Source organism: Streptomyces sp. NPDC001594, assembly GCF_042893675.1.
GTDB lineage: Bacteria > Actinomycetota > Actinomycetes > Streptomycetales > Streptomycetaceae > Streptomyces.
Genome location: NZ_JBIAVB010000007.1, coordinates 279,746 through 368,571, shown reverse-complemented (window position 1 = coordinate 368,571; position 88,826 = coordinate 279,746). Strand labels below are relative to the sequence as shown.

Here is an 88,826-nt window from a genome sequence, read left to right as displayed (position 1 = left end):
CGCTTCTGCCGCTTGCGGACAATCTTTGGTTCGAAGGATCCGTCGCGGTCGCGGGGCACGGATATCTCGACCGGACCGACATCGGTCAGCACGGTCTTCGCGCGGGTCCCGTTGCGGGAGTTGCCGCCGTTCTTCCCGGCCGGGTCGTGCTTGTCATAGCCGAGGTGGTCGGTGATCTCGCCCTCCAGGGCGGACTCCAGCAGCCGCTTCGTCAGCTGCTGCAGCAACCCGCCCTCGCCGGTCAGCTGCAGGCCCTCGGCCTGGGCGCGGGAGACCAGCTCGTCGATCAGCCGGTCATCCACCGCCCTCGACGGCGTCGGCTCAGAGGGCTCGACGGTCTCTGCCTCGGTCACGTTGTCACTCGTCATCGGTGCATCCTCCATGATCGGGAGTTACACCGAACGATTTACAGTCCCTCGATGACCTCCACGCGTACTATGTGCTGGCGGCGGCATCGCCGGTTCTCGTCCATAACTGCCCGACTGGCACGCGAGGTCCCCAGGGGAAATTCAAGCCCACACTGATTGTGGACCGCGCCCAGGGTAACTGGAATATGGAGGGGAGGATCGCGGACGCCAGTGCCATCCGTGACGAAGCCGCACGGACGGCCACAGGAGCGGCGAAGTCGCGTACCTATACGGCAGCAGTGAATAAGCGCACCGGTGATATCGCTGTAAGCTGTTCTGGAAATGGAAGTTGTGCCGAGCCGAATATCCTAAGCGCAACTGGGTGGGCGGCAGACGATGTGATTTTCACCCGCGCCATGCGGAGAGAGGATGTCGGTGACGGCCTGGGTAAGGTACTGCAGGAGAAGGAGATATGCACTGTGTGCCAGGGGAACTATGGGTCGGATAACTTCGTCTCGGGTGTCCTGTACGACCCCGCTGGGCCGTGGATGCTGGGGGCGGCGGGATGAGGGCATCTCTCGTTGAGCTTGCGCGGCATGACTGGGCTTCCCTGCGGTGTGGGTGTGGACGGTCGGGGGCGCATATTTCTTCCTCGTTCGCCGCGCTCATTCAGGCGCGTAGCCTCCAGGAAACGGTTGGGTACACGCTCGATGGTCACTTGGAGCGACAGGCCATGTTGTTCCAAGTGGCGCCACACGCCGTGCCCGTGATACTTGCCGCCTTGGCAGAGGAGCTACCTCACTTCACTAGGGCTCACTTCCTGAACATGCTTTGGTATCTGGTTACAGGGGAGTCGCATGTGACTGAGGTGGAGGCGGGCCTACCTGACCTGGAGATGGACTGTCGTGCCGCAGTGGAAGAAGGGATCTGGCTGATCTATCGCGAGGCGGTATCGGGGGACAGGGAGACGGCTTTGGACATCCTGGAGTTCGCGGATTCAAATTCGGCTCGATTTGAGTACTTTCGCTCAGCTGTCACCGTGAGGCGAGAGGGGTGACGCCCCATTTCGAGGCCGGTTTCGATGAATTCGGCTGACTTGAGAGGCTGACGTCGGCCCCGTGTCTGCGCGCCACGGGTATCGGCAGGCGCGAGGGAGCTGGTCTGGGAGATCCCTCGCGCGGTGCGGCCGGTCGAGGAGGTTAGCTGCCCTGGTGTGAGCTGCCTGAGGTCTCCCGGTGTGCAGTCTCCGCTGCCCTTGCTGCTTCATCTCCAGGGTTTGGCAGGTATGTCCGTGATGCCGCCTTGGCTGGGGTGTCGATCTGAGAGTGTGCCGCATTTGAGCGTGGTGTCGGAGCCTCGGATGAGTGTCTGGTTTGTATAGGTCGCGCTGAACCAGACCGCGAAGGTGTAGCGGCTGGACGGCCGATTGCGCAACGGGCCGGCCTCCTCACCCCTGCGGGGTGAGGAGGCCGGCCCGTTCAGTTGGGACTGGTGTCCCTACTCGGCTTCGCCTTCGAGGTTGCCCTCCGTGTCCAGGTAGACCTGGCGGAGGGATTCTAGGATCTGGGGGTCCGGCTTTTCCCACATGCCGCGGGACTCGGCCTCCAGGAGGCGTTCCGCGATGCCGTGGAGGGCCCAGGGGTTGGCTTCCTCCAGGAAGGCGCGGTTGGTGGGGTCGAGGACGTAGGTTTCCGTGAGCTTGTCGTACATCCAGTCCGCTACGACGCCGGTGGTGGCGTCGTAGCCGAAGAGGTAGTCGACCGTCGCCGCGAGTTCGAAGGCGCCCTTGTAGCCGTGGCGGCGCATCGCCTCGATCCACTTGGGGTTCACGACGCGGGCTCGGAAGACCCGGCTGGTTTCCTCCACCAGGGTGCGGGTCTTGACCGTTTCCGGGCGGGTGGAGTCGCCGATGTAGGCCTCGGGGGCCGTGCCGCGCAGGGCGCGGACCGTGGCCACCATGCCGCCGTGGTACTGGAAGTAGTCGTCCGAGTCCGCGATGTCGTGTTCGCGGGTGTCGGTGTTCTTCGCGGCGACCGTGATGCGCTTGTAGGCCGTCTCCATTTCGGTGCGGGCCGGGCGGCCCTCCAGGCCGCGGCCGTACGCGTAGCCGCCCCAGACCGTGTAGACCTCCGCGAGGTCGGCGTCGGTGCGCCAGTCGCGGGAGTCGATCAGCTGGAGGATGCCCGCGCCGTAGGTGCCCGGGCGGGAGCCGAAGATGCGGGTGGTGGCCTTGCGTTCGTCGCCGTGGGTGGCGAGGTCGGCCTGGGCGTGGGCTCGGATGAAGTTCTCGGTGTGTGGCTCGTCCAGGGAGGCCGCCAGCCGGACCGCGTCGTCCAGGAGGCCGATGACGTGCGGGAACGCGTCGCGGAAGAAGCCCGAGATGCGGAGGGTCACGTCGATTCGGGGGCGGCCGAGTTCATTGAGGGGGATCGCCTCGATGCCCGTGACGCGGCGGGAGGCCTCGTCCCAGACCGGGCGGATGCCGAGGAGGGCGAGGGCTTCCGCGACGTCGTCGCCCGCCGTGCGCATCGCGCTCGTGCCCCAGAGGGAGAGGCCTACCGAGGCCGGCCACTCGTCGTAGTGGTCCGCGCGGTAGCGGGTGAGGAGGGAGTCGGCCAGGGCCTGGCCGGTCTCCCAGGCGAGGCGGGACGGGACGGCCTTGGGGTCGACCGAGTAGAAGTTGCGGCCCGTCGGGAGGACGTTGACCAGGCCGCGCAGCGGCGAGCCGGAGGGGCCGGCCGGGACGAAGCCGCCGTCCAGGGCGGTGAGGACGTTCGAGATCTCGGCCGTGGTGCCGGCCAGGCGGGGGGCCACCTCGGTCGCCGCGAAGGTGAGGATGTCCGAGACGGCGGAAGGGTGGCCCGCCGCGACCGCGGCGACCGCCGACGGGTTCCAGTCCGCGTCCTCCATCGCCTGGACCAGGGCGCGGGCCGTCTCCTCGATGGTGTCGGCCGCGGTACGGGTGGCCGCGGACTCGTCGAGGCCGAGGGCCTCGCGCAGGCCCGGGAGGGCGGAGGTGCCGCCCCAGATCTGGCGGGCGCGCAGGATGGACAGGATCAGGTTGACGCGGGCCTCACCGGTCGGGGCGCCGCCCAGGACGTGCAGGCCGTCGCGGATCTGGGCGTCCTTGACCTCGCACAGCCAGCCGTCGACGTGCAGGAGGAAGTCGTCGAAGCCGTCGTCGTCGGGGCGCTCGTCGAGGCCGAGGTCGTGGTCGAGCTTCGCCGCCTGGATCAGGGTCCAGATCTGGGCCCGGATCGCCGGGAGCTTGGACGGGTCCATGGAGCTGATCTGGGCGTACTCGTCCAGGTGCTGCTCCAGGCGGGCGATGTCGCCGTACGACTCGGCGCGGGCCATCGGCGGGACCAGGTGGTCGACCAGGGTGGCGTGGACCCGGCGCTTGGCCTGGGTGCCCTCGCCCGGGTCGTTGACCAGGAAGGGGTAGACCAGGGGGAGGTCGCCGAGGGCGGCGTCCGGGGAGCAGGAGGCGGACAGGCCCGCGTTCTTGCCGGGCAGCCATTCGAGGTTGCCGTGCTTGCCCAGGTGGATCATCGCGTCGGCGCCGAAGCCGCCGTCGGTCGATGATGCCTGGATCCAGCGGTACGCGGCCAGGTAGTGGTGCGAGGGCGGCAGGTCCGGGTCGTGGTAGATCGCGATCGGGTTCTCGCCGAAGCCGCGCGGCGGCTGGATCAGGATCAGGAGGTTCCCGCGGCGCAGGGCCGCGAGGACGATGTCGCCCTCGGGGTTGGCGGAGCGGTCGACGAACATGTTGCCGGGGGCCTCGCCCCAGTGTTCCTCGACGCTCTCGCGCAGGTCCGCGGGGAGCTCGGCGAACCAGCGCTTGTAGTCGGCCGCCGGGATGCGGACGGGGTTGCGGGCCAGCTGCTCCTCGGTGAGCCAGTCCTGGTCGTGGCCGCCGGCCTCGATCAGGGCGCGGATCAGCTCGTCGCCGTCACCGGAGACCAGGCCGGGGATGTCGGCCTCGGGGCCGAAGTCGTAGCCGTGGGAGATCAGGGTGCGCAGGAGTTCCACCGCGCTGGCCGGGGTGTCCAGGCCTACCGCGTTGCCGATGCGGGAGTGCTTGGTGGGGTACGCGGAGAGGACGAGGGCGATCTTCTTGTCGGCGGGGCCGATGTGGCGCAGGCGGGCGTGGCGCACGGCGATGCCGGCCACGCGGGCGGCGCGCTCGGCGTCGGCGACGTAGGCGGGCAGGCCGTCCTCGTCGATCTCCTTGAAGGAGAACGGGACGGTGATCAGGCGGCCGTCGAACTCGGGCACGGCGACCTGGGTGGCGGCGTCGAGGGGGGAGAGGCCCTCGTCGTTCTCCTCCCAGGTGCTGCGGGAGCCCGTCAGGCACAGGGCCTGGAGGATCGGCACGCCGAGACCCGCCAGGGCGCCCGCGTCCCAGGACTCGTCGTCGCCGCCCGCGGAGGCGGTGGCGGGACGGGTGCCGCCGGCGGCGAGGACGGTGGTGACGATGGCGTCGGCGGAGGCCAGGGCCTCCAGGAGCTCCGGCTCCGGGGTGCGCAGGGAGGAGACGTAGAGGGGGAGGGGGCGGCCGCCCTTGGCCTCGACGGCGTCGCAGAGGGCGTGCACGAAGGCGGTGTTGCCGCTCATCTGGTGGGCGCGGTAGTAGAGCACCGCGATCTGCGGACCGGTCGCCTCCGTGGCGGGGCGGTCCAGGGGGCCCCAGGTGGGGGAGGCGGCCGGGGGCTCGAAGCCGTGGCCGGTGAGCAGGACCGTGTCGGAGAGGAAGCGGGCCAGCTGGTCGAGGTTGGCCGGGCCGCCGTGCGCGAGGTAGCGGTGCGCTTCGGCGGCGATGCCGATGGGGACCGTGGAGGCCTCCATCAGCTGGGCGTCCGGGGCCTGTTCGCCGGTCAGGACCACCACGGGGCGGGTCTGGTCGGCGGCGAGGAGCACGTCGAGGCCGTCCTGCCAGGCGCGGAGGCCGCCGAGGAGGCGTACGACGACCAGCTGGGCCCCGTCGAGGAGGCCGGGGAGGTCGTCGAGCGGGAGGCGGGAGGGGTTCGCGAACCGGTACGGCACGGGGCCGCCGGCGGTGTTCGCGGCGCGGGCGCTGAGCAGATCGGTGTCGGACGTCGACAGCAGCAGGATCATGCGGCGGCAGGCCTTCCTCGGGGTTTCCGCGCCCCGGGCAGTGAGGACAGCGGGAGTTCCTGACTCACCCCGCGGATCGCTCCGCGGGGCTCACAGTGGCGGGACCGCGCCGGAATCGCACCGGGCTTCCTCCCATGTCGCCGTCCTCGGCGGTGGCGGGCCGAGTGGTCCGCCGGAAGGTCATCTTAGGTGGCCTTTTCCCTGGCCGGGAGGTGGGGTGGGGTGGGGTGGGTCCGGGGCGGCGCCGCTGCCGGGGCTCTGCCCGGTGGGCTGCGCCGCAAACTCCCCCAGCCACCGCTGGGGGTAACCCCGGGCGAGGCTGGATTTGGGCTGGTCTGACTGGTCAGGTGTCGGTTGGGGCCCACAGGTGCACGGGGCACCGGAAATGGAGGGACCCCCTGGTCGGGGTGGCGACGGACACAGGTCGGGGGTGGGGAATCGTGGGTATGCTCGCGGCCATGCCGCCCCAGCCACCTTCCGCCGCATCGCGGGACGAACCCGTCATACGTGAACGCGGTGACGCCTGCCCCGGCGCGCTGCGGCTGCACGCCGCCGACGACGGGTACCTCGCGCGCGTCCGGATCCCCGGCGGGCTGCTCACCACCCGGCAGGCCCGGACGCTCGCGCACGCCGCCGAGCGGTTCGGCGACGGGCACCTGGAGCTCACCTCCCGCGGCAACGTCCAGCTGCGCGGCCTCGCCGACGGCTGCGGCGGCGGGCTCGCGGAGCTGCTGGACGGCGCCGGGCTGCTGCCCGCGCCCAGCCACGAGCGGGTGCGGAACATCGTGGCCAGTCCGCTGGGCGGGCCCCAAATCGTCGGCTGGGTCCGGGAACTCGACCGGCTGCTGTGCGCCAGTGCCCGGGCGGCGGAGCTGTCCGGGAGGTTCCTGTTCGCCCTGGACGACGGGCGCGGGGACGTGGCCGCCCTCGACCCCGATGTGACGGTGCTGGCCGACACCGGCCGCGGCGGCGGCCCCGGCCCCCGTGGCGGGGGTTTCGTCGTGGTGCGGCTCGGGGCTGGGGTGGGCGGGGTGGAGGTCGAGGGTGGTGACGCGGCTCGGGCGGCGCTGGTGGCCGCCGAGTACTTCCTCGACGCCGCCCGGGCCGCCGGGACACGGGCCTGGCGGGTGGCCGAGCTACCCCTCGAACACGCGCTGGACGCAAGGGAGTTCGTCCGGAGGCTGGCCGCCGCCGGGATCGCCGCCGGACACGTGTCCGAGGTGGTCTGGCCGTACGCCGAGCCGCCCCGGCCCGGGCGCGTGGGCGCGGCCGGGCTGTGCGTGCTGCCCCCGCTCGGGCGGGTCGGCGCCGCGCAGTGGCGGGTCCTGGCCGAGGCCGCCGACGGCGGGGACGGCGAGCTGCGCGTGACCCCGTGGCGCAGCGTCGTCCTCCCGCGCGCCGCGGCCGACGACGGCGGGCGCATCGAGGCGGCCGGCCTCGTCGTCCGGCCCGAAAGCCCCTGGCGGACCGTCACCGCCTGTACCGGAAAGCCCGGTTGCGCCAAGTCCCTCGCGGACGTACGCGCCGACGCGCGTGCCGTCGTACAAGGGCAAACGGAGGCCGCCGAGCTGCCCGTGCACTGGTCGGGGTGCGCCCGCCGGTGCGGGCATCCGCGCGGCAGCGCGTGGGTGGACCTCGTCGCCACCCCCGACGGCTACGAACTCGACGCGCGGCCCGTCCCGCACGCAGATCTGGCGGCCACCCTCACGGCCGCACGCACCACCCCCACCACAACCGAAGCCGCAGTGAAGAAATGAGCGAGTACACCGTGTTCGAGTACGAGAAGGACGGCGCCGCGATCTACCGCCAGTCCTTTGCCACGATCCGCGCCGAGGCGGACCTCTCCGGGCTGCCCGCCTCGGTCGCCCAGGTCGCGGTGCGCATGATTCACGCATGTGGCATGACCGACCTCCCCCAGGACCTCGGCTACACCCCCGACGTCGTCCTGCGGGCCCGTGCCGCCCTGCACGCCGGTGCGCCCATCCTGTGCGACGTGCAGATGGTCGCCAGCGGGGTCACCCGCAAGCGGCTGCCCGCCGACAACGAGGTCATCTGCACCCTCTCGGACCCGGCCGTGCCCGCCCTGGCCGCGAAGATGGGCACCACCCGCAGCGCCGCCGCCCTCGAAGTCTGGCGCGACCGCGGCCTGTTGGAGAACGCGGTGATCGCCGTCGGCAACGCCCCGACCGCGCTGTTCCGGCTGCTGGAGATGATCGAGGAGGGCGCCCCGCGCCCCGCCGCCGTCATCGGCGTGCCGGTCGGCTTCATCGGCGCCGCCGAGTCCAAGGACGCCCTGGCCGCCCACCCGTCGGGCCTCGACCACCTCATCGTGCGCGGCCGGCGCGGCGGCAGCGCCATCGCCGCCGCCGCGGTCAACGCGATCGCGAGCGAGGAAGAATGAGCGCGGAGCGGAAGGGCAAGCTGTACGGGGTCGGGCTCGGGCCCGGCGACCCCTCGCTGATGACCCTGCGGGCCGTCGAGGCGATCGCCGAGGCGGACGTGGTCGCGTACCACAGTGCCCGCCACGGCCGTTCCATCGCCCGTTCGATCGCCGCGAAGCACCTGCGCGCCGACCACGTCGAGGAGCCGCTGGTCTACCCGGTCACCACCGAGACCACCGACCACCCCGGCGGCTACCAGGGCGCGATGGAGGAGTTCTACGAGGCCTCCGCCGCCCGCCTGGCCGCGCACCTGGACGCCGGCCGGACCGTCGCCGTGCTCGCGGAGGGCGACCCCCTCTTCTACGGCTCGTACATGCACATGCACAAGCGGCTCGCGGACCGCTACGAGGCCGAGGTCGTCCCCGGCGTCACCTCGGTCAGCGCCGCCGCCGCCCGCCTGGGCACCCCGCTGGTCGAGGGCGAGGAGGTGCTGACGATCCTGCCCGGCACCCTGCCCGAGGAGGAGCTCACCGCCCGCCTCGCCGCCACCGACTCGGCGGTCGTCATGAAGCTCGGCCGCACCTTCCCCGCCGTGCGGCGGGCGATGGAGGGCAGCGGGCGCCTCGCGGAGGCCCGTTACGTCGAGCGCGCCACGATGGAGGGCGAGCGGACCGGCGTCCTGGCCGACACCGATCCCGACAGCGTCCCGTACTTCGCCGTCGCCGTCGTGCCCAGCCGGATCGGGAACCCGGGCAGCGTGCCGTCCGGCCCCGGCGAGGTCGTGGTCGTCGGCACCGGCCCGGCCGGGCCGCTGTGGCTGACCCCCGAGACGAAGCGGGCGCTGGCCGACGCCGAGGTGCTCGTCGGCTACACCACGTACCTGGACCGGGTGCCGGTCAAGCCGGGCCAGGTGCGGCACGGCTCCGACAACAAGGTGGAGTCCGAGCGCGCCGAGTTCGCCCTCGACCTCGCCCGGCGCGGCAAGCGGGTCGCCGTGGTGTCCGGCGGCGACCCCGGGGTCTTCGCCATGGCCACCGCGGTACTGGAGGTGGCCGGCCAGCCCGCGTACGCGGACGTGCCGGTGCGGGTGCTGCCCGGGGTGACGGCGGCCAACGCGGCGGCCGCCGCGGCCGGGGCCCCGCTGGGCCACGACTACGCCACCGTCTCGCTCTCCGACCGGCTCAAGCCGTGGGAGGTCATCGCGGAGCGGCTGCGCGCGGCCGCCGCCGCCGACCTGGTGCTCGCCCTGTACAACCCGGGCTCGCGCAGCCGGACCTGGCAGGTGGCCCAGGCGAAGGAACTGCTGCTGGAGCTGCGCCCGCCGCGGACGCCGGTGGTCGTCGCCCGGGACGTGGGCGGGCCGGAGCAGTCGGTGCGGATCGTGACGCTGGCCGAACTGGAGCCGTCCGAGGTGGACATGCGGACGATCCTGCTGATCGGCTCCTCGCAGACGCAGGTGACCGAGCGGCCCGACGGGTCGCGGGTGACGTGGACCCCGCGCCGGTACCCGTGACCGTGCCGGTGCCGGTGCCGGTGCGGTGGTGACGTGAGGTGAAGGGGGGCCCGGCCCGGGGTGTTGCGCCTTGGGCCGGGCCGCCGTGGCCCGGCGTGGCTCAGCCCGGGCAGCCCGCCAGCGCGTCCGGGCAGCCCTTGACCGACGCCGGGTCGAGGGTGAGCAGCTGCCACGACACCACCCCGGCCGGCGGGGAGTCCTCCTCCGGCGCGGGGTCGATGTGCGCGTTGAGCACCGGGCCGGCGGGGAGGTTCAGCCGGGTCACCTCCCCGGCGGTGCACGACACGTCGAACGAGCGCTCCCCGGAGCCGCCGTCGCGGGACAGCAGCAGCGTGATCCGGGGGCTCTCCTCGCTGTCACAGGCGATGTCGAAGCGGTACGGGCGCTCCCCGTCGGTCTCCAGGTCCTTCTCCATCCCGGCCTTCAGGAACCCTGTGCCCCGCATCGTCACACGGGCCCCGGCCGCGACGTCCTTGCCCAGGGTCTCGTCGGCCCGCTGGAGCGCGTCCTCGGGCTCCCAGCCCTTGGGTTCGGGCGCCGCGCCCCCGCCGCACCCGGTGACGAGTGCCGACGCGGCGGCGAGGGCCAGGACGAGGGCGTGGGGGCGACGTATCCGCATTCCTCCACCCTAGGGCCTGTCCGACCCTTCCCGCCGGGCCCGGGGTGAAGGGTCGGACAGGCCCTAGAGGGTGCCGTCCGCTTCGGCGCCGAGCCAGTGGAGGGCCGCCCCCACCGATTCCGCACGGGCCGGGCCCTCCGGTACCGGCGGGCGGCGTACGACCAGCACCGGGATCCCGGCCTCCCGGGCGGCGGTGAGTTTGGGGGCCGTCGCGTCGCCGCCGCTGTCCTTGGTGACCAGGACGTCGATGCGGTGACGGGCCATCAGTTCCCGTTCCTGCTCCAGGCCGAACGGGCCGCGCGCCAGCACCGTCTCCAGCCGGGGCGGCACCGGCCCCTCGGGCGGGTCCACCGAACGCACCAGGAACCAGAGGTCGGTGAGGTGTGCGAAGGAGTGCAGGCCGGTCCGGCCGGTGGTGAGGAAGGCCCGCCCGCCGAGGGACGGCAGCACGGCGGCGGCCCCCGCGAGGTCGTCGGCGAAGGTCCAGGCGTCGCCCGGGCCCGGACTCCAGCCGGGCCGCCGCAGCGCCAGCACGGGCACGCCGGTGAGTGCCGCCGCCCCGGCCGCGTGGAAGCTCATCCGCTCGGCGAAGGGGTGCGTGGCGTCGACGACGTGCGTGACGCCGTGGGCGGTGATCCACCCGGCCAGCCCCTCGACCCCGCCGAACCCGCCGATCCGGGTCTCGCCCGGCGGCAGCACCGGCGAACCGACCCGGCCCGCCAGGGAGTTCGTCACCCGGTACGCCGCCGCGCACCCGGGGTCCCGCGCCAGCGCCTCCGCCAGCCGGCGGGCCTCCGTCGTCCCGCCCAGGATCAGGACGTGCCGCCCGGGCTCCCGTACGGCGGGCGCCGGCTCAGCAGACATGCCGGTCGCGCTCGGGGGAGTAGAGGTGGCTGTCGCGGAACTGCTCCGCGCCCAGCGTCCGGCCCACCACGATGACGGCGGTGCGCACCAGGCCCGCCTCCTTCACCTGCCCCGCGATGTCGGCGAGCGTCCCGCGCAGGATCAGCTCGTCGGGGCGGCTGGCCATCGCCACCACCGCCACCGGGCACTCGGCCCCGTAGTGCGGCAGCAGTTCGTCCACGACGCGGTCCACGTAACGGGTGGCCAGGTGCAGCACCAGCAGGGCCCCGCTGCGGCCGAGGGTGGCCAGGTCCTCGCCGGGCGGCATTGGGGTGGCCTGCTGGGAGATCCTGGTCAGGATCACGGTCTGGCCGACGGTCGGGACGGTCAGCTCCCGCTTGAGGGAGGCCGCCGCCGCGGCGAACGCCGGCACGCCCGGCACGACTTCGTAGGGGATGCCGACCGCGTCCAGGCGCCGCATCTGCTCGGCGACGGCGCTGAAGATGGACGGGTCGCCCGAGTGCAGCCGCGCCACGTCCAGGCCCGCCTCGTGGGCCCGTACGCACTCGGCGACGATCTCGTCGAGGTTCAGCTGCGAGGTGTCGACCAGCCGGGCCCCCTCGGGGCACTCCGCCAGCAGCTCGCGCGGGACCAGGCTGCCGGCGTAGAGGCAGACCGGGGCGGCGGCGAGGGTGCGGGCGCCGCGTACGGTGATGAGGTCGGCGGCGCCGGGGCCCGCGCCGATGAAGTACACGGTCATGTCATTCTCCTTGGGTCTTCGGCTTCGTCACGGACCACTGGGTGACGGGCATCGCCTGCCGCCAGCCGGTGAAGCCGCCGACCGGCACGGCGTGCGAGACGGCCAGCTTCACCAGTTCGCCGCCGAGGCGCCGGTGCTGCCCGGCGAGGACCGCCTCGGACTCCAGCGTCACCGTGTTGACGACCAGCCGGCCGCCGGGCGCGAGCGCCGTCCAGGCGGCGTCGAGCAGGCCCGGGGCGGTGAGGCCGCCGCCGATGAACACGGCGTCGGGGGCGGGCAGGCCCTCCAGCGCCGCCGGGGCCGCGCCGACGACCACGCGCAGGCCGGGGACGCCGAGGGCCGCCGCGTTGCGGGTGATGCGCCCGGCCCGCTCCGGGACGCGCTCGACGGCCACGGCGCGGCAGGAGGGGTGCGTGCGCATCCACTCGATGCCGATGGAGCCGGAGCCGCCGCCGATGTCCCACAGCAGTTCGCCGGGGGCGGGGGCCAGGGCGCAGAGGGTCGCGGCACGGACGTGGCGCTTGGTCAGCTGCCCGTCGTGCTCGTACGCGGCGTCGGGCAGGCCGGGGGTGGCGCCGAGCCGGGGGACCGGCGCGCCGGGATCGCGGCGGCACTCCACGGCGACCACGTTGAGGGGATCGCCGGGCGCGTGCTCCCAGGTGTCCGCGGTGCCGCCGTACGTGTCCTCGCGCTCGGAGCCGAGCTGTTCCAGGACCCGTATCCGGCTGGGGCCGAAGCCCCGCTCGCGCAGGAGAGCGGCGATCTCGCCGGGGGTCGCCGCGCCGGCGCTGAGCACCAGGAGCCGGCGCCCCTCGTGCAGGGCGGCCGCCACCCGGGCCACGGGCCGGCCGACGACGGTCACGACCTCGGTGTCCTCCACCGGCCAGCCCAGGCGGGCGCAGGCGTAGGAGACGGAGGAGGGGTGCGGGTGGACGCGGAGCGCGCCGGCGCCCAGCTCCTCGCAGAGCGCGCGGCCGATCCCGTAGAACATGGGGTCCCCGCTGGCCAGGACGGCGATCCGGCGCCCGGCGTGCTCGGCCATCAGCTTCGGCACGGCGGGCCGCAGCGGGCTCGGCCAGGCCACCCGCAGCCCGGCGCACTCACCGGCCGGGAGCAGGTCCAGCTGCCGGGGCCCGCCGATCAGGACCTCGGCGCCGGTCAGCGCGCCCCGGGCGGTGTCGGTGAGCCCGGCCCAGCCGTCGGCGCCGAGACCGACGACGGCCACGGCCGGGGGTGCTGCTGGGGTGCTCACTGCGGTACCTCGGGAACGGGAGAGGGCGAATGCGCGGGACGGACCCGCAGCTTACTGGGGCGCGGCCGCGGCCCCCCGGCCAGGGTGACCAGCACCGACGCCCCCGTCGGCCCCCCGGACGCCCGCGCGCCGGGCCGGGCCGCCGCGCCCGCCGCGGGCCGGTGCGCCGCCCCCGAGGGTGCCGCGCACCGGCGTGCCCCCGTCCGCCCCCGCCACGCCCCCGTCCGCCCCGGAGGGAACCTGCCCGGCCGCCGCTGCGCCGCCCCACACTCGGAAGATGGACGACACTCCGGACAACCACCCAGCAGGCTCGGACGACGCCCACGTACGCCCCCACGCCGGTCCCCGCCCGGCAGCCCGGCGGGGGGCCTGCGGCCGAGCCCTCGGCGGGGTCCGGGGCGAGCGGTTCAGTCGCGTGCGGCCCGCGCGTACAGCGCCCGCACGTCGTCCCCGAAACGGCTGCTGAACGAGGTGGTCTCGTCCCCGCCCCCGTCCCGTCCGCCGATGACCCCGATCAGAGCGCCGTCGGCGGTCAGGACGGGACCGCCGCTGGTCCCGTCGGGCACGTCCGCGCAGTCGAACCGCAGCTGCGTGGGCCCGTCGGCGACGGCCGTGTGCGTACAGCCCAGCGGCCGCTCGGTGTCGTTCGGGTACCCCACCAGCCGGGCCGGCACCGGCAGCTGCCGGCCGAAGCCGATCGGGTGCGCCCCCGTGACGTCCTCCAGCCGCTGCCCCGGGTGCCCGGCGCGGCGCACCCGTATGAAGGCCACGTCGACGTCCGGGTCGGAGTCCCGTATCCACCGCGGGTCCACGTCGATCCGCGTGGGCACCCACACCCCGTAGGGCGCCTTGCCGTCCTCGTAGCCCGGCACGAAGGCCAGGTTGTTGCGGAACCCGCCCGCGTACACGCAGTGCGCCGCGGTGGCGACGAGGTCCCCGGCGGGGGAGTGCACCACGCTCCCCGAGCAGTGGTGGTCGTCGTCCCAGTCCGGGCCGGGTGAGAACAGGGCCCCGATCGCGGGCTCGGCCGGCACCTCCCGGCCCTCCAGGGGGTCAGACGCCTTCCAGTCGCCCTCCGCGAAACCGTGCACCCCCGGCGCGGCCCCGGGGGCCGTCTCGGTCAGCTTCTCCAGCGCGGCCGCGGCGGCCTCGTCGGCGAGCGCGGAGTCCTGCACGTAGCGTCCCCGCTCCCCGTCCCCGCGGTCGACGGTCCCCATCCGGCCCAGGCCGAAGGCCACCCCGGCGGCCACCAGCGCGCAGCACACGCCGGCCAGCACGCAGACCCGTACGGCCCTGCCCGTCATCGCGCCACTCCCACCGCCGAGGATCACCCGTCGCCCCCGGAACGGCCGACCGCCCCCCGGGGTTCCCGGCCGGAATGTGCCCCTCCTCACACCCCGTCCCCGGCCCGCCATCCCCAGTCCTTCCCCTCTTCATCCAACTCCCCTACGCTCCAGGCGCCTTACCACTCGGTAACCCAGGGGAGCCGCACACCCATGCCCATCCGCACCCGCCTGCGCGCGGCAGCCGCGCTGCTGACCGCCGCCCTCGCGACCGTCGCCGTCTCCGCCACCCCGGCCGCCTCGGCCCCCGCCGCCCCGGCCTCCACCGCCTCCGCCCCCGGTGACCTCCGGTACTCGGCGTCCACCGGCGTGGGGGTCCACAACGCCTACGAGAAGGCCAAGTACCCCTACCTCGCCGACGCGCTGGACTCGGGCGCGGCCATGCTGGAACTGGACGTCTGGACCAACTTCTTCGGCAGCGGCTGGCGCGTCTCGCACGACAACCCCTTCGGCAACAACAGCAACTGCGAGAACGCCACCACCCCCGCGCAGCTGCGCACCAAGTCCCGTGACCAGAACCTGGCGGGCTGCCTCTCCGACATCCGCAGCTGGCACGACGCCCACCCCGGCCACCGCCCGATCGTCCTCAAGCTGGAGCTCAAGGACGGTTTCGCCGCGAACCTGGGCCGGGGCCCGGCCGCCCTCGACGCCCTCCTCACCTCGAAGCTGGGCGACGCCCTCTACACCCCGGGCCGGCTGGCCGCCGGCTACCCGGACCTGGACACGGCGGCCCGCGCCGACGCCTGGCCGACCCGGGCGCAGCTGGCGGGCACGTTCCTGGTCGAGCTGATCCCGGGCACCGTGGAGGAGGGCAACAGCGCGGACAAGCTCTGGACGGACCGCGAGTACGCCGAGTACCTGCGCGGCCACCTCTCCACCGCGGCCGCCTTCCCGGCCGTCCACCGCGCCGAGGCGGGCGACCCCCGCGGCCGCTACGCGGACCCGGGCCTGCGCCCGTGGTTCGTCGTCTTCGACGGTGACGCGTCCGCCTACGCCTCCGGCGCGATCGACACCGCCTGGTACGACCGCAACCACTACCTCCTGATCGCCACGGACGCCCAGAACGTGGCCCCGGCGATCGACGCGGTCCACCCCACGGAGGCCCAGGCCCGCGACCGGGTGGCGCTGATGGCGGGCCGCCACGCCTCGATCACCTCGGCGGACTGGTACCCCCTGCCGTCCGTCCTCGCCACGGTCCTGCCCCGCGGCTGACCGGCCGCGCACCGCACGACGAGCGCCCCGCCGGGGGGTCCCGGCGGGGCGCTCGTGCGTGGGGGTCCGGGGTCAGAGGTCCGGGGTCAGGGGGTCGACGGGGAGAGCTGGAGGGTGGTGGTCGTCGCGGACTCGCGCAGCACCTGGAGGCGGGTGCCGGTGTCGGGGACCTTGACGCCCAGCTGCGGGAGGTCCGCGTTCCAGTAGGAGCCGCGGTGGTCGTCGAAGACGGCGACACCCGGGCGGGAGGGGAGCGTCAGGGTGCTGCCGGTCCGGTGGAGGGTGACGCGGTCGGAGGGGCGGGTGGAGAAGGTCGCGTCGAAGGTCTGGGCCCGGGCGTTGACCAGGGTGCCGTCGGGGAAGCGCAGGGCCTCCGGGCGGGCGTCGACCGGCAGGATCAGGCCCGAACCCGGGTGCGCCTTGGTGGTGTTGTCGCTGTAGGCGGTGTCCCAGAGCCACAGCAGGACGCCCTGCTGGTAGGGGTAGAACTCGACCCGGTTGCCGGTGGAGGTGAAGTTGTACGGGCCGGTGCGCAGGTAGGAGCCGTAGCCCGTGTAGCGGCGGTTCTCCGCGAAGTAGGCGCGCGGGTGGGACTCCGTGCCCGTGCGGCCCTCGGTACGGGACCACTTGCGGGCCGTCCAGTCGCCGGCGGCGTTCTCCGCGCCGTCGGCGAAGAGGGTGCGGCCGTCGGCGTCGGAGGTGACGCGCAGGTCGTCGAAGGTGGCGCCGCGGCCGTGGGTGTTGCCGTCGGAGGTGGCGCGGAAGCGGATCGCGGTGGTGCCGGCCGGGAGGGGGACCTTGAGCTCGGTCCAGCCGGCCGAGGTGCCGGAGACGCCCTTCGCCGGGATGGCCGTCCCGTTCACCGTGCCGGGCAGCGGGGCCCAGGTGGCGCCGCCGTCGGAGGAGCCTTCGACCGTGAGGAAGTCGAAGTCCTGTTCCGTGTCGTACCAGAGGCGGGCGTCGAGGGTCGCGGGGCCGCCGGAGAGGTCCACGGCGCGGGTGAGGGTGTTGTCCATGAAGTCACCGGTGCCGCTCCACCACTGGCTCGCGCCCTCGTACGGGTCGGTGAGCTCGGTGCGTGTCGTGGAGGGCGGGAGGTGGACCAGGAGGGCCTGGGGGTCCTGGGTGTGGTAGCCCGAGACGCCGAGGGTGGCACGGGTGCGGCGGCCCGCGTCGGCCTCCGTGTAGTCCAGCCAGCCCAGCTGGAGCTTGCTCCACGGGTCCAGGTCGCCCGGGAACCGGCCCGTGGTGTTGGGGCCCTTGCCCAGGTAGGAGGCCGAGGACATCAGGGACCAGAAGTTGACGGCGTTGTCCCCGTCCGAGCTGTACAGGTCGGGCAGGCCCAGGTCGTGGCCGAACTCGTGGGAGAAGAGGCCCGCGCCGCTGTTCTCGCCGCCGGTGAGGTAGTCGCCGGCCCAGATGCCGGTGTCGCCGACCGGCGTGCCGCCCGCCTTGTTGCCCGCCGGGCCGGCGGTGCCGGCCTGGTCCCAGTACGCGAACCAGCGGTGGGCCCAGATCGCGTCCTTGCCCTGGTCGCCGCCGCCCCAGGTCTGGTCCTTGCCCGCGTGGACGACCACCAGGTGGTCGAGGTAGCCGTCCGGCTCGTCGAAGTTGCCGTCGTGGTCGGCGTCGTAGCGGTCCCACACGTCGTACGGGGCGAGCTCGGCCTTGATCTCCTCCGTCGTACGGCCCTTGGCGCGCTCGGAGTCGTACCAGGCCTTGGTGGCGTCGCGCACCAGGTCCCAGTTGGTGCGGCACTGGCCGGTCTCGGTGCACTTGTCGGTGCCGTAACGGGCTTCGTTGTAGGGGAGCTTGACCCAGTCGGTGACCGTGCCGTCGAGGTCGTAGCGGCCGGAGGACTGGAGGTCGTAGTAGGCCCGCATCGAGGCCGCGCCCGGGTCGGCGGAGAAGAACTGCTGCCGGTAGAAGTCCCGGTCGAAGTCCTTGCGCCAGAGGGTGTGGTTGTCGTCCGCGGGCGGCTTGGCGATGGTGTTGTGCAGGGGGCCGGGGGTGCCGCCGAAGCGGGGGTCCGTCTCGTCGCCGAATTCGGCGAGGATGACGAACACCTTGTCCTTGCGCTCCTGCGAGAGCTCGACGTACTGGTCGCCGATCTTCGCGGTGCGGGGGGCCGGGCCGACCCGGCGCGCACCGCTGCCGGCGCCGCCGCCGGCCGCGACGCCCTCCATGGCCTGACGGCGCAGGGCCTGGCGCCGGAGTTCCAGGGGCGCGGGCGGCGGGGCGGCCTCCTGCCCGGTCTGCGGGGCGGCGGGGGCCGCCGGGGGAGGGGCGGCCGCCTGGGCGGGGGTGGCGAGGAAGGCGAGAGCGGCGAGGGATATCGCCGCTCCCGCCGCGGCAAGTCTGCGCAACGGGGGCGACCTTTCCGGGAGTTCGGTTCTCGAAGCGCAGGTAATATTTCACATGTCACAGGTGACGGCTAGGGGGTGAACTTCGCATTCCCCGCACCCCGTTCGCCGCGCGGCGCTATCGTGCCGGGCGGGGGCAGACGGGCCGGCGGACGAGGGGGCGGTACGGCGATGCGGTTTCTGTTCGTTCACGGCACGGGAGTTCGGCGCGACCGGCACGACACCCTCTTCGCGCTGGTGCGCGAACGGCTCACCGAGCGCTTCCCCGGCGCCGCCGTCGACTCCTGCTTCTGGGGCGAGCGCTTCGGAGCCGCCCTCGGCTCCGGCGGCCGCTCCGTCCCGGGACCGCGCACCGCCGCGGCCGCGCACGCCGACGCGGCCGACACCGAGACCGCCGAATGGGGCCTGCTGCTCGCCGACCCGCTGTGCGAACTCCGGGTCCTTGCGGAGGCCGGCTGGGACACCCGCGGCCCCGGGGCGGGCTCCGACGCCGGGGGCGACCCCTTCGCCCTGCCCGGTGTCCAGCCCGCCGGAACCCGCGTCCTGGACCTGCTGCACCGCTTCGCCGAAGCCCCCTACGGCCCCCGCGGCGAGGGCGGCGAGCTCCGCGCCCTGCTGGACGGCACCGGCCTCGCCCCCGGGTTCCGCCCCGCCCTGCGGGCCGCCGCCGGCTCCGCCGAGGCCGCCCGCGCCGGGGCCCGCGCCACCGCCGAACCACAGGCCCGCGAGCTGGCCACCGCCCTCGCCCGGTCCGTCACCGCCGGAGCCCTCGCCACCGCCGGGACCGACGCCGACTGCACCGCCGCCGAACGCGACCGGCTCGTCGAACTGCTCACCGCCCGCCTCGGCGGCGGCGCCCGGGTCCCCGGCGCCCGCGCGGCCGCCCTCCTCGGCCGGCTCGCCCTGCGCGTCTCCACCCAGCCGCTGCTCAACGCCTGGCGCGGCTCCCTCACCGCCGGCGCCACCCCCGCCCTCGGCGACATCCTGCGCTACCAGGCCCGCGGCACCGAACTGCGTTCCTTCCTGCACGCCGGCATCACCGCCGAACCGGGCCCGACCGTCCTCATCGGCCACAGCCTCGGCGGCATCGCCCTGGTCGACCTGCTCGCCCTGGAGGCCGCCACCGGCGGGCCCGTGCCCGGCGCCGAACTCCTGGTCACCGTCGGCTCGCAGGCCCCGTACCTGTACGAACTGGGCGCCCTCACCGCCCTCCCGTCCGGCAGCGCCCTCCCGTACGGCTTCCCGCGCTGGCTCAACGTGTACGACCGCCAGGACGTCCTGTCCTACGTCGCCGGGCCCGTCTTCCCCGGCGACCCCCGCGTCACCGACCACGAGATCCGCAGCCGCCAGCCGTTCCCCGCCTCCCACAGCGCCTACTGGAAACAGCGGTCCCTCTACGAGCGCATCGAACGGGCGGTGGCCGAAGCGGGCATCGGGTGACCCACCCCGGACTCCGGCCGGACACCGACCTGGAACTCCCGCCCCCCACGATGGACTTACCCGACGCCCTGGTACCCCGGCGCACCTTCGCCCTCGTCGCCGGGGTCGAGCGGTACGGCATCAGCCACCACTGGAACCTGCGCGGCCCCGCCCGCGACGCCCTGCGCTTCGCCCACTGGCTCACCGGCCCCGGCCAGGTACCGGCGGCGAACGTCCGGCTGCTGCTCTCCCCGCTCGACGACCCCGGCCGGCTCGACTGGACGGCCTCCCCGGCCCTGGCCGAGCTGCGGGCGGCATGGCGGCCCGCCACCGAGGCCAACGCCAAATCCGCCCTGCTCGAAGAACTCCCGCAGTGCGACGGCGACCTGCTGTGGATCTTCTGGGCCGGCCACGGCTACCTCGGGCGCGGCGGGGAGCTGATGCTGCCCTGCGCCGACGCCGGACCCGGCCAGATCCGCCACCTCAACCTCGACTCCGCGCTGCGCTGGTGGAAGACCGACCTGGTCGCCCACCGCAGGTTCCCGCTCCAGGCCGCACTGGTGGACGCCTGCCGGGTCGACGCACCCCGGGACACCCGGTGGAACTTCGGCAGCAGCGACTACGGCGGCGGCGCCACCGTCCCCGGGCGGCGGCAGTTCCGCCTCTACGCCTCCCGCGAGGGCGAGGCCGCGCAGAACGACGCCGAACGCGGCGCCGGCCGGTTCACCGAGGCCCTGCTCGCGGAACTCGGCGACCGGTCCGTGCGCGAGGGCGTCACCGGCCTACCGGAGGCCGCCCGCCGCATCCACCACGCCTTCCAGGGACTGCGCGAACGCGGCGAGGGCTGGCAGCTGCCCCAGTTCATCGTCGACCGGGACTGGGACGCCGGCTCCTTCCTCGACGACGGCCCCTTCGGGCCCGCCCTGCCCCGGGCCGCCCGCCTCGACCAGACCGGCTGGGACGGACTCGGCGAGCTGTTCGAGGGCCGCGCCCTGCCGCGCTGCGCCTACGAGGCCTACGCGTGGGCGTTCAAGGAAGCCGGCTGCGCCGCCCCCGTCCACCACGGGCTGCCCGCCGACAGCCTCCTCGACCTGGCCGCCGACCTCGACGAACGCCAGGGCGGCCGCGGCGGCATGCCCCTGGCCGTGCCCTTCGTCCACTACCTCGCCGACCGCGCCGCCCGCCCCGCCGCAACCCCGGGCGGCCTCGGCGACCCGGTCTGGGCCGCCCGGCTCGCCCGGTGGGTCCGCGCCGCCCGCCGACGCCTCGCCCTGCCCGTGCTCCGCCCGCCGCCCGGCCCCGCCCGCCAGGCCGCCCTGCACGTCCGGCTGGAGTCCCCGCCCGGCGGCGAGGACGGCCTGCTCGCCCGGATGTGGCTGCGCGGCGAACACACCCGCCACGTCTGGGAGTCGGAGGGAGACCCGGTCACCCCGGCCGTGGTCCGCGCCGAACTCCTGCGCCAGCTCGCCCTGTCCGCCGCCGCGACGGGGCGGGCGGACGGCGCCGGGCAGCCCGCCGAGGGCATCGCGCGGATCGAGTTCCACGTGCCGTACGAACTGCTGGAGACGGACTTCGACCAGTGGCCCGTCCCCCGCGGCCCAGGCGGCCGCACCCGCCCCCTCGGCATGCTCTACGAGGTGGTGGTGCGCTGCCCGCAGGAACGCGAGGACACCCGCACCGAATGGCGGGCCAAATGGCGCTGGATGCACGCCCAGGGCGGCCGCCACCCGGACACCGTACGGGTCGTGGAGGACCCGGAGGTCACCGACGCGCTCGGAGTGCAGCTGGGGGCCCGCACCGCGCCCGCCTGCGTCCTCGGGCACGCCTCCGCGGCCCGCAACGAGGCCCTGCTGGAAGCGCTCCTCGAAGGGGGCGTCCCCGCCGCCGTCTGGCAGCGCGGCGGCGGCGCACCCGCCGGTGGCCTGCCCGCCCGGCTCTCCCCCGAGGCCCTGCCGGGCGCACCGGCGGTGCTCGGACTGCCCGCCCGCGTGCGCGAAGTGCGCCGGGCGGCCGCCGGGGGCGCGGCCGAAGGGGCAGACCGGCTGGTGCTGTTGTGGGACGATCCCGACGACACGATCGACCTCCGGTCCCTGCTGTGATCCCGACGCCCCCCGCCCCGTACCCCCCGGTGGCCCGAACGGCTCCGCTGGGCAGACGCGTTCACCCCCGACTTGACGCATCTCACGCACGAGTTCACGTACGACCCCACGCGACGCAGATGGAGGCAGAGGCAGTGGCGAAGGACTGGTGGCTGTACCAGGGCGCGGGCCCGGGCGAGGACCGGCGCGCCCGCCTGGAGGCCGGACCGCCGCCGCCCTGGCGGGACTTCACCGGCCGCCCCGACCCGGCGTACGCGCCGCCCGGCTGTACCGGGGAGGCCTGGGAACGCACCCGGCGGCGCGGCGAGGGCTACGTCCCCGACGAACCCGAGAAGGACGTCGTCAACACCGCCCTCCACCTGCGCCGCCCCCTGCTCGTCACCGGCAAGCCCGGCGTCGGCAAGTCCACCCTCGCCTACAGCATCGCCGCCGACCTCGCCCTGGGCCCGGTCCTGCACTGGCCGATCACCAGCCGCACCGTGCTGCGCGACGGCCTCTACCTCTACGACGCCATCGGCCGGCTCCAGGAAGCGGGACTGGAACAGGTCCGCCTCCCGGGCGCCCCGGCCACCGGCCCCGCCGCCCCCACCCCCTCCATCGCCCGCTACCTGCGCCTCGGCCCGCTCGGCACCGCCCTGCTGCCCCAGCGCCGACCGCGCGTCCTGCTCATCGACGAGATCGACAAGAGCGACATCGACCTGCCCGGCGACCTCCTCACCGTCTTCGAGGACGGCGGGTTCGTCATCCCCGAACTCGCCCGCCTCGCCAAGGAGGAGCCGACCGTCGCCATCGGCACCGACGACGACCCCGACGCCGGGGTCGCCGTCACCCAGGGCCGCGTGCAGTGCGGCTACTTCCCCGTCGTCGTCCTCACCAGCAACGGCGAACGCGACTTCCCGCCCGCCTTCCTGCGCCGGTGCGTCCGCCTCCACCTGGACGCCCCCGGCCCCGGGAAACTGGCCAGGATCGTGCGCGGACGGCTCGGCATCGACATCACCGCGGCGGACGGCGCCGAGTACCGGGACCTCGTCCACAGCTTCCTCGAACGCGCCGACGACGGAGACCTCGCCACCGACCAGCTCCTCAACGCCATCCAGCTGCGCCTCGCCGGAGCCTGGTCGGCGCCCGCCGACCGCGACCGCTTCCTCGCCACCGTCATGCAGCACCTGACCGGGCCCACCGCGTGATCGAGGAGCTCCTCGCCGCCCTCGCCGAAGGCGCCGAGGCCGGCGCGGCCCCGCGCACCGCCGTCGGGGCCGAGGAGATCGCCGACATCCTGTGGCTGGCCGCCCGCGTCGACCCCGCCGCCGCCGGAACCCGGGCGTCCGCCCCGGCCGCCGACGGCGCCGAAGCCCCCGCCCCGCCGCCCGCCCCGCCCGAACCGCCTGCCGGACCCGCTCCCGCACCGGGCGCCGGCCCGGACCGGCTGTTCCCCGCCCCCGCCCGCCCCGGCCCGGCCGCCGGCCCCGCCGACGGCGCGGCCGGCCGGCGCGGCGTACCCCTGCGCCTGCCCCGCACGGCCTCCCTCGACGACCCGCTCGGCCTCATGCGCTCCCTGCGGCCCGTCGGACGCCGCTCCATCGGCGGCCCCGGCGAGGAGCTCGACGAACAGCTCACCGTCGAGCGCAGCATCGAGGCCATGCTCCCCACCCCGGTGCTGCGCCCCGCCGAGAGCCGCTGGCTGGACCTGGCCCTGGTCGTCGACGCCCACCCCTCGATGCTGCTGTGGGCCGACCTCGTCGCCGAACTGCGCGGCGTCCTCACCCGCAGCGGGGTCTTCCGCGACGTACGCACCTGGCAGCTGGGCGGTACCGGCCGGGGCGGCACCCCCCAGCTCGCGCGGGGCCCCGACGGGCCGCCCCGCAACCCCCTCGAACTCGCCGACCCGGCCGGCCGGCGGCTGATCCTCGTCCTCTCCGACACCGTGGCGGGCGGCTGGCAGGAGGCCCCGCTGCGCGCGGTCCTGCGGCACTGGAGCAGCCACAACGCCGTGGCCGTGCTCAACGTCCTGCCCGAACGGCTGTGGACCCGGGGCGCGGTGCGGCCCGTGCCCTTCGCCGTCCGCTCCGACCGGCCCGCCGCCGCCACCCGCTCCTGGCAGCGGGTCCCGGCCGCCCGGCGGGCCCGCGGCGGCGGGCCGGTGGTCCCCGTCGTCGGCCTCGCCTCCGGCAGCCTGGCCCGTCTCGTCCGGGTGGTGTCCGGCGACGGGCGCTGGCGCCGCCTCGCCTGCCTGCGGCTCGACGTCGCCGCCGCCGCTCCGCCGCAGGCCCCGCCGCCGCAGGGCGCGGCCGACCCGCTGGAGCTGGTGGAACGCTTCCGGGCCGGCGCCTCCCCGACCGCCCAGCGGCTCGCCGCCCACCTGGCGGCCGTACCGCTGACCCTGCCCGTGATGACCCTGGTCCGCCGCTCCCTGCTGGGCGGCTCCGAACACGGCCACCTGGCGGAGGTGGCCCTCGGCGGGCTGTTCGCCCCGTGGCAGGGGCAACAGCGCCCCGAGGAGGCCGAGTTCGAGTTCCTGCCGGGCGTACGGGAGGTGCTGCTGGGCTCCCAGTTGCGCGGGGACGTGGCGGCGGTCCGGGAACTGGTGCGCCGCCGGGTGTGGGAGTACATGTCCCGCAACCGGGGCACGGGCCCCGACTTCTCCGCGACCCGGGTCACCACGGGGACGGAGGGCCGGCGGCTGGTCCCGGAGGGGGCGCTGCCGTTCGCCGAACGCGGGCCGGAGCCGGAACGGGGCCCGGCCGGGGAACGGGGCGCCGGGGAGCGGGGCTCGGCCCGGGAACGGGGCTCGGTCGGCCGGGTGGTCCGGGTCGGTTTCGAGCCGTACAGGGAGCCCGGGGAGGCCGGGGAGGTCGGGGTCCTGCTCGCGCCGAGGCTGGTGCTCACCGTCGGGCAGACCTCGCGCCCGGGGGAGACGGCCGCATGGGTCAGGGCGGGCGGCCGGGAGTTACCCTGCCGGCCGGTGTGGTGGGACGACGCGAGCCCGCCCGTCCTGCTGCTGGAGAGTGAGGCCGACCTGGTCGACCCGGCGGGTTTCGTCCCCCAGCCGTGGGGGACGAACCCGGCCGGCGCCGGGGAGCGCGTCCGCGTGGACGGGGCGACGGAGGAGGGAGCGCCGGCCGCGCTGACCGCAAGCCTGGTCCGCGACGGCGGGGCGGCCAACGGGGAACTGGTCCGGCTCTCCCCGGATCCGGACCCCTGGACCCACTTCGTCGGCGCCCCGGTGTCCCACGGCGGCCGGCTGCTCGGAGTCGTGCACACCGTGCACCGCGACCGCCTGGTGTTCCTGAAGGCCGCCGCCCTGCTGGACCAGCCCGCCTTCCGCGCGGCGCTGGACGGCCACCCGGCGGCGGCCCCGTACCGGGGCGGCGCCGCCCCGGGCGGTCCGCAGGTGACCGTGGACGTACGGGTGGGCCAGGGCGCCGTGCCGCGCGGCAGCTCGGCCGGGGCGGAGCTGCGCGACCTCCTGGCCCGGCTGCTGACGGACGCCCAGGTCCGGGGCATCCCGGTCGGCGGAGAGGGTTCGAGGACCCTGCACGTGCTCCTGGACGACCCCGGAGCCCTCGGCCGCGCGGGGCGGCTGCTCGCGGCACTGCCGGCGACGCTGGCCCGGTACGGGGACGGGCCCGGGCAGGGCGTCTCGCCGCCGCTCGCCCTGGTGCTGGGCACCAGGGACCCGGAGCATCCACTGCCGGAACCGGAACGGCTGGTCGACCACGACCTGATCGGGGAGCGGCTGCGGAGCGCCCGGCGGGGCCGGACCGGGCGCCTCCTGCTCGTCCTCTCCCAGCGCCTGTACGAGGAACTCGGCGCACTGCTCGGCCCGACCGCGCTGAGCGTGCTCACCCCGCTGGGGGACGGTGCCGGGGCCTGGGTGTACGAGGCTGGCCCCCGGCAGCTGGCGGAACTGCTGACGGAGGCCGACGAGTCCGCGCGCGGCAGGACGGTCAGCTGGCTCCGGTGCCGCTTCGGCGCCTCGGACACCGACCCGCTGGGCTGCCCGGGCATCCGGGCGCCGGACCGCGGCGCCTGCCTGGCGCACCTGCCGCGAAGGGAGCAGGAAGCGGTGCTGGGCGCCCTCGGTCCGGGCTCGTCCGTCGACTTCCGGGGGATCCCGCTCACCCAGGCCCTGGTGCGCCGGGTCCTCGACGCGGTGCGGGAGCCGGGCACGGGTCAGATCACGCTCGGCGCGGCGGCCTTCGCGCAGGCGCGCTTCGTGGACGGCTGGGAGGAGGAGGGGGTGGTGTTCACCGGGACCGCCGACTTCTCGGACGCCGCCTTCGCCGGCCCGGTGGACTTCTCGGGGTCGGTGTTCCGTGCGGACGCCTCCTTCGACCGGGCCGTCTTCGAGGACACGGTGGGGTTCCCGTACAGCAGGTTCGAGGGCCGGGCCGGCTTCCGCCGGGCGGTCTTCCGCCGGGGGGCGCACTTCACGCAGGTCACCTGGAGGGGAGACGTCTCCTTCCACAGCGCCCTGATGGGGGACTTCCACCGGCTGCGGCGGGTGACCGTGGAGGGGGAGGCCGACTTCCGGCACATGCGGTCCGAGGTTTCGACGCTGCTGGAGGACTCCACCCTGGCCGGGCCCGTGCGGTTCGAGCACGCCGTGTGGAGTGGCTCCCTGTCGGTGGCCGACACCCGCTTCAGGGCGTCGGCGGTCTTCGACCACGCGCTGTGCGAGGGGACCGCCCTGTTCCGGGCCGCTCGCTTCAACGGCCCGGCCGGCTTCGACTCCACTGTCTTCAGGGGGACGGCGAGCTTCTCCATGGGGGCGTTCGAGGAGGCCGCCGTCTTCTCCGGAGCCGCCTTCGACGGCCGCACCTCCTTCGCGAGCACCGTGTGCGCCGGTGGCGTGTCCTTCGACGGCGCGGTCTTCTCCGGCTCACTCCTGTGGCGTGACATGACGGTCGAGAACGGGCCGAGCGACTTCGCCGGTGCGCTGTTCCGCGGGTCGGCGAGCTTCCTGCGCACCGAGTTCGTGACCGACACCGGCTTCGACGGCGCGGTCTTCGACGGCACCGTCTCCGTCGCGGACTCCACCTTCCGGGCCGGACTCACCTTCGACGGTACGGTCTTCAACGCCCGAACGGAGTTCACCGGCGTCAAGTTCCCCGGTCCACCGCCCCTTCCCGGCGACTGGTCCGCGAGAAGGTCCGACCCGGGCCTGTGGCACATCACTTCACCGCACCCCGCCACCGACCTGGAAAATGCCGCCCCCGACGGCACCTGAGGCAGCGTCAATTTGCATCCCCGGCGCGCCTTCTCGTCCGGGGCCGCGAAAATCCGGTGCCCCCGGCGGCGCGCCCTGCCTACACTCGCCGTGCGCGCCGCCGAACCGGCCGCCCGCCTCATGCCGTCGGACGAAGAGAAGGGGAACAGGGCCATGCGCACGCACACCGCCACCGCCCTCGTTCCCCCGGTCCGGTACGACGTGATCCCGGTGTCCCGCGCCGCGCGGTAACAGCTGCGCGGCTGTCACCGTACGCCCGTGAGGCCCGTACGCCCGCCCCGAAGCAGGGCGCGCGTACGGCGGTCCCGACCTCGCACCGGCGCTCGTCGCCCACGGGAATCGCGCTGCCCCACCCAAGATCCTCGGCATCCGAAAGGCCCCGGGCCATGCGCACTCGCACCCACACCGACCCCCTCGCCGCCGTCCGCAACCTCGGCATCCTCGCCCACGTGGACGCGGGCAAGACGACCGTCACCGAACGGATCCTGTTCGCCACCGGCACCATCCACAAGCGCGGAGAGGTCCACGACGGAACCACCGTCACCGACTTCGACGCCCAGGAACGCGCACGCGGCATCACCATCTTCGCCGCGGCCGTCAGCTGCGCCTGGGCCGGACACCGGGTCAACCTGATCGACACCCCCGGCCACGTCGACTTCGCCGACGAGGTCGAGCGTTCCCTGCGCGTCCTCGACGGGGCCGTCGCGGTGTTCGACGCCGTCGCCGGGGTCGAGCCGCAGAGCGAGTCGGTGTGGCGGCAGGCCGACCGGCACGGCGTTCCGCGGATCGCGTTCGTCAACAAGCTGGACCGTGCGGGCGCCGACCTCGACACCGCGGTCGCCTCCCTCCGGGACCGGCTCGGCGTCGTCCCGCTGGTCGTCCAGCTGCCCGTGGGCCGCGAGGACGCCTTCACCGGCGTCGTCGACCTGCTGCGGATGCGCGCCCTGCTGTGGGGCGCGGGCGCCGACTCGTACGAGACCGCGCCCGTCCCCGAGGCGCTGCTGGAGGAGGCGTCGCGGCGGCGCCGCCTCCTGGAGGAGACGGTGGCCGAACTCCACGCGGAGGCCCTGGAGGAGTTCTGCGCGACGGGCTCCCTCGCCGAGCCGACGCTGGTCCGGGCCCTGCGCGAACTGACGCTCGCGGGGGACGGCGTCGTGGTGCTGTGCGGTTCCGCGTACCGCAACCGCGGGATCGAGCCGCTGCTGGACGCGGTGGTGGCGTACCTGCCGTCGCCGGCCGACATGCCGGCCGTGCAGGGCCGCCCCGCCGACCCGGCCGAGCCGCTGGCGGCGCTCGCCTTCAAGGTGACGGTGACGCCGACCGGACGGCTGACGTACGTGCGCCTCTACGCGGGCACCCTGCGCAAGGGCGACACCGTACTGGACCCCGGTACGGGCAGGACGGAGCGGATCGGGCGGATCCTGCGGGTGCAGGCCGACCGGCACGAGGAACGGGAGGAGGCGGTGGCCGGTGACATCGTGGCCGTGATCGGGCCGAAGGCGGCCCGGGCCGGCAGCACCTTGTGCGCGCCGGGGGCCCCGCTGCTCCTCGAACCGCCGTCCGTGGCCGACCCGGTGGTGTCGGTGGCGGTCGAGGCGGGCCGCAGCACCGACACCGGCCGGCTCTCCGCCGCGCTGGCCCGGATCGCCGAGGAGGACCCCTCGCTGGTGGTCCGGACGGACGCGGAGACCGGGCAGACCGTGCTGTCGGGGCTGGGTGAGCTCCATCTGGAGGTCGCGGTGGAGAAGATCCGCCGGGACCAGGGTGTGGAGGTCGTCGTGGGTCGTCCCCGGGTCTCCTACCGGGAGACCGTGGTGGCCGGGGTGCGCGGCCTGGTCCACCGGCACGTCAAACAGGACGGCGGGGCGGGCCAGTTCGCCCATGTGGTGATCGACGTCGAGCCGCTGGGCGAGCCGGGCTTCGCGTTCCGTTCGACGGTCGTCGGGGGCCGGGTTCCGGCGGAGTACGCGCGGGCGGTGGAGGCCGGCTGCCGGGACGCCCTGGCCGAGGGGCCGCTCGGCGGGCACCCGGTGACCGGGCTGCGGGTCGTCCTCACCGACGGGGCGACCCACTCCAAGGACTCCTCGGAGCTCGCCTTCCGCGCGGCCGGCCGGTTCGCGCTGCGGGAGGCCCTGCGGGTGAGCACGCTGGAGCTCCTGGAGCCGGTCGCGGAGGTCACCGTGACCGTCCCGGACGAGTCCGTCGGCGCGGTCCTCGGCGACCTCGCCGCCCGGCGCGGCCGGGTCACGGGCTCGACCGGCCGGGCCGGGACCTCGGTGGTGACGGCGACGGTGCCGCTGGCCGAGCTCTTCGGCTACGCGTCCCGCCTGCGCGGCCGCACCCAGGGGCGCGGCACTTTCACCACCCGCCCGGCGGGGCTCGCCCCGGTCCCGGCGGGGGTGGCCGCGACCCTGCCGGCGCGCTAGGGGCCCCGCGGCGGGGGCGCTGGGCCCGCGCTCGAAATATCTTGACGTCGAGATAGTGGAGGGGGCAGGCTACGTCGCGGTATCTCGACATCGAGATACTTCCGGACGGGGGAAGGCGGAGGCCCGGCATGGGGCGGCGCGGCACGGCAGGTCACCACAAGAGCGAGGGCACGGCCGACAACGGCGCCCCCACCCCGTCCCCCGGCCCGGCCGGCCCGGCCGCCCCCGGCCCGGCCGGTCGGGCACTTACCGATCCGGTCGCGCAGGCGCTCACTGTCCCGCCCGGCCAGGCGCCCACGGGCCCGTCCGGGCAGGCGCCCAGCGGCCCGGCCGGCCAGGGGCCCAGCGGCCCGTCCGGGCATGCGCCCAGCGGCCCGGCCGGCCAGGGGCCCAGCGGCCCGCCCGGCCAGGCGCTCACTGGCCCGCCCGGGCAGGCGCCCAGCGGCCCGCCCGGGCAGGCGCCCAGCGGCCCGGCCGGCCAGGGGCTCACCGGCCCGTCCGGGCAGGCGCCCAGCGGCGCGGCCGGCCAGGCGCTCACTGGCCCGTCCGGGCAGGCGCCCAGCGGTCCGGTCGCGGACCCGGCTGCCCGGGCTGCCTGCGCGGGTCCGGCTGCCCGCGCGGATCGGGTCGGCCGCGCGGGCTCGGGGGCCGGCGGGGAAGGCGGCGGGGGGCCGCGTGGTCTGATCGGGCAGCTGCGGCGGCCACCCGGGGGCCGCGACGCCCGGATCATGCTCCTCGGCCAGCTCCTCGACCGCACCGGAACGGGCGTCTGGGCCGCCTCCTCGGTCCTCTTCTTCACCTTCGTCGTCGGCCTCGACGCCGGACGCCTCGGCCTCATGCTCGGCATCGGCGCCGTCGCCGGCATCGCGGGCTCCCCGCTCGCCGGCCACCTGGCCGACCGGTACCCCGTACGCCCCCTCCTGATCGCCTGCCACCTGCTGCGGCTCGCCGCCCTCTTCGCGATGCTCGTCGTCACCCGCTTCGAGCTGCTCCTGCTCATCGTCGCCCTCACCCACCTCGGCGACCGCGCGGCCAAGACCCTCGAGATGCTGTTCGCCACCCGGGTGGCGGGCGAACGCCGCGCCACTTACCAGGCCCTGTCGCGCAGCGCCGCCAACGCGGGGTACGCCGTCGGCGCGGGCATCGCCGCCATCGGCCTCGCCGTGGGCACCCGGGGCGCCTACGAGGTCCTCATCCTCGGCAACGCCCTGTCCTTCCTGGTCGCCTCGGTCCTGGTCTGGCGCACCCGGGAACCGCACGGCCACGGCCGCCTGATCGCCGCGGCCGGCCCGGAGGGAGAGGGCCCGGAGGGAGAGGGCGGGGCGGGGCCCGGGGCCACGCCCTCCGCCGCCCGCCGGAGCCCCTGGCGGGACCGCGGCTACCTCCGCTTCGTCCTGCTGGACATGCCGCTCAACCTGGACGACTCGCTCCTGAACGTCGGCCTGCCCCTGTGGCTCGTCCACCACACCGACGCCCCGCACGCCGTCGTCCCGGCCTTCCTCGCCCTCAACACCGTGCTCGTCGTGGTCCTCCAGCTCGCCGTCTCCGCGAAGGTGGGCACCGCCCGCCAGGCGGCCGGCGCCGTCGGCTGGTACGGCCTCTTCCTGTTCGCCGCCTGCGCCCTCCTCGCGCTCACCCCCGCCCACGCCCCCTGGGCCGCCACCGCCACCCTGCTCGGCGCCGCGGCCCTGGTCACCGCCGCCGAGCTGGTGCGCTCGGTGTGCTCCTGGGAACTGGCCGTCTCGCTCGCGCCGCAGCAGGCACGCGCCTCCTACCTGGGGGTGGCCGGGATCTCCCCGTCCGCCCAGAAGGCCGTCGGACCGCTGCTGCTGACCGGCGCCGTCATGGCCGCGGGCCCGGCGGGCTGGCTGGCCCTCGGCGCCGGAGTGGCGGGCCTGGCCCTGGTCCAGCGCCGGGCCGCGCTCGGCCGCCTGGACGCAGCCCTCCCGGCCCCCGCCGTCTGAGCCCGCCGCCCGCGCCCGGCGCGAAGGGAGATTGCCCCGGCCCGGGGCGGGTAGCCGCCTGCTGGGGACCCCGTCCGACCGTGGGAGGAGCCATGGCCCGTCGTGTGCGCGAGGTGATGACCAAGAACCCGGTGACCGTCGAGAAGACGACCTCGCTCGCCGAGGCGGCGAGGGTGATGCGGGACGCCGACATCGGCGACGTCCTCGTCGTCGACGCGGGCCGGCTCCGCGGCATCCTGACCGACCGGGACCTCGTCGTCCGGGCCATGGCCGACGACCGGGACCCGTCCGAAACCCCGGTGCAGGCCGTCTGCACCACCGACCCGGTCACCGTCGGCCCCGACGACGGGGTCGACGAGGCCCTCGCCCTCATGCGGCGCAAGGCCCTGCGCCGCCTGCCGGTGGTCACCGGCGACGGCGGTCTCGTCGGCGTGGTCACCCTGGGCGACCTGGTGGTCGAACAGGACCCGGGCTCGGCGCTCGCCGCGATCGCGGCGGCCGCCCCCGACAGTTGAAACGACGCAGCGGAGGAGGTGTCGCCATGAACGCGTACGTACCCCTGGTCTCGGTGGCGGACGGTGGACTGCTGATCCCCGCCGACGAGGTCACGGCCCTGCTGCGGCGCCTCGCGGGCGGCTGGCTGCACTCGGTGTACGACGAGGAGACCGAGCTCGACCCGGGCACGACCCTGGGCCTGGCCAACGTGCTGGTGGAACTGGCCGACCAGATCGACGTGGAGTGCATCGGCTTCATGCCCCTGGCGGACGAAGGCCCGGAAACCCCCGGTCCGCCACCGTGAGGCCCGCGCGGGCCGTCGCCCGCGCACGTACGCCCCGGCGCGGAAGGCGCCGGGGCGTACGTGGGGGACCTACGGGGGGATCAGACGATGCCCTCCGCGATGTCCGCCTGCTCGCGGGCGGTGCCGTAGGCGGCCGGGGTGCTGTACGAGCGGCGGGCCGCGTACCACCAGACGCTCGCGAGGACCAGGACGACCGCCAGCGCGATCACCGCGTAGTTCATCGACTCGACCGTCACCGGGGACTTCTGCGGCAGGCAGAACAGGACGGTGACCACGGCCACCCACACGACCGCGATCCAGCCGATCGGCCGGCTCCAGCGGCCCAGGCTCCAGGGGCCGGGCTCGAACCGGTCGCCGGCGCGCAGCCGCAGGTAGATCGGGATCGCGTAGGCCGGGGTGATGCCGATGACGTTGATGGCCGTCACGGCGCCGTACGCGGTCGCGGACCACAGCGAGGGCAGGGCGAGGACGCCGGCCACGGCGACCGAGAGCCAGACCGCCGGGACCGGGGTCTGGGTGCGGCCGCTGACCTTGCGCCACAGGGCCGAGCCGGGGAGCGCGTTGTCACGGCTGAAGGCGAAGACCATCCGGCTGGCCGCGGCGACCTCGGCGTTGCCGCAGAACAGCTGCGCCACGATGACGACGAGCAGCAGGGCCTTGGCTCCGCCGGCGCCCAGGGCGTCGAGGAAGATCTGGGCGGGCGGGACGCCGGTGGCGCTGCCCGCGACGGCCGCGTAGTCCTGGATGGCGAAGGTGAGCCCCGCCAGCAGCGCGAACCCGGCGAGCCAGGAGGCCCAGATGGCCCGGACGATGCCCTTGGCCGCGGAGACGGAGGCGTTGGATGTCTCCTCCGAGAGGTGCGCGGAGGCGTCGTAGCCGGAGAACGTGTACTGCGCGAGCAGGAGGCCGACGGCGGCCACGTAGAGCGGGCTGTTCCAGCCGGTGTCGTTGACGAACTTGGTGAAGACGAACGAGACCGACTGGTGGTGGTCGGGGACGAAGGCCAGGGCGCCGACGATCAGCGCGACGCCGCCCAGGTGCCACCAGACGCTGACGGAGTTGAGCACGCTCACCAGGCGGACGCCGAAGAGGTTGAGCACGGCGTGCAGCAGCAGGATCGCCAGGAAGATCAGGAAGGTCGAGCCGGCGGTGGGCTCGAACCCGAACTGGAGGTTCAGGAAGGCGCCGGTGAACAGGGCGGCGCCGTAGTCGATGCCGGCGATGGCGCCGAGCAGCCCGAGCAGGTTCAGCCAGCCCGTGTACCAGCCCCAGCGGCGGCCGCCGAGCCGGTCGGCCATGTAGTAGAGCGCCCCGGAGGTGGGGTAGGCGCTGGTCACCTCGGCCAGGGCGAGGCCCACGCACAGGACGAACAGGCCCACGCCGACCCAGCCCCACAGCATGACGGCCGGGCCGCCGGTGCCCAGGCCGAAGCCGTACAGGGTCATGCAGCCGGACAGCACGGATATGACCGAGAAGCTGATGGCGAAGTTGCCGAAGCCGCCCATCCGGCGGGCGAGGACGGGCTGGTAGCCGAGTTCCCTGAGCCGCTCCTCCTCGTCCTTGACGGGTGGGGACTGGTGGTCCGGGCGGGCTGCCGGCGTGGTGCGGGACACGGGGGTACCTCCGAGGGGGTCAAGACACGGGGACGGGGGAGGGGAGAGCGGGGTTGTGCGGGGGGTGTTGCGTGCGGGGCCGCCGCATGGGGGCGCGGCGGCGGGGGTGCTGCGGCGGGGCAGCGCGGCCGGTCGGCTCCGGCCGGTCGGCTCCGGCCGCTCGGGTCCGGCCGGTCAGCTCCGGTCGTCCAGGCTCCGGGACCTGGCGCGCAGGAAGACCTCCTCGGCCAGGGCCTGGTCCGCGGGGTCGCGGGTGCGCTGGGCCCACGGTGCGATGGACCAGTAGCCGCCCATCGCCTCGAAGACCCGGGCGGCGTCGCCGAACCGGTGGGCGCCGTACAGGGCGTGGGCGAGGTGGTTCAGGTCGAGCGGGGAGGCGTACGCCGGGTCGGCGTACGCGAACCAGGCGTCGAGGGCGTGCACCGCGTCGCGGATGGCGTCCTCCGCGACCCAGTGCAGGTCCAGCGCCCGCTCGTGGCCGCCCTCGCGGCGGTACCGCTCGACGTGGACGTAGAGCGGCAGGAGGTGGACGGCCGACCCGTGCGGGGCCGTACCGGCCGCCCATCGGGCGAAGTTGACGGCCTCGGAACGCGCGCCGGCCGTGCTCGTCTGCACGAACTGCAGCATCCGGTGGTAGGCCTCGCGGTTGTACGGGTCCCGCTCGTCGGCCTGCGCGAGGATCCCCCAGGGGCCCGGCGGCAGCATCGGGCCCGGCGGCGGCAGCCGGTGCTCCTCCATCTGGCGGTGCCCGTCGAGCAGGGCGAGGGCGAGCAGGCAGATCCAGGGCACGGGGTCGGCCGGGCTGATCGCGGCGGTGTTCCGGCAGGACTGCCAGGCCTCCTGCCACAGCTCGTGCGTACGGGGATGGCCCGCGCGGTGGGCGCGGACCGCGCGCTCGACGGAGACCCGGGTGTGCATCACGGCCGCGGCGGGGCTGGTGGGCTGCTCGGCCCGCCACGCCAGGACCACGTCGGAGCCGGCGGCGACCGCGGCGAGGACCTGGGTGCGCTGGGTCCACAGCCCCCAGCCCTCCGTGCGCTCCAGCAGCCGGGCCATCGACAGCCAGCGCCCGGTGCGCAGGTCCTGGACGGCGGCGCGCAGGTCGTCGTCGCGGCCGGCGGGGTGGTAGACGGGCCGGAAATCGCTGCCGGCCATCACCTCGTCCCGGGCGCGGTACGGCCGGTCCGGGCTCGTCTCGTCGTCATCGTGGTCACGGGGGTCATGGGGGTCATCGGGGTCCTCGGATCGCATGGAGGTACGGGGATGCGTGAACCATGCGCGAACTGTTCGGCGAACCCCCGCCGTTGACCCACGGACGGCGCCCTTACCGACCGTTGATCGGCGATCACTATAAGGCGAGTCCGGCCGTCCGCACCCGGAAACTTTTTCGAAGGTAAGTTTCAAGCCAAGAAAGGGTCGTGATGTGGCGTCAAATGCATCCTCGGGCCGCCGGACGGATCTTGACGGGCGCCCGGCCGCTGGGGAAGGCTTCCGACCGACATTCCATTGACCTGCCGGAACGCGGACGGAGTCGTGATGACGGGCCCGGTGCTCGCAGTTGACCAAGGCACCTCGGGAACCAAGGCCCTCGTCCTGTGCCCCGACCGCGGAGTCATCGGCTCCGCCTCCGCCCCCGTGCGCCCCCGCTACCTGCCGGACGGCCGGGTCGAGGTGGACCCGCGTGACCTGCTGCGATCGGTGGTCGACGCCGGACGGGCCGCCCTGGCGGACGCCGGCGAACCGGTGGTGGCGGTGGGCCTGGCCAACCAGGGCGAGACCGTGCTCGCCTGGGACCCGGCCGACGGCGAGCCGCTGACCGACGCCATCGTCTGGCAGGACCGCCGCGCCGCCGGACTCTGCGCCGAACTCGCCCCGCACGCCGACCTGCTGAGGGAACGCACCGGTCTGCCGCTCGACCCCTACTTCGCCGCCCCCAAGATGGCCTGGATACGCCGCCACCAGACCCGGCGGGGCGTCGTCACGACCAGCGACGCCTGGCTGGTGCACCGCCTCACCGGCGCGTTCGTCACCGACGCGGCGACCGCCGGCCGGACGCAGCTGCTCGACCTGGACACCGTCGCCTGGTCGCGGCCCGCCCTCGAAGCCTTCGGACTCGACGGCGAAGCGCTGCCGGCGATCGTCGACGCCGACACCCCCGTCGGCACGACCTCCGCCTTCGGCCCCGAACTACCGCTGACCGGACTGCTCGTCGACCAGCAGGCCGCCCTCCTCGCCCAGAGCGTCACCGAGCCCGGCGCCGCCAAGTGCACCTACGGCACAGGGGCGTTCCTGCTCGCCCAGACCGGGCCCGAGCCCCGCCGCAGCTCCGCCGGACTGGTCGGCTGCGTGGCCTGGCGGATCGCCGGACGCACCAGCTACTGCCTCGACGGGCAGGTGTACACGGCCGCTTCCGCCGTGCGCTGGCTCACCGACCTCGGAGTGATCTCCGGCGCCGAGGACATCGACACCGTGGGCGCGAGCGTCCCCGACTCCGGCGGCGTCACCTTCGTCCCCGCCCTCGCCGGGCTCGCCGCTCCCTGGTGGCGGGGCGACCTGCGCGGCTCCGTCACCGGCCTCGGCCTCGGCACCACCGCCGGCCACCTCGTCCGCGCCCTGTGCGACGGCATCGCCGCCCAGGTCGCCGAACTCGCCGACGCCGCCGCGGCGGACCTCGGCACCCCGCTCACCACCCTGCGCGTCGACGGCGGGCTGACCCGTTCCGCCCTGCTCATGCAGGCCCAGGCCGATCTGCTCGGGATCCCCGTCGAGGTGTCCGCCCTGCCGGACGCCACCGCCCTCGGCGCCGGCGCCGTCGCCCGGCTCGGCCTCGACCGCTCCCTCACCGTCCGCGACGCCGTACCCGACTGGAAGCCCTCCGCCGTCTACGAGCCCAGGGCCGGCGCGGACGAGGCCGCCGAGCGCCGCGCACGGTTCCGCACGGCCGTCGCGGCCCTGCTCGACGGCCCGGCATGAGCGTCACCCGGCGGGGCGCCCTGCCCGGCGGGGAGTACGACGTCACGGTCGTCGGCGCCGGCGTGGTCGGCTCCGCCATCGCCCGCGCACTGGCCCGGCTCCCGCTGCGGACCGCCCTCGTCGAAGCCCGCGACGACGTCGGCGACGGCACCTCCAAGGCCAACACCGCCATCCTGCACACCGGTTTCGACGCGGTACCCGGCTCCCTGGAGTCCCGCCTCGTGCGCGAGGGCAGCCGGCTGCTCGCCGCGTACGCCGCCGAGAGCGGCATCCCCGTCGAACCGCTCGGGGCCCTCCTCGTGGCCTGGGACGCCGACCAGCTGGCCGCCCTCCCCGGCCTCGCCGCCAAGGCGCGGCGCAACGCGTACCACGACACCCGCCTCCTCCCGCCCGAGGAGGTACGGGCCCGCGAACCCCACCTCGGGCCCGGTGTACTGGGCGCCCTGGAGGTGCCGGGGGAGTCGGTCGTCTGCCCCTGGACCACCACCCTCGCCTACGCGACCCAGGCGGTCCGCACCGGCGTCGACCTGCACCTGAACTGCCGCGTCGAGTCCGTCACCCCGGGCCGCCCCCACGTCCTGCACACCGGGCGCGGGCCGCTGCGCACCCGGCACCTGGTCAACGCGGCCGGACTGCACGCGGACCGCATCGACCGCCTCCTCGGCCACGAGGACTTCACCGTGACCCCCCGGCGCGGCCAGCTGATCGTCTTCGACGAACTGGCGCGGGACCTCGTACGCCACATCCTGCTGCCGGTCCCGACCGCGCTCGGCAAGGGGGTCCTGGTGACCCCGACCGTGCACGGCAAGGTGATGCTCGGGCCGACCGCCGAGGACCTGGACGACAAGACCGCCACCGGCTCGACCGCCGAGGGCATCGCCCTGCTCCGGGAGAAGGGCCGGCGGATCCTGCCCGCGCTCCTCGACGAGGAGGTCACCGCCGTCTACGCGGGCCTGCGGGCCGCCACCGGGTCCGAGGACTACGCCATCCGCGCCCACCCCGCCCAGCGGTACGTCACCGTCGGCGGCATCCGCTCGACCGGCCTGACGGCCTCGATGGCGATCGCGGAGCACGTGCTGGAACTCCTCGCCGAAGGCGGCCTGCCCGTCACCGGCGCCCGCGACCCCGAGCCGGTGCGGATGCCGAACCTGGGGGAGGCGTTCCCCCGCCCCTACCGCGACGCCGCGCTGATCGCGGCGGACCCGGAGTACGGGCGGATCGTCTGCCACTGCGAGCGCGTGACCCGCGGCGAGATCCGCGACGCCCTCGCCTCCACCATCCCGCCCGCCTCCCCCGAGGCCCTGCGCCGCCGCACCCGGGCCCGGGCGGGCCGCTGCCAGGGCTTCCACTGCGGCGCGGCCGTCCGCGCCCTGCTCGACTCCGAGGAGCCCCACCGGTGAACCACACGGACGCCCCGGACGACAGCGACCGCCCGCACGACGCGCCTCACCGCACGGCGCACCTGAACCACCCGGCCGGCACGGCCCGCCCCGACGGCTCGGCCCCTCCCCACGGCTCGGCCCCTCCCCACGGCTGGGCCAGTCCCGACGGCGTGGACCGGACCGTGGACGTCCTCGTCGTCGGCGCGGGCCCCGCCGGACTCGCCCTCGCCGCCCGCGCCGCCCGCGCCGGGGCCGGCCGGGTCGAGGTCCTGGAACGCGAGGACGAACCGGGCGGCGTCCCCCGCCACTGCCACCACGGCGGCTTCGGCAGCCCCCCGCTCCCCTGGCTCACCGGCCCGGCCTACGCACGGCGCTCGGTGGACGCCGCCCTGGCCGCCGGGGCCGCGCTCCGCACCGGCGTGACCGCCACCGGCTGGGCCGGACCGCTGACCCTGGAGACCACGAGCCCGTCGGGCCTGGAACGGATCACCGCCCGGGCCGTCGTCCTCGCCACGGGCGCCCGCGAACGCCCCCGCAGCGCCCGCCTGATCCCGGGAACCCGCCCCGCGGGCGTCTTCACCACGGGCGAACTCCAACGCTCGCTCCCACCCTCCTCGACCCGCCCCATCGGCCGCCGGGCCGTCCTGATCGGAGCCGAACCGGTGGCCCGCCACGCGGCCCGCACCCTCCGCCGCACCGGCACGGAGGTGGTGGCGATGCTCACGGAACACCCCCGCGCCACCGCCCTCCCCGGCATCCCCCTCCTCACCCGCACCACGGTGACGGAACTGCACGGCCGGGGCCGGCTCTCGGGCGTGGCCGTCCGCCACCAGGACGGCCGGTCGGGGTTCCTCGCCTGCGACACGGTGGTCTTCACCGGCGACTGGATCCCCGAGCACGACCTGGCCCGCCGCGGCGGCGTCCCCCTGGCCCCCGGCACCCGCGGCCCCGCCGTGGACTCCGCCTTCCGCACTGTCACCCCCGGGGTCTTCGCCGTCGGCAACGCCCTCCACGCCATCGAGCCCGCCGCCACCGCCGCCGCCGAGGGCGCCGCAGCCGCGACCCCCCTCCTGGCCCACCTGTCGGGCACCCCCTGGCCCACCCCCGGCCCACCCCTCCTGGTCCGCCCCCCGCTCGCCTGGACCACCCCGACCCACCTCACCCTCCCGGCCCGGGGCCCCCTCCTCCTGCGCACCGCAAAGCCCCTGACGGCCCCCACCCTGCACCTCCACCAGAACAACCGCCCCCTCTGGCACCACCGCCCCTGGACCCCCCTCACCCCCACCCACTCCCTCCCCCTCCCGACCCACTGGACGACCCGGGTGGACCCCCAGGGCGGCCCGGTGACCCTGACCATCACGGGCCGGGCGTAGTCGCGCTCGTACGGGCCCGGCGACAGGGGTCCGTGCGGTCGGGCCCGCCGCCTCTGGCTCTCGGCAGGGACGGCGGCCCGCAGGTGGATACGGCTCAGCCCAACACGTCGTCCTCACGACCGGGCCAGGCGAGGGTGATTCCCACTCGCTCGCAGAGAGCGAGCCAGCGCGCTTCCGTCGGCTCCCGTTCGACCCACAACACGGCACGCACGGAGTTCACCCGGTCCGCGAGCCTGTCCTGGTAGTCGAGCAGCTGCCCGATGCCGGCGCGTAGTTGCCGCGTTTCATTGGCCGGGGTCAGCGACTTGACCTCACACACGGTCAAGTCATCTTCAGTCAGCCGCCACCCGAGGTCGAAGTCGGGGTCTGCGACACCCGGAGAAAACACGTCCAACCCCCCGATCCTGGCGGCCGCAGCCAGGTCGTTCTGCAGCTTGCGGTGGGTCGTGAGATTCCTCACCACGAGTTCGATGTCGGAGAGGGCGGGCTGGGCAGGTGCCGGCTCGACCGATTCGTCTGCCACGCGGTATGCGCATCCGACCGGGACGCTGGGTGGCTGCGTCGTGCTGCCCACCTGTACCAGGTGGAACCGGATGACCTTTCGGAGCGGCCCTCCGCCGGTCTCCGGTGCCATCGCCCATGAGTACGGCTCGTCCGGGTTCACCGCGAACTCGCCGACGTACCGGACGGTGCCGCGCGAGCCCTCGAACAGTCGGAGCGAGAGCCCAAGGCTGACGTGGTCCCGAGTGGACGAGTTGCCCAGGGTGTCGAAGCTCTGCGGACCCTTCTGGCCGTCGCCGGTGTAGTGGAAGGTCCCGTCCTCGGCCCACTCGTCGTAGTAGCCGTGCTGGTGACCCGTCTTCGGGTCGGTGAAGAGCAGCACGTTGGCGGATTTCGCGCACTTGCTGATGCCGCCCTGTCGACTGCCGCCGTACCGGTCGTGCAGCGCCTTGCGCTTGATGCTCTGCCCGGGCTGAAGGTGCCAGCTCGGCCCGACGCCCTCGTCGCGCACGTTCGCGAAGGCTTCTTCGAAGGCGGCCCACTGCTCCGCGGTGACCTTGTGGGGGTTCGCGGCGAACAATGTGGCGAGCGGAGACTTCTCCTGGAAGCGTGCGTCTTCCTTGAAGCGCTGCCGAGGGATCGGCTGCTTGAGCCACTCGTCCATGACCAATGGGGCGTACCAACGGTCCCCGGGGTCCTCCTGCCAGTACTCGACGGGGCTACCGGGCTGCTTCGTCGGGGCGCCCGAGATTCGGCCCCGGCCGACGAGACCGCCGCCGGTCCCGGTGACCCACATGACGAACCGATCGCCGGCGGCCAGGTCCCCCAAGTACCGGCCGACGCTCCAGGAATGGAGAGGATGGCCGTCCTCGCGGAGCCTGCCGAGCTTGAACACGTCCGGGTTACACGCCAGAAGCCACGTCGTCATGCCGCCCCCGTCTGGGTGAAGAGATCAACTACACGAGGCTACGACAGACTCCGGAGGCGGTCGAGGCGCGCCGAGTCTCCGAGACCACCCGCCCCCGGGCATGCGCCGGCCCCCCGTCCCGGGCCCTGGGGGGCGGGGGCGGGGGGCCGGGTGGGTCAGGGGGTGTGGAGGGCTACTGCGGCGTGGTGGCCCTGGGGGACCGCTACGTCGACTAGGGACCAGCCGGGGACGGGGGCGGGGGTGGGGCCGGAGCCTACGTAGTCGGCGGACGGGTCGGCGGAGAGGCCTACGCCCAGGCCCTTGAGGTAGGCCTCCTTGCGGGTCCAGACCCGGGTGAAGGCCAGGGGGCGGTCCGCGGCGGGCAGCAGGGCGAGTTCGGCGGCTTCCCGGGGGTGCAGGACGGAGGCGGTCTCCGCGATGGTGGCGGCCGGGACCAGTTCCTCCACGTCCACGCCGACGGGGGCGGTGGCGAAGGCCAGCAGGCTCAGGCCCGCCCCGTGGGAGAGGGAGAAGTGGAGGGTGCCGCCGGGCAGGACGGGCCGTCCGTGGGGTTCGTCGCAGTGGGCGCAGGGGGCGCGCTCCACGGTGACCTCGCGGGGGGACAGGCCCAGGTAGGCGCCGAGCAGGCGGCGCAGGGCCACGTGGGCGCAGACGTAGGAGTCGCGGTCGGAGTTCCGGACGAACTCGGCGGCCCGGGTGAGCTCCTGGGCGTCCAGGGTGGCGGCGGCCCGGCGGTGGGCGTGGTCGCGGTACTCCGAGGTCTCCACCAGCCACACCTCGGGCCCCGGGGCGGGCCGGGCACCGGAGGTGCCTCCCCGGTCGCCCGGGCCCGGGTCGGGGTCGGGGTCGGTCAGCCGCTGCGGGACCAGCAGCCGGGGGACGGTCAGGGCGGACATGACGGTCATCGGGGTCCCCTTCAGGCGGCGGCGGGCACGGGCAGGTCGGCGGCGTCGGCGGCGCCCGCGGCGGCGCCCGCGGCGGGCTCCTCGGCGTGGGCCGGGTGGCGCAGGGCGAGGACGGCGGCGACCGGGGAGACGAAGGCGATGGCCCCGCAGATCAGCCAGGTGGTCTGGACGCCGAGCCACAGGGAGAGGGAGCTGAAGACGGCGATGGACAGGGGGGCGGTGCCGATGCCGGCGAGGGACAGGGTGGACATCGCGGCGCCCATCCGCTCCTCGGGCGCGGACTGCTGGTAGAGGGTGACGATGGCGGGCCCGTTGAGGCCGGAGAGCAGGCCGACGGCTGCGGCGACGGCCGTCAGGGAGACCACGGAGGGCATGAGGGCCATGACCAGGATGCCCGCGGCCAGCCCGGCGCCGGTGACGACGAGACGGACGTACATGGGGATGCGGTGCGCGAGGGCGGCACCGAGGGCGCTGGAGCCGAGGGCCCCGACGCTGAACGCGGCGAGGACCACGCCGACCGCGCCGACGCCCCAGCCCCGCTCGGAGACCAGCAGGGGCAGGGCGACCTCGGCGGGCCAGGAGAAGGCGAGGTCCAGGCAGAGCGAGGCGATGAACATCCAGCACAGCCGGGGGTGGCGGGCGAGGAGCCGGAAGCCGTCTCCGGAGCGCTTGACCAGGGAGACGCCGGGCTCCGGCTCGGGCCTCGTGAAGCCGTGGGTGACGTGGAGGAGGCAGCCGAGCCAGACGGCGCCGGTGAGGGCCGCGACGGCCAGGGCCACCCACAGTTCGCCGACGGTGATCAGGAAGGCTCCGGCGGGCGCGCCGAGGATGGGGGCGACCCGCAGGACCATCGCGTAGAGGGAGTTGGCGCGGGCGAGCTGGTCCCCGCGGGCGAACATCGGCAGCAGGACGCCCGAGGCGGGTCCGGCCAGGCCCAGCAGCACCCCTTCGACGAGGGCGATCGCCACCAGCGGCCACAGGGTGTGGGTGCCGGCGACGACGACGGCGCCGGCGGCGAGGACCGCCACGCGGGCGCTGGTGGTGCGCAGCAGGACGAACCGGGGCCCGAGGGTGTCGGCGAAGGCCCCGCCGAAGATCAGCATCAGGGCCCGGGGCACGGTGGCGGCGAGCATGAGCAGGGTGACGGCGCCGGTCCCGCCGATCTCGACGGCGGTCCAGTTCATCGCGATGAGCAGGGCGAAGCTGCCGAGCTGGACGGCGGCCTGCCCGCTGACGAGGGAGGCGACGCGGCCCCAGGGGACCGGCGGCCGCTGCGGTGCGGCGGAGCCGGGGGTGGGGAGGGTGGTGTCGGTGGTGGTCATGGGTGGAGTACCCGTTCTCTGGGAGGAGCTGGAGGGAGGTCGGGGGCGGGGCCGGTCAGGCGGCGAGGGCCCGGTGCACCGCCCGGCGGGCCGCGGCGGCGGCGTCCCGCGGGCGGGGCGCCGGTCCGTAGGCGCGCAGTTCCAGGTGTCCGCCGAGGTGGCCGTGTCCCGCCTCGGCGAGGGCGCGGGCGGCGGCCGCCGCGGCGGGGCCGGAGCCCGGTCCGGGGCGGACGGTGAGCACGGGCGGGCCGTCGGGTCCGGCCGGCCGGAACCGGGCGCGGACCAGGGCGCGGCGCGGCCGGGCCGGACCCGGTGCGGCCCGCTTCACGGCCGGCCCCCGGCGGGCGCGGGCGCATGCTCGGGTGCGGGTGCGGGTGCGGGTGCGGGTGCGGGTGCGGGTGCGGGTGCGGGTGCGGGTGCGGGCGCGGCGGCGGGCTCGGGTGTGGGTTCGGGGGCGGCGGGGTCCCATAGGTCGGCCGGGTCCAGGTCGGCGGTGCGGTACTTGCCGAGGGCGCTGACCAGCAGCCGCAGTTCCAGGGCGAGGGCCTCGACGAGGCGTTCCAGCCCGTGCCCGGGGTCCTCGTCCACGGCGACCAGGGCCGCCCGGCCCAGGCCGACGGCGCGGGCGCCGAGGGCGAGGGCGCGTACCGCCCGGCCGCCCTCCCACATCCGGCCGGTGGCCAGCAGGTCCCCGGCCGGGGTGCCGATCCGGCGCAGGCATTCGCCGAGCGGCAGGCCCACCTGGTCGAGGAAGACCCGGGGGGCCCAGCCGGTGCCGCCTTCGGCGCCGTCGACGGTGACGGCGTCGGCGCCGGCGGCCCAGGCGGTGGCCGCGGCCCGGCCGATGTCGCGGCCCGGGTGGAACTTCACCCAGGTCCGGGCCAGCGGGAAGTTGTTCCGCATGAACCGCAGTTGCTGGCGGACGATCTCCTCGGTGAAGGTGCCGGGGGTGGCGCAGCGCAGCCACCGGTCCGGGTCGCCGAACACGTCGCGGACGGCGAACTGCCCGGCGAGGCGCCCGGCTTCCTCCGCGCCCACCACGGTCATCCCGCCGAGGCCGGGCTTGGCGCCCTGGCCCACCTTCAGTTCGAAGCCGAGCCGTCCGGAGTCGCGCAGGGCGCGGGTGCCGGGGTCGCTGTAGAGGAGGTTCCACACCTCGGAGTCGGCGTCCTCGGTGGACTGCTGGACGACGACTCCGCCGAGGCCGTCGGGGACGGTCTGCGCGTAGACGGCGATGCGTTCCAGCAGGGCGGAGCGGACGCCGTCGCCCTCGCCGCGGCGGTAGCCGTGCACCGGGACCATGTTCTCGCCGATGACCATGGGCAGCCCGAGCCGGGCGGCCTGCCGGGTGGCGGCGAGGGCCAGGTCCCCGCTGCCCGCGCGGGTGGAGCCGAAGGCCGACAGGTACAGGGGGAGCCGGGTGGTGAACCCGCCGGTGGTGCCGCCGAGTTCCACGTCCTCGTAGCCGGGTTCGCGGCCGAGTTCGATGAGCTTCTCCAGCCGCCGGGGCATGAACACCGGCGGTACGATCCGCAGCCGGTCCAGGGTGTCCGGCCCCTGCGGGAGCCGCCCGCCGGGGGCCGCCGTGACGGGCGGGCCGCCCGCGCCGTAGAGCTCGCCGCCGTCGCCGTAGCCGTCGGCGGCGGGGAACACCTCGGCGGTGCCGGCGCGGGCCCGGGCCCGTACCTCCCGCTCGGGGAAGCCGTCCGCGTGCAGGGAGCTCACGGCGCGATCACCCCCGGGAGCTTCGGGTAGGCGCTGACCTGCCACAGGGCGTCCAGGCCGGTGAGGAAGCGCACCAGGCGCTGGAGGCCCATGCCGAAGCCGGCGCTGGGGGAGATGCCCTCGCGGGCCAGGTCCAGGTACCAGGCGTACTTGGCGGGGTTCTCCCCGCTCTCCCGCATCCGGGTCACGAGGGTGGCGTAGTCCGACTCGCGTTCGCTGCCGCTGACGATCTCCCCGTAGCCGCCGTGCGCCAGCAGGTCGAAGTTGCGCAGCACTCCCGGGCGTTCGGGGTCCTCGCGGTCGTAGAACCCGCGCGAGCCCTTGGGGTAGTCGTCCACGAAGAAGGGCCGGTCGGCGGCGAGGGAGAGGATCCGTTCGCCCGCCCAGTCGATCTCGGCGTCGGGGCTCTGCGGGTGGCCCTCGGCGATCAGCCGGCCCACCACCTCCCCGTGGGTGTGGACGTCGAACTTGCCGGCGCGCAGCTCGGCGAAGTCCAGTTCGTCACGGCCCAGTTCGCGCAGCACCTCGGGGACGGCCGCCCACACGTGCTCCACCACGTGGGTGAGGAGCCCGGCGGCGATCTCCTGGACGTCCTCGCGGCTCCCCCCGGCCATCTCCACGTCGACCTGGTGGAACTCCACCAGGTGCCGCCCCGTGGCGGCCGTCTCCGGGGGCTCCACCCGCACGTTCGGGGCGATGTAGAACAGCCGCGGGAAGCCCTTCAGGGAGGCCTGCTTGTACAGGATCGCGCTGGTCATCAGCTTGTACGGGCGGCCGTAGTAGTCCACGTCCAGGGCCTTCGCCCCGCGGCCGCCGGGGTCGGTGACCGGGCCCACCAGCGGCGGCAGCAGCTCCGTGAACCCCTCGCCGCGCAGGAACTCCCGTGCCGCGTACAGGGCTTCCTGCTGGACCAGCATCGCGGACCGCAGCCGCGGTGAGGCCAGGTGTTCGCCCAGCGGGGGCGGGGTGGTGAGGTCCAGGTCCATGTCGACTCCTTGTGCGAGGGATGGGGAAGACGGCGGGGCGGGCGGGGTCACGAGGGGCTCGCGGCGGTGACGGCGTCCCGCTCCCGAGCGTTCCGGGCCGGGGCGGGCGGGACCGGGGCGTGCGGGCCGTGCGGGCCGTCGTAGCGGGCGGCCACCGCGTACAGGGCCCGTAGCAGTCCGTCCGAGGTCAACGGGGTCCGCCCGGCCGGGGAGAGGTACGGGACCACCGGCATGGCGCCGGTGTCGGACCAGCGCAGCCGCCCGGACGGGTCGAGGAAGCTGCGGCTGCGGCCCGCGTTGTCGGGGTGCAGGCAGAACGGGACGTCCAGCACGCCCCGCGCGAAGGCCGCGCGCAGGGCCCGCCCCGGGTCGTCGGAGAGCTCCAGGACGGCCTCCACGAAGGCCCGGGCCTCGCGGTACACCTCCCCGTCCGCCTGCTCCGGGCCCGGACCGGCCCCCGCGGGCCGCCCGGCCAGGGCGGCCGCGGCGGCGGCCGTCTCCAGGGCCCGTACGTTCTCCCGGACCGAGGGGATGCGGTGCGCTTCCGCGGTGGTCTTGACGATCAGGCGCTGCGCCCCGGCCCGGACCGCGAGCTGCGCGGAGTCCTCCAGGAGCCGGGTGGCGCCCCGTTCGGTGTGCGGGAAGACGCCCATGTACGTGTACAGCACCACGTGCCGGTCCACCTCCGCGGGCAGGAACTCCGCCGCCAGCCGGCGCAGCGCGCGGACCGCCTCGGCGTCCTGCCCGGGATGGGTCTGCTGGGCGTAGCTCAGGGAGACGCTGCGGATGCCGTGCCGGACGAAGAACACCGCCTCCAGCAGGCTGAGGGCCACGAGCAGGCCCGGCGGGCAGAGCTGGCCGAGCATGCAGCCCCCGAAGGTCTCCAGGTGCGGCCTGCGCGGGGCGGGCGCCAGCTCGGCAAGCAGCTCGCAGCCGCGGGCCCAGTTGTCCACGGACTCCGCGAGCGGGGTGCGGCCGTAGGGCAGGCAGTACGAGACGGGGCCGCCCTCGGTGGCGTCCAGCCCGGCCGCCGCCGCGGCCCGGATGATGGCCTCCGGGCGGGAGGAGCCGTGCCGGACCTGCACCGGGAAGGAGGCGTCCCGGACCCCGTCGAGCAGGTCCCGGGTGACGGCGGCGGGGTGGCCGGCGATGGGGTAGCCGTTGAGGCGGGCCCCCTCGTCCAGGGCCGCGCGGGCGCCGGCCAGGTCCCCGACGCGGGTGTAGCTGTCGATGGTCAGGGTGCCGACGGTGGTCGCGACGGCCCCCCGGGTGCGGGACAGGCCCTCGCGCATCAGGGCGGGGTCCCCGAAGCCCATCCGGGGCTGGACCACCAGCCGGCCCGCGGCCGCCGCGGCGGCGACGAACCCGCCGAAGGAGGGGTGCGGTGCGGCCGTGGGGGAGGCCGGGGCGGCCTGCGCGGCGGGGCGCGTGGCGGCGGCGCTCACGCGACGGCCCGCCGGCCGAAGGCGGTGTCCAGCCAGGCGCGCAGGGCGCCGGTGTCCCCGTCGTCGAACACGGCCGCGCAGCCCGCGTCCAGCAGCCGTCCGCGCTGCACCGGGTCGGGCCGGCCGGCGGTGCTCAGCTTGCCGCCGACGACGACGGGGGTGCGCAGGCCGGCCCCGCGCAGGGCGCGCACCGCGCCCAGCCCGTCGCGGTAGCCGTGTCCGTTGACGCTGCTGACGACCACGAGGTCCGGCCGGTCCGCGGCACAGGCCGCGGTCAGCAGCTCGTCGGTGACGCACGGCCCGAGGTTGCGGACCGGATATCCGAGCTCCTCCAGGAACAGCTGGAGGCAGACGAGGTTCCAGGTATGGGAATCCGAGGCCGTACCCGTCAGCAGGATGTTCACATTCCGTCGTCGCATGCTCAGAAATATAGGAACCGCCGGGCCTTCCGAGGGGAAGTTCCGGCGGCAGTATGAGGGGAACAAAAGAAATGCTGTTTCCGGGCATGCGGAAGGCCGTGTCCCGCAGGTATGCGGGACACGGCCTTCCGGTGTTCTGTTCTCCCGGGGATTTCCCGGGCCGTTTCAGGAGTACTGGGCCACGAGGCTCAGCGGGCGGATGTCGGTCCAGTTCCGCTCCACGTAGGCCAGCGCGCCGGCGTGCCCGCCCGGCCCCCAGACCACGTCCCAGCCTGCGGGAACATCCGCGAACACGGGCCACAGGGCGTGCTGGCCCTCGGCGTTCACCACGACGTGGAAGGTGCCCTCGGTGTCGTCGAAGGGGTTGCTCATGACAGGCTCCTCAGTTTCTCGGAAAGGATACGGCCGATCAGGGAAAGCGGTTCCGGTTCACCCATTCTGGTGTGCGGAACTCCGATCAAGTGGTTTTCCACGGTGCCGTCGACATAGGGGATCCAGTGCTGTGCGAGGGTGTTCTCCGTTTCCCCGTCCTCCAGGGCTCCGAGGAACAGCATGTCCGTTTTCACGGGCTGCGGGGAATAGAGGTTCATGATTTCGGCGTGATTGATGGAGGCGCCGATCACCGAGCGGATCTCCTCGTCGGCGAAGGCGCCGAGCACCGGGTCCTTGAGCCGGACCAGGCCGATCAGGGCGTCCACGTCGAAGGGCGCGTCCTCGGGCTCGTCCGAGGCGTCGCCGACCAGCATGTCCCGCTTCTGGGCCGGGGTCATCCGGCGCCGCTCGGGCTCCGTCGGCAGCAGGTGCACGTCCATCATGGCCAACAGCTCGGTGCGTTCGCCCAGTTCGGCCAGGCGCACCGCCAGGGCGTGGGCGACGGTCCCGCCGAAGGACCAGCCCAGGAAGCGGTACGGACCGTGCGGCTGGACCTCGCGGATCAGCGGCAGGTAGTCCGCCACCATCTCCTCCACCGACTCCGGGGAGTGCCCCAGCTCGCTCAGCGCCCGCGCCTGGATGGCGTACAGCGGCTGGTCCGGGCCCAGGTGGCGGGTGAGGCCGGCGTAGGTCCAGCCGACGCCCGTACCCGGGTGGATGCAGAACAGCGGGTTCCGGCTGCCCTTCGCGTTCAGCGGCAGCACCACGCCCATCGGGTCGAAGCCGGTGGGCTCGTCCCCGAGCAGCCCCGCCACCGTCGGCGTCCGGAACAGGTCCCGCACGCCCAGCTCCAGGCCCAGCACCGCCCGCATCCGGCTGATCAGCCGCACGCCGAGCAGTGAATGCCCGCCCAGGGTGAAGAAGTTGTCGTCGATGCCGACCTCGGGCACCCCCAGCACCTCGGAGAACAGCCCGCACAGCAGCTCCTCGCGCGGGGTGCGCGGGGCCCGGCCGGCGGTACGCTCCGCCGGGGCGGGCGCGGGCAGCGCCCGGCGGTCCGGCTTGCCGTTGACGGTCAGCGGGATGGCGTCCAGCAGCACCGCCGCCGAAGGCACCATGTGCTCGGGCAGTTCGTCCGCGGCCCACCGCAGCAGGCCCTCCGCGGTGAGCCCGTGTCCGGCCCGCGGCACGGCGTACGCCACCAGCCGCTTGCCGCCGGGGCCCTCCTCGAAGACCACCACCGCGACCTGCCCGACCCCGGGGTGGCGGGCCAGCGTGGCCTCGATCTCGCCCGGCTCGATACGGAACCCGCGGAGCTTGACCTGCCCGTCCGCCCGTCCCAGGAACCGCAGTTCGCCCCCGGCGGTCCAGTGGACCAGGTCGCCGGTGCGGTACATCCGGCCGCCGTCCGCGCCGAACGGGTCCGGCAGGAAGCGCTCCGCGGTGAGCCCGGGCCGCCCCAGGTAGCCGCGCGCCACCTGGCTGCCAGCGATGTACATCTCCCCGGCCACGCCCCGCGGCACCGGCCGCAGCCGCTCGTCCAGGACGTACACCCGGGTGTTGTCCAGGGCGGCCCCCAGGTACACCCCGTGCACGGTCCGCTGCCCGGTGGAGAAGCGCTGCCAGTGCGAGGCGAAGGTGGTCTCGGTGGGGCCGTAGCTGTGCACCAGCACGGTGTCCGGGCAGTGGCTGAGGACCCGCTGGAGGGCGCTGGGCGAGGCCACGTCCCCGCCCGTCCACACCTCGTCCAGCAGCTTGAGGGTGTCCAGGCCCTCGTCGGCCATGATGTGGAACAGGCCCATCGTGAAGTAGGCGGCGGTCACGCCCTGGCTGCGGACCGTCTCGTCGATCTCCGCCAGGTCGGTGCCGTCCCCGGGGCAGACCACCAGCTCCCCGCCGCCCAGCAGCGGCACCCACAGCTCGTAGGTGGAGGCGTCGAAGCCGATCGCCGAGTGCACCAGCATCCGCCGGTGGTGGTCCAGGTCCCAGCAGCGGTCCGTCACCAGCTCGGTGACGTTGCGGTGGGTGACCCCGACCCCCTTGGGGCGGCCCGTGGAGCCCGAGGTGAACATCACGTACATCAGGGCGTCCTCGCCCACCTCGACGCCCGGGTCGGCGGTGCGGGACTCCCAGCCCACGTCCCCGCCGGGGTCGCCGCCCGCCGCGTCCGCGGCCAGCACCAGCACCCCCGCCGCGGCCTCCTGCACCGCCGCCGCCGAGCCCAGGTGCTCGGCCTGGGTGAGCAGCACCCGTGCCCCGGTGTCCTCGCGGATCATGCGGACCCGGGCCTCGGGGAGCCGCGGGTCCAGCGGCACGTACGCCGCCCCGCACTTGAGCACCGCGAGCGCCGCCACCAGCAGCAGCGGGGTGCGGTCCATGAGCACGCCCACGGCGTCCTCGCGGGCCACCCCGGCCGCGATCAGGCGGTGCGCGAGCGCGTTGGCGCGGGCGTCCAGCTCGGCGTAGCCCACCCGCTCCGCGCCGAAGGACAGCGCCGTCCGGTCCGGGGTGCGTCGGGCCTGCTCGGAGAACCGCTCGTGGACCAGGCCGGGGGCGGCCCGCGGGACGGCGGTGTCGTTGTACCCGACCAGCAGCCGGTGTTCCTCCTCGGCGGAGAGCAGCGGCAGGTCCCCGATGCGCCGCGTCGGCTCCTCGGCCGCCGCGCGCAGGATCCGCTCCAGGTGGACGGCGAGCATCGCGGCGGTCTCCGCGTCGTACAGGTCGGTGGCGTACTCCAGCACGCCCGCCAGGCCGTCAACCGCCCCGTCCGGGGTCCGGGCCTCGCGCAGGGAGACCGTCAGGTCGAACTTGGTGAACCCCGACTCGGTGCCCAGCGGGGTGCCGGTCAGCGCGGCTCCCGGCGGGGTCTGCGGCTCGGCCGGGTGGACTTGCACCACCGTCTGCACCAGCGGGTGGCGGCCCGTGGAACGCGCCGGGTTGAGACGCTCCACCAGCAGGTCGAAGGGCAGCTCCTGGTGGGCGAAGGCCGCCAGGTCGGTGGCGCGGACCCGGTCCAGCAGCTCGGCGAAGGCCGGGTCGCCGGAGGTGTCGCAGCGCAGCACCAGCGTGTTGACGAAGAAGCCCACCAGGTCCGACAGGCTCTCGTCGTCGCGGCCCGCGACCACCGTGCCCAGCGGCAGGTCGGTGCCGGCCCCGTGCCGGGTCAGCAGGGCCGCGACGGCCGCCTGCACCACCATGAACAGGGAGGCGCCGTGCGCCAGGGCCAGTTCCTCCAGCCGGGCGTGGACCCCGGCGTCCAGGGCCACCGGTACGGCCGCGCCGCGCCGGGAGGCGTCCGCGGGCCGGGTCCGGGCCGGGGTGGGCTCCAGCACCTCGGGGGCGCCCGCCAGGGCCTCCCGCCAGAACCCCACGTGCTCCTCGGCGGCCTCCCCGCTCAGCGCCGCCCGCTCCCACAGGGTGTAGTCGGCGTACTGCACGGGCAGCGGCCGCCAGCCGGGGGCGGTGCCCGCGGCCCGGGCCGCGTAGGCCCCGGACAGGTCGGACAGCAGCGGGCCGGTGGACCAGCCGTCGGCGGCGATGTGGTGCACCACCAGCACCAGGACCTGGCCGGGGCCGGCCGGGCCGGTGCCCTCCGGGGTGATCAGCGCGGCCCGTACCGGCAGGTCGGTGGCCAGGTCGAAGACCCGGCCCGCGGCCGCGTCCACGGCGTCCGCGACCTCCCCGGCCGGGCAGGACACCGTCTCCAGCACGGGCCGGGCGGCCGAGCCGGTCAGCACCCGCTGGTACGGCTCGCCCTCCACCGCCGGGTAGACGGTGCGCAGCACCTCGTGCCGGTCCGCGACGTCCGCGAGGGCGTCGGCGAGCACCGCCGGGTCCAGCGGCCGGTCCAGGCGCAGGGCGAAGGGGATGGTGTACGAACGGCTCGGGCCCTCCAGCTGGTCCACGAACCACAGCCGCCGCTGCGCGTACGACAGCGGCATCCGCTCGGGCCGCAGCGCCTCCGGTACGGGTGCCGGTCCGGGGCGCCCGGAGGGGACGGTGGCGCGCAGCAGGCGGGCGGCCAGCAGGGCGGGGGTGGGAGCGAGGAACAGGTCGCGGATCCGGGCCTCCGTGCCGAGGGCGGCGCGGATCCGGTTGACCAGGCGCACCCCGGACATGGAGTGCCCGCCCACGGAGAAGAAGTTGTCGTCCGGGCCGACCGCCTCCACCCCGATCACCTCGGCGAACAGGCTCCGCAGCAGGGTGACGGCGGCCTCCTGCCCGGCGGCGGGGCCGGTGCCGGCGGCCTCCCGGGCCGCCTCGGCGCGCCGCTCCTCCTCGGCGCGGGCCAGCCCGGCGCGCAGGTCGGCGATCCGCTCCGCCTCCCGGTCGGTGAGCAGGGCCCGGGCGTCGGTGACGGCGTGCGGATCGGCGGCGGCCCGCTCCAGGGCGCGCACGAACAGGTCCAGCAGCAGCCGGGCGGTCTCCGGTTCGAAGCGGTCGGCCGCGTACTGCCACCACACCTGGAGCCCGCCGTCGCCGGGCAGCGCCACGCAGGAGGCGCTGAGGTCGAACTTGGCGGCCTCCAGGCCCGGTTCGGCGAAGGTCCCGGCCAGCTGGCCGGCGGCGCGCAGGCCGGAGCCGTCCTCCTCCTGGGCGGTGAGCATGACCTGGAAGAACGGGTTGACGGCGAGGCCGCGTTCGGGGGAGAGGTGCTCGACCAGCAGGTCGAAGGGCAGGTCCTGGTGGGCGTAGGCGGTGAGGTCCGTCTCCCGGGCCCGGTCGACGAGTTCGGCGTACGTGGCGGGGCCGGCCACGTCGGTGCGCAGCACCAGCGTGTTGACGAAGAATCCCACCAGTGCGTCGAGGGCCTCGTCGCCGCGGCCCGCGACGGGGGTGCCCACGGCGATGTCCTCCCCGGCCCCGGCCGCCGCCAGGGCCAGGGCGAGGGCGGGCTGGAGCACCATGAGCAGGCTCGCGCCCCGGTCCTCGCCGAGCGCCGCCAGCCGGCGCAGCGCCTCCGGGCCGAGGCGGGCGGTGAGCGTCGCGCCGGTGCCGGTGGGCTCGGCCGGGTACGGCCGGTCCGCGGGCAGGTCGAGCACGGTCGGCATGCCGTCCAGGGCGGCGGTCCAGTGCGCCAGCAGGGCCGCCGGGTCCGCGAGGAGGTCCTGCTGCCACAGGGTGTAGTCGGCGTACTGGACCGGCAGGTCCTCCCAGTCGGGCGCGGCGCCCGCGCGGCGGGCCGCGTAGGCGGCGCCGAGGTCGGCGAGCAGCGGGCCCACCGACCAGCCGTCGGTGGCGATGTGGTGGGTCAGCAGCGCCAGGGTGGCGGCGGGCTCTCCGCCGGGTTCCTCGCCGGGCTCTCTGCCGGGCTCGTCCCCCGTGAGGAACAGGGCGGCGCGCAGCGGGAGTTGGGCGGCCAGGTCGAACGTGCCCGCGGTGAACCGGGCCACGTCCGCGTCGAGGGCTCCCGGGGCGGGGCGGCGCACCTCCAGCGGGACCGGCGGCGCCTCCAGGACGTGCTGGTAGGGCTCCCCGGCCACGGCCGGGTACACGGTGCGCAGCACCTCGTGCCGCTCCACCAGGTCGGCGAGGGCGGCGGCCAGCGCGTCCGCGTCGGGGACCTCGTCGAGGCGCAGCACCAGCGGCAGGTGGTAGGTGGCGGAAGGGCCTTCGAGTCCGGCGAGGAACCACAGACGGCGCTGCGCGTACGACAGCGGCACCCGCTCCTCGGCGGCCAGCGGCTCCCCGGTGAACACGTCGTACGCCGGGTCCGGGGCGCCGGGCGCGGTGGGCGCGGTCCGCTCCGCCGCCGCCCTCAGGGCCTTGCGGTCGATCTTCCCGGAGGAGGTCCGGGGCAGGGCCGGCACCAGCTCGAAGCTGCCGGGCACGGCCGCGGCGGGCAGCGCCAGCCGGGTGTGCTCGCGCAGGGCGGGCCCGTCGGTGCCGGGGCCGGCGACGACGAAGGCGGCCAGCCGCCTGCCGCCGCCGGGCGCCGCCACGGCGACCACGGCCGCCTCGCGGACGGCGGGGTGCCCGGAGAGCACCGATTCCACGGAGGCCGGGTCCACCCGGTGCCCGTTGATCTTCACCTCGTCGTCGGCGCGGCCCTCGAAGCCCAGCAGGCCGTCCTCGCGCACCCGCACCAGGTCGCCGGTGCGGTAGGTGCGCTCGCCGCCGAGCCGGGCGAACCGGCGCTCCGTCAGCTCCGGCCGCCCCAGGTAGCCGCGGGCCAGCCCGCCGCCGAGCAGCCACAGTTCGCCGTCGACCACGGCGGCCCGCACGCCCGGCAGGGGGGCGCCGATGGGGACCGGGCCGCCCGCGTACCGGGAGAGGTCCGCGACGGTGGCGACCACGGTGGCCTCGGTGGGCCCGTACGTGTTCAGCAGCCGGACCCGCTCCGGGTCCACGACCGCCGCCCACCGCGCCACCCGCTCGGGCAGCGCCGCCTCCCCGCCGATGATCACGGTCCGCAGGGAGGGCGGGAGCTCGGCGAGCCCGGCGGACACCGCGTGCGCCAGCTCGTGCCAGTAGGCGGTGGGCAGGTCCAGCACGGTGATCCCGTGGGCGGCGCAGCCCGCCAGCAGACCGGGCACGTCCAGCATCTCGTCCTCGCGCAGGACCAGGGTGGCGCCGGCGCCCAGGGTGCAGAACACCTCCTCGACGCTCGCGTCGAAGTGCAGCGGCGCGAACTGCAGCACCCGGTCCCCGGCGGTGATCCGGTAGACCTCGGTGGCCCCGGCGGTGAAGTGGGCCAGCGCGTCCTGCCCGACGACCACGCCGTTCGGGGTGCCGGTGGAGCCCGAGGTGTAGATCACGTACGCGTCGTCCGGGCCGACGCCCGGCCCGGGCAGCACGGTCTCCCCCTCGGGGACCTCCGGCTGCGCGGAGCCGGTGCAGTCGGCGAGGACGGCAGCGGTGCGGGCGGCCGGGGCGGCCGGGTCCAGGGGCAGGTAGGCGGCGCCCGTCCGCAGCACCGCGAGCAGGCCCACCACGGCCTCGATGCCCCGGGGCCGCCGCACGGCCACCAGCCGCCCCGGCCCGGCACCCAGGGCGGCCAGCTCGTCGGCGCGCAGCGCCACGGCGAGGGCCAGCTGACCGTACGTCATCCGCCGGTCGCCGTGGACCAGGGCGACCCGCTCGGCGTCCTGCCCGGCGATCCGGTCCAGGACGCGGGGCGCCGACCTGGGCGCCGGGCCGCCGTCCAGGACGGCGGAGGCGGTAGGGGCGGTCGAGGGCATCGCGGGGCCTCCAGGCGAGGGGTCGGGGGAGCAGCGGGGTGACGTGCCCCCACGCTAGGCACCCCTCGACCCCCCGGCGGGCAGTCCCCGGGGCAGCTCCACCCCACCGCTGCCCCCGAACTGCCGCCGCCGACTGCCGCCGTCGGAGCGGCCCTGCGTACGGCTCCCTGCTGCGCTCAATCGCCGCGCGGGCTTGGACGTGGCCGAGCCGGGCTCGGCGCGGCTCGAACTGCCCGGGCACACTCAGCCCCGCCGGCGTTTGAGGCGCGGGGGTGTGGGGGCGGAGCCCCCGCAAGGGCCGCGGTAGCGGGCTGTTCGGAGCGGGGGCCGGGGCGCAGCGCCCGGTTTCGGGAAGGGGCGGGGTGGGGGAGAGGGCCCGCGCAGCGGCGCGACCCCGCCGGCCCGAGGGGCTACGGCGAGGAGGCCCGCCCCCCAGGGGGACGGGCCTCGGTCACCGTGCGCCGCCGTACCGGCCCGTTACGGCTGCCGGACCCGGGAGCCGCCGCGGGTGCGGCGGCGCAGCGGGGGCGGGGTGGGCGGGACCGGCGGCACCACCAGGAGGGGGCCGGCCGGCACGGCCGCCGCCGCCAGGAAGGCGGCGAGCTTCGCGGGCGTCGGGTGCCGGAACACCTCCCGCAGGGTCAGCTCCCGGCCCAACTCGGTCCGGACCCGGTTGACCAGCCGCACCGCGAGCAGCGAATGCCCGCCCGCCTTGAAGAAGTTGTCGGCCGGTCCCACGTCCCGCCCGTCCAGCACCTCGGCGAACAGCCTCAGCAGACCCGCCAGCAGCAGATCCCCGTGAGCGGCCGCCCCAGCCCCGGCGGTCCCGGCACCGGCCGTCCCGGCACCGGCGGCCCAGGCCGTCCCGGCTCCGGACCCGGCCGGACCGGCTCCGGACCCGGCCGGAGCGGCCCCGGACCCGCTGGCGCCAGTCCCGGCACCGGACCCGGCGCCAGTCCCCGCACCGGCGGCCCAGGCCGCCCCCGCACCGTGCCCGGCCCCGCCCGAGGCCGTCGGGCAGGGCTCGTCGGTCACCGACACCACCGCCGGCACCGCGTACTCCGGCAGCCGTTCCGCCGCCCAGGACTGCAGCACCGCCTCCGTGACCCCGGACTCCGCCGCCCCGGCCACCGCCACCTCGGCCAGCAGCCGGCCGCCCTCGGCCCGGACCCGGGCCCAGCGCACCGCCGGGTGGGCCGACAGCACCTCCGTGACGTGCGCCAGGTCGATCCGGTACCCGCCCACCAGCGGCCGCTCCCCGCGCCGGTCCGCCGGGGCCGCGAGATCGCCGACCCGCGCCGACGGGTCCGCCGCGAACAGCTCCAGCGCCGCCCCCAGCAGGGCCGTCAGCCGGGCCGCGCCCGCAGGCCCGTACAGGTCCGCCGCGTACTCCAGCACCCCCGCCAGCGAGCCGTCCTCCCGCTCGGTCAGCGCGAAGGTCAGGTCTGACTTGGCCGTGGCCGAGCCGAACGGCAGCTCCTCGCCCGCCAGCGGGCCCGTCAGCGGCCCGGCCGCCCCCGCCAGCGCGTTCACCTGGAGCATCACCTGCACCAGCGGGTGGTGCGCCGAGGACCGGTGCGGGTTCAGGTGCTCCACCAGCCGGTCGAACGGCAGCTCCTGGTGGTCGTAGGCCGCCAGGTCCGCGTCCCTGACCCGCTCCAGCAGCGTCCCGAACTCCGGGTCCCCGGAGGTGTCCGTCCGCAGCACCAGCGTGTTCACGAAGAACCCGACCAGCCCCGACAGCGCCTCGTCGCCCCGCCCGGCCACGCTCGTGCCCACCGCCAGGTCCGTGCCCGCGCCCAGCCGGGTCAGGCAGGCCGCCAGCGCCGCCTGCACCGCCATGAACAGCGTGGCCCCGCGCGAACGCGCCGTCCGCACCAGGGCCTTGTGCACCCCGGCCGGCACCGTGAAGCCGGTCAGCCCGCCCCGCCCCGAGGGCAGGGCCGGACGCGGCGAGTCCGTCGGCAGGTCCGTCAGCGGCGGCAGCCCCGCCAGGGCCCCCTCCCAGAACCGCAGCTCCCGGTCCGCCCCGTCCCCCGCCAGCAGCTCCCGCTGCCACAGCGTGTAGTCGGCGTACTGGAGCGGCAGCGCCGCCCCCTCCGGGGCCCGGCCCCCCGCCCGCGCCTCGTAGGCGGCGGACAGGTCCGCCAGCAGCGGCCCCGTGGACCAGCCGTCCGCCGCGATGTGGTGCAGCAGCAGCACCAGCGTCTGCCGCCCCTCACCCTGCGGGAAGAACAGCCAGGCCCGCAGCGGCAGGTCCCGCGCCAGGTCGAAGACGTGGCCCGCGGCCGCGTCCACCGCCGCCGCCACGTCCGCCGGACGCCCCAGCTCCAGCTGCGGCCGGGCCTCCGCCAGCACCTCCTGGTACGGCTCCCCGCCCTCGGCCCCGTACACCGTGCGCAGCACCTCGTGCCGCGCCGCCACGTCCGCCAGGGCGTCCGCCAGCGCCATCGGGTCCAGCGGCCGGTCCAGCCGCCGCACCAGCGCGATGTTGTACGTAGCGGACGGGCCCTCCAGCTGGTCCGTGAACCACAGGCGGCGCTGCGCGTACGACAGCGGCAGCCGCCGCGGCCGGTCCCCCGCGGGCACGGCGGCCGGCGCCGGCCGGGCCGCCCCCGCCGCCCCGGCCGCACCCAGCCGCCGGTGCAGGGCGGCCGGCGTCGGGGCCAGGAACAGGTCCCGGATGCCCGCCTCCACGCCCAGCACCGACCGCACCCGGTTGACCAGCTTGCTGGCCAGCAGCGAATGCCCGCCCGCCTTGAAGAAGTTGGCCTCCGGGCCGTGCTCCTCACGGCCGAGGGCCTGGGCGAACAGGGCGCACAGGATCTCCACCCGCGGGGCCGCCGGACCGGCCGCCGCGGCCCCGGCGGCCGCGGCCGCCCCGGCCTCCGCCCGCCGGACCGCCTCCGCCAGCCGCTCGCGCCGCCCGGCCAGGGCCCGCGCCTCGGCCGCCGTCACCAGCTCCAGCTCCGACAGCCGCGCCCCGCCGCCGGCCGCCCCGGCGAAGGCCCGCAAGGCCCGCCCGAACACCGACAGCAGCAGCGCGGCCGTCTCCGCGTCGAACAGGTCCTCGGCGTACCCGAGGTGCAGCTCCAGCCCCGCCGGCGCCCCGTCCGCCGACCGCCGCACCGCGCAGTGGAAGGACAGGTCGAACTTGGCCGCACCCAGGTCGGTGCTGCCCGCGGCGGCCGTCAGCGGCCCCAGCCGGACCTGCTCGGCCGCCGCCTCCTGCACCGTCAGCACCACCTGGAAGAAGGGGTGTTCGCCCAGCGCCCGCCCGGGCTCCGCCAACTCCTCCACCAGCAGGTCGAAGGGCAGGTCCTGGTGGTCGAAGGCGGCCAGATCCGCGTCCCGCACCCGGTCCACCAGCTCGCCCACCCCCGGGTCCCCGGCCAGGTCGGCCCGGAGCACCAGCGAGTTGACGAAGCAGCCGACCAGCTCGTGCAGGGCCTCGTCGGAGCGGCCCGCCACCGGTGTGCCCACCGCCAGGTCGGTCCCGGCCCCGGCCGCCGACAGGGCCGCCGCCAGCGCGGCCCGCGCCACCATGAACAGGCTGGCCCGCCGCTCCCGCGCCAGCCCCGCCAGGGCCCGGTGCGCCTCCGCGTCCAGGGCGGCCGTCACCGCGGCCCCGCGCCCCGTCGGCTCGGCCGGGCGCGGCCGGTCGTACGGCAGCGCCGTCCGCGCGGGCAGCCCGTCCAGGGCCTCCTTCCAGAAGCCGAGCAGCCGCTCCCGGGCGCCTCCGGCCAGCAGGGCCCGCTGCCACAGCGCGAAGTCGGCGTACTGCACCGGCAGCGCCCGCCACCCCGGCGCCCGGCCCGCCAGCCGCGCCCCGTACGCCTCCCCGAGGTCCCGCAGCAGCGGGGCCAGCGACCAGCCGTCGGTGGCGATGTGGTGCACCAGCAGCACCAGCACGGCCGTGCCGTCCCCCGGCAGGAACACGGCGGCCCGCAGCGGCCCCTCCGCCGCCAGGTCCAGGTCCTCCCGCCCGAACTCCGCGACCGCCGCGTCCAGTCCGGCGGCCGGAACCTCCCGCCACTGCGGGACCGGCCCCCCTGCGAGGACCCGCTGGAACGGCTCCCCGCCCTCGGCCCCGTACACGGTGCGCAACACCTCGTGGCGGCCGGTGAGGTCGGCCAGCGCCGCCGCCAGCGCACGCCGGTCGGGCACCCCGTCCAGGCGCAGCACCAGCGGGGCGTTGTACGTGGCCGAGGCCCCCTCGATGCGGCCCAGCAGCCACAGGGCGCGCTGCGCCGCCGACAGCGGCAGCAGCGCGGGGCGCTCCCCGGCCGGGACGGCGGCGAGGGCGGGGCGGGCTCCCGGCCCGTCCGCCGGGTCCGCGGCGGCGGCCAGCCTGCGGTGCAGGGCGGCCGGGGTCGGGGCGAGGAACAGGTCGCGGATGCCGGCCTCGACGCCGAGGGCGGCCCGGATCCGGTTGACGAGCTTGCCCGCGAGCAGCGAATGGCCGCCGTTGCGGAAGAAGTTGGCGTCCGCGGGCAGTGCCTCCAGGCCCAGGACCTCGGCGAACAGCCCGCACAGGATCTCCTCGCGGGGCGCGAGGACGTCCGTGCGCACCGGGGCCGGCGCCGGGTCCGCGGACCGCGCCGCGGCCGCCCGCTCCAGGCGCTCGCGGCGCCCGGCCAGCGCCGCCCGCTCGGCGGCCGTGAACGGCTCCAGCGCGCCCACCGGGCGCAGCGGGGCGTCGGCGAACCCGGCGAGGGCCTTGAGGTAGCCGTCCAGCAGCAGCCGGGCGGTGTCCTCGTCGAACAGGTCCTCGGCGTAGGTCAGGGCCACGTCCAGGCCGTCGGGCCGGCCGTCGGCGGTGTGCCGTTCGGCGCAGTACCAGGTCAGGTCGAACTTGGCGGCGTCCAGGCCGGTTTCGGCGGTGGTGCCCGTGATGCCCCCGGCGAGCCGCAGCGGTCCGGAGTCCGGTCCGTCGGCGGCCACCGTCAGCATCACCTGGAAGAACGGGTGGTGCCCCAGGGCCCGTTCGGGTGCCAGCCGCTCCACCAGGACGTCGAAGGGCAGCTCCTGGTGTTCGTAGGCGGCGAGGTCCGCCTCGCGGACCCGGTCCAGCAGTTCGGCGGCGGCCGGGTCCCCCGACACGTCGGTGCGCAGGGCCAGGGAGTTCACGAAGAACCCGACCAGCTCGTACAGGTCCTCCTCGGGGCGGCCCGCGACGGGCGCCCCGATCACCAGGTCCTCGCCCGCTCCGGCGGCGGCCAGGGTGGCGGCCAGTGCGGCCCGGGCCGCCATGGTGAGGCTGGCCCGGCGGCCCCGGGCGAGGGCCAGCAGCCCGCCGTGGGCGGCCGCGTCGAGGCGGCCGGTGACGGTGGCGCCGCGGCCGGAGGGCTCGGCGGGGCGGGGCCGGTCGGCGGGCAGGGCGGTGAGCGCCGGGGCGCCCGCCAGGACCTGTCGCCAGTGGGCGAGCTGCTCCGCGGCCAGGCTGCCGGGGTCGGCCGGGTCGCCCAGCAGCTCGTGCTGCCACAGGGTGTAGTCGGTGTACTGGACGGGCAGCGGCTCCCAGCCGGGGGCGGCGCCGGCGAGCCGGGCGGCGTACGCGGCGGCCAGGTCCCGCAGCAGCGGCCGGACCGACCAGCCGTCGGTGGCGACGTGGTGGACGAGCAGGACCAGGACCGAGGTCCCGTCATCGGACCGCAGCAGCCGCGTGAGCAGCGGCGGCCGGGCCGTGATGTCGATCGCCTGCCGGACGAAGGCGGCCACGGCCGCCTCGCGGGCCCCGGGCGCGCAGTCCTCGACGGTCAGCGCGGCCACGGCGGCGGCGTCCAGCACCCGCTGGTACGGCTCTCCGTCGGGTCCGGCCGCCAGGACCGTGCGCAGCACCTCGTGCCGGTCCGCCAGGTCGGTGAGGGCGGCGCGCAGGGCGTCGGGGTCCGGTACGCCGTCCAGGTGCAGGACGACGGGGGCGTTGTACGCGGCGGAGGGTCCGTGGAGACGGCCCAGGAACCACAGCCGGCGCTGGGCGAACGACAGCGGGATCACGGTCATCGGTCCTATGCGTCCTGGCCCGGCGCGGCGGCGGCGAGCGTGTCGATGTGGGCGGCGAGGTCGCGCAGCCGGGGGTTGGCGTAGACGGCCTTCACGGGGAGGGCGACGCCGAGTTCGGCGCGGACCCGGGACACCAGCTTGATCGCGAGGAGGGAGTGCCCGCCCAGCTTGAAGAAGTTGTCGTCGGGGCCGACCCGGCTCGCGCCGAGGACGGTGGCCCAGACCCCGGCGATCAGCGCCTGGGAGGGGGTCAGCCCGGGGTCCTCGGCGGCGGCGTCCGTGGTGTCGGCGGGGGCCGGGGCGGGGGCCGGCAGGGCGGCCCGGTCCAGCTTGCCCTGGGTGGTGGTGGGGAATCGGTCCAGGGCCACGAAGGCGGCCGGGACCATGTAGGCGGGCAGCGAGGCCGCCAGGTGGGTCCGCAGCTCCGCGCTGTCGGCGGGGCGCGCGGCGGGGTCCTGGGGGCGGTGGTAGGCCACCAGGCCGGGGGCGCCGTTGACCTCGTCGCGCAGCAGCACCACGGCTTCGGCGACGGCCGGGTGGGCGGTGAGCGCGGCCTCGATCTCGGGGAGTTCGATGCGGTGGCCGCGGAGCTTGACCTGGCCGTCGGCGCGGCCCAGGTAGCCGAGGCGGCCGCCGGGCAGCAGCCGCACCAGGTCGCCGGTGCGGTACATGCGGGCGCCGTCGCCCCGTGGGTCGGCCACGTACCGTCCGGCGGTGAGCGCGGGGCGGCGGCGGTAGCCGCGGCCCACGCGGGGGCCGGCCAGGTACAGTTCGCCGCTGCCGCCGGGCTCCACCGGGTTCAGCTTCTCGTCGAGGACCCGCATGCCCAGGCCGGGCAGCACCCCGCCGATGTGCGGGGCGTCCGCGGCGTCGATCCATCCGGCGGTGGAGTCCACGGTGCACTCGGTGGGCCCGTACAGGTTGACCGCGCGGAGCACCCCGGCCGCGGCCCGCTCGCCGATCCGCTGCCACAGGGCCGGGCCGATGGCCTCGCCGCCGATGAGGAGGGTCAGCGGGCGCGGCCCGCCGTCCCCGGTGAGCAGGTCCAGGAGGGACTCGGCGTGCGAGGGGGTGATGTCGAGGTCGGTGAGGGCCTGCTCGTCGACGAACCGGGCCAGCAGCGCCGGGTCGGCGCGGGTCTCGTCGTCCACCATGACCACGGTGTCGCCGCGGCAGAGCCGCACCCACTGCTGCACGGAGGCGTCGAAGGACGGGGAGGCGTTCCAGCCGACCCGGCCGTGGCCGGGGGCGGCGATGCCCTGCGACTCCAGTGCGGCCAGCAGGGCGGAGGCGGCGCCGCGGTGGATCTCCACGCCCTTGGGGAGGCCGGTGGAGCCGGAGGTGTAGATGACGTACGCCAGGCCGTCGGCGGCCACCGGCACGGGACGGTACTCCGGGTCGGCGGCGCCGTCGGGGGCGGTCAGCTCCCCGACGGCCACATGGGCGGTGCCCGGGGCCAGGACCGCGGTGTCCCCGTCCGGGACGACCACCAGGTCGGCACCGGAGTCCTCGACGAGGTAACGGCGCCGGTCGGCGGGGAGCTTCGGGTCCACCGGCAGGTAGGCGGCGCCCGCGGTGAGGGTGCCGACGAGGGCGGTGAACAGGGCGGAGCCGCGGGGCAGGGCCAGCGCGACCACGCTCTCGGGGCCGATGCCGCGGGAGGCCAGGCGGCCCGCGAACCGCATCGCCTCGGCGCGCAGTTCGGCGAAGGTCAGCTCGCGGTCGGCGGCCACCACGGCGGTCCGGTCGGCCGGGGCCTGCGCGAGCCGGTCCAGCAGGTCGGTGACGGCGGGGCGGGCACCAGGGGCGGCAGCGGCTGCGGCCGGGGCAGGGGCAGCGGCGGCCTGGGGGCGCTCGGGGAGGACGGCGGTCATGGCGGTGGTCACTTCCCGGTGTAGACGGTGGTGGAGGGCTGGGAGGCGGGGGAGCAGTCGGCCAGCGCGACCGGCTCGCCCATGGCGACGAGGATCTTGCGGTCGCCCTTGTAGGACTCGCGGCCGTGCGCGCACAGCAGGTTGTCGACGAGCATCAGGTCGCCCACCTGCCAGGTCTCGCGGACCGTCACCCGGTCGTAGACCGCGTTGATCGCGTCGACCTCCTCGTCGGTGAGGCGGCTGCCGTCCCCGAGGTAGGTGTTGAAGGGCAGGCCGTCCTCGCCGTAGGTCTCGACCAGCACCTCGCGGATGTCGGGGTCGAGGGTGCGGCTGTTCCAGAAGGCGAAGTGGTTGAACCAGCTGCGCTCGCCCGTCACCGGGTGCGTGACGATCGCCGAGCGGCGCTGGCGGGTCACCATCGAGTCGTCGTCGAGCCATTCGAAGCCGACGGTGTTCGCCGCGCAGTACGCCTCGGCGACCGCCTTGTCCTCGGTGGCGAAGGTCTTGTACCAGGGCAGACCGGCCAGCTCGGAGTAGTTGCGCACGAGCAGCCAGCCGGCCTCCTCGAAGCGGGCGACCAGCTCCGGCGGCAGCAGCCGCAGCGCCTCGCGCATGTCGCCGACGGTGGTGGCGCCGCCCTCCTCGGGGGCGGTCACGCAGCCGAAGAGCAGCACGCCCGGGAAGTCCAGGGTGTAGCTGTTCTCGTTGTGCAGGCGGATCGGCTGGACGGCCGGGAGGTCGGTGGAGGAGAACACGCCCTCGCCGAAGTCGGTGCGCGGGGTGGCCTTCTCCTTGTACCCGGCGCGCCGGGAGACCAGGGCGTCACGGGCGGCGGCGAAGCTCGCGGCGTCCGTGACGGGCAGGCCGCGCAGCAGGACGGCGCCGGAGCGGTGCAGCTCGGCCTGGATCTCCCGGCGGTGGGCGGTCAGCCAGGACACGGCCTCGGCCAGTCCGGCCCCGGCCGGGGTGTGCACGACGGCGGGCTTGCCGGCCTCGTGGACCGGGACCACGGGGTGGTCGGCGACGGGGGCGGCCGGGGCGGGGGCGTCTGCGGAGACGGTCATGGGAATCCTCGCGGTGGGTGCGGAAGTTCGGGTGTCCGGCGGTGTGCCGCCGCCGGCGGGGAAGGGGAAGGGGAACGGGGGGAGGGACCGGGGCGGGGCGTCAGGCCGCGGCGGGGGCCGGGGTCCGGCCGCCGACCACCGTGGCCAGCACCTCGAAGAACTCGGGGAGCCGGTCCTGGAAGTAGAAGTGGCCGCCGGGCAGCGTGTGCGCGGCGAAGGCGTGGCCCGTGACCTCGGCCCAGCGGCCGAGGGAGGCCGCGGGGGCCACCGGGTCGGCGTCCCCGCCGACCACGGTCACCGGGCAGTCCACCCGGGCCTCGTCCCGCGGGCACCGGTACACGTCGTCGATGGCGAAGTCGGCGCGGATCGACGGGATCACGATCTCGCGGAGCTCGGGGTCGTCGAGGATCCCGTCGTCGGTACCGCCGCGCACCTTGATCGCCGCGACCAGCTCGTCGTCGTCCAGCAGCTCCGGGTGGACCACGGCCGGGTTGTCGAGGAACGGGGCCCGGCAGGCGGAGGCCACCAGCGCCCGCGGGGTGCGCCCGGCCGCCTGGAGCAGCCGCACCACCTCGAAGGCGACCAGCGAGCCCATGCTGTGCCCCAGCACCACCAGGTCGTCGGCGGCGCCCTCGGGCAGGCAGGCCGCCACCGGGCCGGCCAGGTCGGCGATGTCGCGGGGCAGGTCCTCGGCGAAGCGCGCCCCGCGGCCCGGGTACTGGCCGATCAGCAGCCGGACGTCGGCGGGCAGGTGCTCACGCCATCCGGCGTAGGCGTGGGCGTTGCCGCCCGCGTGCGGCAGGACCAGCAGGGCGGTGCGCTGCGGTCCTTCGCCGGGCAGGTCCCACACCACGTCGTCGGGGGCGGGGAGGGCGGCGTCGTGCACGTTCATGAGGTACTCCGTTCCTGGTCGGTGGTGCGGCGGCGCAGGGTGGGCCGGGTCCGCCGGGGCGGGGCCGCACCGGCCGACAGCCGGGCTTCGAGGTGCTGGGCGAGGGCCGCCGGGGTCGGGTACTGGAACACGTCGCGCAGGGTGAGGGAGACGTCCAGCGCGGCCCCGAGGCGGTGGGTGAGGCGGGCGGCGAGCAGGGAGTGCCCGCCGTGGTCGAAGAAGTCGTCGTCGATCGACAGCCGTCCGGTCACCGCCAGGACCTCGGTGAACAGGCCCAGCACGGTCTCCTCCAGGGGAGTGCGCGGGGAGCGTCCGCCGGCGGCGGTGACGGGGCGCGGTACGGGCAGCGCCCGCTTGTCGATCTTCCCGTTGGGGGTGAGCGGCAGCCGCTCCATCGGCACCACGAACGCCGGGACCATGTGGTCGGGCAGCCGCTCGCGCAGCCACAGCCGGACCTCCTGCGGTGCGGGGCCGGATTCCCCGGCCGCGGCCACCACGTAGGCGGTGAGCTGCGGGGTGCCGTGCGGGTCGGTGTGGGTGGCCAGGGTGGCCTGGGTGAGGTGGGGGTGGGTGGTGAGGAGGGTTTCGATTTCGGTGGGTTCGATGCGGAAGCCGCGGATTTTGATCTGGGTGTCGGTGCGTCCGGTGTAGTGGAGGTTGCCGTGGGTGTCCCAGTGGGCTTGGTCGCCGGTGCGGTAGAGGCGGGTGCCGGGGGGTCCGTAGGGGTGGGGGACGAAGCGTGTGGCGGTGGTGCCGGGCTGGGCGAGGTAGCCGTGCGCGATCCCGTCGCCGGTCAGGTAGAGCTCGCCGGTCACGCCCGGGGGGACGGGGCGGAGCCGCGCGTCCAGGACGTACGCCTGCTTGCGGGTGAGGGGCCGCCCGATGGAGACGGTGGCGGCCGCCGGGAGCGCGGGGTCCACGGTGTGGGTGGTGGTGAAGCCCATGGATTCGGCGGGGCCGTAGCCGTTGGTGACGGTCAGGTGCGGGTGGAGGGTGTGGAGGCGGGCGATGTGGGTGGGGGAGGCGGGTTCGCCGCCGGTGTAGACGATGCGGGTGGTGGCGAAGGTGTCCGGGTGTTCGTCGGTCAGGTAGTTGAAGAGGCTGGAGGAGAGCTGGAGCATCGTCACCGCGTGCGCGCGGCTGAGGGCGGCGATGACGGCCGGTTCGGGCCGCTGTCCGGGTTGGAGGACGGTGGTGCCGCCGTGGAGGAGGGCGCCCCAGAATTCGAGGCTGAAGGCGTCCCAGGAGACGGGGGAGCACTGGAGGAAGACCTCGCCGGGCCCGAAGTTCGCGTAGGTCTGGTGGGTGAGGGTGGAGACGAGGTTTCGGTGGGTGGAGAGGATGCCCTTGGGGCGTCCGGTGGAGCCGGAGGTGAACATCACGCAGGCGGTGTCCTGCCCGGTGAGTGCCACCTCCAGGTCGTGGCCGGCGTGCGCGTCGATCTCCGCGGTCTCGGCGTCGGTACGGACCCGGGTCCAGGGGCCGTCGAGTCGGCGGGCGCCCTGCGTGGTGTCCGTGACGAGCAGTCGTAGGGCGGCGTCGGCGGCGGTGGTGCGGAGGCGTTCGTCGGGGAACTCGGGGTCGAGGAGGGCGTATCCGGCGCCGGTTTTGATCACGGCGAGGAGGGCGACGGCGAAGGGGATGCCGCGTTCCAGGAGGATGCCGGCCAGGTCGCCGCGGCGAAGTCCCCGTGAACACAGGTGCCGGGCCAGCCGGTTGGCGCGGGCGTTCAACTCCCCGTAGGTGAGGGTCTCCGTGCCGAAGACCAGGGCGGGGGCGTCCGGTCGCAGCCGGGCCTGCTCCTCGAACCGGGCCGTCAGCAGGGGCGGTTCGCCCTCCTCCGCTTCGGATGCGGCCTGCCCGCTCCACTCCCCGAGCACCTGGGCGCGCTCCTCGGCGCCCAGTACCTCCAGGCCCGACAGCGGCACCTCGGGCGCGGCCACCGCGTGCTCCAGCACCCGCCGCAGTACCCGGGTCATCCGCTCCACGGTCTCCCGGTCGTAGAGGTCGGCGCTGTAGAGCACCGCCCCCGTCAGCCCGGTCTCCTCGTCGGCGGAGAGCAGGAACTCCAGGTCGAACTTGACCGCCCCGGTGACCAGCGGCTCCGCAGGGCCGGCGGTGATCCCGGGGAACTCGGGCGCGGGGGCCGGTCCCGACTCCAGGGCCAGGCACACCTGGAACAGCGGGTGCCGGGCCAGCGAACGGGACGGGTTCACGGCCTCCAGCACCAGGTCGAACGGGGCGTCCTGGTGGGCGAAGGCATCCAGGTCGGCGGCCCGCACCCGGGCCAGCAGCTCCCGGAAGGCCGGGTCCCCGGCGGTGTCGGTGCGCAGCACCAGCGTGTTGACGAAGAAGCCCACCAGGTCCGCGAGGGACTCGTCGGCGCGGCCCGCCACGGGCGAGCCCAGCGGCAGGTCCGTGCCGGCGCCGAGCCGGGTCAGGGTGGCCGCCAGGGCCGCCTGGAGCACCATGAAGGGGGTGCAGTGCTCGGCCCGGGCCAGTTCCAGCACCCGCTTGTGGAGCTCGCGCCCGAAGTCCACCCGGACCGCGCCGCCCTGCCGTCCGGCCACCGGCGGCCGGGGCCGGTCGGTGACCAGCGGCAGCTCCTCGGGAAGGCCCGCCAGGGCGGTCCGCCAGTAGGAGAGCTGCTCCTCCAGCACCCCGCCCTCCAGGGCCGGGCGCTGCCACAGCGCGTAGTCGGTGTAGTCCAGGGGCAGCGGCTGCCAGTCGGGGGCCCGCCCCGTCGCGCGGGCGGCGTAGGCGGCGGACAGGTCGGCGAAGAGCGGGCGCAGGGACTGCCCGTCGGTGGCGATGTGGTGCAGCAGGACGAGCAGGGTGTCGCGGCCGTCGCCCTCGCGGAGCAGGGTCACCCGCAGCGGGTGCTCGGTCGCCAGGTCGAAGGCGTGCCCGGCGGCCGTGCGCAGGGCCGCCTCCCGGTCCTCCTCCGCCACCTCCCGGACCTCGAAGAAGACGCCCGCGGCGGCCTCCTCGGCGGGGGCGACGACCTGGTAGGGCCGCCCGTCGGCGGTGGCGAACCGGGTCCGCAGCGGTTCGTGCCGCCGGACCAGGTCGCCGACGGCGGCCCGCAGGACCTCCGGGTCCGTCGCGCCGGTCAGCCGTACCGCCATCGGCACGTTGTACGCGGTGTCCGGGCCCTGCAGCCCCGCCACCAGCCACAGCCGCTGCTGGGCGGAGGACAGCGGCGGCCGCTCGGGACGGACCGCGGCCCGGGCGGGCGCGGGGAGCGCCGTGCGGCCCGAGGCCTCGGTGATCCGGCGGGCGAGTGCGGCCGGGGTCGGGTGCTGGAACACGTCCCGCAGGGTGAGGGACACCCCGAGGGTGGCGCCGATCCGCCCGGTGAGCTTGGCGGCGAGCAGGGAGTGCCCGCCGTGGTCGAAGAAGGAGTCGTCCACCGACAGCGGGGCGGCCGAGCCCAGCACCTCCCCGACCAGGGTCCGTACCAGTTCCTCCAGTTCGCTGCGGGGCGCCCGGCCGGCGGCCTCCAGGGGCGCCTCCACGGCCGGCAGCGCCCGCTTGTCGATCTTGCCGTTGGGGGTCAGCGGCAGCCGGTCCAGGACCGCGAAGCGGGCGGGCACCATGTGCTCCGGCAGCCGCTCCCGCAGCCAGGCCCGCAGGGAGCCGGGGGTGACGGCGGCGCCCGGCACGGCCGTGACGTACGCGGTCAGCTCGTCCGTGGCGAGCAGGGTGGCCTGGGTGAGGTGGGGGTGGGTGGTGAGGAGGGTTTCGATTTCGGTGGGTTCGATGCGGAAGCCGCGGATTTTGATCTGGGTGTCGGTGCGTCCGGTGTAGTGGAGGTTGCCGTGGGTGTCCCAGTGGGCTTGGTCTCCGGTGCGGTAGAGGCGGGTGCCGGGGGGTCCGTAGGGGTGGGGGACGAAGCGGGTGGCGGTGGTGCCGGGCTGGGCGAGGTAGCCGTGCGCGATCCCGTCGCCCGCCAGGTAGAGCTCGCCCGTGACGCCGGGCGGCACCGGCCGCAGGCGGTGGTCGAGGACGTAGGCGTACTTGTTGGTGAGCGGCCTGCCGATGGACACCGCCCCCGCCGGGACCACGTCCTGCGGCACCGTGTGGGTGGTGGTGAAGCCCATGGATTCGGCGGGGCCGTAGCCGTTGGTGACGGTCAGGTGCGGGTGGAGGGTGTGGAGGCGGGCGATGTGGGTGGGGGAGGCGGGTTCGCCGCCGGTGTAGACGATGCGGGTGGTGGCGAAGGTGTCCGGGTGTTCGTCGGTCAGGTAGTTGAAGAGGCTGGAGGAGAGCTGGAGCATCGTCACCCCGTGCCGGGGGGACAGCTCGGCCACCAGCGCCGGTTCGGGCCGCTGTCCGGGTTGGAGGACGGTGGTGCCGCCGTGGAGGAGGGCGCCCCAGAATTCGAGGCTGAAGGCGTCCCAGGAGACGGGGGAGCACTGGAGGAATATCTCGCCGGGCCCGAAGTTCGCGTAGGTCTGGTGGGTGAGGGTGGAGACGAGGTTTCGGTGGGTGGAGAGGATGCCCTTGGGGCGTCCGGTGGAGCCGGAGGTGAACATCACGCAGGCGGTGTCCTGCCCGGTGAGTGCCACCTCCAGGTCGTGGCCGGCCTGTTCGCCTATCTCGGCGTCCTCGGCGTCGGTACGGACCCGGGTCCAGGGGCCGTCGAGTCGGCGGGCGCCCTGCGCGGTGTCCGTGACGAGCAGTCGTAGGGCGGCGTCGGCGGCGGTGGTGCGGAGGCGTTCGTCGGGGAACTCGGGGTCGAGGAGGGCGTATCCGGCGCCGGTTTTGATCACGGCGAGGAGGGCGACGGCGAAGGGGATGCCGCGTTCCAGGAGGATGCCGGCCAGGTCGCCGCGGCCGAGTCCCCGTGAACGCAGGTGCCGGGCCAGCCGGTTGGCGCGGGCGTTCAACTCCCCGTAGGTGAGGGTCTCCGTGCCGAAGACCAGGGCGGGCGCGTCCGGCCGCAGCCGGGCCTGCTCCTCGAACCGGGCCGTCAGCACCGGCTCCGCGGTGTGCGGGACGGCCCGCCCGGCCCACTCCCCGAGCACCCGCCGCTCCTCCTCGGCCCCCAGCAGCGGGACCTGCGACAACGGCAGCCGCGTCTGCGCCAACAGCCGCTCCACGAAGACGGCGAACCGGTCCTGGTGGCCGGCCACCCCCTCGATGTCGCACACCTCCGGAGAGGCGTCGAAGTCCACCCGCAGCCCGCCCTCCGGACCCAGGTCGTACACGCCGACCGCCAGGTCCTCCACGGGCCCGTTGCCCAGGTTGTGCTGCGTGGTCGGCAGCCCGCAGAACCGCATCCCCGGGGTGAACGCCATGATGTTCACCAGCGGGGCCGCGATCCGCCGGTCGGCCTCGCCCAGCCCCAGGTCGCGGCAGACGTCCTCGTACCGGGTCCGCTGGTGCTTGAGTCCCTCCCGCGCCACCTCCCGCACCGTCAGCAGGAGTTCGGCCAGCGAGCCGTCGGCCCGCACCGGCACCCGCAGCGGCACCACGTTCGACAGCATCCCCGGCGTGCGGCGCGCCAGCTCGGTGCGGCGCCCCGTGACCGGCAGGCCCAGCACCGGCTCGTCCGTACCGGCCGCCCGGTGCACGTACGCCGCGACCAGCGCGATCACCAGCATCGTCCACGGGGTGCGGTGCTCCCGCGCCACCGCCTTCAGGCGCTCCGCCCGCTCCGGCCCCAGGACCACCGTGCGGCGCACGAACGGCAGCGCCCCCGGCCCGGTCCGCCCGGTGTGGCCCTCCGCGAGCCGCGGCACCGGCGGCAGCCCCGCCAGCCGCTCCGCCCAGTACGCCCGGTCCGCGGCGCCCTCCGCGGAAGAGCGGTACTCCGCGTCCTCCGCCAGCAGCTCCGCGAGCGTCCCGAACGGGGAATCCCCCCAGGGCTCCCCGGCCGACGCCCGCTCGTACAGCTCCACCAGCCGCTGGTCCAGCAGCGCCACGCCCATCCCGTCGATCGCCAGGTGGTGGTAGGCGTGGAAGTAGAACCAGCGCTCCTCGCCCGCCGCGGTGCGGCCCGCCGCGATCAGCACGTGCCGGGACAGCCAGTCCTCCGCCAGGTCGAACGGGCGGGCCAACTCCTCGTCCATCCAGGCCCTGGCCGCCGCGACCGGATCGGCCGCCCCGCCCAGGTCCACCCGCCGCAGCGCCCGGTCACCGGGCTCCGCCCACAACCGCTGCCACGGCACACCGTCCGCACCGGCGCCGACCCCGCGCACCCGCAGCACATCGGCCTCGGCCGCCAGCCGGTACCAGCAACGGGCCAGCAGCTCCACGTCCAGCGGCCCGGTCAGCTCCCGGAACTCGCCGATGTTGTACCGGCAGCCCGAGGCGTCCAGGCCGTGGGCCATCCAGATGTCGCGCTGCGCCGCCGACAGCGGCAGCCGCACAGCGGCAGCCGCGTGCGCGGTGCCCTGTGCAGAAGCGTTGGGGGACATGCGGGTGCTCCTCGGTTTCGTCTCGGGGTCGGAAGTCCCGGCCCGGCCGGTGCGGCCGTCGGGTCGTTCTCGCCGTACGTCATCCAAGCCCCGCCCGGAACGGCCGGGCGGCAGTTGCTCCGGCACTCCGGGAGCAGATCAGCGCGCGGCGGCAGTTGCCGCGGCACGGTGGGCCCAGGCGGCGCGCACCGGCCCCAGCACCCGGAACCGCGAGGTGCCGTCGCGGTGTTCGGCCCGCACCGCCCCGCTGAGCAGCAGTTCGCGCAGCAGCCGCCCGCACTCCGGCAGCGCCAGCCCGGTCAGGGCGGTCAGGTCGGCCAGCTCACGGCCGCGGTCCGGTCCCGGCAGACCCCCGCCGGGCGCGGCGCACAGGGCGTCGAGGAGGGCCCGCGGGCCCTCGGGGAGCCGGCCCAGCCGCTCCAGCAGGGCCCCCCGCAGCCCGGACCCGCCGCCCGCACCGCCCAGGTGGTCGAGGAGCGCGGCCGGGTCCTCGTCCAGGGCGCGGCACAGCGCCGTCAGGTCGTACACCACCAGCCAGGAGGCGGCCGCGGCCAGCGCACCCGGATGCCCGTCCAGGACCCGGCACACCCCGGCGGCCCGCTCCAGCTCGGCCGGACCCGCGGTGAACTCCGGCCGGGCCCGCCGCACATGGTCCAGGAAGACCCGCACGGCCGGGTTCGCGCCGGGGTCCGCACCCTCCTCCGGCACCTCCAGCGGCGACAGCAGGAAGATCCGCTCCCCGGGCACCCCCCAGGGCGCGTCCGAGGTCACCAGCAGCCGCAGCCCCGGGCAGGCCCGCAGCAGGCCCGTCAGCCGGTCCATGCGCGGCGCCGCGGCCGGCGCCCCGTCCAGCACCAGCAGCGCCGGACCCTCGCCGAGGAGCTCCGCCAGGGCCGCCGCGTCCCCGGCCGCCGCCCCGTCCGGGCCCGGCCCGCACCCGAACAGGTCGGCAGCCAGCCCGTGCAGACGGTCCGTCAGCTCGCGGTCATGGCAGCTCAGGTACTCGGCGGGGCTGCCGGGGAAGGCGTGCCACAGCACCGGCAGGCCCGTCCCGTGCAGCCGCTCCGCCACCGCCAGCGCCAGCCGCGTCTTCCCCGACCCGGCCAGCCCGACCACGTTCACCAGCCGCTCCGTCGCCGCCGCCAGCTCGCCCGCCAGGACGGCCACCTCGCCCGCCCGGCCGGCCATGGCGTGCAGGGCGGTCGGCGGCGCCGGCGGCTCCGCCCAGCCCCCGTCGGAGCCGCGGCCCTGCTGGGCGGCCGCCTCCAGCGCCGCCCGGGCCCGCGGCCCCAGCCGCAGGGCGTCCGCCATCAGCCGGACCGTGTCCGTGCGCGGCCGTCTCGCCTTGCCCTGCTCCAGGTCGCGGATGGCCCGCACGCTGATGGTGGACAGATCGGCCAGCTCCCGCTGGGTCAGCCCGATGCGCAGCCGGTGCGCCCGGATCAGCGAGCCGAGGGGGGTGGAGTCCTGCGCGGGGCCCGCTCCGGGCGCGGGCGGGCGGACGGCGGAGGAGAAGGGGACGGACTGCACGGCGACGGTGTTCACGATGCGCTCCCGGCGAAGGTGGTGGGGAACGACGGGGCTGGGGTGGTGCAGCCCGGTTCCTGGCCCCATCGTCGGCAGCGCCCTTATCCCGGCGGCATCCCCCGGCGCGCACGCCGCGGGGCCCGGACGCCGTCCCCGGCCATCCCCGCCGGGGGGCTCCTATCGCCGCTATCACGGGTCGGCCGCCGCCGGCCGTCCCGTGATAGCGCGGGGATAACGGCGGGGACGGTACCGGGATTCCGGCCCTTCCTAACGTGGTGCCCACAAGGAAGGAAGCGGCCCGGAACAGCCGGGACGCACCGCCGAAAGGACCCGGACATGAGCCTCGCCCCCGCCCTCCGCGCCGCCCTCGTCACCGCCGCCATCGCCGGAGCCACCCTCTTCGGAACCCAGATCGCCCAGGCCGACGCCCCCGCCCCGGCCCCCACCGCCCCGGCGGCCCCCCAGGCCACCCCGTCGCCGACCTCCACCACCGCCACCAACCCCTGGGACTGACCCCACCCCGCCCCACCCCCGCCCGCCAGCCCCCGCCTCCCAGCTCCCGGCCTCCCGCCTCCCAGCTCCCGGCCTCCCAGCTCCCGGCCCCGGCCTCCCAGCTCCCGGCTTCCGGCCCCGGCTTCCGGCCCCGGCCTCCCAGCTCCCGGCCTCCGGCCCCGGCCTCCCAGCTCCCGGCCTCCCAGCTCCCGGCCTCCGGCCCTGGCCCCCGGCCCCGGCCCCCAGCTCCCGGCCTCCGGCCCTGGCCCCCGGCCCCGGCCCTGCGGCAGCCCGCGCAGGTCGACCACCCCGGCGCCACCACCACCCCCACCACCCCCACCACCCGCACCGCAGGCGGTCAGCCCAGGGACACCGCGCCGGACACCGGCCCGCCCCCGGACCGCAGGCCCACCCCGGCCGCCGGCTCCGGCACCGCGGGTACCACGGCCGTCCGCAGCGGGCCCACCGCGTCGAGCATCCGCTCCGCCTGGGCCAGTTCCGGCGCCATCCGCCGCTCACGGAACGCCCGTACCGCCGTCTCCAGCAGCTCGCGCGCCCGCGCCCGGTCCGCCGCGCCCCCCGAGGACAGCAGCCGCGCCAGGTCCAGCCGCACCAGCGCCGCCCCGCCGTGGTCCATGATCTGCTCCCGGACCGTCAGGGCCTGCGCGTAGAACCCGCGGGCCGCCTCCCGGCGCCCCAGCTCGGCGTGCGCGTTCCCCAGGTCCCGCAGCAGGTGGCCCTCGCCGATCACGTCACCGTCGTCCCGGCACAGCTCCAGCACCTCGATGAACGTCCGCACCGCCCGCTCGTGCTCCCCCTGCCCCTGCTGGAGCTGGCCCGCCCGCCGCAGGGTCCGCGCCTGCCCGCCGGTGTACCCCACCGAACGGTAGATGCCCAGGGCCTCGTCCAGCCGGGACTGCGCCGCCGCGACCTGGCCCCGGCGCATCCAGATGTGCGCGCTCTGGGTCAGCACGATGGCCCGGCCCACCACGTCACCGACCTGGTCGAAATCCCGCAGCGCCCGGTCGTACAGGGTCAGCGCCCGCTCCTCGTCCCCGCGCATCCGCTCCAGCAGCGCCAGGTCCCGGTGGCAGAGGGCCAGCCCCTGCCGGTCCCCGACCTCCTGGAACAGGTCCAGCGCCGAGGCCAGCGCGGTCCGCGACTCCTCGTGCTGGCTGCGCCCCAGGTAGAGCACGCCCAGCGAACCCAACAGGGCCGCCGTGCCCCGCGTGTTCCCCGCCGCGCGCACGCACTCCAGGGCCAGCTGGTGGGTCCGCTCCCAGTCGTCGAAGTACCCCTTGCCCTCGAACAGGGTGGCCAGCGTCGCCGTCAGGTCCCAGCACAGCTCGTCCATCCCGGCCCGCGCCGAGTGCTCCACGGCCTGCACCAGGTTGGCGTGCTCGCTGTCCAGCCACTCCAGCGGATTCACCAGCAGCTCCGACACACAGCTCTCCGGCGGCGCCCAGCGCGGGGCCGTGCCGTGCAGCACCGTGAAGTCGCCCCCGTAGATCCGCCGGTGCGCCTGCTCGGCCAGCGACAGCCAGCCGCCCAGCATCCGCTCCAGCGCCGCCGTCTGCACGGCGTGCTCGTCGTTGAGGGCCAGCTGCTCCCGGGCGAACACCCGGATGATCTCGTGGAAGCGGTACCGGAACCCGCCGGTGGACTCCACTCCCACCACATCCAGCATCTGCACGTCCACCAGCGGCTCGAACAGGTCCGAGGGGAAGGGCCGGTGGTCGTCGAGGAGCGCCCCGGCCAGCCAGCCCGGCAGGGTCGGCCCCTGGGCGAGGCTCAGCAGCCGCAGCAGCCGACGGTCCTCTCCCCCCAGCCCGTCGTGCGTCAGCGACAGGCTCGCCCGCATGGTCATCTCGCCGTGCGTCAACTCGTCCAGCCGGTAACGCTCGTTGGCCAGCCGCTGCACCATCGAGGCCAGGCTCCAGTGCGGGCGGGCCGCGAGCCGCGCCGCCACGATCCGCAGGGCCAGCGGCAGCCCGCCCACCGTGCGGACCAACGCCTCCGCGGCCACCCGCTCCCGTCCCAGCCGGTCCTCGCCGATCACCCGGCCCAGCAGCTCCAGGGCCCGCTCGGTGTCCATCACGTCCAGCTCGACCCGGTGCGCCCCCGGCAGCGCGGTGAGCCGGACCCGGCTGGTGACCAGGACCGCGCACCGGCTGCTGCCGGGCAGCAGGGGCCACACCTGGCTCTCGGAGGCGGCGTCGTCGAGGACCACCAGGACCCGGCGCCGGGCCAGCAGGGTGCGGTACATCTCGGCCCGCTCGTCCTGGGACTCGGGGATCACCGGGCCGGGGATGCCCAGGGCCCGCAGGAAGCGGCCGAGCACTTCCGCGGCGGTGGCCGGGGATCCCGTGGTGCCCCGCAGGTCGCAGTACAACTGGCCGTCTGGAAAAGCGAGTTCGCCGAGCCGGTGACCCAGATGGGTGGCCAGCGTCGACTTGCCGGTGCCGGGCTTGCCGACGATCACGGCCACCCCCACGGCGCGCCGCCCGTCCTCCCCGAGCAGGATCCGTTCCACCGCCCCGAGCTGCTGCTCGTCCCCGACGAAGTCGGAGGTGTCGGCGGGAAGTTGCCGCGGCACCTCCTCGGCGGCGGCCGGCGCGCTCACGCCGATCCGCCCCACCACATCCGCGCCCCCGGCGACAGGGTCCTTGGTCCCGGGGGAGCCGGGCAGCGAGGCGGCATCCGGCAGGGCGTCCGGCCCGGGCGCGGCCGCTCCCGGCGACCCGACCACGGCGCCCGGGCCCGCGAACGGCCCCGGTCTGGACGCGGCGGCCGCACCGCCCGGCGCCCCGCCCTCCCCCGGCCCCGGTCCGGACGCGGCCGCACCGCCCGGGGCCCCGCCCACCCCCGGCCCGGCCCGGCCGGGATCACCCGCTCCCGCATGCTGCTGCCGGGCCTGCGCGGGCGGCACCTCACCGGAGAGGATCGCCGCCTCCAGCCCCCGCAGTTCACTGCCGGGCTCCAAACCCAGCTCCTCCACGAGGAGTTCCCGCCCGACCCGGTAGGTCTCCAGGGCCTCGGCCTGCCGGCCCGACCGGTACAGGGCCAGCATCAGCTGTCCCCGGAGCCGTTCGCGCAGCGGCTCCTGGCGCACCAGGTTCTGGACCTCCGCGACCAGCTGGTGGTGGCGGCCGAGGTCGAGCTCCAGCTCGATGCGGGTCTCGGTGGCCGTCATCCGCTCCTCGTCGAGCTGGAGGGCCTTGCCCCGCAGGGTCTCGCTGGGGATCCCGCTCAGGCAGGCCCCCTCCCACAACTCCGCTCCCTGCCGCAGCAGTTCGGCGGCGACGCCAAAGCGTCCTTGACGGGCGGCGACCCGGGCTTCGGCGACCCGGCGGCCGAACAGCACGGCGTCGACGAGTTCGCCCCCGGTCTTGAGTACGTACCCGGGCGGACGGGTGGTGATGGCGGCGGCGACCCCTGCCTTGGTGAAGAGCTTGCGCAGCCGCGAGACGCAGATCTGGACCTGGGTGCGGGCGGTGTCGGGGGGCTCGTCCTCCCAGATCAGGTCCACCAGGTAGTCGGTGCTGACGACACGGTCGGCCTCCAGCAGGAGCGCGGCCAGGATGACCTCCTGCCGTCCCGGCGGCACCCGGACGGGTCCTGCCGCGCCGATGACCGAGAGGGGGCCGAGTATCCGGAAGGCCACCGGTTCGGGAGCGTGCTGTGCCCCGCCGGGCGAAACGGTCATGAGTCTCCCAGCTGGAGCCGCGCTTGTGAGGTGGTTGAGCGCCCGGCCAGTCTTGCGAACGTACGAGCTGTTGTCCATGGCGTGGAGATTTCGTGGCGATGAAGCGTCGTTGGCCGAAAACCGCCCCCCGGCCTCCCGGCCCCCGCAGACCCGTCTGTGCAGGCAGGAGCCTTGCGCCGGGCACTTCCGCACGCCGAGGGCGGTTCACTCAGGCCGCGTGATAGGGGCGCGATAGCGGCGAGTTGCGACCCTCCCGGAAGCTGTCCCCACCGCCCCGCACCGCTGGACCGCGACCGCGCGGAGCGGCCGCAGGAAAGGACCCCTCGATGGACAGCCGGTACACCGGACGGCGTGATCCGAGCCGTGTCGTCACCGATTCCGGGGTGGACCACGTACGCCTCGCCTACGACTACCTCGACGCGGGAGACCTCGACGGCTACGGCTCACTCCTGGACGCCGGCGCCCTCGGCACGGAACTGGAGTCCCCCCGCCCACCCGGCGCCCGGCACCTCATCACCCGCATCGTCGCCGACGGGAACTGCGTGGTCGCGATGGGCCGACTGGCCCCCCAACAGCGCGACTTCGTAGACGTGTTCACCCTCTCATCCGAAGGCATGCTCCGCACCTGCCGCCGCTACTACGCCGGAGCACCCTCCCCCCTCTGAGCCCGCTACAGCCAGTCCCGCCTCTTGAAGATGACGTAAAGACCCGTACAGACCACGGCCATCAGCAGAATCGCGAAGGGATACCCGAATCTCCAGCTCAGCTCGGGCATGGCCGCGAAGTTCATCCCGTAGATCGTCCCGACGAGGGTGGGGGCGAAGAGGATGGCGGCCCAGGAGGAGATCTTCTTGATCTCCTCGCCTTCAGGGCGCTGACCTGCGGAAACCAGCCGGAGAGGACCTCTGGCCTGCGGTGATCCGTTTTTCCGGCTCTTTCGCCGTGCTGCCCGTTGATGCGCCCGGTCCTCCCCGGCCGCTCCCCAACGGGCTGCGTTCTCCCCAGTTTCTCCCCAGCGGAGGCAGGTTCTGATGGAGGCTTCTGCTGGCCGCCCGTAACCGTATTGCCTCCTGCGTAGACAGCGACAGACTGCGGTCCAACCAGTCAGAACCCACTGTTTCGGATCAACGTCTTCTTGGAGGTGATTCCCGCTCTGCCGCCGCGGAGCGGGGAACGGCACCCGGTCGGTTTCGCGATGCGAGTGCTGATCGTTCGTGGTCAGCTGTCGAACAACACCAGCTGGTCGGCTGCCTCAACCACGTCCGCCTCCTCTTCGAGACCCGCTGCTTGGCCTTGTGCGGGGTCTGGGTCCTTGACCGGGTCAGAGATCTCGGAGACTTCCGCAGAGGCCTCAGGAGACGCGCGATGCGGCAGGACGTAGTCCTGGCCGAGACCCGCCAAGTGCAGCGGGAGCGGTAGGGAAAGAGCCTCCGGGTAGTCCGGGGGCTGCCGGAGCAGGTGGACTGCGGAGGCGAAGGACTCCGGGGCGTCGCCGGCTTCGGGGTGGCAGCCGAGGACTGCGATCTCGAGGAAATCAGGAGTCCATCCGACCATTCCGGTGTCGATGGTGGGCTCACCCTTGCGCTTGCCCATCCGGATCGGCCGTGGCGCGAGCTTGTCCGCTTCGACGGCGGAAGACTTGAATTGCACCGGCTTGGAGTTGGCCGAGTGAAAGACCCGCCCGTCGGGGCCGTGACCAGCGGGCAGCCACAAGCCGGCTGCGATGCCGTTCGCTCCGCCGGCTGGATGGACGCCCCACCACTGCGGGGTCTCCCTGCCGCGCCCCGTGCGGACGCGGACGAGACGGAGATCGGGGTCGAGGCGCCGGGAATCCGCCTCACCGTCCCGCATGCGGTCGGGTTCGGTACGGCCGTCCTGGAGCCAGGTCCAGTGGGAGCGGGCGTTCTGGGCCTCGACCAGGAGCAGAGTGGGTTCGCGCCGGAGAGAGGTGCGGATTCGCTGCAGCCATTCCTCGGCGCGACGGCGCTGTTCGGCGCGGTCGGCGTGCCAGCTTCGGCGCTTGGGGACGTCTTCCTCGCCGCGCGGCCCGGGCAGCAGAGGACGTACCTCGGCGAGCTGGGTCAGCCTGATCAGCATGGTCGGGTAGGGGACCCAGGCCCCTGCGCCGTAGTCGGCATCCGGATCCCACCCCTGGATCCGGGCCAGCCCCGTGCCCTCTGGGGTCACCAGGACCGCCACCGGTACATCGGTGGCCCACCGGTTCTTACTGGTGCGGTTCCTGCGGACCATCCAGATGGCCGCATGGCGCAGGCCGTCGGGAAGACCACTGGCGATGCCGAGTTCGGGGTATACCCGTGCGCCGAGCTGGCGCAGCCCGTCGTCCCAGGCCATACGGGCGCGGTGGTGCTGGTTGTCGACCGTGTTGTAACCCTTGACCTTCTTGGGTACGGCGAGGAACTGGGTGACGTAGCCCGCGTCGGCGAAGCCGAGTCGCAATGCGAACTTCGGATCATGGTCGGTGCTCGCGAAATCGTCGGCCCGGTCGATTTCTACCAGCGCGAGCGCGGGAGGCGAGCTCGCTTTCGGCACGCGTCCCTTGACGCCGGTGAGCCAGTCGGCGATCTCCGCCCGACGGGAGTGCAGAGCGGCGGAGACGACGGCTTCCTGGCGCCGCGGTCCTTCGGGGAGCTCCAGGCCGTCGGTGAACGAGACCGTGCTGTCGTCGGCTCGACGCTGGACGGGCCGGAAGCAGTTCAGCCGGACGGCTAGTTCAGAGGTGATCCATTCCAGGACAACGGTACTTCCGGCACGGGCGTCGCGATGGGTCGCCTCGTCGGTTTTGGGCGCAGCCGCGGGCAGACCGAGCAGCTCCACGAGTGCCGAGATCGTGGTCTCCCGCAGCTCGGCGGTCTGCCACACCAGCTGAAGTTCGAGGACCGGCCTGTCGTCTTCGTACGGGCCGTTGTAGGCAGAGACCGCGAGGGCGGCGGCGCGCCGCCGTTCGGCCGTCCTGCGCGCCTCATCAGCAGCCTTCTCCTCGGGCTTCACGTTCGCCGGAGGGGCATTGACCGGGCGATTACCAGACAGGACGGACCGGGAGTGGGGCTGTGCGGCGCCGAGTCCTTCGGGCACCGCCTGCTCCGCCCATTCCGTGAGCCGGGAGACCTGGTCCGGCATCAGACCGGGTCCCACCTCGTGACGGCCCATCGCCGTGCGGTAGACGATGCTGGCACGCATCCCGTCGGTGAGCCACTTCTCAGGAGAGGTGAGCAGGTCGTCGACACCGGGCAGTTCGTCACCTAGGACGACTCCACCGAGGAGCCTGGCGGGGCCTCCGTGTGACCAGCGCTCCGAGAAGGTGCCCGTCTCGCGGTCGCGGTACCGCTCCAGCTGAGCGACGGCGAAGCGTTCGCTAAGCGGCACGCCGGGGAGGACAGGAACCCTGGGGCGCAGCAGTACGGTGGTGCGGCTGCCATAGGGAAGGTGCAGGCGCCCGCTCTTTCCGCTCACGCGCGTCGCCCAGCGGCGGATGCTCCAGTGCAGGTGGTAGCGGGGGAGGGGGGCGAAGGGGACGGTGTGCAGGGTGATGTTGAGGACGATCGCGAACCACCACGTGCCCTTGGAGCCGCCCGGCTCGTACGGAACCGGCTGAGAGACGAGCTCGGCGCCCTTGTCGCGGGGCCCGCGAGGCATGGCCCGGAACCGGAGCGCACCGCCTTCGAACGGGTATGGGCCTAGATCGAGCACGCGGCGGGCCAGCCAGTCGGGGGTGAGCGTGAACTGGTGCCCGGCCGGGGTGGCGGTGCCCCCGTCGGTGTGGCCACACGCGACGAGTTCACGTCCTACGGACTCCCACTGTGGAGTGTGTGCGGCGAGTTGGGCACGCACCTCACGGAGCAGGCCGCGGTGCTCGGGTTCGGGACGGATGTCGCGGAGCCAGTGGGCGATGAGAGTACCGAGGACCTCGGTGGGCAGCGGATCGGCAAGGTCGGCGTCCGTGTACAGCCAACGTGCCGAGTCACCTTCGGTGCGAGAGCCGAAAGGCCGTGGCATGGCCAGGACATCGGGGGCGTAAGCCTGGATCGCCTGTTCCAGGGCTCGGGTGGGGGCCGTGCGCCAAGGCTCGGAATCCTTGTCGCGGCCGGCGTTGCAGAGTTCGAGGATGCTGTCGCGCCACTCCTCGGGGAAGGGCAGGGCCCGGTATCGGCCGATGACGGAGATGTCCTGGCAGTCAGGGAGCCAGGCCGTGGTGCGCACGTGGCGGTAGTTCACGGGCATGTCAGGGTCTTCCTGTGAGGTCGGGACGCACGACGTCGGGGAGTCTGTCGTCCGGTGTGGGAAGGAGCCGTGAGTGCTGTTCTCAGGTGGTGCGGTTGAGATGGTCGATCCGACCGAGGGCGCTGTAGAGCGGGGCGTACAGCAGACGGGTGACTGCGGCGTCGGCCGGGTTCGCCGCTCCGGATTCGGCTCCGGGCGACGAAGCGCCGACGAAGTACGGGGCGAGCACGGACCGCACGGCGTGGAGGAGGCCGGGGCCGGGCCGACGGCCGCCGATGGTCCTGACCGCGGGGGCCGAAGCCCACGCGGCGGCCGGGGCGAAGGCCGCGTCCACGAAGAGGACCCGCGCGGGTACGCCGCCGCGTACCAGGCGGCCGATGACCTGCCACATGGTGACCATTTGGTCCCAGGCGAAGGCGCGCTGTTCCCAGGGACGGAGGGCGGAGTAGGCGTAGCGGCGGGAGAGCAGCCGACGCCATTCCTTGCGGGCTTCCTGCCGCAGCGCATGGCCTGCCTGGTCCAGGTTCTCCGCATTGCGGACCAGATCGGTGAAAGTAGCAGGGCCCACGCGGTCGTCGTCGCGTGATTGGTCGCGGATGAAGCGGCTGATCCAGTCGTTGAGGGCGTACACGGACAGGGACAGGTCGTCGGGCCGGGGATGCGGCCGGGCGAGGAAGACGGCGGTGCCGAAGGCTGCCCGGCCCTGGCCGTTGAGAATGTTGTGGCCGCGTTCCACGGCCATCAGCGGGGCCACCAGGATCTCGGCCGTGCGGTCCTCGGCGAAGGTGGCGAGGTCGCCCCGGCGGAGGCTTGCCAGCAGGGCCGGGCCATCCACACCGGGCAGGTGACCCAGGTCGGCGTCGTCCGGTACGAGGACGCGGACCCGGCCCTTCCACCGTTCCGAGCGCTGTCCGTCAATGGTCTCGGCCACGGCGTACGCTTCGCGATAACTGCCGACCAGGACTAGGACGCGCCGGCGGTGGTCGTCGGCGATGCGGGCGAGCTCTTGGTCGAGGACGCTGCCGGCACCTCCGGCGCCGGGCCGGGCGAGCCGGTCGGCCATGGCACGGGCCTGGGGGATCCGAGCTTCGAGCTCGGTGCCGGAGAGCCGCATGGGCTCCCCTGCGGCGTCGTAGAGGAAGTGAGTGGCGAACCGGGTCTGCCCGACACCTTCGAGGGACTTCTTCGACGGCATCAGGACGGCGCCGACAGGAGCGAGGATGTGGGCCCGGGTGGATTCCCCAGCCCAGCTGGTACCTGACATCAGGACGACGTTGGGGCCAGGGCGGCCGATCGCGCGGTCCTCGCCGAGACCGGTGAGGGAGAGCAGCAGCTCGCGGCCGACCCCCGTGCAGCGGAAGAAGCGCAGGGTGCCGCTGGTGCGCCCCACCTCGTCGTAGGTGTCCTCCTGGGGCTGGTATTGATAGCCGAGAACGTTGCCCATGGGGGCTTCGGGGATGATCGGCGCGTAGTCGAGCGGTGCGCGGCGGGCCAGTTCCTTGCCCTGCCGGTCGAGACGGAGAGCGGCTTCCACCATGGGCCACAAATAGGTCAGCCGGTCGAGGCGCTGATGGAGAACGGAGAGGAGGAGCACGAACTCCAGGCGGTCGCGAGTGATGCGCTGCCACTCGTCCCGGTGTTCCGGAGGCAAACGGTCGAGGACCGGCGTTCCTACGAGGAGCGCGTCGAGCAGGGACTGGACCCGGGTACGGGAAGCCACCGGCGACAGCGTGTACAGCAGGTCCTTCGCGACGGCGGACAGAGTCGTGGAGAGCGGGTCCGCGAAGTCCCCGTCGCCAAGCGGATCGTCCCGGAAGTCGTCGAGTACAGCGGTGAGTGCGGCACGGCGAGGATCGGGCTCCGGCACCGCAGTTGTGAAGTCCTCCGCCCCTTCCGAGTCGTCCTCGTACCCTTCGTAGAGGCTCCGCTCGTCTTCGACGGCCCCTTCGACGGGTTCGGGGCGCTCCGGATGGCGTGGTAGCCCGAACCATTCCGCGATCAGCTTCTCCTGCAAGGCCCAGGGGCTGAAGTACTCCTGGTCCACCCACTCGCGGAGGGTGGTGTCCGAGATGAGGCGCTGGTAGATCCGATCGGCGGCGGTGGCGACCACGGAGAGCGCCGCGTTCCACTGCTCCACGTCCCGGTCGGCGAGCAGTAGCCTGCCACGCCTGCTCAACTCCTCGATCTTGTGCGTGTGCAGCTGGTCGAGCCAGGATTCGGTGCCCGGCTTCACCAGGGTCGCTGAAGGAGCGAAGAGTTCGTCGAAGCGCATCTGGACGGAGTCGGCCTCGTCGACGAAGACCAGGTTGCTGCGCAGACAGGCGAGTTCCAGCTGGCGGAGCCGTTCGTCGTTGAGGTGCGCGGGCACGGGGCTCTGGACGAGGCTGGACGGGTTGGCGACCCAGATGAGGCCGTCGACCTGGTGGCGGGCGGCCCGGTGCCGGGGGCACCGTGACCACAGGGGGCAGCCGTGCGGAGTCGCCAGGGCGGTGCCGTTCTGGCCCCGGTTGGCGGGTTGGCGGACTGGTGTCGACTGCACGCCCGAAGGGCGCCATGGCGCGGGCAGCGATGCGGCTTCCGTAGTCGTCCCGGCCTCCTGCGTCTCCTTCTCGGGGTGGAGTCGGGTGCACGGCGCATCGCTGTAGGCGAGTGGTTCGATCGCCTCGTTGCCCCGCAGGGCGTCGGCGATGCAGATGGTGCTGAGATTGTCGAAGGCGGGCGCGTGGTGGTCGAGGAGGTTGTCGTGACCGCGGGAGGCGAGCCTGCGGTGGAGGCGCTGTACATGGGTCTCGCGGGTGGAGACGCCGAGCACGGGGACCGCCGGCAGCCCGACGGTTTCGAACAGTTCGCAGAGCCTCAGCTGTTCGGCCGCATCACCCACTACGAGAGTGGTCCGCATACCGCGTCGGGCCGCGGTGGCGGCGGCCAGGACCATGAAGGTGCTCTTACCCGCCCCGACCATGCCGACCAAGTGCAGTGTGCCGTCCAAGACGATGCGGTCGTGCTCGGTGAAATCTCGGCCGTCGGCGGCACGCGGGGCGATGCGCACCTCGGTGAGTCGCTGCTCCCAGCGGCCCGGCCGCTCGACGCCCTCGTCCTCCTCCACCTCGTCCATCCACCGCGCGGTATCGCGGAGTTGTTCACGGGTGATCTCGATCGGGCCCGATTGGACAGGAGGCCCGGCGCTGAGCTCATGCCCCTCGAGGCCGTCCCCGATCAGGTCGGCCGGAAAGCGGACCGACGCCGCCCGGTTGCCTTCCTGGAACTCGCTGCGTCCTGCCGGCGCGAGCGGCAGCGGGCGGCGCACGAAGTCGGGTACCCGCGAGAGCGCCTCGTCGTAGACCGCGTGGCGGCCGGCCGCCACGGTGGGGACGATGCGGCGGGGCGGGGTCCGCACACCGGACTCCGGCAGGTGGTACGCCCGCAGCCGGTCAGGAACGCGCTGGTACCGGGAAAGGGCCTGACGCCATGCGTGGCTACGGCGCAGTGTCCACAGCAGATGCCGGGCGGCGATGAGGGCCGTCCGATGCTCCTCACCGGCGACCAGGCCCGCGGCTTCGGCGTACGGATATCCGCCGAGGAGGACGTACGCGCTCTCGGCGGGCTGGTCCGGGGCGATGAGTTCGAGCAGGTGCAGGGCCAGTTCGACCTGGCAGAGGTGGGAGGGCTTGAGGCCTTCGAGGCCGGGCTCCCCCGACCAGACCCTCTTCAGTTCCCGGACGACGGATCGGTTCCACTCGTTCTGGTCACGCATGGCGGGCTCCGTCGGGGGTGGTTCGGTCCGTGCGGGTTGCCGTGAGGACTCCAGCACGCGGGCGGGTGCTCGGCTTCCCGATCTCGCGGAGCCGAGCAGCGGCTCGTGATACCAGGGCACGGTCGGTGAGCAGCGGCAATCCACGGGCGCGGGCCGGCCGGGCACGGGCGAAGGCGGCCAGATAGCCGGGTCGGGCGGCAACCCGGTACTGGGGCACGACCCAGAACCCGTCGTCGTATGGCGGGTCGGCCGGCACCGGGCGGGCGGAGCGGCCGAGGAAGACGGGATGGGCCCAGTCCTTGACGTCGATGGCCCAGCGGTGCCCGTCGGGGAACGTGACCAGCAGGTCGTAGGCGTCGTACCCGGGCCACATCCGCACATCGAGGCTCAGGTCGAGTAGCTGTCGCTCCAGATCGGCCTCGGCCCGTCCCGGCCCGGTGACGAACTGCCTCAGAGGCCGCTCGAGTTGGACGGGCCGTCCGGTCGTAGCCCGTTCCAGTCGCCGTCCCAGCGGAGCCGGCCCGGTCCGGCGGCACCGGTCCCTTTCACACCACCATGAGCCGTCGCGTACGGGAACCAGCAGGGTGAGGCAGCGCCCGCAGGTGGTGTAGTGGTCGTTGCGGAGGTAGCTGTCGGGCACGTCCTGGTAGATTCGCATGATCAGTTCGTGGACGGGATCGAGGACCAGATCGCCACCGAGAGCGGACAGTTCGGCGACGGTGAGCACCGGGCGCCGGACGAGGAGCCTCCTGAATTCTGTGTACGCCTCCTCCTCGCCGTGCTCACGGCAGAGCCTCAGTGCGGTGTGCACGATCATGCGGTCGCGGAACCGGGCGGCGGAGTCGGGACAGCGCTCGGCCCACTCGTGGCACAGGTCACCGGGCCTCCCAGACACCGGGTCGAGAAGCATGTCCTGCGGACCTGCCGCGTCGACGGGGAGGTCGAGGGGCCACTCGGCGAGGGGCAGGGTGCGGCAGCGGTCGATCAGCTCGGCGAGCGACGCGGGTGGTTCCTCACCGCGCACGAGGCAGGCGAGAGCCGTGCGGTCGAGCGCACGCTGGGCCTCGGCGGGATAGGGCAGGGTGAAGGACTCCAGGCCGGCGGTGTGCTCCAAGATGAGCAGCGCCTGGGCGAGCGTCTTCAGCAAGGGCACGCCCTCGTGGGCGGCCCACTCCTCGGCGGGCAGTGGAAGGAAGTCGTCGCTCATGGGGGCGTTCGGGCGGGTCATGCCGCACCGTCCACGGTTTTGGTGCGTTCGCGGCCCGTGGCGCACCAGCCGTGAACGTCGCATGCACGGCAGTCGGTCCCGGAGGAGGGCGCGGCCTGATAGCCGCGGTCGGCGGCCCAGTCGGCAACGAGCTCGCGGAGCAGCGCACGGGCACGGTCGACGGTACGCGAGTCGTGGGGGTCGAGCTCTTCGAGGCGGGCACCGTCGGGTCGCAGCACCTCCAGTTCGATGCGGGAGCGGAGGGCGTCGCCGCCGAGGACGCCTCCTTCGACAAGGAGGACGGCGAGAGCCAGCTGTGGGTACTGCCGCATCAGCCCTCCGGCGTGGGCGTAGGTGCTCGTGGTCGTCTTGGTCTCGCGGACCACCACGCCACCCCGGTCGGTGTGGACCAGGTCGCAGTCCGCGACGAGCACCACGTCGGCTTGCGGGTCGTAGGCGACGATCCGCCGTTGCGGTTCGACCGTCTCGTGATCGGCCAGTCCGTCGAAGGGGCAGTGGGACCGGTGCTGGTGGAGCATGGCGAGGGCTTGGTACTGCTCGTCGGCCGTGAGTCCAGGTAGGCGCTCGGGGAGGGGCACCGCACGGCAGGATCCACGGGCGGGATCTGCATGCCGCTCGTTCAGCCAGGCGTCAACAGCCCGTCCCCGGCGGATGGCGGCGCTCTCAGTGCGTCCGTCGCGGAGCTTGAGTACGCGGGTGGCGTGGTACTGCTCGGCGCAGTTCCCGTAGGCCCGCAGGTCGCTGACGGACAGACTGCGGCGTTTCCGTGGAGTGGCGGCCACGCCGAGGAGTCCCGGAACCCGGGGGAGGGCCACGCAGTCGGGCAGTCCCACGCAACGGACGCAGTCGGCGCTCGGGCGGGCCTCGGTGGCGTCGGCGAGGTCGGCCATCGAGGCAGCGACCTCGGCTCTCAGATAGCGCTGTTCGGTCTCCTCAGCCGTCCAGTCGGCGAGTGTCTCCGTACGTCCGTCGGCGAGCCCTACTCCGATCACACGGATCCGCTCCGGCCGGACGTGAGGTCCGGGGAGGGGAGTGGAAGGGGCGCCGAACGGCGTCAGGGAGGGGGCGCCGGTCAGTAGGACGTGGGCGACCGCCGCGATCTCTACCGCCGGCCTGTCCCGCTTCACGGTGCCCAGGGACGGAATCCAGATCTCGCGTACGCGCCCGTCCTGCGAGGCGTACCCTCGCCCCCACACGGTGCGTTCGTACTGCGTCACCCCACGGGCATCCGGCTGCGCGAGCTTTTTGCTCCCGGCGACCCAGGCAGGGGCGACTGGCAGGAGGGGGGACTGGTTTGCCGCGCCCCGCGCAGCTTCCTGCTCCGTCCTGGCGGTCAGGTAGTGGCGGGCGGCCTCGCTGGCCCAGGCGACATGGACTGGGGTGCACCTGCGGAAATTCGCCGGATCCGCCGCAGCCTGGTCGAGGCTCCGGCCGGCGTGTTCGACAGCGTCGAGGAGAGCGAAGAACGGCTTGAAGGAGAAGTCCTCGACCGGCTTTGCAGGGAGCCGTCCCGGCGCCTTGACCAGGGCCCTGGCCCGCAGCGCGCGGCCCAGGGGGCAACCGGCAGGGTCGGGCCGAACCAGCGAGGCACCGATCCGCAGCAGGGTGCTGTCCCCGATGGAGTGTGGCGGCTTGCGGAACGCGGTCATGGGCCGCTCCTCGTGGCTGGTCGTCGGATGGTCCCTCGGTCGACTCTGGAAGAACCATGGCGCGGGGCTGTGAACAAAGTCAAGCGATGCCATGAGGGTGCGTCAGTTTCCGCTACTCTGTGCCTCGGTCTGGATCACCCAGGAACGGGGAGGCGTCCACGTGGAGCGCGGAAAGATCGTTGATGGACGTTTCCGGATCGACGGAACCCCGTCCGTAGGCGGGATGGGTGCGGTATGTCGTGCGACCGACCTGACGGACAACTCCGTTGTCGCCGTCAAGTTCCTCATTCCCGACGCCGCGAGGTCCGCCCTGGACGGCTGGAGCGTCGAGCCGACGCTCACGGAGTTGCGGCGCTTCGAGCGAGAGATTCGTTTGTACGACCGTCTGGGTGGTGAAGGCGTCCCGTTCTTGGTGCACCACGGCCGTTTCCGGCGCCGCCCCTATCTGGTGATGCAGTACATCGAGGGAACTGACCTGCGGAAATACCTGAATACGAACCGCAGGCACGTCGGAGTGGCGGTCTCCGTCGCTGTCCAGATCCTGGAGACCCTGGCCCGAGTACATGAAGCGGACACGGTGCACCGTGACGTCAAGCCCCACAACATCCTCTTGGAGAATGCCACCGGTCGTGCCTACCTGGGTGACTTCGGCATCGCCCTGCTCACCGATCACGACGCGACCCGGTACACCGAAGGGCAGACCCCGGGCACGATGGGGTACAAGGCTCCGGAGGTTCTCGACGGGGAGGAGAACCCCACGGGTGCGGCGGATGTCTATGCCGTAGCCTGCCTGTTCTTCGAACTGGCGGCAGGCCGGCCAGTCTTCGTCCACCCGGCAAGTGACATCCAGATGGCGCAGGCCCATTTGCATGAACCACCGCCCCGTCTCGACCGGGTTCTGCCTGGCTTCCCCTCCCAGTTGGCAGACCTGGTCGACTGGATGCTCGCCAAGGACCCTGCTCGGCGTCCTTCCGCGCGCAGTGCCGCCGAGGCGTTGCGGCCGTACCTGCCCCAGCCCGACGACCCCGAGCCGGACCCGGCGGTCTACCCCGACCTCACTCTTCCCTTCCGGCGGCCGGCACCTTTGGTTCATCACGAGCCGAGGCGCGCCGCACGTCAGGGGGGCCGCTCCCGGGTTCGGCGCCCCGGGGGTGCCG

50 protein-coding genes, 1 pseudogene and 1 riboswitch (1 of these 52 cut by a window edge) are annotated in these 88,826 nt (G+C 74.7%); of the genes and pseudogenes, 19 read left to right on the top strand and 32 right to left on the bottom strand.

Annotated features, from left to right (window positions below; all coding sequences use genetic code 11):
• Together ACFY0O_RS17340 and cobN are read right to left on the bottom strand one after the other, a co-directional pair.
• A partial coding sequence (locus ACFY0O_RS17340; RefSeq protein WP_388947514.1) for a transposase occupies positions 1–368 on the bottom strand: 368 nt, incomplete at its 3' end.
• A gap of 1,476 nt (positions 369–1,844) precedes the next feature.
• Positions 1,845–5,465 carry a cobaltochelatase subunit CobN gene (gene cobN / locus ACFY0O_RS17335; protein WP_388947513.1) on the bottom strand — a complete coding sequence of 1,207 codons (3,621 nt, stop codon included), beginning with the start codon at positions 5,463–5,465 and terminating at the stop codon, positions 1,845–1,847.
• A 53-nt stretch (positions 5,466–5,518) separates the two neighbouring features.
• A riboswitch (cobalamin riboswitch) is annotated at positions 5,519–5,597 on the bottom strand.
• A gap of 314 nt (positions 5,598–5,911) precedes the next feature.
• Here cobN and ACFY0O_RS17330 point away from each other — a divergent pair.
• The 3 genes from ACFY0O_RS17330 to ACFY0O_RS17320 are packed head-to-tail and all read left to right on the top strand — an operon-like array spanning position 5,912 to position 9,359.
• On the top strand, positions 5,912–7,222 hold the full coding sequence (locus ACFY0O_RS17330) for a cobalamin biosynthesis protein CobG (RefSeq protein ID WP_388947539.1): 1,311 nt from the start codon (positions 5,912–5,914) through the stop codon (positions 7,220–7,222).
• Positions 7,219–7,866: a precorrin-8X methylmutase gene (locus ACFY0O_RS17325; protein ID WP_388947512.1), complete on the top strand. Its 648-nt coding sequence runs from the start codon at positions 7,219–7,221 to the stop codon at positions 7,864–7,866. The genes ACFY0O_RS17330 and ACFY0O_RS17325 overlap by 4 nt, the downstream gene beginning before the upstream one ends.
• A complete protein-coding gene (locus ACFY0O_RS17320; RefSeq protein ID WP_388947511.1) occupies positions 7,863–9,359 on the top strand; it encodes a precorrin-2 C(20)-methyltransferase in 1,497 nt (498 codons plus the stop codon). Before ACFY0O_RS17325 ends, ACFY0O_RS17320 begins: the two co-directional genes overlap by 4 nt.
• Before the next feature lie 100 nt (positions 9,360–9,459).
• Here ACFY0O_RS17320 and ACFY0O_RS17315 read toward each other — a convergent pair whose 3' ends face one another.
• From ACFY0O_RS17315 to ACFY0O_RS17295, 5 genes are all read right to left on the bottom strand, one after another.
• Entirely contained in the window at positions 9,460–9,978 is a 519-nt protein-coding gene (locus ACFY0O_RS17315; protein ID WP_388947510.1) for a hypothetical protein, read from the bottom strand.
• 63 nt (positions 9,979–10,041) lie between these two features.
• Entirely contained in the window at positions 10,042–10,842 is an 801-nt protein-coding gene (locus ACFY0O_RS17310; protein WP_388947509.1) for a cobalt-precorrin-6A reductase, read from the bottom strand.
• Positions 10,832–11,581: a precorrin-4 C(11)-methyltransferase gene (gene cobM / locus ACFY0O_RS17305; protein WP_388947508.1), complete on the bottom strand. Its 750-nt coding sequence runs from the start codon at positions 11,579–11,581 to the stop codon at positions 10,832–10,834. The genes ACFY0O_RS17310 and cobM overlap by 11 nt, the downstream gene beginning before the upstream one ends.
• 1 nt (position 11,582) lies before the next feature.
• Complete coding sequence (gene cbiE, locus ACFY0O_RS17300) at positions 11,583–12,833, bottom strand: precorrin-6y C5,15-methyltransferase (decarboxylating) subunit CbiE (protein WP_388947507.1); 1,251 nt, start codon at positions 12,831–12,833, stop codon at positions 11,583–11,585.
• A 407-nt stretch (positions 12,834–13,240) separates the two neighbouring features.
• Positions 13,241–14,137, bottom strand: coding sequence for a trypsin-like serine peptidase (locus ACFY0O_RS17295; protein WP_388947506.1), 897 nt, complete (start codon positions 14,135–14,137; stop codon positions 13,241–13,243).
• Between the two features lie 192 nt (positions 14,138–14,329).
• Between ACFY0O_RS17295 and ACFY0O_RS17290 the strand changes: the two genes are divergently transcribed.
• Positions 14,330–15,388 carry a phosphatidylinositol-specific phospholipase C domain-containing protein gene (locus ACFY0O_RS17290; RefSeq protein WP_388947505.1) on the top strand — a complete coding sequence of 353 codons (1,059 nt, stop codon included), beginning with the start codon at positions 14,330–14,332 and terminating at the stop codon, positions 15,386–15,388.
• Between the two features lie 86 nt (positions 15,389–15,474).
• Here the strand turns inward: ACFY0O_RS17290 and ACFY0O_RS17285 are convergent, their stop codons facing one another.
• Positions 15,475–17,754 (bottom strand): immune inhibitor A domain-containing protein, encoded by a 2,280-nt coding sequence (locus ACFY0O_RS17285; protein WP_388947504.1) that lies wholly within the window; start codon positions 17,752–17,754, stop codon positions 15,475–15,477.
• A gap of 168 nt (positions 17,755–17,922) precedes the next feature.
• On the opposite strand from ACFY0O_RS17285, the gene ACFY0O_RS17280 reads away from it, so the two are divergent.
• The 9 genes from ACFY0O_RS17280 to ACFY0O_RS17240 all read left to right on the top strand — a co-directional run bounded on the left by ACFY0O_RS17280 (position 17,923) and on the right by ACFY0O_RS17240 (position 31,688).
• A complete protein-coding gene (locus tag ACFY0O_RS17280) occupies positions 17,923–19,191 on the top strand; it encodes a hypothetical protein (RefSeq protein ID WP_388947503.1) in 1,269 nt (422 codons plus the stop codon).
• Positions 19,188–21,269, top strand: a complete 2,082-nt coding sequence (locus tag ACFY0O_RS17275; RefSeq protein WP_388947502.1) for a hypothetical protein — start codon at positions 19,188–19,190, stop codon at positions 21,267–21,269. Before ACFY0O_RS17280 ends, ACFY0O_RS17275 begins: the two co-directional genes overlap by 4 nt.
• Positions 21,270–21,388: 119 nt before the next feature.
• Positions 21,389–22,456 (top strand): AAA family ATPase, encoded by a 1,068-nt coding sequence (locus tag ACFY0O_RS17270; RefSeq protein ID WP_388947501.1) that lies wholly within the window; start codon positions 21,389–21,391, stop codon positions 22,454–22,456.
• A complete protein-coding gene (locus tag ACFY0O_RS17265; protein ID WP_388947500.1) occupies positions 22,453–26,499 on the top strand; it encodes an SAV_2336 N-terminal domain-related protein in 4,047 nt (1,348 codons plus the stop codon). Before ACFY0O_RS17270 ends, ACFY0O_RS17265 begins: the two co-directional genes overlap by 4 nt.
• A 90-nt stretch (positions 26,500–26,589) precedes the next feature.
• On the top strand, positions 26,590–26,730 hold the full coding sequence (locus tag ACFY0O_RS17260; protein WP_388947499.1) for a hypothetical protein: 141 nt from the start codon (positions 26,590–26,592) through the stop codon (positions 26,728–26,730).
• Positions 26,731–26,885: 155 nt separating this feature from the next.
• Entirely contained in the window at positions 26,886–28,925 is a 2,040-nt protein-coding gene (gene fusA, locus ACFY0O_RS17255; RefSeq protein ID WP_388947498.1) for an elongation factor G, read from the top strand.
• A 680-nt stretch (positions 28,926–29,605) separates the two neighbouring features.
• Positions 29,606–30,889 carry an MFS transporter gene (locus tag ACFY0O_RS17250; RefSeq protein WP_388947538.1) on the top strand — a complete coding sequence of 428 codons (1,284 nt, stop codon included), beginning with the start codon at positions 29,606–29,608 and terminating at the stop codon, positions 30,887–30,889.
• A 92-nt stretch (positions 30,890–30,981) separates the two neighbouring features.
• Entirely contained in the window at positions 30,982–31,404 is a 423-nt protein-coding gene (locus tag ACFY0O_RS17245; RefSeq protein WP_388947497.1) for a CBS domain-containing protein, read from the top strand.
• Positions 31,405–31,430: 26 nt separating this feature from the next.
• Positions 31,431–31,688 (top strand): DUF6213 family protein, encoded by a 258-nt coding sequence (locus tag ACFY0O_RS17240; RefSeq protein WP_388947496.1) that lies wholly within the window; start codon positions 31,431–31,433, stop codon positions 31,686–31,688.
• A gap of 80 nt (positions 31,689–31,768) precedes the next feature.
• On the opposite strand, the gene ACFY0O_RS17235 is transcribed toward ACFY0O_RS17240, so the two are convergent.
• Together ACFY0O_RS17235 and ACFY0O_RS17230 are read right to left on the bottom strand one after the other, a co-directional pair.
• Complete coding sequence (locus ACFY0O_RS17235) at positions 31,769–33,193, bottom strand: amino acid permease (protein WP_388947537.1); 1,425 nt, start codon at positions 33,191–33,193, stop codon at positions 31,769–31,771.
• A 282-nt stretch (positions 33,194–33,475) separates the two neighbouring features.
• Positions 33,476–34,456, bottom strand: coding sequence for a hypothetical protein (locus ACFY0O_RS17230; protein WP_388947536.1), 981 nt, complete (start codon positions 34,454–34,456; stop codon positions 33,476–33,478).
• Positions 34,457–34,837: 381 nt separating this feature from the next.
• Between ACFY0O_RS17230 and ACFY0O_RS17225 the strand changes: the two genes are divergently transcribed.
• The 3 genes from ACFY0O_RS17225 (at position 34,838) to ACFY0O_RS17215 (ending at position 39,029) form a co-directional block, all read left to right on the top strand.
• Entirely contained in the window at positions 34,838–36,274 is a 1,437-nt protein-coding gene (locus tag ACFY0O_RS17225; RefSeq protein WP_388947495.1) for an FGGY family carbohydrate kinase, read from the top strand.
• Positions 36,271–37,674, top strand: a complete 1,404-nt coding sequence (locus ACFY0O_RS17220; RefSeq protein WP_388947494.1) for an FAD-dependent oxidoreductase — start codon at positions 36,271–36,273, stop codon at positions 37,672–37,674. Before ACFY0O_RS17225 ends, ACFY0O_RS17220 begins: the two co-directional genes overlap by 4 nt.
• Positions 37,675–37,826: 152 nt before the next feature.
• Entirely contained in the window at positions 37,827–39,029 is a 1,203-nt protein-coding gene (locus tag ACFY0O_RS17215; protein WP_388947535.1) for an NAD(P)/FAD-dependent oxidoreductase, read from the top strand.
• A gap of 94 nt (positions 39,030–39,123) precedes the next feature.
• Here the strand turns inward: ACFY0O_RS17215 and ACFY0O_RS17210 are convergent, their stop codons facing one another.
• The 16 genes from ACFY0O_RS17210 to ACFY0O_RS17135 form a co-directional block, all read right to left on the bottom strand.
• Positions 39,124–40,425 (bottom strand): hypothetical protein, encoded by a 1,302-nt coding sequence (locus ACFY0O_RS17210; protein ID WP_388947493.1) that lies wholly within the window; start codon positions 40,423–40,425, stop codon positions 39,124–39,126.
• Between the two features lie 188 nt (positions 40,426–40,613).
• Positions 40,614–41,363 (bottom strand): 4'-phosphopantetheinyl transferase family protein, encoded by a 750-nt coding sequence (locus ACFY0O_RS17205; protein ID WP_388947492.1) that lies wholly within the window; start codon positions 41,361–41,363, stop codon positions 40,614–40,616.
• Positions 41,364–41,374: 11 nt separating this feature from the next.
• Positions 41,375–42,685, bottom strand: coding sequence for an MFS transporter (locus tag ACFY0O_RS17200; protein WP_388947491.1), 1,311 nt, complete (start codon positions 42,683–42,685; stop codon positions 41,375–41,377).
• Between the two features lie 55 nt (positions 42,686–42,740).
• Entirely contained in the window at positions 42,741–43,013 is a 273-nt protein-coding gene (locus tag ACFY0O_RS17195) for a hypothetical protein (RefSeq protein WP_388947490.1), read from the bottom strand.
• Positions 43,010–44,410: a glutamate synthase-related protein gene (locus ACFY0O_RS17190; protein ID WP_388947489.1), complete on the bottom strand. Its 1,401-nt coding sequence runs from the start codon at positions 44,408–44,410 to the stop codon at positions 43,010–43,012. Before ACFY0O_RS17190 ends, ACFY0O_RS17195 begins: the two co-directional genes overlap by 4 nt.
• The gene (locus ACFY0O_RS17185; protein WP_388947488.1) at positions 44,407–45,396 is read right to left on the bottom strand and encodes an asparagine synthetase A; all 990 of its coding nucleotides are present in this window, start codon (positions 45,394–45,396) and stop codon (positions 44,407–44,409) included. Before ACFY0O_RS17185 ends, ACFY0O_RS17190 begins: the two co-directional genes overlap by 4 nt.
• Before the next feature lie 47 nt (positions 45,397–45,443).
• Positions 45,444–46,841 (bottom strand): methylaspartate mutase, encoded by a 1,398-nt coding sequence (locus tag ACFY0O_RS17180; protein ID WP_388947487.1) that lies wholly within the window; start codon positions 46,839–46,841, stop codon positions 45,444–45,446.
• Positions 46,838–47,260: a cobalamin B12-binding domain-containing protein gene (locus tag ACFY0O_RS17175; protein WP_388947486.1), complete on the bottom strand. Its 423-nt coding sequence runs from the start codon at positions 47,258–47,260 to the stop codon at positions 46,838–46,840. The genes ACFY0O_RS17180 and ACFY0O_RS17175 overlap by 4 nt, the downstream gene beginning before the upstream one ends.
• Before the next feature lie 165 nt (positions 47,261–47,425).
• Complete coding sequence (locus ACFY0O_RS17170) at positions 47,426–47,632, bottom strand: MbtH family protein (protein WP_388947485.1); 207 nt, start codon at positions 47,630–47,632, stop codon at positions 47,426–47,428.
• On the bottom strand, positions 47,629–54,813 hold the full coding sequence (locus ACFY0O_RS17165; RefSeq protein ID WP_388947484.1) for an amino acid adenylation domain-containing protein: 7,185 nt from the start codon (positions 54,811–54,813) through the stop codon (positions 47,629–47,631). Before ACFY0O_RS17165 ends, ACFY0O_RS17170 begins: the two co-directional genes overlap by 4 nt.
• Before the next feature lie 477 nt (positions 54,814–55,290).
• Entirely contained in the window at positions 55,291–60,819 is a 5,529-nt protein-coding gene (locus ACFY0O_RS17160) for a condensation domain-containing protein (protein ID WP_388947483.1), read from the bottom strand.
• A 5-nt stretch (positions 60,820–60,824) separates the two neighbouring features.
• Positions 60,825–62,693 (bottom strand): amino acid adenylation domain-containing protein, encoded by a 1,869-nt coding sequence (locus ACFY0O_RS17155; RefSeq protein WP_388947534.1) that lies wholly within the window; start codon positions 62,691–62,693, stop codon positions 60,825–60,827.
• Between the two features lie 8 nt (positions 62,694–62,701).
• Positions 62,702–63,757, bottom strand: a complete 1,056-nt coding sequence (locus tag ACFY0O_RS17150) for a TauD/TfdA family dioxygenase (protein ID WP_388947482.1) — start codon at positions 63,755–63,757, stop codon at positions 62,702–62,704.
• Positions 63,758–63,857: 100 nt separating this feature from the next.
• Complete coding sequence (locus tag ACFY0O_RS17145) at positions 63,858–64,649, bottom strand: thioesterase II family protein (protein ID WP_388947481.1); 792 nt, start codon at positions 64,647–64,649, stop codon at positions 63,858–63,860.
• Positions 64,646–71,074, bottom strand: a complete 6,429-nt coding sequence (locus ACFY0O_RS17140) for an amino acid adenylation domain-containing protein (RefSeq protein ID WP_388947480.1) — start codon at positions 71,072–71,074, stop codon at positions 64,646–64,648. Before ACFY0O_RS17140 ends, ACFY0O_RS17145 begins: the two co-directional genes overlap by 4 nt.
• Before the next feature lie 138 nt (positions 71,075–71,212).
• A complete protein-coding gene (locus ACFY0O_RS17135) occupies positions 71,213–72,619 on the bottom strand; it encodes a helix-turn-helix domain-containing protein (RefSeq protein ID WP_388947479.1) in 1,407 nt (468 codons plus the stop codon).
• A 318-nt stretch (positions 72,620–72,937) separates the two neighbouring features.
• On the opposite strand from ACFY0O_RS17135, the gene ACFY0O_RS17130 reads away from it, so the two are divergent.
• On the top strand, positions 72,938–73,114 hold the full coding sequence (locus tag ACFY0O_RS17130) for a hypothetical protein (protein WP_388947478.1): 177 nt from the start codon (positions 72,938–72,940) through the stop codon (positions 73,112–73,114).
• A 337-nt stretch (positions 73,115–73,451) separates the two neighbouring features.
• Here the strand turns inward: ACFY0O_RS17130 and ACFY0O_RS17125 are convergent, their stop codons facing one another.
• Positions 73,452–76,799, bottom strand: a complete 3,348-nt coding sequence (locus ACFY0O_RS17125) for a BTAD domain-containing putative transcriptional regulator (protein ID WP_388947477.1) — start codon at positions 76,797–76,799, stop codon at positions 73,452–73,454.
• A 326-nt stretch (positions 76,800–77,125) separates the two neighbouring features.
• Between ACFY0O_RS17125 and ACFY0O_RS17120 the strand changes: the two genes are divergently transcribed.
• Positions 77,126–77,464 (top strand): nuclear transport factor 2 family protein, encoded by a 339-nt coding sequence (locus tag ACFY0O_RS17120; RefSeq protein ID WP_388947476.1) that lies wholly within the window; start codon positions 77,126–77,128, stop codon positions 77,462–77,464.
• Between the two features lie 5 nt (positions 77,465–77,469).
• Here ACFY0O_RS17120 and ACFY0O_RS17115 read toward each other — a convergent pair.
• The 5 genes and pseudogenes from ACFY0O_RS17115 to ACFY0O_RS17095 all read right to left on the bottom strand — a co-directional run.
• Positions 77,470–77,664: pseudogene (locus ACFY0O_RS17115) on the bottom strand (Loki-CTERM sorting domain-containing protein); the annotation flags it as partial.
• 353 nt (positions 77,665–78,017) lie between these two features.
• On the bottom strand, positions 78,018–81,038 hold the full coding sequence (locus tag ACFY0O_RS17110; RefSeq protein WP_388947475.1) for a pPIWI_RE module domain-containing protein: 3,021 nt from the start codon (positions 81,036–81,038) through the stop codon (positions 78,018–78,020).
• A gap of 82 nt (positions 81,039–81,120) precedes the next feature.
• Entirely contained in the window at positions 81,121–84,792 is a 3,672-nt protein-coding gene (locus tag ACFY0O_RS17105) for a hypothetical protein (RefSeq protein ID WP_388947474.1), read from the bottom strand.
• Positions 84,785–86,020, bottom strand: a complete 1,236-nt coding sequence (locus ACFY0O_RS17100; RefSeq protein WP_327738243.1) for a hypothetical protein — start codon at positions 86,018–86,020, stop codon at positions 84,785–84,787. The genes ACFY0O_RS17105 and ACFY0O_RS17100 overlap by 8 nt, the downstream gene beginning before the upstream one ends.
• Positions 86,017–87,669: a PD-(D/E)XK nuclease family protein gene (locus tag ACFY0O_RS17095; RefSeq protein WP_388947473.1), complete on the bottom strand. Its 1,653-nt coding sequence runs from the start codon at positions 87,667–87,669 to the stop codon at positions 86,017–86,019. Before ACFY0O_RS17095 ends, ACFY0O_RS17100 begins: the two co-directional genes overlap by 4 nt.
• 160 nt (positions 87,670–87,829) lie before the next feature.
• Here ACFY0O_RS17095 and ACFY0O_RS17090 point away from each other — a divergent pair, with 160 nt between their 5' ends.
• Positions 87,830–88,826, top strand: partial view of a serine/threonine protein kinase gene (locus ACFY0O_RS17090; protein WP_388947472.1) — the 5' portion only. Its footprint extends 551 nt past the window's final position; 997 of the gene's 1,548 nt are visible here — the first part of the coding sequence; the start codon lies at positions 87,830–87,832; the stop codon falls past the right edge of the window.

Bases quoted from the DNA above. Each gene is read 5' to 3' on its own strand.
- cobN (WP_388947513.1), bottom strand. From the start codon at position 5,465: ATGATCCTGCTGCTGTCGACGTCCGACACCGATCTGCTCAGCGCCCGC.
- ACFY0O_RS17330 (WP_388947539.1), top strand. From the start codon at position 5,912: ATGCTCGCGGCCATGCCGCCCCAGCCACCTTCCGCCGCATCGCGGGAC.
- ACFY0O_RS17325 (WP_388947512.1), top strand. From the start codon at position 7,219: ATGAGCGAGTACACCGTGTTCGAGTACGAGAAGGACGGCGCCGCGATC.
- ACFY0O_RS17320 (WP_388947511.1), top strand. From the start codon at position 7,863: ATGAGCGCGGAGCGGAAGGGCAAGCTGTACGGGGTCGGGCTCGGGCCC.
- ACFY0O_RS17315 (WP_388947510.1), bottom strand. From the start codon at position 9,978: ATGCGGATACGTCGCCCCCACGCCCTCGTCCTGGCCCTCGCCGCCGCG.
- ACFY0O_RS17310 (WP_388947509.1), bottom strand. From the start codon at position 10,842: ATGTCTGCTGAGCCGGCGCCCGCCGTACGGGAGCCCGGGCGGCACGTC.
- cobM (WP_388947508.1), bottom strand. From the start codon at position 11,581: ATGACCGTGTACTTCATCGGCGCGGGCCCCGGCGCCGCCGACCTCATC.
- ACFY0O_RS17295 (WP_388947506.1), bottom strand. From the start codon at position 14,137: ATGACGGGCAGGGCCGTACGGGTCTGCGTGCTGGCCGGCGTGTGCTGC.
- ACFY0O_RS17290 (WP_388947505.1), top strand. From the start codon at position 14,330: ATGCCCATCCGCACCCGCCTGCGCGCGGCAGCCGCGCTGCTGACCGCC.
- ACFY0O_RS17280 (WP_388947503.1), top strand. From the start codon at position 17,923: ATGCGGTTTCTGTTCGTTCACGGCACGGGAGTTCGGCGCGACCGGCAC.
- ACFY0O_RS17270 (WP_388947501.1), top strand. From the start codon at position 21,389: ATGGAGGCAGAGGCAGTGGCGAAGGACTGGTGGCTGTACCAGGGCGCG.
- fusA (WP_388947498.1), top strand. From the start codon at position 26,886: ATGCGCACTCGCACCCACACCGACCCCCTCGCCGCCGTCCGCAACCTC.
- ACFY0O_RS17245 (WP_388947497.1), top strand. From the start codon at position 30,982: ATGGCCCGTCGTGTGCGCGAGGTGATGACCAAGAACCCGGTGACCGTC.
- ACFY0O_RS17240 (WP_388947496.1), top strand. From the start codon at position 31,431: ATGAACGCGTACGTACCCCTGGTCTCGGTGGCGGACGGTGGACTGCTG.
- ACFY0O_RS17235 (WP_388947537.1), bottom strand. From the start codon at position 33,193: ATGGGCGGCTTCGGCAACTTCGCCATCAGCTTCTCGGTCATATCCGTG.
- ACFY0O_RS17230 (WP_388947536.1), bottom strand. From the start codon at position 34,456: ATGGCCGGCAGCGATTTCCGGCCCGTCTACCACCCCGCCGGCCGCGAC.
- ACFY0O_RS17225 (WP_388947495.1), top strand. From the start codon at position 34,838: ATGACGGGCCCGGTGCTCGCAGTTGACCAAGGCACCTCGGGAACCAAG.
- ACFY0O_RS17220 (WP_388947494.1), top strand. From the start codon at position 36,271: ATGAGCGTCACCCGGCGGGGCGCCCTGCCCGGCGGGGAGTACGACGTC.
- ACFY0O_RS17205 (WP_388947492.1), bottom strand. From the start codon at position 41,363: ATGACCGTCATGTCCGCCCTGACCGTCCCCCGGCTGCTGGTCCCGCAG.
- ACFY0O_RS17200 (WP_388947491.1), bottom strand. From the start codon at position 42,685: ATGACCACCACCGACACCACCCTCCCCACCCCCGGCTCCGCCGCACCG.
- ACFY0O_RS17185 (WP_388947488.1), bottom strand. From the start codon at position 45,396: ATGGACCTGGACCTCACCACCCCGCCCCCGCTGGGCGAACACCTGGCC.
- ACFY0O_RS17175 (WP_388947486.1), bottom strand. From the start codon at position 47,260: ATGCGACGACGGAATGTGAACATCCTGCTGACGGGTACGGCCTCGGAT.
- ACFY0O_RS17170 (WP_388947485.1), bottom strand. From the start codon at position 47,632: ATGAGCAACCCCTTCGACGACACCGAGGGCACCTTCCACGTCGTGGTG.
- ACFY0O_RS17165 (WP_388947484.1), bottom strand. From the start codon at position 54,813: ATGCCCTCGACCGCCCCTACCGCCTCCGCCGTCCTGGACGGCGGCCCG.
- ACFY0O_RS17160 (WP_388947483.1), bottom strand. From the start codon at position 60,819: ATGACCGTGATCCCGCTGTCGTTCGCCCAGCGCCGGCTGTGGTTCCTG.
- ACFY0O_RS17155 (WP_388947534.1), bottom strand. From the start codon at position 62,693: ATGACCGCCGTCCTCCCCGAGCGCCCCCAGGCCGCCGCTGCCCCTGCC.
- ACFY0O_RS17150 (WP_388947482.1), bottom strand. From the start codon at position 63,757: ATGACCGTCTCCGCAGACGCCCCCGCCCCGGCCGCCCCCGTCGCCGAC.
- ACFY0O_RS17145 (WP_388947481.1), bottom strand. From the start codon at position 64,649: ATGAACGTGCACGACGCCGCCCTCCCCGCCCCCGACGACGTGGTGTGG.
- ACFY0O_RS17140 (WP_388947480.1), bottom strand. From the start codon at position 71,074: ATGTCCCCCAACGCTTCTGCACAGGGCACCGCGCACGCGGCTGCCGCT.
- ACFY0O_RS17130 (WP_388947478.1), top strand. From the start codon at position 72,938: ATGAGCCTCGCCCCCGCCCTCCGCGCCGCCCTCGTCACCGCCGCCATC.
- ACFY0O_RS17125 (WP_388947477.1), bottom strand. From the start codon at position 76,799: ATGACCGTTTCGCCCGGCGGGGCACAGCACGCTCCCGAACCGGTGGCC.
- ACFY0O_RS17120 (WP_388947476.1), top strand. From the start codon at position 77,126: ATGGACAGCCGGTACACCGGACGGCGTGATCCGAGCCGTGTCGTCACC.
- ACFY0O_RS17110 (WP_388947475.1), bottom strand. From the start codon at position 81,038: ATGCCCGTGAACTACCGCCACGTGCGCACCACGGCCTGGCTCCCTGAC.
- ACFY0O_RS17105 (WP_388947474.1), bottom strand. From the start codon at position 84,792: ATGCGTGACCAGAACGAGTGGAACCGATCCGTCGTCCGGGAACTGAAG.
- ACFY0O_RS17100 (WP_327738243.1), bottom strand. From the start codon at position 86,020: ATGACCCGCCCGAACGCCCCCATGAGCGACGACTTCCTTCCACTGCCC.
- ACFY0O_RS17095 (WP_388947473.1), bottom strand. From the start codon at position 87,669: ATGACCGCGTTCCGCAAGCCGCCACACTCCATCGGGGACAGCACCCTG.